This window comes from Pseudomonas sp. NFACC25, assembly GCF_900100935.1.
In the GTDB taxonomy this organism is placed as follows: Bacteria; Pseudomonadota; Gammaproteobacteria; order Pseudomonadales; family Pseudomonadaceae; genus Aquipseudomonas; species Aquipseudomonas marginalis.
This window is the reverse complement of record NZ_FMUC01000002.1, coordinates 403,200-515,815: the sequence shown is the minus strand read 5'-3', so window position 1 is coordinate 515,815 and position 112,616 is coordinate 403,200. Positions and strand designations below refer to the sequence as shown.

The 112,616-nt window shown below is 62.3% G+C and carries 104 protein-coding genes and 3 pseudogenes (1 of these 107 only partly in view); 54 read left to right on the top strand and 53 right to left on the bottom strand.

The features are described from left to right. Positions 1–786, bottom strand: partial view of a 4-hydroxybenzoate octaprenyltransferase gene (gene ubiA / locus BLQ09_RS06495; RefSeq protein ID WP_092355902.1) — the 5' portion only. The gene continues 105 nt to the left of window position 1, outside the view; the window shows 786 of its 891 coding nt (coding positions 1–786); it begins with the start codon at positions 784–786; its stop codon lies off the left edge, out of view. Next, positions 786–1,349, bottom strand: coding sequence for a chorismate--pyruvate lyase family protein (locus tag BLQ09_RS06490; RefSeq protein ID WP_092355899.1), 564 nt, complete (start codon positions 1,347–1,349; stop codon positions 786–788). Before BLQ09_RS06490 ends, ubiA begins: the two co-directional genes overlap by 1 nt. Positions 1,350–1,546: 197 nt before the next feature. On the opposite strand from BLQ09_RS06490, the gene BLQ09_RS06485 reads away from it, so the two are divergent. From BLQ09_RS06485 to BLQ09_RS06475, 3 genes are all read left to right on the top strand, one after another. Then, positions 1,547–1,714, top strand: a complete 168-nt coding sequence (locus tag BLQ09_RS06485) for a rubredoxin (RefSeq protein ID WP_003213373.1) — start codon at positions 1,547–1,549, stop codon at positions 1,712–1,714. Between the two features lie 36 nt (positions 1,715–1,750). Then, the gene (locus BLQ09_RS06480; RefSeq protein WP_027608256.1) at positions 1,751–2,899 is read left to right on the top strand and encodes an NAD(P)/FAD-dependent oxidoreductase; all 1,149 of its coding nucleotides are present in this window, start codon (positions 1,751–1,753) and stop codon (positions 2,897–2,899) included. Between the two features lie 191 nt (positions 2,900–3,090). Beyond that, on the top strand, positions 3,091–3,366 hold the full coding sequence (locus BLQ09_RS06475; protein WP_003176958.1) for an HU family DNA-binding protein: 276 nt from the start codon (positions 3,091–3,093) through the stop codon (positions 3,364–3,366). Positions 3,367–3,562: 196 nt separating this feature from the next. On the opposite strand, the gene BLQ09_RS30935 is transcribed toward BLQ09_RS06475, so the two are convergent. From BLQ09_RS30935 to tssA, 12 genes are all read right to left on the bottom strand, one after another. Then, a complete protein-coding gene (locus tag BLQ09_RS30935; RefSeq protein ID WP_139202104.1) occupies positions 3,563–4,003 on the bottom strand; it encodes an SMI1/KNR4 family protein in 441 nt (146 codons plus the stop codon). Beyond that, complete coding sequence (locus tag BLQ09_RS06470; RefSeq protein ID WP_175472298.1) at positions 4,000–8,382, bottom strand: RHS repeat-associated core domain-containing protein; 4,383 nt, start codon at positions 8,380–8,382, stop codon at positions 4,000–4,002. Before BLQ09_RS06470 ends, BLQ09_RS30935 begins: the two co-directional genes overlap by 4 nt. 12 nt (positions 8,383–8,394) lie before the next feature. Further along, positions 8,395–8,829 carry a DcrB-related protein gene (locus BLQ09_RS06465; RefSeq protein ID WP_065946491.1) on the bottom strand — a complete coding sequence of 145 codons (435 nt, stop codon included), beginning with the start codon at positions 8,827–8,829 and terminating at the stop codon, positions 8,395–8,397. Positions 8,830–8,844: 15 nt separating this feature from the next. Further along, on the bottom strand, positions 8,845–10,785 hold the full coding sequence (locus tag BLQ09_RS06460) for a type VI secretion system Vgr family protein (protein ID WP_092355896.1): 1,941 nt from the start codon (positions 10,783–10,785) through the stop codon (positions 8,845–8,847). A 160-nt stretch (positions 10,786–10,945) separates the two neighbouring features. Continuing rightward, positions 10,946–13,609, bottom strand: a complete 2,664-nt coding sequence (gene tssH, locus BLQ09_RS06455; protein ID WP_065946493.1) for a type VI secretion system ATPase TssH — start codon at positions 13,607–13,609, stop codon at positions 10,946–10,948. After that, positions 13,602–14,645, bottom strand: coding sequence for a type VI secretion system baseplate subunit TssG (gene tssG / locus BLQ09_RS06450; protein WP_027608261.1), 1,044 nt, complete (start codon positions 14,643–14,645; stop codon positions 13,602–13,604). The genes tssH and tssG overlap by 8 nt, the downstream gene beginning before the upstream one ends. Continuing rightward, positions 14,609–16,468: a type VI secretion system baseplate subunit TssF gene (tssF, locus tag BLQ09_RS06445; RefSeq protein ID WP_065937972.1), complete on the bottom strand. Its 1,860-nt coding sequence runs from the start codon at positions 16,466–16,468 to the stop codon at positions 14,609–14,611. The genes tssG and tssF overlap by 37 nt, the downstream gene beginning before the upstream one ends. Next, entirely contained in the window at positions 16,465–16,980 is a 516-nt protein-coding gene (gene tssE, locus BLQ09_RS06440; protein WP_027608263.1) for a type VI secretion system baseplate subunit TssE, read from the bottom strand. The genes tssF and tssE overlap by 4 nt, the downstream gene beginning before the upstream one ends. Before the next feature lie 87 nt (positions 16,981–17,067). Next, the gene (locus tag BLQ09_RS06435; RefSeq protein WP_015886558.1) at positions 17,068–17,556 is read right to left on the bottom strand and encodes an Hcp family type VI secretion system effector; all 489 of its coding nucleotides are present in this window, start codon (positions 17,554–17,556) and stop codon (positions 17,068–17,070) included. A gap of 171 nt (positions 17,557–17,727) precedes the next feature. Beyond that, complete coding sequence (tssC, locus tag BLQ09_RS06430) at positions 17,728–19,224, bottom strand: type VI secretion system contractile sheath large subunit (RefSeq protein WP_027608264.1); 1,497 nt, start codon at positions 19,222–19,224, stop codon at positions 17,728–17,730. A 2-nt stretch (positions 19,225–19,226) separates the two neighbouring features. Next, on the bottom strand, positions 19,227–19,733 hold the full coding sequence (tssB, locus tag BLQ09_RS06425) for a type VI secretion system contractile sheath small subunit (RefSeq protein WP_017135823.1): 507 nt from the start codon (positions 19,731–19,733) through the stop codon (positions 19,227–19,229). 54 nt (positions 19,734–19,787) lie between these two features. Further along, positions 19,788–20,807, bottom strand: a complete 1,020-nt coding sequence (gene tssA, locus BLQ09_RS06420; protein ID WP_092355893.1) for a type VI secretion system protein TssA — start codon at positions 20,805–20,807, stop codon at positions 19,788–19,790. A 397-nt stretch (positions 20,808–21,204) separates the two neighbouring features. On the opposite strand from tssA, the gene tagH reads away from it, so the two are divergent. The 13 genes from tagH to BLQ09_RS06355 all read left to right on the top strand — a co-directional run bounded on the left by tagH (position 21,205) and on the right by BLQ09_RS06355 (position 38,722). Beyond that, on the top strand, positions 21,205–22,533 hold the full coding sequence (gene tagH / locus BLQ09_RS06415; RefSeq protein ID WP_027608266.1) for a type VI secretion system-associated FHA domain protein TagH: 1,329 nt from the start codon (positions 21,205–21,207) through the stop codon (positions 22,531–22,533). Positions 22,534–22,590: 57 nt separating this feature from the next. Continuing rightward, on the top strand, positions 22,591–23,100 hold the full coding sequence (tssJ, locus tag BLQ09_RS06410; protein WP_027608267.1) for a type VI secretion system lipoprotein TssJ: 510 nt from the start codon (positions 22,591–22,593) through the stop codon (positions 23,098–23,100). Between the two features lie 19 nt (positions 23,101–23,119). Then, positions 23,120–24,454 (top strand): type VI secretion system baseplate subunit TssK, encoded by a 1,335-nt coding sequence (gene tssK, locus BLQ09_RS06405; protein ID WP_065926728.1) that lies wholly within the window; start codon positions 23,120–23,122, stop codon positions 24,452–24,454. Between the two features lie 6 nt (positions 24,455–24,460). Then, positions 24,461–25,750, top strand: a complete 1,290-nt coding sequence (locus BLQ09_RS06400) for a DotU family type VI secretion system protein (protein WP_027608269.1) — start codon at positions 24,461–24,463, stop codon at positions 25,748–25,750. Continuing rightward, positions 25,747–29,247: a type VI secretion system membrane subunit TssM gene (gene tssM, locus BLQ09_RS06395; RefSeq protein ID WP_092355890.1), complete on the top strand. Its 3,501-nt coding sequence runs from the start codon at positions 25,747–25,749 to the stop codon at positions 29,245–29,247. The genes BLQ09_RS06400 and tssM overlap by 4 nt, the downstream gene beginning before the upstream one ends. Further along, positions 29,244–29,897 carry a type VI secretion system-associated protein TagF gene (gene tagF / locus BLQ09_RS06390; RefSeq protein WP_027608271.1) on the top strand — a complete coding sequence of 218 codons (654 nt, stop codon included), beginning with the start codon at positions 29,244–29,246 and terminating at the stop codon, positions 29,895–29,897. The genes tssM and tagF overlap by 4 nt, the downstream gene beginning before the upstream one ends. Further along, positions 29,898–30,617, top strand: a complete 720-nt coding sequence (locus tag BLQ09_RS06385; RefSeq protein WP_027608272.1) for a PP2C family protein-serine/threonine phosphatase — start codon at positions 29,898–29,900, stop codon at positions 30,615–30,617. Then, the gene (locus tag BLQ09_RS06380; RefSeq protein WP_092355887.1) at positions 30,614–33,622 is read left to right on the top strand and encodes a serine/threonine-protein kinase; all 3,009 of its coding nucleotides are present in this window, start codon (positions 30,614–30,616) and stop codon (positions 33,620–33,622) included. The genes BLQ09_RS06385 and BLQ09_RS06380 overlap by 4 nt, the downstream gene beginning before the upstream one ends. Then, positions 33,622–34,326 carry an ABC transporter ATP-binding protein gene (locus BLQ09_RS06375; protein ID WP_092355884.1) on the top strand — a complete coding sequence of 235 codons (705 nt, stop codon included), beginning with the start codon at positions 33,622–33,624 and terminating at the stop codon, positions 34,324–34,326. Before BLQ09_RS06380 ends, BLQ09_RS06375 begins: the two co-directional genes overlap by 1 nt. After that, entirely contained in the window at positions 34,326–35,510 is a 1,185-nt protein-coding gene (locus tag BLQ09_RS06370) for an FtsX-like permease family protein (protein WP_092355881.1), read from the top strand. The genes BLQ09_RS06375 and BLQ09_RS06370 overlap by 1 nt, the downstream gene beginning before the upstream one ends. A 43-nt stretch (positions 35,511–35,553) precedes the next feature. Then, positions 35,554–37,212 (top strand): formylglycine-generating enzyme family protein, encoded by a 1,659-nt coding sequence (locus BLQ09_RS06365; RefSeq protein WP_223841654.1) that lies wholly within the window; start codon positions 35,554–35,556, stop codon positions 37,210–37,212. Positions 37,213–37,296: 84 nt separating this feature from the next. Further along, positions 37,297–38,223 (top strand): type VI secretion system-associated lipoprotein TagQ, encoded by a 927-nt coding sequence (gene tagQ / locus BLQ09_RS06360; RefSeq protein WP_027608277.1) that lies wholly within the window; start codon positions 37,297–37,299, stop codon positions 38,221–38,223. A 124-nt stretch (positions 38,224–38,347) separates the two neighbouring features. After that, positions 38,348–38,722: a hypothetical protein gene (locus BLQ09_RS06355; protein WP_003195530.1), complete on the top strand. Its 375-nt coding sequence runs from the start codon at positions 38,348–38,350 to the stop codon at positions 38,720–38,722. Positions 38,723–38,768: 46 nt separating this feature from the next. Here BLQ09_RS06355 and BLQ09_RS06350 read toward each other — a convergent pair whose 3' ends face one another. The 6 genes from BLQ09_RS06350 to exbB form a co-directional block, all read right to left on the bottom strand. Continuing rightward, positions 38,769–40,169: an aminoacyl-tRNA deacylase and HDOD domain-containing protein gene (locus tag BLQ09_RS06350; protein WP_092355875.1), complete on the bottom strand. Its 1,401-nt coding sequence runs from the start codon at positions 40,167–40,169 to the stop codon at positions 38,769–38,771. Positions 40,170–40,246: 77 nt separating this feature from the next. Then, entirely contained in the window at positions 40,247–42,322 is a 2,076-nt protein-coding gene (recG, locus tag BLQ09_RS06345) for an ATP-dependent DNA helicase RecG (protein WP_092355872.1), read from the bottom strand. Positions 42,323–42,330: 8 nt separating this feature from the next. Then, positions 42,331–43,251 (bottom strand): hydrogen peroxide-inducible genes activator, encoded by a 921-nt coding sequence (locus BLQ09_RS06340; RefSeq protein WP_015886540.1) that lies wholly within the window; start codon positions 43,249–43,251, stop codon positions 42,331–42,333. A gap of 142 nt (positions 43,252–43,393) precedes the next feature. Beyond that, positions 43,394–44,143, bottom strand: coding sequence for a TonB family protein (locus BLQ09_RS06335; protein ID WP_027608280.1), 750 nt, complete (start codon positions 44,141–44,143; stop codon positions 43,394–43,396). Beyond that, entirely contained in the window at positions 44,140–44,565 is a 426-nt protein-coding gene (gene exbD / locus BLQ09_RS06330; protein ID WP_003195519.1) for a TonB system transport protein ExbD, read from the bottom strand. Before exbD ends, BLQ09_RS06335 begins: the two co-directional genes overlap by 4 nt. Before the next feature lie 6 nt (positions 44,566–44,571). Beyond that, entirely contained in the window at positions 44,572–45,552 is a 981-nt protein-coding gene (exbB, locus tag BLQ09_RS06325) for a tonB-system energizer ExbB (RefSeq protein WP_092355869.1), read from the bottom strand. A 190-nt stretch (positions 45,553–45,742) separates the two neighbouring features. Here exbB and BLQ09_RS06320 point away from each other — a divergent pair, with 190 nt between their 5' ends. Beyond that, entirely contained in the window at positions 45,743–46,594 is an 852-nt protein-coding gene (locus tag BLQ09_RS06320) for an SDR family oxidoreductase (protein WP_092355866.1), read from the top strand. 29 nt (positions 46,595–46,623) lie between these two features. Here the strand turns inward: BLQ09_RS06320 and BLQ09_RS06315 are convergent, their stop codons facing one another. The 6 genes from BLQ09_RS06315 to BLQ09_RS06290 form a co-directional block, all read right to left on the bottom strand. Beyond that, positions 46,624–47,367: a hypothetical protein gene (locus tag BLQ09_RS06315; RefSeq protein ID WP_092355863.1), complete on the bottom strand. Its 744-nt coding sequence runs from the start codon at positions 47,365–47,367 to the stop codon at positions 46,624–46,626. Positions 47,368–47,423: 56 nt separating this feature from the next. Continuing rightward, positions 47,424–47,804, bottom strand: a complete 381-nt coding sequence (locus tag BLQ09_RS06310; RefSeq protein ID WP_003176922.1) for a RidA family protein — start codon at positions 47,802–47,804, stop codon at positions 47,424–47,426. A 24-nt stretch (positions 47,805–47,828) separates the two neighbouring features. Next, a complete protein-coding gene (spoT, locus tag BLQ09_RS06305) occupies positions 47,829–49,934 on the bottom strand; it encodes a bifunctional GTP diphosphokinase/guanosine-3',5'-bis pyrophosphate 3'-pyrophosphohydrolase (RefSeq protein ID WP_005792489.1) in 2,106 nt (701 codons plus the stop codon). 60 nt (positions 49,935–49,994) lie between these two features. Next, positions 49,995–50,258 carry a DNA-directed RNA polymerase subunit omega gene (rpoZ, locus tag BLQ09_RS06300; RefSeq protein ID WP_003176920.1) on the bottom strand — a complete coding sequence of 88 codons (264 nt, stop codon included), beginning with the start codon at positions 50,256–50,258 and terminating at the stop codon, positions 49,995–49,997. A 167-nt stretch (positions 50,259–50,425) separates the two neighbouring features. Next, a complete protein-coding gene (gmk, locus tag BLQ09_RS06295) occupies positions 50,426–51,046 on the bottom strand; it encodes a guanylate kinase (protein WP_092355860.1) in 621 nt (206 codons plus the stop codon). 10 nt (positions 51,047–51,056) lie between these two features. Continuing rightward, positions 51,057–51,920, bottom strand: coding sequence for a YicC/YloC family endoribonuclease (locus BLQ09_RS06290; RefSeq protein ID WP_065926714.1), 864 nt, complete (start codon positions 51,918–51,920; stop codon positions 51,057–51,059). A gap of 204 nt (positions 51,921–52,124) precedes the next feature. Between BLQ09_RS06290 and rph the strand changes: the two genes are divergently transcribed. Then, on the top strand, positions 52,125–52,847 hold the full coding sequence (gene rph / locus BLQ09_RS06285) for a ribonuclease PH (RefSeq protein WP_027608286.1): 723 nt from the start codon (positions 52,125–52,127) through the stop codon (positions 52,845–52,847). A 22-nt stretch (positions 52,848–52,869) separates the two neighbouring features. Then, positions 52,870–53,238, top strand: a complete 369-nt coding sequence (locus BLQ09_RS06280) for a DUF4870 domain-containing protein (RefSeq protein WP_027608287.1) — start codon at positions 52,870–52,872, stop codon at positions 53,236–53,238. 58 nt (positions 53,239–53,296) lie between these two features. On the opposite strand, the gene BLQ09_RS06275 is transcribed toward BLQ09_RS06280, so the two are convergent. Further along, positions 53,297–54,076: an exodeoxyribonuclease III gene (locus BLQ09_RS06275; protein ID WP_003195493.1), complete on the bottom strand. Its 780-nt coding sequence runs from the start codon at positions 54,074–54,076 to the stop codon at positions 53,297–53,299. 82 nt (positions 54,077–54,158) lie between these two features. On the opposite strand from BLQ09_RS06275, the gene pyrE reads away from it, so the two are divergent. After that, positions 54,159–54,806, top strand: a complete 648-nt coding sequence (pyrE, locus tag BLQ09_RS06270; protein ID WP_027608288.1) for an orotate phosphoribosyltransferase — start codon at positions 54,159–54,161, stop codon at positions 54,804–54,806. 62 nt (positions 54,807–54,868) lie between these two features. Here the strand turns inward: pyrE and argB are convergent, their stop codons facing one another. From argB to coaBC, 4 genes and pseudogenes are all read right to left on the bottom strand, one after another. Continuing rightward, positions 54,869–55,774: an acetylglutamate kinase gene (gene argB / locus BLQ09_RS06265; RefSeq protein ID WP_015886532.1), complete on the bottom strand. Its 906-nt coding sequence runs from the start codon at positions 55,772–55,774 to the stop codon at positions 54,869–54,871. 18 nt (positions 55,775–55,792) lie between these two features. Next, positions 55,793–57,214 (bottom strand): annotated as a pseudogene (locus BLQ09_RS06260) (phosphomannomutase/phosphoglucomutase); the annotation flags it as partial. 240 nt (positions 57,215–57,454) lie between these two features. Next, a complete protein-coding gene (gene dut / locus BLQ09_RS06250; RefSeq protein WP_027608290.1) occupies positions 57,455–57,910 on the bottom strand; it encodes a dUTP diphosphatase in 456 nt (151 codons plus the stop codon). Positions 57,911–57,915: 5 nt separating this feature from the next. Then, positions 57,916–59,124, bottom strand: a complete 1,209-nt coding sequence (gene coaBC / locus BLQ09_RS06245) for a bifunctional phosphopantothenoylcysteine decarboxylase/phosphopantothenate--cysteine ligase CoaBC (protein ID WP_092355857.1) — start codon at positions 59,122–59,124, stop codon at positions 57,916–57,918. Positions 59,125–59,267: 143 nt separating this feature from the next. Here coaBC and radC point away from each other — a divergent pair, with 143 nt between their 5' ends. Then, a complete protein-coding gene (radC, locus tag BLQ09_RS06240) occupies positions 59,268–59,942 on the top strand; it encodes a RadC family protein (RefSeq protein ID WP_027608292.1) in 675 nt (224 codons plus the stop codon). A 28-nt stretch (positions 59,943–59,970) separates the two neighbouring features. Here radC and BLQ09_RS06235 read toward each other — a convergent pair whose 3' ends face one another. Beyond that, positions 59,971–61,563, bottom strand: a complete 1,593-nt coding sequence (locus BLQ09_RS06235; RefSeq protein ID WP_092355854.1) for an ABC transporter substrate-binding protein — start codon at positions 61,561–61,563, stop codon at positions 59,971–59,973. A 458-nt stretch (positions 61,564–62,021) separates the two neighbouring features. On the opposite strand from BLQ09_RS06235, the gene rpmB reads away from it, so the two are divergent. Both rpmB and rpmG read left to right on the top strand, forming a co-directional pair. Next, positions 62,022–62,255, top strand: coding sequence for a 50S ribosomal protein L28 (rpmB, locus tag BLQ09_RS06230; RefSeq protein WP_003176907.1), 234 nt, complete (start codon positions 62,022–62,024; stop codon positions 62,253–62,255). An 11-nt stretch (positions 62,256–62,266) separates the two neighbouring features. Beyond that, positions 62,267–62,422, top strand: coding sequence for a 50S ribosomal protein L33 (rpmG, locus tag BLQ09_RS06225; RefSeq protein ID WP_003176906.1), 156 nt, complete (start codon positions 62,267–62,269; stop codon positions 62,420–62,422). A gap of 69 nt (positions 62,423–62,491) precedes the next feature. On the opposite strand, the gene BLQ09_RS06220 is transcribed toward rpmG, so the two are convergent. Then, positions 62,492–62,854 (bottom strand): cupin domain-containing protein, encoded by a 363-nt coding sequence (locus BLQ09_RS06220; RefSeq protein ID WP_027608294.1) that lies wholly within the window; start codon positions 62,852–62,854, stop codon positions 62,492–62,494. A 230-nt stretch (positions 62,855–63,084) separates the two neighbouring features. Between BLQ09_RS06220 and BLQ09_RS06215 the strand changes: the two genes are divergently transcribed. Together BLQ09_RS06215 and BLQ09_RS06210 are read left to right on the top strand one after the other, a co-directional pair. Further along, positions 63,085–64,578, top strand: coding sequence for an aldehyde dehydrogenase (locus BLQ09_RS06215; RefSeq protein WP_027608295.1), 1,494 nt, complete (start codon positions 63,085–63,087; stop codon positions 64,576–64,578). 148 nt (positions 64,579–64,726) lie between these two features. Beyond that, positions 64,727–65,869, top strand: coding sequence for an MFS transporter (locus BLQ09_RS06210; protein WP_092355851.1), 1,143 nt, complete (start codon positions 64,727–64,729; stop codon positions 65,867–65,869). A gap of 12 nt (positions 65,870–65,881) precedes the next feature. Here BLQ09_RS06210 and BLQ09_RS06205 read toward each other — a convergent pair whose 3' ends face one another. Continuing rightward, positions 65,882–67,444 carry a phospholipase D family protein gene (locus BLQ09_RS06205; protein ID WP_027608297.1) on the bottom strand — a complete coding sequence of 521 codons (1,563 nt, stop codon included), beginning with the start codon at positions 67,442–67,444 and terminating at the stop codon, positions 65,882–65,884. 62 nt (positions 67,445–67,506) lie between these two features. Continuing rightward, positions 67,507–68,931, bottom strand: coding sequence for an aminotransferase-like domain-containing protein (locus BLQ09_RS06200; RefSeq protein WP_092355848.1), 1,425 nt, complete (start codon positions 68,929–68,931; stop codon positions 67,507–67,509). Positions 68,932–69,097: 166 nt separating this feature from the next. Between BLQ09_RS06200 and BLQ09_RS06195 the strand changes: the two genes are divergently transcribed. Continuing rightward, a complete protein-coding gene (locus BLQ09_RS06195; RefSeq protein WP_027608299.1) occupies positions 69,098–69,322 on the top strand; it encodes a DUF1127 domain-containing protein in 225 nt (74 codons plus the stop codon). Here the strand turns inward: BLQ09_RS06195 and BLQ09_RS06190 are convergent, their stop codons facing one another. Beyond that, complete coding sequence (locus tag BLQ09_RS06190; protein ID WP_092355845.1) at positions 69,323–70,615, bottom strand: NAD(P)/FAD-dependent oxidoreductase; 1,293 nt, start codon at positions 70,613–70,615, stop codon at positions 69,323–69,325. A 115-nt stretch (positions 70,616–70,730) separates the two neighbouring features. Here BLQ09_RS06190 and BLQ09_RS06185 point away from each other — a divergent pair, with 115 nt between their 5' ends. Next, positions 70,731–71,084 (top strand): YkgJ family cysteine cluster protein, encoded by a 354-nt coding sequence (locus BLQ09_RS06185; RefSeq protein WP_003176897.1) that lies wholly within the window; start codon positions 70,731–70,733, stop codon positions 71,082–71,084. On the opposite strand, the gene BLQ09_RS06180 is transcribed toward BLQ09_RS06185, so the two are convergent. Beyond that, entirely contained in the window at positions 71,081–71,569 is a 489-nt protein-coding gene (locus BLQ09_RS06180) for an Lrp/AsnC ligand binding domain-containing protein (protein ID WP_003176896.1), read from the bottom strand. The two genes, BLQ09_RS06185 and BLQ09_RS06180, sit on opposite strands and share 4 nt — an antisense overlap. A 156-nt stretch (positions 71,570–71,725) precedes the next feature. On the opposite strand from BLQ09_RS06180, the gene dadA reads away from it, so the two are divergent. From dadA to BLQ09_RS06150, 6 genes are all read left to right on the top strand, one after another. After that, positions 71,726–73,027, top strand: a complete 1,302-nt coding sequence (dadA, locus tag BLQ09_RS06175; protein ID WP_027608301.1) for a D-amino acid dehydrogenase — start codon at positions 71,726–71,728, stop codon at positions 73,025–73,027. After that, positions 72,999–73,352, top strand: a complete 354-nt coding sequence (locus tag BLQ09_RS06170) for a RidA family protein (RefSeq protein ID WP_027608302.1) — start codon at positions 72,999–73,001, stop codon at positions 73,350–73,352. Before dadA ends, BLQ09_RS06170 begins: the two co-directional genes overlap by 29 nt. Positions 73,353–73,431: 79 nt before the next feature. Beyond that, positions 73,432–74,505 (top strand): alanine racemase, encoded by a 1,074-nt coding sequence (gene alr, locus BLQ09_RS06165; protein ID WP_027608303.1) that lies wholly within the window; start codon positions 73,432–73,434, stop codon positions 74,503–74,505. Positions 74,506–74,621: 116 nt separating this feature from the next. Next, positions 74,622–75,170, top strand: a complete 549-nt coding sequence (locus BLQ09_RS06160; protein WP_003176893.1) for a cupin domain-containing protein — start codon at positions 74,622–74,624, stop codon at positions 75,168–75,170. 181 nt (positions 75,171–75,351) lie between these two features. Continuing rightward, positions 75,352–75,762 carry a c-type cytochrome gene (locus tag BLQ09_RS06155; RefSeq protein ID WP_043293857.1) on the top strand — a complete coding sequence of 137 codons (411 nt, stop codon included), beginning with the start codon at positions 75,352–75,354 and terminating at the stop codon, positions 75,760–75,762. 136 nt (positions 75,763–75,898) lie between these two features. Continuing rightward, positions 75,899–77,821 (top strand): acetyl-CoA hydrolase/transferase C-terminal domain-containing protein, encoded by a 1,923-nt coding sequence (locus BLQ09_RS06150; protein WP_027608305.1) that lies wholly within the window; start codon positions 75,899–75,901, stop codon positions 77,819–77,821. A gap of 70 nt (positions 77,822–77,891) precedes the next feature. Here the strand turns inward: BLQ09_RS06150 and BLQ09_RS06145 are convergent, their stop codons facing one another. Continuing rightward, a complete protein-coding gene (locus BLQ09_RS06145; RefSeq protein ID WP_025856334.1) occupies positions 77,892–78,464 on the bottom strand; it encodes a xanthine phosphoribosyltransferase in 573 nt (190 codons plus the stop codon). Between the two features lie 58 nt (positions 78,465–78,522). Further along, positions 78,523–80,532 carry a DNA helicase Rep gene (gene rep, locus BLQ09_RS06140; protein ID WP_027608306.1) on the bottom strand — a complete coding sequence of 670 codons (2,010 nt, stop codon included), beginning with the start codon at positions 80,530–80,532 and terminating at the stop codon, positions 78,523–78,525. A gap of 254 nt (positions 80,533–80,786) precedes the next feature. On the opposite strand from rep, the gene BLQ09_RS06135 reads away from it, so the two are divergent. After that, the gene (locus BLQ09_RS06135; protein ID WP_027608307.1) at positions 80,787–82,460 is read left to right on the top strand and encodes a putative bifunctional diguanylate cyclase/phosphodiesterase; all 1,674 of its coding nucleotides are present in this window, start codon (positions 80,787–80,789) and stop codon (positions 82,458–82,460) included. Here the strand turns inward: BLQ09_RS06135 and BLQ09_RS06130 are convergent. Continuing rightward, entirely contained in the window at positions 82,457–83,869 is a 1,413-nt protein-coding gene (locus tag BLQ09_RS06130; protein ID WP_027608308.1) for a NorM family multidrug efflux MATE transporter, read from the bottom strand. The two genes, BLQ09_RS06135 and BLQ09_RS06130, sit on opposite strands and share 4 nt — an antisense overlap. 152 nt (positions 83,870–84,021) lie before the next feature. Between BLQ09_RS06130 and BLQ09_RS06125 the strand changes: the two genes are divergently transcribed. The 3 genes and pseudogenes from BLQ09_RS06125 (at position 84,022) to BLQ09_RS31805 (ending at position 87,097) form a co-directional block, all read left to right on the top strand. Then, complete coding sequence (locus tag BLQ09_RS06125) at positions 84,022–84,942, top strand: LysR substrate-binding domain-containing protein (RefSeq protein WP_027608309.1); 921 nt, start codon at positions 84,022–84,024, stop codon at positions 84,940–84,942. Positions 84,943–85,120: 178 nt separating this feature from the next. Continuing rightward, positions 85,121–86,194 (top strand): annotated as a pseudogene (locus BLQ09_RS31810) (Cache 3/Cache 2 fusion domain-containing protein); the annotation flags it as partial. Positions 86,195–86,236: 42 nt separating this feature from the next. Beyond that, positions 86,237–87,097, top strand: a complete 861-nt coding sequence (locus BLQ09_RS31805; protein ID WP_371914493.1) for a methyl-accepting chemotaxis protein — start codon at positions 86,237–86,239, stop codon at positions 87,095–87,097. 59 nt (positions 87,098–87,156) lie between these two features. On the opposite strand, the gene BLQ09_RS06115 is transcribed toward BLQ09_RS31805, so the two are convergent. Together BLQ09_RS06115 and BLQ09_RS06110 are read right to left on the bottom strand one after the other, a co-directional pair. Then, a complete protein-coding gene (locus BLQ09_RS06115; protein ID WP_092355842.1) occupies positions 87,157–88,653 on the bottom strand; it encodes a YifB family Mg chelatase-like AAA ATPase in 1,497 nt (498 codons plus the stop codon). Positions 88,654–88,867: 214 nt separating this feature from the next. Next, on the bottom strand, positions 88,868–89,128 hold the full coding sequence (locus BLQ09_RS06110; RefSeq protein WP_027608312.1) for an accessory factor UbiK family protein: 261 nt from the start codon (positions 89,126–89,128) through the stop codon (positions 88,868–88,870). A 422-nt stretch (positions 89,129–89,550) separates the two neighbouring features. Between BLQ09_RS06110 and glnK the strand changes: the two genes are divergently transcribed. The 4 genes from glnK to sutA all read left to right on the top strand — a co-directional run bounded on the left by glnK (position 89,551) and on the right by sutA (position 92,316). Beyond that, positions 89,551–89,889 carry a P-II family nitrogen regulator gene (glnK, locus tag BLQ09_RS06105; protein WP_002555808.1) on the top strand — a complete coding sequence of 113 codons (339 nt, stop codon included), beginning with the start codon at positions 89,551–89,553 and terminating at the stop codon, positions 89,887–89,889. A 35-nt stretch (positions 89,890–89,924) separates the two neighbouring features. Continuing rightward, positions 89,925–91,262 carry an ammonium transporter gene (locus BLQ09_RS06100; RefSeq protein WP_027608313.1) on the top strand — a complete coding sequence of 446 codons (1,338 nt, stop codon included), beginning with the start codon at positions 89,925–89,927 and terminating at the stop codon, positions 91,260–91,262. A gap of 199 nt (positions 91,263–91,461) precedes the next feature. Further along, the gene (locus BLQ09_RS06095; protein ID WP_027608314.1) at positions 91,462–91,887 is read left to right on the top strand and encodes a secondary thiamine-phosphate synthase enzyme YjbQ; all 426 of its coding nucleotides are present in this window, start codon (positions 91,462–91,464) and stop codon (positions 91,885–91,887) included. A 102-nt stretch (positions 91,888–91,989) separates the two neighbouring features. Further along, the gene (gene sutA / locus BLQ09_RS06090; protein WP_027608315.1) at positions 91,990–92,316 is read left to right on the top strand and encodes a transcriptional regulator SutA; all 327 of its coding nucleotides are present in this window, start codon (positions 91,990–91,992) and stop codon (positions 92,314–92,316) included. Between the two features lie 195 nt (positions 92,317–92,511). Here the strand turns inward: sutA and BLQ09_RS06085 are convergent, their stop codons facing one another. Genes BLQ09_RS06085 through BLQ09_RS06060 form a run of 6 tightly spaced genes read right to left on the bottom strand, consistent with a single transcriptional unit; the run spans position 92,512 to position 97,100 of the window. Next, positions 92,512–93,207, bottom strand: a complete 696-nt coding sequence (locus BLQ09_RS06085) for an HAD family hydrolase (protein ID WP_027608316.1) — start codon at positions 93,205–93,207, stop codon at positions 92,512–92,514. Then, the gene (gene xerC, locus BLQ09_RS06080) at positions 93,204–94,103 is read right to left on the bottom strand and encodes a tyrosine recombinase XerC (RefSeq protein WP_027608317.1); all 900 of its coding nucleotides are present in this window, start codon (positions 94,101–94,103) and stop codon (positions 93,204–93,206) included. Before xerC ends, BLQ09_RS06085 begins: the two co-directional genes overlap by 4 nt. A 2-nt stretch (positions 94,104–94,105) precedes the next feature. After that, positions 94,106–94,825 carry a DUF484 family protein gene (locus BLQ09_RS06075; RefSeq protein ID WP_027608318.1) on the bottom strand — a complete coding sequence of 240 codons (720 nt, stop codon included), beginning with the start codon at positions 94,823–94,825 and terminating at the stop codon, positions 94,106–94,108. Positions 94,826–94,838: 13 nt separating this feature from the next. Next, positions 94,839–95,669 (bottom strand): diaminopimelate epimerase, encoded by an 831-nt coding sequence (gene dapF, locus BLQ09_RS06070; protein ID WP_027608319.1) that lies wholly within the window; start codon positions 95,667–95,669, stop codon positions 94,839–94,841. Between the two features lie 3 nt (positions 95,670–95,672). Next, a complete protein-coding gene (gene lysA, locus BLQ09_RS06065; protein WP_092355839.1) occupies positions 95,673–96,920 on the bottom strand; it encodes a diaminopimelate decarboxylase in 1,248 nt (415 codons plus the stop codon). Between the two features lie 9 nt (positions 96,921–96,929). Then, positions 96,930–97,100, bottom strand: a complete 171-nt coding sequence (locus BLQ09_RS06060; protein WP_010207449.1) for an LPS translocon maturation chaperone LptM — start codon at positions 97,098–97,100, stop codon at positions 96,930–96,932. A gap of 238 nt (positions 97,101–97,338) precedes the next feature. Between BLQ09_RS06060 and cyaY the strand changes: the two genes are divergently transcribed. From cyaY to rnk, 3 genes are all read left to right on the top strand, one after another. After that, entirely contained in the window at positions 97,339–97,671 is a 333-nt protein-coding gene (cyaY, locus tag BLQ09_RS06055; RefSeq protein WP_027608321.1) for an iron donor protein CyaY, read from the top strand. 2 nt (positions 97,672–97,673) lie between these two features. Continuing rightward, entirely contained in the window at positions 97,674–97,892 is a 219-nt protein-coding gene (locus tag BLQ09_RS06050) for a DUF1289 domain-containing protein (RefSeq protein ID WP_090409849.1), read from the top strand. A gap of 131 nt (positions 97,893–98,023) precedes the next feature. Beyond that, positions 98,024–98,434 (top strand): nucleoside diphosphate kinase regulator, encoded by a 411-nt coding sequence (gene rnk / locus BLQ09_RS06045; RefSeq protein WP_043293860.1) that lies wholly within the window; start codon positions 98,024–98,026, stop codon positions 98,432–98,434. Here rnk and BLQ09_RS06040 read toward each other — a convergent pair. From BLQ09_RS06040 to BLQ09_RS06030, 3 genes are all read right to left on the bottom strand, one after another. After that, positions 98,431–101,271 (bottom strand): class I adenylate cyclase, encoded by a 2,841-nt coding sequence (locus BLQ09_RS06040; RefSeq protein ID WP_092355836.1) that lies wholly within the window; start codon positions 101,269–101,271, stop codon positions 98,431–98,433. The genes rnk and BLQ09_RS06040 overlap by 4 nt on opposite strands. Positions 101,272–101,439: 168 nt before the next feature. Next, entirely contained in the window at positions 101,440–101,694 is a 255-nt protein-coding gene (locus tag BLQ09_RS06035) for a TIGR02647 family protein (protein WP_027608325.1), read from the bottom strand. Between the two features lie 95 nt (positions 101,695–101,789). Next, positions 101,790–102,074 (bottom strand): hypothetical protein, encoded by a 285-nt coding sequence (locus BLQ09_RS06030; RefSeq protein ID WP_027608326.1) that lies wholly within the window; start codon positions 102,072–102,074, stop codon positions 101,790–101,792. 125 nt (positions 102,075–102,199) lie between these two features. On the opposite strand from BLQ09_RS06030, the gene BLQ09_RS06025 reads away from it, so the two are divergent. Further along, entirely contained in the window at positions 102,200–102,859 is a 660-nt protein-coding gene (locus BLQ09_RS06025; RefSeq protein ID WP_027608327.1) for a glutathione S-transferase family protein, read from the top strand. Between the two features lie 36 nt (positions 102,860–102,895). Here BLQ09_RS06025 and argH read toward each other — a convergent pair whose 3' ends face one another. After that, positions 102,896–104,290 (bottom strand): argininosuccinate lyase, encoded by a 1,395-nt coding sequence (gene argH / locus BLQ09_RS06020; protein WP_027608328.1) that lies wholly within the window; start codon positions 104,288–104,290, stop codon positions 102,896–102,898. Between the two features lie 389 nt (positions 104,291–104,679). Here argH and BLQ09_RS31800 point away from each other — a divergent pair. From BLQ09_RS31800 to BLQ09_RS05990, 8 genes and pseudogenes are all read left to right on the top strand, one after another. Next, a pseudogene (locus tag BLQ09_RS31800) lies at positions 104,680–104,796 on the top strand (sensor histidine kinase); the annotation flags it as partial. Further along, entirely contained in the window at positions 104,793–105,539 is a 747-nt protein-coding gene (locus BLQ09_RS06015) for a LytR/AlgR family response regulator transcription factor (protein WP_027608329.1), read from the top strand. The pseudogene BLQ09_RS31800 and the gene BLQ09_RS06015, both read left to right, overlap by 4 nt. Positions 105,540–105,676: 137 nt before the next feature. After that, on the top strand, positions 105,677–106,618 hold the full coding sequence (gene hemC, locus BLQ09_RS06010) for a hydroxymethylbilane synthase (RefSeq protein ID WP_027608330.1): 942 nt from the start codon (positions 105,677–105,679) through the stop codon (positions 106,616–106,618). Continuing rightward, the gene (locus BLQ09_RS31475) at positions 106,615–107,373 is read left to right on the top strand and encodes a uroporphyrinogen-III synthase (RefSeq protein WP_115485500.1); all 759 of its coding nucleotides are present in this window, start codon (positions 106,615–106,617) and stop codon (positions 107,371–107,373) included. Before hemC ends, BLQ09_RS31475 begins: the two co-directional genes overlap by 4 nt. An 18-nt stretch (positions 107,374–107,391) precedes the next feature. Further along, positions 107,392–108,516 carry a uroporphyrinogen-III C-methyltransferase gene (locus BLQ09_RS31470; protein ID WP_027608332.1) on the top strand — a complete coding sequence of 375 codons (1,125 nt, stop codon included), beginning with the start codon at positions 107,392–107,394 and terminating at the stop codon, positions 108,514–108,516. A gap of 5 nt (positions 108,517–108,521) precedes the next feature. Beyond that, positions 108,522–109,763: a heme biosynthesis protein HemY gene (locus tag BLQ09_RS06000; protein ID WP_027608333.1), complete on the top strand. Its 1,242-nt coding sequence runs from the start codon at positions 108,522–108,524 to the stop codon at positions 109,761–109,763. Positions 109,764–109,999: 236 nt separating this feature from the next. Further along, positions 110,000–110,521, top strand: a complete 522-nt coding sequence (locus tag BLQ09_RS05995) for a disulfide bond formation protein B (RefSeq protein ID WP_027608334.1) — start codon at positions 110,000–110,002, stop codon at positions 110,519–110,521. A gap of 209 nt (positions 110,522–110,730) precedes the next feature. After that, positions 110,731–111,189, top strand: coding sequence for an Rsd/AlgQ family anti-sigma factor (locus tag BLQ09_RS05990; protein ID WP_027608335.1), 459 nt, complete (start codon positions 110,731–110,733; stop codon positions 111,187–111,189). Between the two features lie 52 nt (positions 111,190–111,241). Here BLQ09_RS05990 and BLQ09_RS05985 read toward each other — a convergent pair whose 3' ends face one another. Beyond that, entirely contained in the window at positions 111,242–111,919 is a 678-nt protein-coding gene (locus BLQ09_RS05985; protein ID WP_027608336.1) for an FKBP-type peptidyl-prolyl cis-trans isomerase, read from the bottom strand. 192 nt (positions 111,920–112,111) lie between these two features. Between BLQ09_RS05985 and BLQ09_RS05980 the strand changes: the two genes are divergently transcribed. After that, positions 112,112–112,616, top strand: a 505-nt coding sequence (locus tag BLQ09_RS05980; protein WP_218190474.1) for an AlgP family protein, incomplete at its 3' end; no start/stop codon positions are given.

The following is a 112,616-nucleotide window of genomic DNA, read 5'->3' as shown; positions in this document are numbered from 1 at the left end:
GTACCAGAACTCCCAGGCAAAGCAGCCTGCCGCCGCCAGCAGGCCCAGGTGGAACCACCCCCCCAGCTCAAACCGTGCGCCGGCCAGCAACAGGCACAGCAGCGCCAGGCCTTGCAGGGTCAGGATGATCACACGGTCGGCATCGCCGAACAGAATGGCGGTGGACTTGACGCCGATCTTCAAGTCGTCGTCGCGATCGGTCATCGCGTAATAGGTGTCGTAGGCCACTGTCCACAGCAGATTGGCTATATAGAGCAGCCAGGCGATAGCGGGCAGGTGGCCGGTTTCGGCGGTGAACGCCATCGGCATGCCCCAGGAAAACGCCGCGCCCAACACCACCTGGGGGTAATAGGTGTAGCGCTTCATGAACGGGTAGCTGACCGCCAGTGCCAGGCCGCCCAGCGATAACCAGATGGTGGTGGCGTTGGTCAGCAGCACCAGCAGGAAGCTGATCAGCATCAGTACCGCAAAGAACACCAGGGCCTCTTTCGAACTGATCCTGCCGCTGGCCAGCGGGCGTTGCGCGGTGCGTTTCACGTGACCATCGACCTTGCGGTCCGCCCAGTCATTGATGACACAACCGGCAGCACGAGTCAGCGTCACGCCCAGCACAAAAATCACGATGTTGGCCAGGGACGGCGAGCCCTTGCCGGCGATCCACAGCGCCCACAGCGTCGGCCACAGCAGCAGGTAGATGCCGATAGGCTTGTCCATGCGGGTCAACTGAATGAAATCCCAGGCCCTGGGGTGCAGGCGGTTCAAGGATTTGAGCAGACGTTGATACATCAGCAGTTCTCCGGATGGTCATGCAGCGCGTGCCAGAAAACCGGCAGGAAGACTTCCGCCACCAGCACGCTCAGCGGCCCGCGATCGAAGCGTGAGCGGCGCGCCCACAGCCCGTCGGCCTGGTCCGTGGTGGGCAACCATTGGCGGGGGTAATGGCACACCTCGATGGCCTGGCGGGTGAACGCGCGGTCGCAAAACAGCAATTCGCCGAGGGAGCGGCTGCCCAATTCGTCCATCTGCAAGCCGTCGCCCTGCAACGCACTGCGCGCCGCCACACTGCGGGCGAACACCCAGGGTTGGCCATGCCCGCGCAGATACACCTCGCGCACCCAACCGATACTGGCCGGTGGCATGTGCAGCGCCGCGCATTCATCATCGCGCAGCGGCTGCCAGCCTTCGAACAGCGGCGTCACGCTGAAGCCATCGTGGGACAGCCACGTCAGCCGGCGGGTCAGCGAGCCTTCGTCGAACAGCCAGTTCAGGGTCAAGGGCGCGGGCGCAGGGCTCAGGAGGCTCTGGGTCAACCATTGGCAAGCATCGGGAAGGGCGATTGAGTGCGGCACGGTGCGTCAGTATTGGCAGCAAAAGAGGCGGCGAGCTTACCATGGCGTCCTGATCTTTTGCCGGGCCGGCCCGGCGCCTTGCGTCGATCAAGCTTGCATCTGTCGGCCCCGATCAGTACAAAACGCCCTGAGCCGCGCGGCAACGCTGGATCCATCGACCGCCGGCCAACCTGCCTGGACCCTGAGGAAGCAAGTAAATGAAGAAGTGGCAATGTGTAGTCTGCGGCCTGATCTATGACGAAAAAGACGGCTGGCCGGATGATGGTATCGCTCCGGGTACCCTGTGGCAGGACGTACCGGAAGACTGGCTGTGCCCGGACTGCGGCGTCGGCAAAATGGATTTCGAAATGATCGAAATCGGCTAATTTTCAGTTTCAGAGACGTACTACAAGGAGAACGGAATGAACACACCTGTCGTGATCATCGGCACAGGATTGGCCGGTTACAACGTGGCCCGGGAGTTTCGCAAGCTCGACAGCGAGACCCCATTGCTGCTGATCACCGCGGATGACGGGCGCTCCTACTCCAAGCCCATGCTCTCCACCGGCTTTGGCAAGAACAAGGAAGCCGATGGCCTGAGCATGGCGGAACCCGGCGCCATGGCCGAGCAACTCAAGGCCGAAGTGCGCACCCACACCCGTGTCAGCGGCATCGACCCCGGCCACAAGCGCCTGTGGATCGGTGAAGAAGCGGTGGCCTATCGTGATCTGGTCCTGGCCTGGGGCGCAGAAACCGTGCGGGTACCGGTCGAAGGCGATGCGGCTGAGCTGGTTTTCCCGATCAACGACCTCGAAGATTACGCCCGCTTTCGCGCCGCCGCGGCCGGCAAGCGCCGCGTGCTGCTGCTCGGCGCCGGCCTGATCGGCTGTGAATTTGCCAACGACCTGATCCTCGGCGGTTATGAAATCGACCTGGTGGCGCCGTGCGAGCAAGTCATGCCGACCCTGCTGCACCCGGCGGCGGCCGCAGCGGTACAGGCCGGCCTGGAAGGGCTGGGCGCGCGTTTCCACCTGGGCCCGGTGCTCAATCGCCTGCAACGCAGCGCTGACGGCCTGGAAGCGCACTTGTCGGATGGTGAAGTGGTGCACTGCGACCTGGTGGTCTCGGCCATCGGCCTGCGCCCGCGTGTCGACCTGGCCGCCGCCGCCGGTCTGCAGACCAACCGTGGGATCATGGTGGACCGCCACCTCAAGACCTCCCACGCCAATATCTACGCCCTGGGCGACTGCGCCGAGGTCGATGGCCTCAACCTGCTGTACGTCATGCCGCTGATGAGCTGCGCCCGTGCCCTGGCCCAGACCCTGGCCGGCAACGCCACGGCTGTCAGCTACGGCCCGATGCCGGTCACCGTGAAAACCCCGGTCTGCCCGCTGGTGGTGTCCCCGCCGCCTCGGGGCACCGAAGGGGTGTGGAGCGTCGAAGGCCAGGGCGCCGACATCAAGGCCCTGTGCCGCGACGCCAGCGGCCGCCTGCTGGGTTACGCGCTGACCGGCAGCGCCGTGATGGAAAAACTTGCCCTCAACAAAGAACTTCCGCCGTTGCTGGCGTAAATACCGGTCGTTCTGTCGGAATAAGCACGTTTTTCCCCCGAGAAAGGTCGCCGCGAGACTGGCGGAGCGTGCGAGGGCATGCCATCCTCACTCCCGTCTGCCGCAGAGTAGAGCCTGCGGCGCTTTGGGCGCTGCTCCACAGACGAGCAGCACGGACATAACAACAAAAAACCGTCAAAGAGGCTTCACATATGCGTAAACCAGAACTCGCAGCCGCCATCGCTGAAAAAGCGGATCTCACCAAAGAACAGGCCAACCGCGTCCTCAATGCCGTTCTCGAAGAAATCACCGGCGCCCTGCACCGCAAGGACAGCGTCACCCTGGTGGGCTTCGGCACCTTCCTGCAACGCCACCGTGGCGCCCGCACCGGCAAAAACCCGCAAACCGGTGAGCCTGTGAAGATCAAGGCGAGCAACACCGTTGCGTTCAAGCCGGGCAAGTCGCTTAAAGACACCGTTAACGCGTAAGCGGTGCCGTCTCGACAGGGGGCGGGGAGGTAGGAAAATGGGCACGCCGACTGGGTCGGGTGCCCTTTTTTTGTGGCCGCTTATTAAGTGCTTTAACGAATGCCTTCGACGAGTTCCTGGTCTTTTGCACCACGGTATGGATCGTCAGTAGATACTTTCCCCAAATCCAGCTCGAGGCGATTACGGCAATCCCTCATCAAGTATGCCCAGGTATCCAGAATAGATTGCTACCTCTGGAGTTAATGATTTTTTCGACCAGCTCAGTAAATGATTTTGCAACCAAGGTGCTCTCATCAGCAGTAGGATAGCTGTCCCAGAATGAGTCGTAGCAGTACCCAAATTTCGGGCCTGGAGTCAGATCTATAGAGATTACTTGGTCCTCGCATTTAACTAGTGCATACCAGTTAGCTGAGTCTGGATCTTCTAAATCTTCATTCATGACAACAAAATCAGAGCGCTCCAGCTCGGGAGGCTGAATAGTGAAGCTAAATCTGGCGTGCGGATAGAAAACAGCACTGCTGTAATGCCTATAAAAATCGGCTAAATCATCTGGAATTGGATTGGTTGGCAAGCCTGTAGAGGGTTCCACCGTGCAGTCAGTGTTTTCTATTAAATCGATGATTTTAACGGGACTCATTTTCCGCACCCCTTGCGTAAATAGTTTTTCATTGCCTTGTTATACAAGCGACGCGAAGCCGTGGGAAATCCCTTGGCCTCGGCAGCTGCAAACATTTTGTTGGAAAGTCTCAAAATTTCGAATTTTGAGACTTTCGTCCAATCAAAGCCTTTAAATCCTCGTTTACCGGTTTTTGACTGAACCCAGTCTTTAGCGACCTCTTTGGTGGCGTTGTGTTGGTCCACCGTCATGACTACGGTCGGGGTCTGTCCGTTTCGAGATACATAGTCCTTGATGTTGTGCTTTGACCAAGCGTCAAGTATTCCGTGATGCTTTTCATAGCCTGGCGCGCTTTTCCCATAATCAATAACGTCGCCCGGTTTTACCGATGTCCAGCCGAGAGGGTCGATCCATGTGGTAGGGTTCGGCGAATATTGATAGAGATTCAGCCCACCCAACAACCCAATCGGATCCGGCGTAGTAAATCGCCCCACATCCGGATCATAAAACCGGAACGTGTTGTAGTGCAGCCCAATCTCCCTATCCAGATACTGCCCCTGAAACCTCAGGTTCTGCTCTTCAATGTAATAAGGCTCGCGCACCTCTTCCAGCGTGTTGCCCCACACCCTATATGTCGCCTGCCAAACCGTGTGTCCATCCGCTTCGGTGAGCTGTTCCGGCAAGCCGTTCAGGTCGTTGTGGTAGTAGCGGATTTTTTGCAGAGGCCCACTGCCGTCTATGCGGGCCAGGGGTTCGTAGCCTTCGTTTTCGTAGACGTACAGGCTGGTTTGGCTATGGCGGTGTTCCTGTAACAACCGCAGGCCATCCCACACAAAACGCGTTTCCCCCAGCGGATACCCGTCACCGCCATGCTCGGTTTTCGCGATGCGTCGGCCCAGCGGGTCGTAGGTCATTCTGACCACGCTGCCGTTTTCATTGCGTACTTCGATCAGGCGGCTTTCGGCGTCGTAGGCAAAGCGTTGCAGGCCGCGCGCGGTGCTGCGTTTTTCGACGGTGCGGCCGAAGGCGTCATAGCGATAACGCTTGTCTTGATAGGTCAGCAGTTTGTTGTGCACCACCAGCCCGGCGCCGGTTTGCGGGCCGTCTAGCAGATTGGCGGCGGCGTCGTAGGCGAAGGTTTCGCGCTGGCCGTGCAGGTTGTCCTGGCTGGCGATGATGCGGCCGGTGGCGTCGTAGTGCAGCAGTTGGCGATGTTGCGTGGCGGGCTGCTGGTCGAGTTTGCCGATCAGGTTGTCGGCGGGGTCGTATTCGAATTGTTTCTGTGCGGCTGCCGGTAGCAGCGACGGTTGGCCCGCCAGACGACGTTGACGTGCGCGCAAGCGGCCGCTGCGGTCGTATTCGCTGCGGGTGCTGAGTTGGCCTTGGGTGCGCAGCACTTCGCGGTGCAGGCGGTCGCGCTCGAAGTCGCTGATCACCTGGCCGTCGAGGTTGATCTGGTGCAGGTGGCCGCTGCCGTAGTACAGGCGGTTGAGCCAGCGGCCGTCGGGCAGTTGGGTCTGGATCAGGTTGCCGAGTTCGTCGTAGTGGTGATGCAGGCTGCCTGCCGAGCTCTGTTCGGTGAGCAACTGGCCAAGGGCGTCGTAGGCGAAACTTAGGGCCTGGGTATTGCCTTGCAGGTCGGTGAACGTCACCGCGGTCAACTGGTCCACGGCGTCGTAGCTGTAATCGGTGCGGCCATCGTCGGTGGTCTTGGCAATCAGGCGGCCAACCGCGTCGCGCTCCAATCGATGCACGATGGGCGCGGGCGGTGTCTCGGGGACGACGGCCAAGCCGCTGCCATACGGGGCCGGAACAGCGGTCACCGCAATCACATTGTCCAGCGGATCGTAGCGGTAGCGCTTGGCGCTGCCATCCAGGTCCTGCTGCTCGGTCAGGCGGTCCCCGGCGTCCCAGGCAAACCGATAACGCTCGCCGTTTTCGTTGATCAGCGCTTGCAGGCGCCCATAGCTGTCATAGCCGAACTGCACCTGCCGACCATGGGCGTCGATGCGCTGGCGCACCTGGCCACGACGGTTGTGCTGGTACAGCGTGGTATGCCCGGCCGGGTCGGTGTAACCCACCAGTTGGCCGCTGGTGTTGCGCTGGTATTGCTCGGTGCGCCCGTCCGGCAGTTGGCTGCTGAGCAGGCGCCCCTGGGCGTCATAGCTGAACAGGGTGCGCTCGCCGAGGGCGTCGGTGATGACCTGCAAGTTGCCGCGCTCGTCGTAGCTGAAGCGCGTGGGGTAGCCGGAGCAATCCACGTGCTCGACCAACTGCCCGAACGGGTTCCAGCGCAGTTTCTTGCTTTTGCCGGTGGCGTCGATGATTTCTACGGGCTGGCCGTGATCGTCATAGCGATAACGGGTGACATAGCCCAGCGGGTCGGTTTCGGCGATGCAGTTGCCGCGCGGGTCGTAGCGATACGCCCAGCTATTGTCGGCGGCGTCGGTCTCCACCAGCGGCAGTGCCCAGTGCTCAAGCCACAAGGTCGAGTCGCTGCGGCCCAGCGGATCGGTCTCGCCGATCAGGTTGCCGGCGTCGTCGTAGCTGTATGCATAGCGCCCGCCCAGTGGATCGGTGGTGCTGAGCAATTGGCGCTCGTCGTTCCATTCGAATAGCCAGGTTTGCCCGAGATTGTCGCAGTAGCGAACGATCTGGTGCTGGGTGTTCCAGTGGCGAGTACTGACGCGTTGCAAGCCGTCGGTAATCCGCGTGATACCGGCCTGCAAGTCATAGTCGAACTGGTAGGCGTCGCCTTCGTCGGTCCAGTGCCGGACCACGCGCCATTCCACGTCTTCAACCAACGCCCATTCGTAGAAACAGCGCAGACCGGTCGGCAACTGGTGCTCGACCATGCGCTGGCCGGCATCATAGCTGAAGCGTCGCTGTACCTGGCCAGTGGCATCGCGGACCTCAGCCAGGTTGCCGATAGCGTCGTAGCCATAGCTTACGAGTACTTCGCGACGCTGATCGGGGTACAGCCGTTCGAGCCGCACCACGTGGCCTTGATCGCGGATCAACTCCACTTGCACCAGGTCGAACGTATCGCGCAGCCGGATCAGCCGCCCGGCTTCGTCGTAATCAACATGGATGCGGTTGTCGTTGCGGTCGCCGAGCTGGCTGAGGCGCAGCAACGCCGGGTTGGCGGAAGGCTCAAATAAGCGATACAGCCCGTCATCGCTTTCGATCAGCAATTGCCCGTTGAGGTGTCGGCGCACGGCCAGCCCTTCACCGGCGCTGAACACCGCGCCGCCCAGGGGAATGCTGCCCATGTCGATAGGCCGGCCCTGTTCATCGGTGTAGACCAGCGTTTCGCCGCCGTCGGGGTGAGGCTGGATGTCGACGCACACTTCATACGGCACGCTCCAGCCTGCGCCGAACAGGCTGCCCGAGCGTTCGTCGCGGCTGTTGTAGAAGCGTTGCCAATCAATCGGCAGGATGCCGGGCAGGACAAAATCCAGCTCATCATCGCCGCCCAGCACCTTGGCGCCGGTGGCCGCATGCACCGGGTTCGACGAGCCCATGGCCGCATTGGCCATCGCCCCCATCGCGCTGCTCACGGCCATCGAGGTCGCGCCGCCGATCAACATGCACGGCAGCTTGCTGAAGAACTTGCCCTTGCCGCCCTTGAGCATCAACAACGCTGTCACCGCCAGCCCGACGCCCGGCGTCTTGCCGCTGCGGATCTCGCGCACCACCACCGAACCGCCGCCAATGGTCACGTTGGAGGAAATCAGCCCCGACGACACCACCGTTGCATCGCAGGTGCTGCGGTCACCGCTGCGCACTGCCGGCTGGCCATTGATGGTGACTTTTTCCGACCCCTCGGCCAGAAACTGCGGCGGCATCGGCGGATGCTTCATGCACGTGACCAGGTCCAGCGGCTTGGGTTCGGCGCCGGGGGCAGGTGTGGCAACCGTAGGGCGCCACATCTGCGAGAAGAAACTCTCGGCCATGTCCAGGTAGCTGGCTTCCGGCTCGGGCGCGGGTTCTTCCAGTTCAGTGCCGGCGGGTGCGACGTGAGAACTGATCGCCCCGGCGGCGCGAGCGGCCGGAATACTGTTGGTGAGGGTATTGGTGGAACCGGTGAGGATGTTCGCCTGCACCGTGGGTGGAAACAGGGCGTTGCTGAAGCTCTCGCATAAATTCGATAAGCCTTTGTCCGCCCCGGTCTTGCTCATGGCCAGGCCGACAATCGTGCCCACCACGGCGCCCAGCAGGAAACAGCCGAGCCCGCCGGTGGCCACGGTAATCCCGGTGGCGGCAACCACCGCCGCAGTCGCCACGGCGGTGATCGCAATATTGGCCGCCACCTCCAGCACACCGCCGAGGATGTCGGCCATCATCGAAGTGTGGGAGAGCGCATCGCCCATCCGGGCCGCCCATAACGCGTCAGACATGCGGGCAGCTCATCAGGAAATAGCGTCGAACGACAGCGAGTTTTTGATCAAGGCCCAGTGCGCCGCCTCGGCATCCCCCAGCGTGTCCGCCTTCACATAACTCAAGGCGAGCATCTTGCGCGTGCCCGGTATCACCAGCGCCAACTGATACTGGAATACCTTGTCATTGCCCTTGTTGAACTGGCTGCGCAGCTCGATGCCTTCCACCTCCTGCGCGGCGCCCAAACGCACGTCCACACCCGGTTGATAGCGCAAATCCTGCACCTGTTTTTCCAGGCGCTGGAGCTGGTCGTTGAAGTTGCTGTGCAGGGTTTCGCCGTCGGCCAACAGGCTGCGGCTGACGATCAGGGATGTGCCCAACTCCGGGAACTTGAGGATATTGATCGTCGCGTCCTGCAACTCACTGGCGGGCAATTGGAACTGGAATTCGTTGATTCGGTACGTCATGGCAAACGGGTCTCGTCAGGAGCTTTTAGGCGCGGGGAAGGCGGCTTTGATATTGGCGTCGATGGCGCCTTTCTGGCCCTGGCCGTCGGGCGTGGCGCCAGGGCCGCCGCCGTTGTTCAGGTGCAGCACGCCGCCGGTATTGAACTCGGCATCGCCGCTGGCGTAGAAGCTGATTTGCACGCCGGTCAGGTTGATCTGCCCACTGGCGTTGAGCTCCAGGATGCTTTCACCGCAGACCAGGCGCAGGTTTTCGCCCACTTCGATGACATAGCTCTGGCTGATGCTGTCGGTCTTTCTCTGGCCCACCGAGAGGATGTCTTCCTGCTTGACGATGCGCAGGCGGTTGTTGCCGATGGTCACCGTCTCGTTATGGCCGATACTTTTATTGCGGTCGTGCCCGACGGAATGGCTTTCGTCCACCTCGACAACAATGTCCTGGTTACGCTCGGCATGGATATACAACTGCTCCAACCCCTTCTTGTCCTCCATGCGGATTTCATTGAAGTTGGCCGGCGTGCCGCCCTTGCTGGAGCGACTCTTCATGCCGCTCTGGGTCGCATTTTCCGGCAGGTCGTAGGGCACCGTCTGCTCGGCGTTGTACACCCGCCCGGTGATGATCGGGCGGTCCGGATCACCTTCGAGAAAGCTGACAATCACTTCCTGGCCGATCCGTGGAATCTGCATCGAGCCCCAGTTCTTGCCGGCCCAGGACTGCGACACGCGGATCCAGCACGAGCTGTTTTCGTTGGATTGGTCGTGGCGGTCCCAGTAGAAGTGCACCTTCACGCGGCCGTACTGGTCGGTCCAGATTTCCTCGCCTTTGGGGCCAACCACCAATGCTGTCTGCGGGCCTTTGACGATGGGGCGGTGGGTGGTGGCCAGCGGGCGGAAGCTTTGCTGGGCGTCGATGCAGGTCAGGCTGCTTTCGAACTGCGCCGAACCCGAACCACCGCCGCTTTCCAGGCTTTCCTGGACGATGTAGTAGCGGCAGCCGACGATCAGGTATTCGCGGTTCTGGTCCTGGCGGCTGAAGCCGGTGAGGCTGAACAGGTGGCCGGAACCCAGGCCACGGGCATTGCCGGCGAACTCGACCTGTTCATGCAGGGTTTGCAGGGCTTCGATGCGGGTGCGCGCGTAGTGTTCGCCGTCGGCGCTTTGCACGTAGGTGCCGGGGTAGTCGTACAGCGGATAGTCGCCGGCGGTGTGCGGGCGCGGCATGGCCGAACGCACGTCGATGCTGGCGCTGGGGCGCTGGAAGTCGTAGTCGTTGAGCTCCAGCGAGCCCGGCTGAACCTCCTGCGCCAGGTGCCAGTTGTGCATGTGGTCGCGTTCGCGCTGCTGCTCGTCCTTGGGGTAGTACGGGATCGAGGCATAGCCCGGCACCGTGGTGTGGGCGCCATAGGCGTCGGCCAGCACCAGCACATGGCGGTCCTGTTCATGGCGGAAGAAGTAGTAGATGCCTTCCTGTTCCATCAGGCGGCTGACGAAATCGAAGCTGGTCTCGCGGTACTGCACGCAGTATTCCCACTCGCGGTACGGCCGGCTCAGGGCGTCTTCGAAGTCGGAAAACCCCAGGTCGCGGAACACCTGCTTGATGATCTGCGGGATGCTCAGGTTCTGGAAAATCCGGCAGTCCGAGGTGCGCGTCAGCAGCCAGAACCACGGGCGCAGCGTCACCTGGTAACTGGCGAACTGGCCCTGGTCGATGTTCTGGCTGCAGCGCGCGACGATGCCGTGGAAGTGACGCTCACCGCCGTCCGCCAGTTGCACACCCACACTCATCGGCTTGCCGAGCAACTGGTTGAGGTCGATGTTGGCATCCAGGGACGTCAGTTGCAGCTCATAGGTGAACAGGCGGCCCAGCTCTTCGCCGCCGCCCATTTCATTGAGCAGCAGCACATCCGGCCCGAGGGGGCTGGTGATCTTGGCCAGGCGTGAGGCTTGGTTGAATAGCATCGGGCGTCTCGAAAATGACTAAATAACTGAAGAAACTGAGTTCAAATGTGGGAGGGGGCTTGCCCCCCGATAGCAGTGTGTCAGTTGATGTATCAGGCGACTGATTCACCGCCATCGGGGGCAAGCCCCCTCCCACATTTGCATTGCATTCCAACAGTCGTTATTCGGCGTCGCTGAAGTCGTAATGCAGCTCGTTATCCCGGCTGCTGATGCGCACACCCGCCAATGCCTTGCCTTCGAGCATGCGCGTGAGGAATTCACGGCTCATGTCCGGCAACAGGCTGTTGGTGAGGATGGTGTCGATCATGCGCCCGCCGCTTTCGGTCTCGGTGCAGCGCGAGACGATCAGGTCGACCACCGCGTCGTCGTAGTCGAAGGCGACCTTGTGGGTCGTCTCCACGCGCTTCTTGATGCGGTTGAGTTGCAGGCGGGTGATCGCCTTGAGCATCTCGTCGCTCAGCGGGTAGTACGGGATCGTCACCAGGCGGCCGAGCAAGGCGGGCGGGAAGATCTCCAGCAGCGGCTGGCGCAGGGCCTTGGCGATTTCTTCCGGCTCGGGGATGTTCGCCGGGTCCTTGCAGACCTGGGAGATCAGCTCGGTACCGGCGTTGGTGGTCAACAGGATCAGGGTGTTCTTGAAGTCGATCACCCGGCCTTCGCCGTCTTCCATCACGCCCTTGTCGAACACCTGGAAGAAGATCTCATGCACGTCCGGGTGGGCTTTTTCCACCTCGTCCAGCAGCACCACGCTGTAGGGCTTGCGCCGCACCGCCTCGGTCAGCACGCCGCCTTCGCCGTAGCCGATATAGCCCGGTGGCGCGCCCTTGAGGGTGGACACCGTGTGGGCTTCCTGGAACTCGCTCATGTTGATGGTGATCACGTTCTGCTCGCCGCCGTACATGGCTTCGGCCAGGGCCAGGGCGGTTTCGGTCTTGCCCACGCCGGAGGTGCCGGCCAGCATGAACACGCCAATCGGCTTGCTCGGGTTGTCGAGGCCGGCGCGGGAGGTCTGGATGCGCTTGGCGATCATCTGCAGGGCGTGGTCCTGGCCGATGATGCGTTTTTTCAGGTGCTGGTCGAGGTTGAGCACGGTTTCCAGTTCGTTGCGGGCCATGCGGCCCACCGGGATACCGGTCCAGTCGGCGACCACCGAAGCCACGGCCTGGTAATCCACGGTCGGCAGGATCAACGGGGTTTCGCCTTGCAGCGCGGTGAGGCGCTGTTGCAGGTCGACCAGTTGCGCACGCAATTCATCGTTGCCGCTGTCCACGACGCCGGCCTTTTCGCGCAGGGTTGCACGGGTGGCGAGCAGCTCATCCACCAGGGTTTTCTCTTCGGCCCAGCGGCTTTCCAGGGTCGCCAGGCGCTCACGCTCGGCGCTTAACAGGGCTTCGCTGTTGCTCTGGCGCGCACCAATGGCAATGCCGATGGCATGCTCGCGGGCGATGATTTGCAGCTCGGTTTCCAGGGCTTCGATGCGGCGGCGGCTGTCGTCCACTTCGGCCGGCACCGCGTGCAGGCTGATGGCGACGCGGGCGCAGGCGGTGTCCAGCAGGCTCACGGATTTGTCCGGCAGCTGGCGCGCCGGGATGTAGCGGTGGGACAGTTTCACCGAGGCTTCCAGGGCTTCGTCGAGGATCTGCACCTGGTGGTGCTTTTCCATGGTCGAGGCCACGCCGCGCATCATCAACAGCGCCTTGTCTTCCGACGGCTCGGCCACTTGTACCACCTGGAAGCGGCGGGTCAGGGCCGGATCTTTCTCGATGTGCTTCTTGTACTCGGCCCAGGTCGTCGCGGCCACGGTACGCAGGGTGCCACGGGCCAGGGCGGGCTTGAGCAGGTTGGCCGCGTCGCCGGTACCGGCAGCGCCACCGGCACCCACCAGGGTGTGGGCTTCGTCGATAAACAGGATGATCGGCTTGGGCGAGGCCTGGACGTCTTCGATGACCTGGCGCAGGCGCTGTTCGAACTCGCCTTTCATGCTTGCGCCGGCTTGCAGCAGGCCCACGTCGAGGCTGCGCAGTTCCACATCCTTGAGTGCGGGCGGCACGTCACCGGCGACGATGCGCAGGGCAAAACCTTCGACCACGGCGGTCTTGCCCACACCGGCTTCACCGGTGAGGATCGGGTTGTTCTGGCGGCGGCGCATGAGGATGTCCACCAATTGGCGGATCTCTTCGTCACGGCCCACGATCGGATCGAGCTTGCCGCTGCGCGCTTGTTCGGTGAGGTCAACGGTGAAGCGCTTGAGGGCTTCCTGCTTGCCCATCGCACTCGGTGCCATGGCGCCGCTGGCCTCGCCCGGCACGGCGCCGGCATTGAAGCCGTCGCTGGCAGTCAAAGCGTTTTCCGGCGAATCACCGACGTATTCGTCAAACCGCTCGCTCAGGGCTTCGGCCTTGATCTTGTCGAACTCCGAGGACAAGCCCAGCAGCGCATGGCGCAGGCTTGGCGTCTTGAGGATGCCCAGCACCAGGTAGCCGGTGCGCACCTGGCTTTCGCCGAACATCAGGCTGCCGTACACCCAGCCGCGTTCCACCGCCTCTTCAACATGGGAAGACAAGTCAGTGATCGACGTCGAGCCACGCGGCAGGCGGTCCAGGGCTTCGGTGAGGTCTCGGGCCAGGCGCGCCGGCTCGACGTTGAACTGGCGGATGATGCGGTGCAGGTCCGAGTCCTGCAGTTGCAGCAACTGGTGGAACCAGTGGGCCAGTTCCACGTACGGGTTGCCCCGCAGCTTGCAGAACACGGTGGCGGCTTCGATGGCCTTGTAGGCCACGCTGTTGAGTTTGCCGAACAGTGCGGCGCGACTGATTTCACCCATGCTCTGGATTCCTTGAGGTGGTGGCTTGATCGGCGTAATGCCGGGCCAGGATTAGGTCGTTGGCATCAACCGCAGGGCAGCCGAGCCAGGTGTTGAAGCCCAGGCGGAACTGGCCATTGAGTTGCAGCGCCGGTACTTCGGGTTGTTGCAGAACCAGGTTCAAGTCCCAGTCCAATTCATGGCCCAGGTACTCGGCCACCCACGCCACCAGCTCGTTGAACGGCTGGCTGCCGGGCAGCATGCCCATGTAGTCGTCCAACTTGAGCGGGCCCAGGCGGATGCGGAATTTATGCTGGCGGTCCCACACGTGGCTGCCCAGGCAGAAGTCCACCCCCAGCTGGTGGGCGCTCACGCCCACGCGGCTGCGTTCGGGCAGTTCCAGCCATTGGCCGACGTATTCTTCGATCTCCACCGGCAGGCCGAAATACTCGCCGAGGATCGCCTTCAAACCGTCCGGGTAGCGGGTTTGTGCCGACAGGTGGCCGCTGTAGTGCAGCTTCGCCGTGTCCGGAATCAATCCTTGGTTAAGCAGGCTCGGCATGCCCCGGCCACTCAAGGCAGCGAGGCGTGCGGACCAGTAGTCATCGTCCGGGCGGTCGTGGCTGACCGTCGGCCGCGCCTCGGCCCAGGCCCGGTAAAACAGGCTCAGCAGGCGGTGGTGGAAGACATCCAGGAACTGCTTGCTGGTGCTGTCGGCGTTGTTGCGCTGGCGCTCGCGTACGTACTCGGTGATATGCAGCGGCAACGGGCCGTTGGGGCCACCCAGGCCGAAGAAGAACTGTTCCAGCCGCGCCGGTTTGCCGTCGCCGCCGGGATCGACCGAGGCCAGGGTGGCCGGGGCGAAGGTGCAATCGGCCTGTTGCCCCAGGCGCAACGGGTCATCCGCCAGGCGCAGGGAATGGCCCAGGCGCGGCAGCTCGGGCGATTCGCACTCGATACGCCGCAACGCCTGGAAGAAATCGTATTCCCAGGGCTCCTGATGCATCGCATCCAACGTACTCACAGGGTCGGACGACGCCCGGGCTTGGCTTTCCATCGCATGATCTCGCCGCGTTCGGTGGTACGGATCACCGTCTCGGTAAAACTGTTGATCGACACGTAGCGTGCCAGGAAGCGTTCCAGCACCGCACCGAGCAGGAACACGCCGGTGCCGCGAAACGCGTTTTCATCGAACTCCAAGGTAATTTCCAGGCCGCGGCCAAACACAATCGGGCCGGGCATCGGCAGGCGCCGGGTAACGGCCTTGCTGCTGACGTCGCGCAAGCCTTCGATCTGCAATTGCAGCGCCGCGTCATTGCTGTCGCCATACAGGCGCAGCAGTTCGCGCAATGCCGCCGCGCCCTGGCCTTGCTCGCTCAGGGACAAATAGTTGAGCGACAACTGGCTGATCAGGCGCCAGGCCTTGGCGTCATGGGCATGGCTGGCGCGTGGGCGGCTTGGCCCGGCGACGCAACGCACGGATAACACCGGCGCGCTGTCGGCCAGGGTGAAGTCGGTCTTGCCGTTGCCCACGCTCATGAACAACGGCAGGTCGCGGTTGGTGCACAGCGCGGTCACGCCGAGTTGGCGCAGGTCATGGCGATACGGCGCCTGGCGGCTGTCGACCAGGCTGACAAAGGTTTCGCTGCCCACGTAGGTGGAGCGCGGGCCGTTGCGGCGTTGGTCGCTGGACAGCACCCGCGGCTCGCGGCGCACGGTGTAGTACGCCTGGTCGCGGCCATAACGGGATGGATCGCGGACCGCATAGAACGGCAAAAAGGGCTGCTCTGGCCCGGTGCCGTGGCCGGTGATGCCGCTCAACGAATGAATTTCGAAATCCATTGGCCGCGTGCGGTCGGCAATCACGTGGTGCTCGTTGACCCGGTCGGACAAGTGGATGCGGTCCACGCGCTTCGGGAACAGGTTGATCGCCGGGGTGCAGAACGGCAAAAACTGCGCTGCGCCGACGCTGCCTTCCAGGCTTGGCTCGTGACGGTCGAACAGCACGATCAGCTCCAGCTCCTGGCCGTCGCAACGCTTGACCGCGCGGCTCAGCTCGGCGAATTCGACGAACAGGAAACGGTGGGGCAGGGCGAAGTATTCCTGCAACAGGCGATAGCCCTGGAAGGCCCGCGCGACCACCGGCATGGCCGCATCGGCGTCGTCGAAACCCCGCGAGCGCAACGCGTCCTGGGGCAGGCGCTCGACCCAATCGCCACCGGGCTTGCGCGCAAACACCGCGCAGGCGTTGCCCAGCAGTTGTTCGTAAAGGCGGAACGGCTGCTCGTCGGCACCGCTGAGGTACAGGGGCAGGTTGTCCAGGTCGAGGCTGTTGAACGGCAATTCGGCGCCGGTGCGCAGGGTCAGGCGCAGGCCGGCCTTGGCTTTCGGCTCGCTGGCGGCCAGGCGCCCGAGCACGGCGGCGGGGTTTCCGAAGTACTCGGCGTTGCTCACCTGCAACGGCCACAACGTCACCGGATGTGCGGTGCGGTACTCGCAGCAGGTCTGGGTTTCGCGGCCCAGGGCGGCGCGCAACACGGTGTCGCGCGGCAGCGGAAAGCCGCTGGCCAGGGAGCCTTCATCGGGGTCGGTGTGCAATTGCACCACGGTCATCGATGGCGTCGGCGCCAGGTAGTGCGGGTAGGCGATTTCCAGCAGGTTGTGGGTGAAGGTCGGGTACTCGGCGTCGAGTTTGAGCTGTACGCGGGCAGTGAGGTAGGCAAAGCCCTCAAGCAGGCGTTCGACGTACGGGTCGGCGCAGTCCATACCGGACAGGGTCAGCCGACTGGCGATCTTCGGGTATTCCTTGGCGAACTCCGCCGCGCTTTCGCGCACGTGGTGCAGTTCCTGGTTGTACAGCTCCAGCAGGCGCGGGTTCATGGGCGCCTCCGCTGGTCGGCATTCACCACGCGCACATGGCCGGATTCCAGGTCGAGGTCGGTTTGCAGCAACAGGCGCAAGGGCACCGGCTGCGCCCACAGGTCGCCTTCGATCTCGAAACTCAGGGCGTTGTGATTCATCTCGCCATGGCCGACGCGGGCCTTCACCCGCAGGGTATGGCGCAGGATGCGCGGTTCAAAGGTGGCAATCGCCTGGTAGATCAGGGCTTCCAGGGCCTTGATGTCGACGCTGGAAACGCTGTTGCCGGCCAGCGCCGGCAGGCCGTAATTGACCACCGAGGTACCGGCCTGTGTGTGCAGCGTGGCATCGGCATCGAGCAACGACGTGGTATTGAGCAGCCACGCCAGGTCGCGCAGCACCGAGGCTTTCAATTGGGTCAGGGACAGCACGCGTTTATCGGCGCTTTCCTTGGGATTGGTTGGGTCGTCGTCGGTCAACCGGTCCAGCAGGGACGGTTGCAGACGGTCGCGGGAAGCGATTTCAGTTACCACCAAAGCAGCTCCACGGACGGGTTGCGAGAGGGACAAAAGGCTTGTGGCCGTGGCGTAAAGCCACAGCCACAAGCGCTATCAGTGCTATCAGCGCTTGGTGTTGGAACGGATGTTCCAGCCAAACTTGATCGCGCCGCCGTCTTTGGTGCCGTCGGCTTTCTGCGGCTGGTAGTCGACCATCACTTGGGCGAAGTTCAGGGTGACGTTTTCAGTCAGGCGGTCATCGCCGCCCGAACCGCCGGTGCTCAGGGACGTTACCAGCACTTCTTCCAGGTTGATCACCATGTACTCGACCTGGCTTTCGCCACCGGCCTTACGCACGGTCAGCTTGACCTTGTCGATGTGTTTGCCGCTGGCGCAGTGCATCATCAGGTTCGGCGAGGCCTTGTCGACGTACTTGGTCAGCGACAGGTCCTGGATGTTCACCTTGCCCGCGCCGCCGCCACCGCCAACGTGCATGTTGCCGGACTGGGCCATGCCCCAGCTCCAGTTCAGCACGTCGATTTCGTCCTTGTGGGCCTTGTCCATGGACTCGCCCTTGATGTCGCCGATCTTGATGAAAATATCAACAGCCATGTTTTCTCCCTGTGTGGCTCTTGCCACTGAATTTGAGTGACTCCAAATGGGCAGTGCTTTTGTGTGGTAGGGGGCTTGCCCCCGATGCAGGCACCTCGGTGTGTCAGTCACACCCCAGTGATGCTATCGGGGGCAAGCCCCCTCCCACAGAAGAGCCAGCTCATCCGTGGGTTAGGCGCTTTTCGCCGAAGGCAGCTTCGATACCAGGCGCAACGACACGGTCAGCCCTTCGAGCTGGTAGTGCGGGCGCAGGTAGAACTTGGAGTTGTAGTACCCCGGGTTGCCCTCGACGTCTTCCACGATCACCTCGGCGGCGGCCAACGGGTGCTGGGCCTTGGTGGTCTCGGTGGAGTGCGCCGGGTCACCGTCGACGTAGTTGAGGATCCAGTCCTGCAACCAGCGCTGCATCTCGTCCTTCTCTTTGAAGGAACCGATCTTGTCGCGCACGATGCACTTCAAGTAGTGCGCGAAACGGCAAGTGGCGAACAGGTACGGCAGACGCGCGGCCAGGTTGGCGTTGGCGGTGGCGTCGGGGTCGTCGTATTCGGCCGGCTTCTGCAACGACTGGGCGCCGATGAACGCGGCGAAGTCGGTGTTTTTCTTGTGCAGCAGCGGCATGAAACCGTTCTTCGCCAGTTCCGCTTCACGGCGGTCGCTGATGGCGATTTCGGTCGGGCACTTCATGTCCACGCCACCGTCATCGGTCGGGAACGTGTGGGCCGGCAGGTTTTCCACTTCACCGCCGGACTCCACGCCACGGATGCGCGAGCACCAGCCGTAGTGCTTGAACGAACGGTTGATGTTCACCGCCATCGCGTAGGCGGCGTTGGCCCAGGTGTACTTGGAGCTGTCGGCGCCGTCGGTGTTTTCTTCGAAGGCGAAGGCTTCCACCGGGTCGGTTTTGGCACCATAGGGCAGGCGCGCCAGGAAGCGCGGCATGGTCAGGCCGATGTAGCGCGAGTCTTCCGATTCACGCAGCGAGCGCCAGCCGGCGTATTCCGGGGTGGTGAAGATCTTGGTCAGATCGCGCGGGTTCGACAGTTCCTGCCACGAGCCCATGCCCATCACGGTCGGCGATGCCGCAGCAATGAACGGGGCGTGCATGGCGGCGCAGACTTTCGACAGCTCGCCCAGCAGTTCCACGTCCGGTGGCGACTGGTCGAAGTAGTAGTCGCCCACCAGGCAACCATAGGGTTCGCCGCCGAACTGGCCGTATTCTTCTTCGTACATCTTCTTGAAGAGCGGGCTCTGGTCCCACGCGGTGCCCTTGAATTTCTTCAGGGTCTTGTGCAGGTCCGGCTTGGAGATGTTGAGCACGCGAATCTTCAGCTGCTCATCGCTCTCGGTGTTATTGACCAGGTAGTGCAGGCCACGCCAGGCGCTTTCCAGCTGCTGGAAATCCTGGTGGTGGATGATCTGGTTGACCTGGGCGGTGAGCTTGGCGTCGATGGCGGCGATGATCGATTCGATCGATTTGATCGCGTCGTTGGACACCAGGTCGGTTTGCGCCAGGGCCTGTTCGGCCAGGGTGCGCACGGCGGTTTCCACGGCTTCGCGGGCACGCTCGGTCTTGGGCTTGAATTCCTGCATCAACAAGGATGCGAACTCGCTGGTTTCCTCGGTTGCACCCAGGCTCTGGGTGCCTTCGCGGGCGGTATTGTCAGTCATGATTACTGGTCCCCTGCAGGCTTAGGCGCACTGGCAAGTGCCTGGAGCAGTGCCGGGTCCTTGATCGCCTTCATGATGATTTCTTCAGCGCCAGTCTTGCCGTCCATGTAGGTCAGCAGGTTGGCCAGCTGGGTGCGGGCTTCGAGCAGTTGCTTGAGCGAGTCGACCTTGCGGGCCACGGCGGCCGGGCTGAAGTCGTCCATGCTTTCGAAGGTGATGTCCAGGCTCAGGTTGCCTTCGCCGGTCAGCTCGTTGGGTACGTGGAATGCCACGCGCGGCTGCATGGCCTTGAGGCGCGAGTCGAAGTTGTCGACGTCCACTTCAAGGAACTTGCGGTCGGCCACCGGCGCCAGAGGCTCGGCAGGCTTGCCGGCGAGGTCGGCCATCACACCCATCACGAAGGGCAGCTGGACCTTTTTCTCGGCGCCGTAGAGCTCGACGTCGTACTCGATCTGCACTCGAGGCGCGCGGTTGCGCGCGATGAATTTCTGAGAACTTTGCTTCGCCACGTTGCTGCTCCTGGTCGCTTGAGCGACGGTGTTGTTACTGCGCAGTCGAGCGGCTTACTCGCCGTCCGGGCCGCGCAGGTTTTCAAATTGGGACATCCCATCGGGAATCAGATTGCGCACGATGGCCGCGAAGTCGGCGTGCACAAGATGCTTGGCCCGGTTCAGCAACACCGGCAACGGGCTCGAAGGCTCGTGCCGGGTGTAATACGCAAGGATCTTGTCGAGGCTGCGCAGCACGTCATCACGGTTGCTGATGTCGCCGCTGGGGCGAGGTGCGGCGGGGGCAGCGGCGAAGTCCACCGAGGGGGCATTGTCGTCACTGACGGCCTCGGGTTCGCTGCTGGCAGCGCTGTTCGGAACAAACTGGTTAAGCACCTGCAGCGCCTGCTTGAGCGGTTGCTTCAACAGGCTGAGGTCCACGCCTTGGGCGGAACCCACCTGGTCGCTGACCTGCTGCTCGATGGCTTCGCAGGCGGCGCGTGCGGTGCTCAAGGCGTCGCGGGTGGCTTGCAGGTGTTCGGGGTCGCTGTCGAGGAACGCGGCGTTGAGCTGCTGGGCGCCGAGCTGTTCGTCGGGGAAACTCATCAGGCCGCTGGCATTCAGCGCGGCGCGCAGGCTCACAGGGCCGAAGGTGCGCGAGCGCGTGAGGATGCTTTCGCGCAGCAGACGAATGGTCGCATCGCTGGTCAGGCCGGAGAGGGCGTTGATGCGTACGGTGGGGTCGTTATCGTCGTCGGCATCCAGGCGCGGGTGCAGGTCGGCCCAGTATTCGCGCAGCAGCGCATTGATCAACGTGAGGACTTCAGCCAGCCCGGCCGCACCCTGGAGGGCGAGGGAGCTTTGCAACAGGAAATGGGTGATGCGCAGGTCTTTGCTGCGCTGCAGCAAGTCGAGGCTCTGCTGCTGGATGCTGCGCCATTCCGGCGGCTCGGCGGGCAGGATCGAATCGCCCATGCTGCGCTCGGGTTGGCCCTTGGCATCACGCTCCAGCTGGAGAAAATCCGCGTCATATTCCATGTCTTCGCCACAGGGCGAACTGGCGGAAACGGCGGTGAGCAGCAACGGCACATCCACTGAAATTGATCTCCCTATCGGCCCGTTGTTAGATGGCGGGCAATGCATGCATTAGTTGCACAAGGAACTTTGCATGTTTTCTTGGTCATATAAGCAAGATGCCACTAATGTGCCATCACTGGTATTCAAGAAGTTGTGCATTTTTGGTGTAGTACTTATGCCTTGTCAAGGTAAGCTATTCGCCCTCTGTGACAGATGTGCGGTGCTTAACAACCTGTGCGACTGGTGGGTCGAACGACGCACCGGCATAGGATTTTTGTCATGGAGCCCAGTTAAGATCAGCGATCATGCTGGCATCAGCAGGTTTTGAACGGTCGATTGCACGACCTGATGGGGATCTCCCGGGCGTCGCTGTCCCTGGGGTCGACTGCGCGCGAAGTATCAGCAAGGAGGCAAGATGTCGCTGTGTTTGACTATCACTAGTTATCACAAGATTACCCCCGGGCAATGCTCGGAAAAGTCCATGAACCAGGGCTCGATGGCTATCGGCCGCAGCTCGGATAATGACTGGGTATTGCCTGATCCCGAGCGCCTGGTGTCTTCGCAGCACTGCGTTATTCAATACAAGGATGGTCGTTATTATTTAACCGATAACAGTACAAACGGTGTGGAGTTGGTTAACGCCGGCATCCGTTTGCGCAGGGGTAACAGCGAGCTGTTGCAGGATGGCGAGCTGATCCGCATCGGCGATTACGAGATCCAGGCGCGGATCGACTTCAACATGCAGGCCATCGACAGCCAGCCGTTCGCCGGTGATTCGCCGAACAGCTTTGAGGCCCTGATGGGCGCCGTGGCGAACAAGCCCGCGCCGACGCCGGTGATTGCCCCGCAATTCCAGGGCGCTTCGTCGATGGACACGCTGCCGGACCTGTTCGACTTCCTCAGCCCCACCACCGTGCCGCCGCCCACCGTGGCCGACCATGTTCCCAGCGAACAACACGACTTCCGCCCGCCGACCCCGGTGGCGGTACCCGTGGTCGAGACGCCTGTGGTCTCGGGCTCGGTGATTCCCGAAGACTGGGACCTGTTTGGCGACACGCCGGCACCGTTGGCCAGTGCGCCTCCGCCACCGCCACCCGCACCGATCATCCAGCCGCCACCCGTGGTCGAGCCAGCGCCCCCTGTAGCCGACACCCGGCAGCCCGATCTCTTGCAAGCCTTCCTGCGCGGTGCCGGCCTGGACCAGTTGCGCCTGGACAAGGCCCAGGCGGAGGCGCAGATGGAAAACATCGGCCGCAGCTACCGCCTGATGGTCGAAGGCCTGATCGACGTATTGCGTGCCCGCGCCAGCCTCAAGGGTGAGTTCCGCATGCAGCAGACCATGATCCAGCCTGCCGAAAACAATCCGTTGAAATTCGCACCGAATGCCGACGAAGCGTTACTGCTTTTGCTTCGCCACGGCAACCAGGCGTTTATGGCGCCGGACATTGCCGTGCGCGACAGTTTTGATGACCTGCGCGCCCACCAACTGGCGGTGATGGCCGGGGTGGAAGCAGCGATCAAGCACCTGCTCACGCGCTTTGAACCGGCGCAACTGGAAGAGCGCATGGGCAAGCCCGGCGGGCTGTCGAACCTGTTCGCCGGCTCGCGCCAGGCCCAGTACTGGCAGCAGTTCACCGAGCTCTACAGCAATATTTCCCGCGAGGCCCAGGAAGATTTCCAGGACCTGTTCGGCCGTGAATTCAGCCGGGCCTACGAAGAACACAGCGCGCGACAGCGTCGGTAAAACCGCGCCGCAACCTATGGATTAACGGATAGCTAAGTACGTCATTGAGGACGCAGGATGATTCCCAGGTTTTTACTCGCAGTCGCCACCGCGCTGCTGCTGACCGCGTGTAGCAAGGATGCGGTCAAACCCGAAACGGCTGCTGAGGCTGAAGTGGACACCGCCGCCGTCGAGCTGCACTTCCACGCCATTGCCGGGCTTAACCCCGGCGCCAACGGCCAGGCCGCGCCGGTGCGGGTGCGCATTTTCGAACTGAAGAACGCCGCCACCTTCGCCCGCTCCGATTACTTCGCCCTGGCCGACCGTGCGCAATCGACCCTCGGCCTGGACCTGCTGGACCAGGACGAAGTCATGGTGCAACCCGGCCAGCAACTGAGCATCCAGCGCGACCTCGACCCCTCCACGCGCCAGATCGGCTTGCTGGTGGGTTATCGCGAGTTGGACCGCGCGCAATGGCGCACGGTGATCAACGTGCCGGCGCGCCAATACACCGAATACCAGATCAGCCTCGATGTGCGTGCCGTGCGCGCCGACGTCGTGGTCACCCCATCCAGCCCTGCCCAATAAGAAGCAATCGGAGCTCCCCATGTCCTGGAACAATCGCGTGGTCTGGTCGGAAGGCATGTTCATCGGAACGCAGCACTTCCAGCAGCATGACCGTTACCTGGAAAACCTGATCGACGCCCGCAGCCGCCCGTTGTCCGCCGGCGCCTGGGGGTTTTCCGAATTGCTGATCGACCAGGGCCTGCTGGCCCAGGGCAAGCTGGCCATCGTCTCGGCGCGCGGCCTGTTGCCCGACGGCACGCCGTTCAACATTCCCCAGGATGACCTGGCGCCCAGCCCGCTGAACATCGACGACAACCTGCGCGATGGCCTGGTCTACCTGGCCTTGCCACTCAAGCGTGCGGGGGCCCGCGACACCGTGGATGAAGGCGAAGCCCTGGAAGCCGCGCGCTACGTGAGCCAGGTGCGCGAAGTGCGGGATGACAACGCACCGTTCGAAAACCGCGCGCCGGTGGCCGTGGGTTCCCGGGCCCTGCGCTTGCTGACCGCCCAGGATGGCATCAGTGACTACGCCGCCGTGGGCCTGGTGCGCATCAAGGAAAAACGCGCCGACCGTGCGCTGGTCCTAGACGACAGCTACATCCCGCCCGTGCTGGACGTGGCCGCGAGCAAGCCGTTGAGCGCGTTTCGCAGCGAACTGCTGGGCCTGCTGCACCAGCGCGGCGAAGCCCTGGCGGGCCGCGTGGTTGCCTCTGGGGCCGGCGGTGCGTCGGAGATCGCCGACTTCATGCTGCTGCAACTGGTCAACCGCGCCCAGCCGCTGATCCAGCATTTCAGCCAGTTGAGCCCGCTGCACCCGGAGCGCTTTTTCAGCGCACTGGTCAGCCTGGCCGGTGAGTTCTCGACCTTTTCCACTTCAGGCCGTCGTCCCCAGGAATACCCGCAATACCAGCACGACGACCTGGCCCTGAGCTTCGCCCCGGTCATGGCGGCCCTGCGCGAAGCCCTGTCGATGCTGATCGACAGCAAGGCCACGCCGATCCCGATTGTCGAGAAAGCCTACGGCGTCCACGTGGCCATGCTGGCCGACAAGACCCTGCTCGACAGCGCCAGCTTCATCCTCGTGGTCCGTGCCGATGTGCCCGGAGAAACCCTGCGTGCGCGCTTCGGCCAGCAGAGCAAGGTCGGTTCGGTGGAGCACATCCGCGACCTGGTCAACCTGCAACTGCCGGGTATCACCTTGCTGCCGTTGCCAGTGGCGCCGCGCCAACTGCCGTACCACGCAGGCTCGACGTACTACGAACTGGACCGTGGTAGCGAGCATTGGCAGCAACTGGGCAATTCCGGTGGTTTTGCCTTCCATATCGCCGGGCAGTTCCCGGGCTTGAACCTGGCCTTCTGGGCGATCCGAGGATAATCCGCGATGCATCCCAATGATGACGACCGCACCCAGTTCATGCCGCGCCCGGGTGGCCGCGCGCCGGAACCCGCGCGTGCCGAGCCGGCCCCGCTGTCGATGCCGGCCGCGCCGATTCTCACCGGCAAAAGCCAGGGCCTGAACCCGCTGGAAAGCGCCGCCGGCCCGCTGTTGGCGCTGTTGACGCGCCTGCGCAACACCATCGCGCACCCGGCGCCGGCCAGCCTGCGCGCGCAGTTGCTGGCGTACCTGCGCCAGTTCGAAGAACGCGCCGAAGCCGCTGGCGTGGCCCGCAACGAGGTGCTGCTGGCGCGCTACGCGCTGTGCACCGCCCTCGATGAGGCGGTGTTGAGCACGCCGTGGGGCAGCACCAGCGATTGGGGCAAGCAGAGCCTGTTGATCACCGTGCACAACGAGGCCTGGGGGGGCGAAAAAGTCTTCCAGTTACTCGACCACTGCCTGCAAAGTCCACGGGAGCGCCTGTACCTGCTGGAGCTGTTGTACCTGTGCATGTGCCTGGGGTTCGAAGGCCGTTACCGCGTGATGAACGACGGTCGCAGCCAGTTGGAAGCCTTGCGTGAGCGCACGGCGGCGGCGATTCGCAGTGCTCGCGGTGACCACGAGCGCGAACTGTCGCCCCATTGGCGTGGCGTCACCGTCGCGCGTGATCGGCTGGCGCAGTTCATGCCGCCCTGGATCGCCGTGGCGATCGGCCTGGCGTTGTTGCTGGCCTTGCTGTTCACCTTGCGCCTGCTGCTGGCGGCGCAGGCCGAGCCGGTGTTCAAGAACATCCATGCCCTGGGCGAGATCCCGGTGCAGGCCATCGACCGTCCGGTGGCACAGCCCAAAGTGATCGAGCGTCCGCGTCTGGCCGGCTTCCTGGCGGAAGACATCAAGGCCGGTCGCGTCGCGGTGGAAGACAAGGTCGACCGCTCCGTGGTCACCATTCGTGGCGATGAGCTGTTTGCGTCCGCCAGTTCCAGCATCGTCGATGACTACCAGCCGCTGATGCTGCGCATCGCCGACGCCATCCGCAAGGTCAAGGGCCAGGTGCGCGTCACCGGGCACAGCGACAACCGCCCGATTGCTACGCTGCGTTTCCCGTCCAACTGGGCATTGTCCGAAGCGCGGGCCAAGTCGGTATTGGAAATCCTCGCGGCCAAGACCGGCCAGGCTGATCGCTTCAGTGCCGAGGGCCGCAGCGACACCGAGCCGTTGGCGACCAACGCAACTGCCGAAGGCCGTGCCCGCAATCGTCGGGTTGAAATCACCGTATTGGCGGAGGGCGTCGAGTGAAGGCGTTTTTCAGTTTCATGATTCGCTGGGTGATCCCCGTGCTGGGCCTGATCGCCCTGAGCCTGATCATCTGGTTTGTGGGGCCGTTGCTCGACGTGCTGGTGCCGGAAGGGCGCCGTTGGGCGCTGATCATCCTGGTGTTTGCGGTGTGGATCGCCTACCGCGTGTTCCGCATCATCCAGGCGCGGCGCCAGGCGGCCGAAGTGATGCGCAGCCTGGCGGCCGAAACCCCGGCCGACCCCAACAGCGTGGCCACCGCCGAAGAGCTCACCACCCTGCGCCAGCGCATGGACGAAGCCCTGGCGCTGCTGAAAAAGGCCAAGCTCGGTGGCGACGAACGTCGCAACCTTTATGAGCTGCCGTGGTACGTGATCATCGGCCCGCCGGGTTCGGGCAAGACCACGGCGCTGGTCAACTCCGGGCTGCACTTTCCGCTGGCGGCCCAGTTGGGTGCCGGGGCGGTGCGCGGTGTCGGCGGTACGCGCAACTGCGACTGGTGGTTTACCGACCAGGCGGTATTGCTCGACACCGCCGGCCGCTACACCACCCAGGACAGCAATTCGACGGTGGACAAAGCCGCCTGGCTGGGCTTTCTCGACCTGCTGAAAAAGCAGCGCTCGCGCCGGCCCATCGATGGCGCCTTTATCGCCATCAGCCTGTCGGACCTGCTGCTGGGCACCGATGCCGAGCGCGCGGCCCATGCGGCGGCGATCCGCCTGCGTATCCAGGAGCTGTACACCCAATTGGGCGTGCGTTTCCCGATCTACCTGATGCTGACCAAGCTCGACCTGGTGCCGGGCTTCATGGAGTTCTTCGACAACCTGAGCAAGGAAGAACGCGCCCAGGTCTGGGGCATGACCTTTGCCCTGGACGACGGCAAGAACAGCGACAGCCCCCTGGCGCACCTGCAAAGCGAATTCGCCGGCCTCGAGCAGCGCCTCAACGAACGCCTGGTGGAGCGCCTGCAACAGGAGCGCGACCCGGCGCGGCGCGACCTGATCTACGGTTTCCCGCAGCAGTTCGGCGCATTGAAGGACTGCCTGCAAAGCTTCCTCGAAGGCGTGTTCAAGCCCAATGCCTTTGAAGAACGCGTATTGCTGCGCGGCGTGTACTTCACCAGCGGCACCCAGGAAGGCAGCCCGATCGATCGCCTGATCGGCGCCATGGCCCAGAGCATGAACCTGGACCGCCAGCACCTGGCGCGCCAGAGCGGCACCGGGCGCAGTTACTTCATCGAAAAACTCTTCACCGCCGTAGCCTTTGCCGAACGTGGCCTGGTGGGCGTCAATCCGAAAGTCGAGCGTCGGCGCACGTGGATCGCACGCGGTGTACTCGCGGCCACCGTGGCCTTGGTGATCGTGGTCAGCAGCCTGTGGTGGGTGAGTTATCGCGCCAACCAGGCGTATATCGCCCAGGTCGACCAGAAGGTCGCGCCACTGGGCCAGACCGTCCAGAACCTCAGCCCGGCACAGCGTGAAGTGCTCGCGGTGCTGCCGCTGCTCAATGCGGTGAAGAACCTCGCGGGGGATTCGCCGAGCTGGTCCGAAGGCCTGGGGCTGTATCAGGGCGATATGCTTGAAGCCGAGTCCGCCAGCGTCTATCGCAAGCTGTTGATCGCCGTGTTTGCGCCGCGCCTGGTGACGCGCATCGAGGAGCAACTGCACGGCGGCGGCAACTCCGACTTCCTCTACGAAGGCCTCAAGGCCTACCTGATGCTCGCCGACAGCGAGCATTACGACCCGGACTTCATCAAGGCCTGGATCGCCCTCGACTGGGACCGCAACCTGCCGCGCGACCTGCCGGCCGATCAGCGCCAGGCGTTGAGCGGGCACTTGCAGGCGCTGTTCGAGCGCCATCCGCCGAATGCGCGCCTTGACCCGCGCTTGATCGACGATCTGCGTCGCCAGTTGCAACAACTGCCGGTGGCCCAGCGTGTCTACGACCGGGTCAAGCGCCAGAAACTGCCCGAAGGCATCCCGGACTTCCGTATCAACGAAGCCGCTGGCCGTGACGCTGCGCTGGTGTTCAGCCGTAAAAGCGGCAAGCCGCTGGGCGAGCCGTTGAGTGGCTTTTTCACCGCCAAGGGTTATCGCCAGGCGTTTTTGCTCAGCAGCCTGAACCAGACCGGCACCCTGGCCGAAGAGCAATGGGTGCTGGGCCATGAGCAGGCCGATCAGCAGAACGTGGTCAGCCTGGCCGCCGATGTGCGTCGCCTGTATTTCCAGGACTATCAGCGCCAGTGGGATGCGCTGCTCGCCGATATCGACTTTGTGCCGATCACCAGCGTGGCCCAGGCGGCCGATGTGCTGCGGGTGATTTCCGGGCCGAGTTCGCCGCTGAAAAAACTGCTGGTGGCCGTGGCCAAGGAAACCGATCTGCAAGCCGAAGAGCGCCAATTGGCCGCCAAAGGCGTGCCGGTGGAAGGTGGCGTCGACAAGCTCAAGGAGCGCCTCGGCAGCCTGCTCGGCCAGGAGCAACCGACGGCCAATGCGCCGGCTGCAGCGGATGATCCGGTGACCGCGCACTTTGCCGAACTCAACAGCATCGTCAGCAAGAACGAAGGTGAACCGGCGGCCATCGACGGTCTGTTGTCGGACATGAACGCCCTGTATGTGCAGGTCAGCGCCATGGTCGGGGCCAGCGGCGATGCCTTGCTTGGCGAGGCGAAGAACCAGGCGGCGGCTGCGGCCACACGGGTCAGCCTGAACGCCGAGCGCCAACCGCCGCTGGTGCAGGGCATGGTCAAGTCGGTGGTCAACTCCACCACCAACAGCATGATGGGCGGGGTGCGTAACCAACTGAACGCGGCGTGGGTCAGCGAAGTGGTCAATGTGTACCGTCAGTCCCTGGCCGGCCGCTATCCGATGTCGCCGGGCAGTGCGCGGGATGCGACCCTGGATGACTTCGGCCAGTTCTTCGGTGTGGGCGGGGTGATGGACAACTACTTCCGCAAATACCTGCAGCCGTACGTGGACACCTCGGCACAGACCTGGCGCTGGCAGCCGGGCGCGGCACAGAAACTCGGGATTGCGCCGGGCGTGCTGCAAACCTTCCAGCGCGCGGCGACGATCCGCGATGCATTTTTCCGCTCCGGTGGCACCCAACCGATCGTACGTTTCGAACTCAAGCCGGTGTCGATGGACCCGACCATCACCCAGTTCCTGCTCGACCTCGACGGCCAGCAATTGAGCTACGACCACGGCCCGAGCCGCCCGGTGGCGATGCAATGGCCGAACCCCGGCAGCATTGGCGTGGTGCGTATCTCGATCATGCCGCCGTCGGCCAGTGGCCGCTCGGGCGTGACCCTGGACGGGCCGTGGGCCTGGTTCCGCCTGCTGGAACAGTCGGACCTCACCGCCGGCAACTCGCCGGACCGCTTCAACCTGCGCCTGCGCGTCGACGGTGCGAGCATCGCCTACGAGTTGCGCGCCAACAGCGCCTTCAACCCGTTCAAGAGCCGCGTGCTCAGTGGCTTCAGCCTGCCGGAGCGGTTATGACGACGCTGGGTTTCTACGGCAAGCTGGCCAGTCGCGGAGATTTCGTCAGCCGTGCCTTGCCCCAGAGCTTTATCGGCCCGTGGGACAGCTGGCTGGCGGCGGGGTTGCTCGCCAGCCAGAACAGCCTCGGCGCCGACTGGCTCAATGCGTACCTGGTCAGCCCTCTGTGGCGCTTTGTGCTGGCGCCCGGCGTGTGCGGGCCGGACGCGGCGGCGGGCGTGGTGATGCCGAGCATTGACCGGGTCGGGCGCTATTTCCCGCTGGCGGTGGTCGCCTTGCTCGATCACGACATCAACCCGGCGTCCCTGGTGGGCGGGCCGGACAGCTGGTTCGAGCAGGCCGAAGAGCTGTTGCTCAGCACCCTGGATGCCGGCGCGACGTTTGAACGCTTCAACGCTGGCCTCGACGACCTGGGCTTACCGGCGACCGAGCCGCGTGCGGTGGACAGCCGTTTCGCCGGCCTGCAGCGCGTGGCGGCCAGCGTGCCGCACCAGCGCATGACCGCGCTCGCCGAACAGGCCTGCGACGGTGCGAGCCTGTGGTGGGGGCGTGGTTCGCAGACGATTTCCCCTGGTTTATTGCGGTGTCAGGGCCTGCCTGCCGCCGGCGATTTTGCGCAGTTTCTGCTCGGACAAGAAGGTGTGGTGTAGATGGGGTCGACGTACAAATCCGCGAGCAAAAGCCATGTGGGCATGGTTCGCCAGGTCAACGAAGACGCGTGCCTGGACCTGCCGGAAAACCGCCTGTGGGTGGTGGCCGACGGCATGGGCGGGCACGCGGCGGGGGATTATGTCAGCAGCCTGATCGTCGACAGCCTGCGCAGCGTGCCGATGGGCCGTTCCCTCGACGAGTACTCGGCAGCCCTGCGCAATGACCTGACCCGCATCAACGCCGCCGTGCGTGAAGAAACCGCCAACCGTGGCGTGACCATGATGGGCAGCACGGTGGTGGTGCTCGCCGCGCGCGGCTTGCGCGGTGTGTGCCTGTGGGCCGGCGACAGTCGCCTGTACCGCCTGCGCGACGGCGTGCTCGAAGGCATCTCTCGCGATCACAGCTACGTCCAGGACCTGCAGGACAGCGGCCTGCTCAGCGAAGCCGATGCCCGCGTGCACCCGCGCGCCAACATCGTCACCCGCGCCATTGGCGTGGAAGCCCAGCTGGAACTGGCGGTGGTCGACCTGCTGATCGCCCCCGGCGACAGCTACCTGCTGTGCAGCGATGGCCTGAACAAGACCGTCGAAGACCATGAGATCCGCGAAGTGCTCAGCCACGACGCGCCGGATGAAATCGTGCGCAGCCTGGTGCACCTGGGCCTCAACCGTGGCGCGCCGGACAACATCACCGCCATCGTCGTGAAGGTATCGGCATGAACATTGTGATTCCGGGCTATGACATCGACGGCGAGATCGGCGAAGGCGCCATGGCCAGCGTGTACCTGGCGACCCAGCGCTCCCTGGAGCGCAAGGTGGCGTTGAAGGTGATGGCGGCGGCGCTGGCGGCCGACCCGAGCTTCTGCGAACGTTTCCTGCGCGAGGGCAAGACCCTGGCGCGGCTGTCCCACCCGCACACGGTGACCATCCATGACATCGGCAATGTCGGTGAGCTGTACTACATGGCCATGGAATACCTGCCCAACGGCACGCTCAAGGAGCGCATCGCCGCCGGCCTGACGCCGGAGCAGGGCATTACGCTGATCCGCCAGATCGCCTCGGCGCTGGGCTATGCCCATGCCCAGGGGCTGGTGCACCGCGACGTCAAGCCGGCAAACATCCTGTTCCGCGCCGATGGCACGGCGGTGTTGTCGGACTTCGGTATCGCCAAGTCCCTGGACGACCGCACCCAATTCACCCAGGCCGGCTTTGCCGTGGGCACGCCGAGCTACATGAGCCCGGAGCAGGCGCGGGGCCAGGAGATCGATGGCCGTGCCGACCTCTACGCGCTGGGCGTGGTGCTGTATGAAATCCTCGTCGGCAAGCTGCCGTACAACGGCAACGATGCGCTGTCCACCGCGCTGGCGCACCTGACCGAACCCTTGCCGGAATTGCCGGTGCACCACGGCCGCTATCAGGGCGTGCTGCGCAAGCTGTTGGCCAAGGACCCGGCGGAGCGTTTCCCGGATGCGGCGGCGCTGCTGCAGGCGCTGGATAACCTGCCTGCGGAGTCGCCGGAGGCCACGCTGGTGCGGCCGTTGCCGATCCCGCTGAGTTTTGATCTGGCGGGCATGACCCCGGTCACCATCGACATCCCGACCGACAGGCCCCAGGCGCAACCGGTACGCCAGCCGGTGGTAACGCCGACCCAGCACAAGGCCGTGTCCGAGCAACGCCGTGGGCCGGTGCTGGCACTGGCCGCCGTGGCGGTGGCCGTCGCATTGGCCGTTGGTGGCGGCAGTTACTGGTGGTTGAGCGGCAGTGATGAACCGGCCAAGCCGCCGGCTGCCGTCGTGCCTCAGGCCAAGCCCCCGGCGGCGGTCGCCGACGTGCCCCCGGCAACGCCCACTGCGGCCGCCGAAGTGGACGGCGGCCAACGGCCGTTGTTGATGGCCGGTAAGAAGACTTTGTTCCAGCGCGTCCTCAGCAAGCCCGGCGCCAAGCTGTCGGATGACGCCGGCGGCGCGCCGGGCAAGGCCCTGCCGGCGTTCTCCGTGCTGTATGTGTACCAGCGCAAAGACGTCGACGGCAGCCCGTGGGTGCGCGTCGGTGCCGCCACCGATGGCCGCAGCGACGGCTGGTTGCCGGCCGCCCAGGTCAGCGACTGGAAGCAAAGCCTCGTGCTCAAGTTCACCGAACGCTCCGGCCGGGCGCCGGTGATGTTCCTGCGCCAATCCGGCGAAGTGGAAAAGTTGCTCGCCGATCCAGCCGCCGCCAAAGGCGTGCTGGCCAAGGCGCAGAAGAACAGCGACGACAACGGCCAGGTCCTGGCCCTGGAGCCGGCCGCCAGCGCGGTGCCGCAGAACCAGTTCTACCTGTTGCCGATCTTCGACGCCAAGGAGAGCTTCGACGAAAACGGCCAGCCGGTGCAGTTGCTTAACGTCGCCTCCATCGACCCGGGCAGCAACGCTGCGGCCAAACCATCGACCCCGGTGATCAACGCCAATGCCGACGCCTTCCGCACTGCCGTGGTGCTGGTGGTGGACACCACGGTCTCCATGCAGCCCTACATCGACCAGATCCGCGACGTGGTGCACGAGTTGCAAACCCGTATCGCCGAGCGTGGCGAGCTGGACAGTGTCAGCTTCGGCATGGTCGGTTTCCGGAGCAGCATCAAGAAAACCCCAGGCCTGGAATACGTGGCCAAGACCCTGATCAGCCTCGACCAGGGTCGTGACCCGCAACGCTTCCTCGACATGGCGCGCCAGGTCAAGGCGTCTACCGTGTCCAGCCACTCCTTCAACGAGGACGCGTTTGCCGGGGTGATGCAGGCCGTGGACGGCATGGACTGGTCCGGCTACGGCGGTCGTATCATCCTGCTGGTCACCGATGCGGGCGCGCTGCGCAAGAACGACCCGTTTGCCGCCACCCAGATGAACGAAGCCGAAGTGCGCCAGGCCGCACTGGGCAAGCAGATCAAGATCTACGCGCTGCACCTGCGCACCGACGCGGGCAAGAAAACCCACGCCGGCGCCGAGAGCCAATATCGCATCCTCACCGCCGACGCCAACCCGCAGATCGGCGACCTGTACACGCCCGTGCCGGGTGGCGATGTGCGCAAGCTGGGCGAGCGTGTCGACGAGATCGGCAGTGTGTTCGCCAACCTCGTGCACCAGGTGCGCAGCAATACGCCGCAAGCGGTGCCGCTGCTGAGTGCCGCGCCGAGCCTGGCGGACAAATCCGCAGCGGTCGGCTATGCCATGCACATGGACTTCCTCGGGCGCCGGAACGCCAGCCAGGCGCCGCAGCTGGTCAGTGCCTGGACCGCCGACCGCGACCTGACCAACCCCGCGCTGCCGGCGTTCCAGGTGTGCGTGATGCTGACCAAGCTGCAGCTCAATGACCTGCAACAGTCGCTGAAACTGATCGTCGATGCGGCGCGCAAGACCCAGACCTCGCCCAAGGATTTCTTCCAGGAAATCGCCAGCGCCTCGGCCTATATGAGCCGCGACCCCCAAGCCCTGCGCAAGGGCGGCAACCTGGCCGACGGCGGCATTCTCGGCGAATACCTTGAAGGCCTGCCGTACCGCAGCAAGTCGCTGAACATGACCCAGGACCTGTGGTTGTCGTTGAGCGTGGCCGAGCAGGAAGACTTTATCGACGAGCTGGATTCGAAAATCCGCCTCTACGAAACCTTCCACAATGACGTGGCCAACTGGGTCCGTTTCGGCGATGCCGAGCCGGGCGATGCGTTGTACCGCGTGCCGTTGTCGACGCTGCCGTAATGCTGAACCTGAGCGCGGTGCACAAGAGCCGGGGTGTCGGCAGCCAGCGTTACAGCCTGGTGATCCCGGCGCTGCACCTGCGTGCCGGCGAGCAATTGGCGATTGTCGGGCCGAGCGGGTGCGGCAAGAGCACCTTGCTGGATCTGTTGGCGCTGGTACTGGCGCCGGATCAGGTGGGCCGGTTCGAATTCAACCGGCAGGACATTGGTGGACTGTGGCGCGCCGATCAGCAATCCACCCTGGCCGCGCTGCGCAGCCAGCACTTGGGCTATGTGCTGCAAACCGGCGGGCTGCTGGGCTTTCTGGATGTGCGCAGCAATATCGCGCTGTCCCGGCAACTGCTGGGGTTGAAAGACGACGGCAGCGTGACGCGCCTGGCGGAACAGCTGGAGATCAGCGACCAGTTGGCCAAGAAGCCGGCCGCGTTGTCGGTGGGCCAGCGCCAACGTGTGAGCTGCGCCCGCGCCCTGGCCCATGCACCGCAACTGGTGCTGGCCGATGAGCCGACGGCGTCCCTTGATCCGCTGAACGCCGAGCGCGTGATGCAGGCCCTGCTGGCCCAGGCCCGCGAGCACCGCACCGCCTGTGTGATCGCCACCCATGACGAACCCTTGGCCCGTACCAGTGGCTTGCAGGTGCGGCGCATCAGTTGCCGTCGCGATACCGATGGCGGCGTCACCGCGACCCTTGGGGAGGCGTGCTGATGCGCATCCCTCTGGTGGCGTCCCTGGCCTGGCAGGATTATCGCAACGATGCCTGGCTGTCGGCCTGTTCGGTGTTGGCGCTGGTGGCGGTGATCGCGCCGTTGCTGGTGTTGTTCGGCCTGAAATTTGGACTGGTTAGCAGTTTGACCGAACGTTTGGAGACCGATCCGGCCACCCGTGAAATTATTCCGCTGGGCGGTGGTCGATTCAGCAGCGCATTTGTCGAACAGCTCGGCCAGCGCAGCGATGTGGCGTTCGCCTTACCGCGCACGCGGCAGATTGCGGCGACGGCGCAGGTGGGCACGCTGACCCTGGAAATGCTGCCGACCGCTGCGGGTGATCCGCTGCTCAGCGGCCTGCCGATGCCCAGGGGCCTGGACCGGATCGTGCTGAGCCACACCGCTGCCGAGAAGCTTGCGGCGCGGCCTGGGGATTGGCTGGAGACCAGCTTTGCGCGGCAAGTGGCGGGGCGTGTAGAAGCCCAGCGCACGCGCTTGCAGGTACTGGCGGTGCTGCCGCTGGAAGCCTTCGCCCGGGATGGGTTGTTTGCCGATTTGAGATTGCTGGAAGCGGCGGAAGATTACCGCGATGGCCGTGCGGTACCGGCGTTGGGCTGGGCCGGTGATGAGGTGGGTGTGAGCGAGCAGCGGGTGTATCCGGCGTTTCGCTTGTATGCGCGCAGCCTGGCCGATGTGGAGCCGCTGCGGGTATTTTTCGCCGGGCAGAATCTGTTGGTATCGACCCAGGCACAGACGATCGCCCAGGTGCAGTCGCTGAGCCGCAACCTGTCGATCGTCTTCTGGATCATCGCCGGGTTGGCCTTGGCGGGCGCGTTTGCGGCGATCTTCGCCGGGGCGTTGGCCGCTGTGGCGCGCAAGCGCCGGGAATTGTCGGTGTTGCGCCTGTTGGGGTTTTCCACCGGCGCGCTGTTGTTGTTTGTGGTGCTGCAGGCGCTGTACAGCGCAGGGTTTGCCGCTTTACTCAGCGTTGGGCTGTATGGCCTGGCCGAGGCGGCGTTGAACAAGTTATTCGTGCAGGTGCCGGGCGAACACGCCAGCCACCTGCTGGCGCGTCACTATGGCGTGGCCCTGGTTGCAGTCCTTGGCGTCAGCGCCGTGGCGGCAGCCTGTGGTGGTTGGCGAGTGGCGCGTATCCAGGCTTCTGAAGGAATCAGAGATGTATAAGTTACTGGGCGCCGTTGTGGCGCTGAGCCTGGCCTCGCTGGCCATGGCCGATGAAGCGAGCGACAAGCTCGACAACCCCAAGCCGTTGCCCGACGACGTCAGCCTGCCGCTGCCGTGCGAAGGCACTATGGTGTTCCGCTACGCCTATGTGCTGGCCCAAGGGACCTTGGATGACCGCGAGATCAGCCTCGGCTACCCCTTCGCCGAAGGCGAGGCGGGTTACCAGCAGTCATTTATCTCCGGCTACCGCCGCGACTTTATCAACGGCCAGTTCACCCTCAAGGACTTGCCGAAAGACTGGAGCAAAGTCATTGCGCCGTTGATGCCGAAGACCGACGCCAAGACCCCGCTCAAGCCCATGCTGTACTTCATCGGCAAGTACGAAGTGACCGCCCGCCAGTACGCCCAGGTGATGGCCCAGGCGCAATCCCTGGCCAGTGGCGAACCGGCACCGGCGTGCGATGCGCCCACCGGCATGGCCGGGCGTTTGCCCAAGGTGAAGCTGTCGCGCTTTGAGGCCGAGCGCTTTTCGGCGGTGTACAGCGCCTGGCTGATGAAATACCACCGCGATTTGCTGCCGGTGAGCGGTCGTGGGTCGTCGGCGGAAGACGGCGGCCTGGGTTTCGTGCGCCTGCCCACTGAAGTGGAGTGGGAGTTCGCCGCACGCGGTGGCCAGGCGGTGAGTCGCCAGGACTTGGAAGGGCGCCTGTTTCCACGCCGCGTTGAAGGCAGTGAAAGCGATGGCCCGCTGGGTGATTACGCGGTGTTCAACCAGGTCGCCGGCGGTACTGGCCAGGCCGCACGCTTGATGCCTATCGGTACCAAGCTGCCCAACCCCATCGGCATGTTCGACGTGATCGGCAACGCCGCGGAAATGGTCCAGGAGTCCTTCCAGCTGGTGCACGCCGGTCGTCGCCAGGGCACCTACGGCGGCTTTGTGGTCAAGGGCGGCAACTACCTCGAAGGCGAGGGCACGCTGTTTACCGGCATGCGCCGCGAATACCCGCTGTTCGCCGCCGACGGCACCGAGCAGAGCAACGAGACCACGGGTTTTCGCGTGGCAATCGGTGCGTTGTCGGCGCCGCGCTCGCGTTACAAGGAGTTGTTTGCGCAGTGGCAGAAAGAGGGCCGCCTGGCCTCGCTGACCGACGCCATCGATGACGCCCAGGACCCGACCAAGCGCCTGGACAGCATCATCGCCGCCAGCGTCGACCCCAAGCTGCAGGCCGAACTCGGGCTGGTCAATGAAGAACTCAAGCGCAATGTCTCGCTGATCGCCCAGCAACGCGAAGAAGCGGCGGGCAACCTGATTCAGTCGGCCGCGCTGGTGGCCGAGACCATCAGCAACTACAACATCCGCCTGGCCAACCTGCAGAAGAGTCGCCAGCAGGCCCTGGACAACAAGGAAGAGGCCAGCGCGGCACTGTTTGCCACGGCCATCGAGAACGGACGCAGCGCCCTCGATGGCGCGGTGGCGATCTATATCGACAACCTGGCCACCGGCACGCGTTACACCGATGCGGTGATCCAGGCGCAGTTTCAACGGATCAAGGAAGAGTTGGATCGCAAGCCCGTGCTCGGCAAGAGCCTGGTGACGCGCGCAACACTGTTCGTTCGCCATGTCGGCAACTACCGCAAGCAACAGCGGGCCGACCCGGCGACGATCTTGAAGGAATTGCTCGCAGCGAGCGGTCAGCGCTGATCGCTGGCTGTATGGCGAGCTTGGAAGGGACTCAGGCGGCAGTGGCCGTGCTGGGCAAGTCAAACTTAGAAGAGAACACAACCTATGCTTTTTTCCCGTAAGGCGGTTTCCAAGCGTCACTTGCTGCTGATCGCGGCCGGCTTCAGCACTGTGCTGACCGGCTGCGCCACGTCGCCGGCCTCCAAGGTCGCGTCGAGCACCAAGGTCGAGTACTACCCCAACTGCTACGAGCCGGTGCAGCACTTGCGCGCCACCGATTCGAACATGACCAAGTCGGTGGTGACCGGTGCGGCCATCGGCGCGGCCGGCGGTGCCCTGCTCGGCGCCCTGACCGGCGACAAGGAAAAACGTGGCCGTAACGCCGCCATCGGTGCAGCGGGCGGGGCCCTGGCCGGCGGCGCAGCGGGTTACTACACCGAGCGTCAGAAGCAGATCGCCGATGACAACCAGCGCATTGCCTCGTATGCGGCTGACGTGAACAAAAGCGCCTCCGACATCGACCGCAGCACCGCGTACGCCAGGGCGTCCCAGCAGTGCTACCAGAGCGCATTCACCAAGTTGGTGGCGGATCGCAAAGCCAAGACCGTCAACGACACCGAAGGCCGCAAGCGCCTGGCGGAAATCGTCTCGGGCCTGAAGGAATCCAATGACCTGATCGTGGCGGTCAACGGCAAAGCCGCCGAAGACCTGAACAACTACACCCAGGCCTACGAGAAAGACCTGCAGCAGGTTGGCGTACAGCGTGCCGACGTGGTCACCGTGGCCAAGGCCGATGTAACGCCCGTTGTGACGCCGGGCAAGAAGAAAGGTACCGGCACCAAGCCACCGAAAAAGCCACCGCTTCCAACCGTACCAACAGAAGCCGTGAGCACCGAGAAAACCTTCCAGACCGCCCAGACCAAGCAGGATGAAAGCAAGAAGGTCGCCAGCGCTGGTAAAGCGCAGATCGAAGGCACTTGCCGCGATCCTAACCTGGTCGACTGGGCTCCGGTGCCTTGCCCTAACGTTTAAGTAACATGCTGCTATAAGCGTCAAACGCCAGCCGATCTTCCGCTAATGCGCAAGATCGGTAGCGTTCTTTTTGCAATTGGTTAAACTGCTGCGGCCACTCAATAATTACACCGAGGCCGTGTGCATGAAATTTCGTCTTCTCCTGTGGGTGCTGGGCCTGATGATGGGCAAAGCCAGCCGCACCAATCCTGCCTTCCAGCAACAGCTGGGTGACAAAGACCTCGCGTTCCAGTTGCAGACCCTCGACGGCAAGGTTGCCCGTCACTTCATCGTCAAGGACCAGCGCATCACCAGTCGCTCGGGTGTCCACCCGGCGCCGGCGTTTGCCATTGCGTTCAAGGATGCGGCCTACGGCTTCGCCACGATGCAGGCGAAGAACAAGCAACTGGCGTTCATGACGGGGATTCAGGACAAGTCGATCCAGATCAAGGGCAACCCGGCGCTGGTGATCTGGTTCCAGGGGTTGACCAAGTATTTGAAGCCGAAGAAAAAGAAGTAGGCTTTCAGGTCGACCGAGTTGGATAGCTATCTGACAGGCGCCAGATTCAGCCCTGGCTGAACTGCGAGGCCAATTCGCGCAGCAGCACCTCGGCATCCAGCACCTTGGCCACGACTTCATCCGCTTTGTCACGGCTCAAGCCCAGACGCTCAAGCAGTTCGTCCGGGATGGTCTCGTCCGGCCCGGACCCAATCCCCCGGCTGCGCAGCAGGCGCACGGCCAGGCACACCAGGTTCGGGTATTCGGCGTATTGCCCATCGTAGGTCGGGTCGTGCTGGAAACGCAGGGCAGTGGACAGCTCGTCCGGCATGTCCCAGTAGCGCATCAGCCAGGCGCCGATCTGCTCGCGGCTGATGCCCAGCAAGTGTTGCTCCACATAGCTGTGGCACAGGTGCGGGTTGACCTCCAGGTGGCGGCAGATCAGCGAGAAGTGCGGCGGGAACACATGGGCCAGCAACAGGTAGCCGAAGTTGTGCAGCAGGCCGGCGAGGTAGGTCAGGCCGGCTTCCGGGCGCTGGGCGCGGGGCATGGCGCGGGTCAGGCCTTCGATCACGGCGGCGGTGTAGATGGACTGGTGCCAGTACGGTGTGGCCTGGTGCGGGTGGTCCTTGGGCAGGCTCAAGGTCTTGCCCAGGGCCAGGCCCAAGGCGAGGTTGATCACCAGGTCAAAACCCAGCACGCGCACGATGGCGTCTTCCACCGAGCGGATCTTGCCCGGCGATGCGTAGTACGGCGATGCGGCCCAGCTCACCACCTGGGCGGCCAGGGCCGGGTCGGTTTCGACCACGCCGGTGATGTCGTCGATGGTGGCATTGGGGTCGACGCGCAGCTTGATGATCTTCTGGGCGGTGTCGGCCAGCGGTGGAATCTCGATGGTCGCTTCCAGGCGTTGCTGGATGCGGCGGGCGGTAAACGCCTGCATCGCCTGGGTGATTTCCTCACGGTCATCATTGGGGCGGTCGAGGTTCGGGCGGATGTTGCTCAGCGGTTCACCGAACTGGGCGGCGCTGGCCTTGGTGAGCATGGTCTTGAACGCATCGCTGGCGATTTCCAGCAGCAGCCCGGCTTCACCTGAATGCACCAGCAGGCTCGGTTCGTCGAGCAGGCTGCCTTCGTACAGGCACGGTGAACTGGTGAGTGCCGGCAGGCCCGGCAGCAGGCTCAGGTCGTGCTTGCCCAGCATGCGCGCGACGCGCTCCGGCGACACGGCCGTAAGGCGGCGACCCGTGAGTTCGGTGAGGCGGTTGAGGTCCAGCAGCTGGTTCTGCGGGAACAGCACCATCAGGGCGCCCACCGCGTCTTCCAGCAAGACGGCCTGGACTTTTTGCGCAGGATTCAGGCCCGGATGTTCGGTGACTTCCGTGTAGCTGATGGCGAGTTTTGCGAGCAAAGCCCGAATGACCGGCGGGGCGGTCAATGGGGCTGTGGCGTGGGCAACTTCTGACATGGCCTGATCCAATTTCTTACAGTCACCGAAGTATAACCAGCTTGATACACCTGTAGGTCGGATAAGTGAGGCAGGCGTCACACTTGGCCGTATTGCTGCCCATGGCGCAGCCAGCGATCCAGCAGCGGGCTGACGTGATCCGGCCAGCGCTCCAGCAATGCCTGCGCTGCGTCGCGCACGGCGGGCAGCAGGTCGGCGTCGCGCATCAGGTCGGCGACCTTGAACTGCAGCAGGCCGGTCTGGCGGGTGCCGAGCATTTCGCCGGGGCCGCGCAGTTCAAGGTCTTTTTCGGCGATGACAAAACCGTCGTTGGTCTCGCGCATGATGCCCAGGCGTTGGCGGCCGATCTGCGACAACGGCGGGTGGTAGAGCAGCACGCAGTGGCTGGCGGCACTGCCTCGGCCAACACGGCCGCGCAATTGGTGCAATTGCGCCAGGCCCAGGCGCTCGGGGTTTTCGATGATCATCAGGCTGGCGTTGGGCACGTCCACGCCCACTTCAATCACGGTGGTAGCGACCAGCAGCTGCAGGTTACCGGCCTTGAATTCAGCCATCACCGCGGCCTTTTCGACGGGCTTCATGCGCCCATGGATCAGCCCGACCTTGAGTTCCCCCAGGGCGCTGGTGAGGTCTTCATAGGTGGTCTCGGCGGCCTGGCAGGTCAGCTCCTCGGACTCTTCGATCAGTGTGCACACCCAGTACGCCTGGCGGCCTTCGGCGCAGGCGCCGCGCACACGCTCGATCACTTCGACGCGCCGGGTGTCGGTGACCAGCACGGTGTTGACCGGTGTGCGGCCGGGGGGCAGTTCGTCGAGGATCGAAGTGTCGAGGTCGGCGTAGGCGCTCATGGCCAGGGTGCGCGGGATCGGGGTGGCGGTCATGATCAACTGGTGCGGGTTCATGCGCCCGCCCACGCCTTTCTGGCGCAGGGCCAGGCGCTGTTGCACGCCGAAGCGGTGCTGTTCGTCGATAATCACCAGGGCCAGGTTCTTGAACTGCACTTCGTCCTGGAACAGCGCATGGGTGCCCACCACCATCGGTGCACCGGCGGCGATCTGTTCCAGCGCGGCCGCGCGCGTCTTGCCCTTGAGCTTGCCGGCCAGCCACGCGACTTCCAGGCCCAGGGGCTCGAGCCAGCGCTTGAACGTGATGAAGTGCTGCTCGGCGAGGATCTCGGTGGGCGCCATCAGCGCCACCTGGTAACCGGCTTCCAGGGCTTGCAGGGCGGCGAGGGCGGCGACCACGGTCTTGCCCGCGCCCACGTCGCCCTGGATCAGGCGCAGCATCGGCTCGTGCTGGCTGAGGTCGTAGGCGATTTCATTGCCCACGCGCTGCTGGGCACCGGTCGGCGCAAAGCCGAGGTTGGCCAGGTATTGCGCAGGCAGGCGCGTGGCCTTGGGCATGGCCGGCGCACGCAGGGAGCGCATGCTTTCGCGCAGGCGTTGCTGGGACAGTTGGTGAGTCAGCAGCTCCTCGAAGGCCAGGCGGTGCTGGGCCCAGTGATGACCCAGGGCCAGTTCGTCGACATCGGCGTCCGCAGGGGGGTGATGCAGGTAGCGGATCGCATCGGCCAGTGGCGCCAGTTGGTAGTCGCGGGCCAGTTCCAGGGGCAGCCAGTCGGGCAGGCTCTGCGGGCCAAGCATGCCCAGGGTCTGCATGCACAATTGGCGCAGGCGCTGTTGGGTCAGGCCTTCGGTGAGCGGGTAGATCGGCGTGAGGGTGGTGTCCACCGGCGGCGGTTCGTCACCGGTAATGGCACGGTATTCCGGGTGGTAGATCTCCAGGCCCGAGGCGCCGGGGCGCGCTTCGCCGTAGCAGCGCACGCGGGTGCCGCGCTTGAGGCCTTCCTTCTGTGCGTTACTGAAATGGTAGAAACGCAGGCTCAGGCCGCCGGTGCCATCCTGCAGGCGCACCACCAGACTGCGGCGCTTGCCCATCACCACATCGGCGCCGCTGACGGTGCCTTCGACCACGGCATCCTGCCCGGGACGCAGTTGGCCGATGGGCACCACGCGAGTGCGGTCCTGATAGCGCAGGGGCAGGTGGAACAGCACGTCCTGGAGGTTTTCCAGGCCGACCTTGGCCAGCTTCTCGGCCATGGCCTCGCCGACACCCTTGAGTGCCGTCACCGACACCTGCGACAGCTCAGTCATACGTTTACTTAGCTCGCAGCAGGCGGCTTGGCCACCGAACACAGGCGGATCGAGTCGGCGAGGATCTCAATGGCTTTGGGCCGTGGGAAGCTGGCGCGCCAGGCAATCGCCACGGTACGGAACGGCACCGGCGGCGTCAGTGGACGCACTTCGATCACGCCGGGGGCGTAGTGATGGCTGTCCACTGCCGACAGCGGCAGGATCGAGATACCCAGGCCGGAAGCGACCATATGCCGGATGGTTTCCAGGGAGCTGGATTCCACGGTGGTGTGCTTGGCGCCGTCGTTGCCTTTGGTCAGGGTCGGGCAGGCTTCCAGCACCTGGTCGCGGAAGCAGTGGCCTTCGCCGAGCAACAGCAGGCTCTTGTCGTTGAGCAGGCCGGCGTCGATGGTGTCTTTTTGCGTCCACGGATGGGAGGCGGGCATCAGCACGTAGAACGGCTCGTCGTAGAGCGGCAGGGTCAACACATCCGCTTCGTTGAACGGCAGGGCGATGATGATCGCGTCCAGCTCGCCGTTGCGCAGTTTGTCGCGCAGCACGTGGGTGAAGTTTTCTTCGATATACAGCGGCATCTGCGGCGCGACGCGGTGCAGTTGCGGGATCAGGTGCGGGAACAGGTACGGGCCGACGGTATAGATGGCGCCGACTTTCAGCGGTGCAGTCAGCTGGTTCTTACCGGCCTGGGCCAGTTCACGAATGCTTTGCGCCTGTTCCAGCACCTTCTGGGCCTGGGCAACGATGCCTTCGCCCACTGGGGTGAGGCGCACGGCGCTTTTGCTGCGCTCGAAAATCAGCACACCGAGTTCGTCTTCAAGCTTTTTCACGCCCACCGACAGCGTCGGCTGGCTGACGTGGCAGCGTTCGGCCGCGTGGCCAAAGTGCTGCTCTTGGGCGAGGGTAACGATGTAGCGTAATTCTGTAAGAGTCATAGCGGGCGTCCATGAGGTTGCGGGCCAAGCATACCGGCTGCAATCGATAGACGCACGTTATCAGAACTTTGCTGGGGATTGAGCGGGGAATGCGCGGGATTTTGCTGAGAGTGGCGAGGGGTGTCCCTCGCCACCATCATTTTCAGCGACGACGTTTTTCGATGTTGTACACGAACGGTGCAACGATCTCGATGCTGCCGCCCTTGAGCATGTCGGCCGGCGGCTTGGGCAGCGGCTGGGCACGACGGATCATGTCCAGGGTGGCGCGGTCCAGGTCGGCGTTGCCGGAACGCCCCACCAACTCGTAGGACAGCACGTTACCGTCGCCATCCACCACGAACTTCAGGCGGTTCAGGCCTTCCTTGCCACGGGCCTGGGCACCTGGCGGGTACTTCTTGTACTTCTGCAAGTGTGCCAGCAGGGTGCCTTCCCAGGACGCTTTGGCGGCGATCTGTTGCGGCGACGGGCCAGGTACGGGCTGGGCCGATTTTTCAGCCGGTGCCTTGGTGGGCGGAGCGTCGCTCGGCGGGTCCTCGGAGGGTTTCTCCTTGGGCGGCTCGATCTTTTTCTCCACCGGCTTGGGCGGCTGCGGTTTAGGCTTGGGCTTGACCGGCTTGGGCACCTGGATCGTTGGCTTGGGCGCCTCGGCCAGTTTCGGCAGGGGCAGCTCTTCCACCGGTGCAGGCGGTTGCGGCGGCGTTACCACTTTCGGCGGCGCCGGCGGCGGCGGTGCAGGCATCGGGGCCAGGTCGATGACCATGGCCGCTGGCGGCAACTGCACCGTGCGCGGCGCTGACCAGTGGAGCGCGATGGCAATCGCGACGGCATGCACGCCCAGCACGACGGCGAGGCTGGTGCCATAACGCGTCAGTTTGTGGCGCGTCGTGATCATTTCTTGGCTGCCGTCTCAAGTCCGACCAGGCCTACCTTGAGGTAGCCGGCTGCCCGCAGGGCATCCATCACGCTCATCAGGTCGCCGTAGTCCACGCCTTTGTCGGCCTGGAAGAAGATCGTCGTGTCCTTCTTGCCTTGGGTCTTGGCATCGAGCACCGGCCCCAGGGTTTCGGCCTTGACTTCTTCTTCGCCCAGGAACAGGCGTTGGTCCGCCTTGACGCTGAGGAAGATCGGTTTCTCCGGCCGCGGCGCAGGCTTGGCGCTGGAGGCGGGCAGGTCAACCTTGATGTCCACGGTGGCCAATGGAGCGGCCACCATGAAGATGATCAGCAGCACGAGCATCACGTCGATAAACGGCGTGACGTTGATTTCGTGGTTCTCGACGAGTTCGTCGTCGCCTTGATTCAAATGCAGGCCCATGGCCGATTACCCCACTTTCACCATGTGCGGTTGCGAGCTGCGCTCGGTAGGCAGGTGATCGAGGTCGCGGCTGACCAGCAGCAGGACTTCTGCCGACGCATCCGATACCTGGGCCTTGTAGCCGGCAATCGAACGGGCGAAGACGTTGTAGATCACTACCGCAGGAATCGCGGCGACCAGGCCCAGGGCGGTTGCCAGCAGGGCTTCGGCGATGCCGGGGGCGACGACGGCGAGGTTGGTGGTCTGGGTTTTGGCGATGCCGATGAAGCTGTTCATGATGCCCCAGACGGTACCGAACAGGCCGACGAACGGCGCGGTGGAGCCGATGGTCGCCAGCACGCCGGTGCCGCTGCTCATGTTACGGCCGCAGGCTGCAACCAGGCGTTCCAGGCGGAACGCCACGCGCTCCTTGATGCCTTCTTTTTCACGGGTGTTGGCCGACAGGCGCATTTCTTCCAGTGCGTCGTGCACCAGGGTGTTTGCCAGGGTGCCTTTCTTGGTCGCGCTTTCGCTGGCTTCCTTGAGGGTGGTGGCTTTCTTCAGGTGGACGATTTCAGTGCGCAGACGGCGCTTGGCACCCAGCAGCTCGAAGCCTTTGGCGATCCAGATGGTCCAGGTAATGATCGACGCGATGGCCAGGCCGATCATCACGGCTTTCACCACCACGTCAGCATTCTGGTACATGCCCCATGGCGACAGGTCGTGGGCCATGCCCAGGGTGTTGTCTTCTTCCAGCACGACACCGGTTTCGTCGGCGGCGGCTGGGGATGCAGCCTGGGCCGGGTCGGTGGCCGCGGGGGCAGCAGCGGGTGCGGTTGGAGCCGCAGCATTGTGCTCGGCGGCGGCCGGGGTAGCCGGGGCGGTGGCATCAGCGAATGCGGCGGTCGGCGCCAGCAGTACGCTGAACAGCATCGCAGCAATCGCACGCCAGGCGCGGGATGGGCTGTGAAGCGTGGTTGGCGAAGCGGGGGTTGTATTACGTGTCATGCTGGCCGGACCTGAGAGAAGAAAATGAGTGATCGTCCTTCCAGACCCAAAAGGGGTCGAGGACAAATGGGCGGTTATTATTGCAAGTAATTCTTGTTAACAGAAGTAATACAGTAACTTTATTTGCCCTTTTTCTGGCCGCCGGTCTGCTGCGAGGGCTAATCTAGACCTTTAAGAACGGAGTTTTATGATGTCTGTGCCTTCTGTTGTGATTGCCGGATGTGGCGATGTGGGTAGTCGGCTGGCTAGCCAATTGCTGGCCTCGGAATGGGAGGTTCATGGCCTGCGGCGCGATATTTCGCGCCTGCCCGAGGGGGTGATCGGCATTGCCGGCGACCTGTTCAACAAGGATTGCCCTGACACCTGGCCGATCGGCGGGGTGGATTACCTGGTGTACTGCGCCGCCGCCACCGACCACGATGAGGCCGGTTATCGCGCCGCTTACGTGCAAGGTCTGCAGCACGTGCTGGAGTGGCTGAAGGATTATGGCCAGGAGCCCAAGCATCTGCTGTTTGTATCCAGCAGCAGCGTATACGGGCAGCAGAATGGCGAGTGGGTCGACGAAACCTCCGAAACCCAGGCCAAGGGTTATTCCGGGCAAGTCATGCTGGAGGCCGAGCAGGTGGCACTTAACAGTGGCATTCCTGCGAGCGTCGTGCGGTTGACCGGCATTTACGGTCCTGGTCGCGAATGGCTGCTGACCCAGGTGCGCCAGGGGTACCGTGTAGCGCTTGATCCACCTTTATATGGCAACCGTATACACGCCGATGATGCGGCGGGCTTGCTGGCATTTTTGCTCCGCCACTTGGAGCAGGGCGGTTCGCTGGATAAGGTCTATATCGGCGTCGATGACGCACCGGCGCCCTTGGCCGAGGTGGTGGCCTGGCTGCGTGACTACCTGGGCGTCACTGAGTGGTCCGAGGACGCGAGTGTGCGGCGTGCGGGCAGCAAGCAATGCAGCAATGCCCGGATAAAGGCGCTGGGGTGGACGCCCACGTATGCGAGCTACCGCGAAGGGTACGCAGCCATTCTTAAAGGCTGAAATGCGGTTAAAAATGTGGGTGATGACTGCTATTGCTTTTCAAGCAGCCATTGACGCGGCCCGGGAGTGAACTGGGGCACTTCGTCCGCCTGTGCGGTGTTGATCGCCTGGAAGATCTCCAGCTGCTTGCCTTTGCGCATGAAGATCCACGGGTTGCCCACGCCGTTGAGCTGCAGCCACATGCTGTCGTAGCCGCCGCTCATGGAGGCACAGTCACCGGCCAGGCACAGAGAGTACCGATCAACATTGGGCAGACCGGCGACCTTGCCGTCAGGCTGGAACTGGACGGTGGCACCGTTGCCGAAGCCGTCGGTGATCTTCCAGTCGCCGCCCATATAGGCTGCGTACAGGGCGCGTTCGAAGTTGGCACCCAGCGGCGCACCGTCCGGTGCAGGTTCCTTGGCGCGGGCAAAGAGCTGCTCGGGCTCGTTGTCGTTGGCCACTTGCAGCAGTTGCCTGCCTTTGCGCTTGAGTTCAGTGGCGGAGCTGCCGTAGAAGTCGACGCTCCAGGCACCGGACTGTTCGCCGAGCAACTTGCCTTCGGCGACTTCAAAACCGTTGTAGTAACGTGCCTGCGAAGCCTTGGGGTTGACCTCCCACTCGAGGTTCGGGCCATAGCTTTGCAGCGCTTCACGCAAAGGGCCGCCCTTGGCTGCCGCATCGATGGCGACCTGGTTGATCCAGGTGCCGCTCACATCCTGGTTGGCAGGGTTGCTGGCGCAGCCGCCGAGCAACAGGGCGAGCAACGAAGAGGCTACAAGCGCTTTGCGCATCATGAAATCCTTTTAAAACGAAGTCGGCGCAGCCTGTGGAGGCTGCGCCGGGTGTTTTACTCGATGACCAGAATTGCGTCCATCTCAACCTGCGCGCCCTTTGGCAGGGCGGCCACACCAATGGCGGCACGGGCTGGGTACGGTTGTTCGAAGTACTTGCCCATGATCTCGTTGACCTTGGCGAAGTGGCTCAGGTCGGTGAGGAAGATGTTCAGCTTGACGATGTCCTTGAACGAGCCGCCGGCAGCTTCGGCCACGGACTTGAGGTTTTCGAAGACCTGTACGGTCTGGGCTTCGAAGCCTTCCACCAGTTCCATGGTCTTTGGGTCCAGCGGAATCTGGCCGGACATGTAGACGGTGTTGCCCGCCTTGATGGCCTGGGAGTAAGTACCGATGGCGGCTGGGGCCTTGTCGCTGGTGATAACGGTCTTGGTCATGAATGACTCCTTGTAATGGATGGGCTACGCACGCATGCGGGTGATGCGGATCACACCGGTCAAGGCGCGCAGTTTCTTGATCACGCGGGCCAGATGCACGCGGTCATGCACGCTGACCACCAGCTGGACCACGCTGATGCGACCATCGCGCTCGTCCATGCTGATTTTCTCGATATTGCCGTCGGCCGCGTTGACGCTGCTGGCCAGCAGGGCGATCAGGCCGCGCTGGTGTTCCAGCTCCACGCGCAGTTCGACGTTGAATTCGCCGGTGACATCCTTGGCCCACGAGAGCTGAATGCATTTTTCCGGGTTGTGGCGGATCTCGGTGATGTTGCGGCAGTTGTCGAGGTGAACGACCATGCCCTTGCCGGCCGACAGGTGGCCGACAATCGGGTCGCCAGGGATCGGCGTGCAGCATTTGGCATAGCTGAGCACCAGGCCCTCGGTGCCGCGAATCGCCAGCGGGCCTTCCGGGCTTGGCAGTTGTTCGCCTTCACCCAGCAGGCGGCGGGCGACCACGTAGGCCATGCGGTTGCCCAGGCCGATATCTTCCAGCAGGTCCTCGATGGTTTCCTGGCGATACTCGTGGAGCATCGCTTGCACGCGCTCCTGGGCAATCTTGTCCAAGGCGCTGTCGAAACCGTTGAGCACTTTGTTCAGCAGGCGCTCGCCCAGGCTGATGGACTCGGAGCGGCGCTGCAGTTTCAGTGCGTGGCGGATGTGTGTGCGCGCCTTGCCGGTAACCACGAAGTTCAGCCACGCCGGGTTCGGGCGCGCACCCGGTGCGCTGACGATCTCCACAGTGGAGCCGCTTTGCAGCGGTTCCGACAGCGGGGCCAGGCGCCGGTTGATCCGGCAGGCAATGCAGCTGTTGCCGACGTCGGTGTGTACCGCGTAGGCAAAGTCGACCGCAGTGGAGCCTTTGGGCAGCTCCATGATCCGGCCTTTGGGCGTGAACACGTAGACCTCGTCCGGGAACAGGTCGATCTTCACGCTTTCGATGAATTCCAGGGAGTTGCCGGCACGTTGCTGCATTTCCAGCACGCCCTTGACCCATTGGCGGGCGCGGGCATGGGTGCCTTTGGGCTGCTCGTCGCCGCTGGATTTGTACAGCCAATGGGCGGCGATGCCGTTGTTGGCCATCTCTTCCATTTCCCGGGTGCGGATCTGGATCTCGATCGGCACCCCGTGCATACCGAACAGCGTGGTATGCAGCGATTGATAGCCGTTGGCCTTGGGAATGGCGATGTAGTCCTTGAAGCGCCCCGGCAGGGGTTTGTACAGATTATGTACAGCGCCCAGCACGCGGTAGCAGGTATCGACCTTGTCCACGATGATGCGGAACGCGTACACGTCCATGATCTCGTTGAACGCCCGGCGCTTGCCGCGCATCTTCTTGTAGATGCCGTAGATGTGCTTCTGCCGGCCGCTGACCTCACCCTCGATCTCGTCGATCGCCAGGCAATGGCTCAGGGATTCTTCGATCTTGTTGACGATTTCCTTGCGGTTGCCCCGGGCGCGCTTGACGGCCTGGTAGATGCGCGCCGAACGCATCGGGTGCATGGCCTTGAAGCCGAGGTCTTCGAACTCGATACGAATGGCGTGCATGCCCAGCCGGTTGGCGATGGGCGCGTAGATTTCCAGGGTTTCCTTGGCGATGCGCCGGCGTTTTTCGCCGGACAGCACTTCCAGCGTGCGCATGTTGTGCAGCCGGTCGGCCAGCTTGACCAGGATCACCCGGATGTCCCGGGCCATGGCCATGGCCATTTTCTGGAAGTTTTCCGCCTGGGCTTCGGCCTTGGTCTCGAAGTTCATCTGGGTCAGTTTGCTGACCCCGTCGACCAGTTCGGCCACGGTTTCGCCAAATTGCGCACTGAGCGCTTCCTTGGCAATGCCGGTGTCTTCGATCACGTCATGCAGCATCGCGGCCATCAGGCTCTGATGGTCCATGTGCATGTCGGCCAGGATATTTGCCACCGCAAGGGGATGGGTGACATACGCCTCACCGCTTCGGCGGCGTTGGCCGTCGTGGGCTTGTTCGGCGTAGAAATACGCTCGGCGGACCAGGTTGACCTGGTCGGGGCCGAGGTAGGCCGATAAGCGATCGGCGAGGGCGTCTATGCTCGGCAAAGTGTGAACTCCTGCCGAAGGCTGTGACCCCGCGCCGTGCTACGTCGACCAGGCATAGGCTTAGACGGCCTCGTTGGACTCGTCCTCGAACGCTGCAAACAGCGGTTCGTCTTCAACGATTTCAGCGTTGGCGATGAACTCGTAGCTCATCAGGCCTTCAGCGATTTCACGCAGGGCTACAACGGTAGGCTTGTCGTTTTCCCACTGGACTAGAGGCTCTTTGCCGCCAGTGGCCAGTTGACGGGCACGCTTGGTAGAGAGCATGACCAGCTCAAAGCGGTTATCCACGTGTTCTAGGCAGTCTTCAACGGTTACGCGGGCCATGGTATTCCTCGGAGCGAATGCAAGATGCGCGCTGCCCGGTTGGGCGAGCGGACTGAGCAGTTTAAAAAATCACCAGCGTTTAGGGAAGCGCTGATTTTTCGCAGGTCCTCGCAAAGCCGCTGCAAGCGCCAATGTAAAGCCCTTGCAGCGGTTTTGGGAAGAGCCAATCAGCCGAGCAGTTCGGCGAGTAATTTACCGAAACGCTGCTGTTGACGCTTTTGCTGGAGCTGATTGGTGCGGAAAATCGCCTTCAGGTCATCCAGTGCGTGGGAAAAATCGTCGTTGATGATCAGGTAGTCGTAGTCGACGTAGTGGCTCATTTCGCTGACGGCCTCACGCATGCGGCCTTCGATGATTTCGTCGCTGTCCTGGCCGCGGTTCGTCAGGCGCTGGTGCAAGGCTTCGAGCGACGGCGGCAGGATGAAGATCGAGCGTGCCTGAGGCATCAGCTTGCGTACTTGCTCGGCGCCCTGCCAGTCGATTTCCAGGATCAGGTCGTGGCCTTCGTCCAGGGTCTGCTGCAGGTGGCTCTGCGAGGTGCCGTAGAGGTTGCCGAACACCTCGGCGCGCTCGAGGAAGTCGCCATGCTCGATCATCTTGACGAACTCGGTGCGCTCGACGAAGTGATAGTGCACGCCGTTCACCTCGCCCGGGCGCATGGCACGGGTGGTGTGGGAGACCGAGATGCGAATCTGCTCGTCAGCGTCGGTCAGGGCCTTGACCAGGCTGCTCTTGCCTGCGCCCGAGGGCGCGGAAATGATGTAAAGGGTGCCGGTGCTATGGGTCATGGAGGGTGCCTTACTCAATATTCTGTACTTGTTCGCGCATCTGCTCGATCAACACCTTGAGGTTGACCGCCGCCGTGGTGCTGCGCGGATCGAAAGCCTTGGAGCCCAGTGTATTGGCTTCGCGGTTGAGTTCCTGCATCAGGAAGTCCAGGCGCCGACCAGCGGCGCCGCCGGACTTGAGCACGCGGCGCACTTCGAGGATGTGGGTGCTCAGGCGATCCAGTTCTTCGGCGACATCGCTCTTCTGCGCGAGCAGCACCATTTCCTGCTCCAGGCGCACGGGGTCGAGGTCGGCCTTCATGTCGGTGAAGCGGTCGAGGACCTTCTGGCGTTGGGTGGCGAGCATCTGCGGTACCAGCTCGCGCAAGGTGACCACGTCTGCTTCGATCGACGTCAGGCGCTCGTTGATCAGTCGGGCCAGTTCGGCGCCTTCACGCTCGCGGCCAGCCTTGAGTTCCTTCAATCCCTGGGTGAACAGGGCGAGGGCTTCGGCATTGAGGGCTTGCGGATCGGAGGCGTCGGCCACCAGCACGCCGGGCCAGGCCAACACTTCCAGAGGGTTCAGTGCGGCGGGCTGCTTGATCAGGCCGGCGACGGTTTCGGCCGCGGCGACCAGTTGCGCAGCGCGCTCGCGGTCTACCTGCAGCGGCTTGCCGGTGGTTTCTTCGGTAAAACGCAGGGTGCATTCCAGCTTGCCGCGGGAGATGCCCTGGCGCAGTGCCTCACGCACGGCGCCTTCGAGGTCGCGGAAGGATTCCGGCAGGCGCAGGTGCGGCTCCAGGTAGCGGCTGTTGACCGAGCGCAGTTCCCAGCTCAGGGTGCCTTGGGCGCCGGCTTTTTCGACGCGGGCAAAGGCGGTCATGCTGTGCACCATGGAGGTACCTCGCGATGCAGTCCCGCGAAAGCGGGCTGATGGGTAAATTGAAGCCGACAGGCTGCGAAGGCGCGGGATTGTAGCGCAGTGGGGCGGGCGCGCCCAAACCCTGGGCATTCGTAACCAGATTTTTAGCAGTGCCCCGAATCGGCTCGCGGCTCTATAATGCTCGGCAGTTTTTCGTCCTCAGTACAGGTACCCCCTATGAAACGTCCAAGTGGTCGCGTTGCCGATCAGCTCCGCTCGATCCGCATCACCCGCAACTACACCAAACACGCCGAGGGATCCGTACTGGTCGAGTTTGGCGATACCAAGGTTATCTGCACCGTCAGCGTTGAAAATGGCGTGCCGCGCTTCCTCAAGGGCCAGGGCCAGGGTTGGCTGACCGCCGAATATGGCATGCTGCCACGCGCCACCGGCGAGCGTAACCAGCGTGAAGCCAGCCGTGGCAAGCAAGGCGGCCGTACCCTGGAAATCCAGCGCCTGATCGGGCGCTCCCTGCGCGCGGCCCTGGATATGACCAAGCTGGGCGACGTGACCCTCTACGTCGACTGCGACGTGATCCAGGCCGATGGCGGTACGCGCACCGCGTCCATCACCGGCGCCATGGTGGCGCTGGTCGATGCGCTTAAAGTCATCAAGAAGCGCGGCGGCCTGAAAGGCGGCGACCCACTGAAGCAGATGATCGCCGCCGTATCGGTGGGCATGTACCAGGGCGAGCCGGTGCTGGACCTGGATTACCTGGAAGACTCGGCTGCCGAGACCGATCTGAACGTAGTGATGACCAGCACCGGTGGTTTCATCGAAGTGCAGGGCACCGCCGAAGGTGCGCCATTCCAGCCGGCCGAGCTGAACGCCATGCTGGCCCTGGCCCAGAAAGGCATGACTGAGATCTTCGAACTGCAGAACGCCGCACTGGCTGACTGAGTACGCCTCAAGGAGAAGCGCCATGAATGACAGCCAAATGCCGGTGCCTACGCCTTCCTACGAGGTGCGTCAGGGGGCAATGTTGTGCCATCTTGCTGCGTTCCTGGGGTTTGTATTCCCCTTCGGCAGCGTCGTGGGGCCGCTGATCCTGTGGCAGATGAAAAAAGAAGTGGATCCGTTCATTGACGACCAGGGCAAGGAGGCACTGAATTTCCAGATCACCGTAGCCATCGCCTGGATCATTTGCATCGTGCTGGCCTTCGCGGTCATTGGGTTTTTCCTGATGACGGCCTTGGTCATCGCAAGCGTGGTGCTGACGATCATCGGCGCAATCAAAGCCAACAAAGGGATCGCCTATCGCTATCCCTTGACCTGGCGCCTGGTCAAATAATCAACACCCACAAAAAAACCGACAGCGATGTCGGTTTTTTTGTGCCTGGATAAAGACCCTAGATGGTCAGTGTCCAGTCGTAGTCCACGATCAGCGGCGCGTGCTGCGAGAAGCGCGGCTGGCGCGGCAGGCGTGCACTGCGCACGAACCGGCGCAGACCCGGGGTCAGCAACTGGTAGTCGAAGCGCCAGCCCAGGTTGAGCATCTCAGCCTGTTCATTGTCTGGCCACCAGCTGTACTGGTCGCCTTCGCGGCTGACTTCGCGCAGCGCATCCACATAGCCCATGTTGCCGACAATCTCGTCCATCCAGGCCCGTTCCGGCGCCAGGAAGCCCGGGGATTGCTGGCTGTCACGCCAGTTCTTGATATCCAGCTTCTGTTGCGCCACGTACAGCGAGCCACAGTAAATGTACTCGCGACGTTTGCGTCGCTGTTTATCCAGGTAACGGGCGAAATCGTCCATTAGCTTGAACTTCTGGTTCAAGTCTTCATCGCCGTTCTGCCCCGAAGGAAGCAGCAAGGTCGCGATGCTGACCTTGTCGAAATCGGCTTGCAGGTAGCGCCCGTAGCGGTCGGCTGTCTCGAAGCCGAGGCCGCTGATGACCGCCTTGGGTTGCAACCGCGAGTACAAAGCCACGCCACCTTGGGTGGGCACTTCGGCATCGCAGGCATAAAGGAAGTAGCCATCCAGTTGGAAGGCTGGGTCGTCCAGTTCAAAGGCGGAGGCGCGGGTGTCCTGCAGGCAGATGACGTCGGCATTCTGAGCTTGCAGCCAACTGAGCAAACCACGCTCGACTGCAGCCTGAATACCATTAACGTTCACACTGATGATCCGCATAAATGGCCCCAAAAATCGCGTGCGTGTATGATACACGCCGTCTACCTAATTAGCTAAATCCGTGGTATCTGAGGCTTTTTTCATGCAGGCGTATCAACGCGATTTCATTCGTTTTGCCATCGATCGCGGGGTTTTGCGCTTCGGTGAGTTCACCCTCAAGTCCGGGCGCACCAGCCCGTATTTCTTCAATGCCGGCTTGTTCAACTCGGGTTCGGCCCTGGCTCAGCTGGGGCGTTTCTACGCGGCAGCCATCGTTGAAAGCGGTATTTCCTTCGACGTGCTGTTTGGCCCGGCCTACAAGGGCATCCCCCTGGCGGCTGCAACGGCCGTGGCCCTGGCGGAACATCATGGGCGCGATCTGCCATGGTGCTTCAACCGCAAGGAAGCCAAGGCCCATGGCGAAGGCGGCAGCCTGGTGGGCGCGCCGCTTACCGGCGATGTATTGATCATCGATGACGTGATCACGGCCGGTACGGCTATCCGTGAGGTGATGCAGATCATCGCGTCCCAGGACGGCGCCAAGGCCGCCGGTGTGCTGATCGCGCTGAACCGCCAGGAGCGTGGCAACGGTGAGTTGTCGGCGATCCAGGAAGTGGAGCGTGATTTCGGTATTCCAGTGGTCAGCATCGTGTCGCTGAACCAGGTGTTGCAGTTCCTGGAAGACGATCCGCAGCTCAAGCAGCACTTGCCGGCAGTTAAGGCGTATCGCGAGCAGTTCGGCGTTCAGTAATCGCCGAACCATAAAAAAGCCCCGCTCAACCAGGTTGAGCGGGGCTTTTTGTTTTCAGCGTTTTAAGGGCGCTTGCGATTACTGATCAGCGTGCCCACACCCGTATCGGTGAAGATTTCCAGCAGGATTGCATTCGGCACCCGGCCATCCAGGATCAGCGAGCTGCCGACGCCGCCTTGCACCGCTTCCAGCGCGCAACGGATCTTCGGCAGCATGCCGCCGTAGATGGTGCCGTCGGCGATCAGTTCGTCCACTTGTTGAGTGGTCAAACCGGTCAGCACCTTGCCTTCCTTGTCCATCAGGCCGGCAATGTTGGTCAGCAGCATCAGCTTTTCAGCCTTCAATGCTTCGGCCACCTTACCCGCCACCAGGTCGGCGTTGATGTTGTAGGACTCACCGTTGGCACCCACGCCGATCGGCGCGATCACCGGGATGAAGTCGCCCTTGACCAGCAGGTTCAGCAGGTCGGTGTTGATGCCGATCACTTCGCCTACCTGGCCGATATCGATGATTTCCGGCTGGGTCATTTCCGGCGTCTGACGGGTAACGGTCAGTTTTTTCGCGCGGATCAGCTCGGCGTCCTTGCCGGTCAGGCCAATGGCGCTGCCGCCGTGGCGGTTGATCAGGTTGACGATGTCTTTGTTCACCTGGCCGCCGAGGACCATCTCCACCACGTCCATGGTCTGCGCGTCAGTGACGCGCATGCCATCGATGAAGTGACTCTCGATCGACAAGCGCTTGAGCAGGTCGCCGATCTGCGGGCCGCCGCCGTGGACCACCACGGGGTTGATCCCCACGGCTTTCATCAACACGATGTCGCGGGCAAAGCCGGTTTTCAGCTCGTCGCTTTCCATGGCATTGCCGCCGTACTTGATCACCAGCGTCTTGCCGACGTAGCGTCGAATGTAAGGCAACGCTTCGGACAGGACCTTGGCGGTGTTGGCAGCGGCTTCGCGTTCGAGGGTCATTCAGGGCTCCGGTAAAAATCAGAACGGTAATTGGAGATCAGGGGCAACACGTTTCAACTGGGCGTGGAACACGTCCTTGATGCGCTGCAACTCAGCCTCGGTATCCGCCTCGAAACGCAGCACCAGCACCGGTGTGGTGTTGGATGCGCGAACCAGGCCCCAGCCCTTGGCGTAATCGACTCGCACACCATCAATGGTGGTCAGGTGGGCGCCTTCGCCCCATTGCGCATCGTGCAGTGCGTCAATGATGCTGAATTTGCTCTCCTCGGTCACATGGATATTGATCTCTGGCGTAGAAATATCATTCGGGAAGGTCTGAAACAGCTCTTCGGCGGTGGATTTTTCCTTGCTGAGGATCTCCAGCAGACGGGCGGCGCTGTAAATGCCGTCGTCAAACCCGAACCAGCGCTCCTTGAAGAACACGTGGCCGCTCATTTCGCCGGCCAACAGTGCGCCGGTTTCCTTCATTTTCTTTTTGATCAACGAGTGACCGGTCTTCCACATTAGCGGACGGCCGCCATATTCCTTGATCAACGGGGTGAGGCGGCGGGTGCACTTCACGTCGAAAATGATCTCGGCACCCGGGTTGCGCGCCACCACATCGCGGGCGAACAGCATCAGCAGGCGGTCCGGGAATACGATCTCGCCGGTTTCGGTCACCACGCCTACGCGGTCGCCGTCGCCGTCAAAGGCCAGCCCGACGTCAGCACCGGTTTCCTTGACCTTGGCGATCAGGTCCACCAGGTTTTCCGGTTTGCCTGGGTCCGGGTGGTGGTTGGGGAAGTTGCCATCGACCTCGCAGAACAGCGGGATCACTTCGCAGTTCAGGGCTTCGAGCAGCTGCGGGGCGATTACGCCGGCCGCGCCGTTGCCGCAGTCCACCACCACTTTGAGGCGGCGTGCGAGTTTGACGTCGCCGGTGATTTCATCAGAGTAGCGCTGCAGGATGTCAACTTTGGTGATGCTGCCTTTGCCGCTGGTCAGGTCGTTGGTCTTCAGGCGGGTGTGCAGGGCCTGGATCTGTTCGTTGGCCAGGGTGTCGCCGGCGATGACGATCTTGAAGCCGTTGTAGTCCGACGGGTTATGGCTGCCGGTCAGCATTACCCCGGATTTGCCGGCCAGTACATTGGCGGCGTAGTACAGCGCGGGAGTGGGCACCAGGCCCACATCGCTGACATGGCAGCCGCTGTCGGCCAGGCCCTGGATCAGTTGTTCCACCAGTTCCGGACCGGACAGGCGACCGTCACGACCGACCGAGACGTTCGGCTCGTCCTGGGCCAGGCTCTGGGAACCAATGGCGCGGCCAATCCAGTAGGCGGTTTCGGCGGTCAGGGTCTTGGGGACTACGCCACGAATGTCATAGGCGCGAAAGATGCTGTCGGGGAATGTCGGGGCTACTCGGGCTGCGGTACTCATCGCGGGGGGAAACTCCATCTCAAGGGGGCAAGGCTGGCCTTAATGTGGCTGACCGGCAGGCTCAAACTGAAGGGTATGACGGTGTTTTCGGCAGAGAGTTCGTGGTGCAAAAGTGCCATCGGAGCTTGGCCCCTGTCTTTATTTCTGCGTAATGCATTGATTTCAAATGGGAAATCTCGCTGATAAAGTCCGCGCATTCTTCATCCTGAAAAGCCTTGCGGGGGCATCGAGCCGGGCAAAGGTGCCCGGCCAGGTTCAGCGTAGTCAGTGACTGCCGGAATGCCCAAAGCCACCTGCGCCGCGTTGGGTTTCGTCAAAATCCTGCACCAGTTCGAAGTGCGCCTGCACCACCGGCACCAGTACAAGCTGGGCAATGCGCTCGCCGACAGCGATGTTGAACGCCGTCTGGCCACGATTCCAGCACGACACCATCAACTCGCCTTGGTAGTCCGAGTCGATCAGGCCTACCAGGTTACCCAGCACGATACCGTGTTTGTGGCCCAGGCCGGAGCGCGGCAGGATCAGCGCAGCCAGGCCCGGGTCGCCGACGTAGATCGACAGGCCGGTGGGAATCAGGACGGTCTGGCCCGGCTCAAGGACGGTGTCTTGCTTGAGCATGGCGCGCAGGTCCAGGCCGGCGGAACCTGGGGTGGCGTAGGCCGGCAGCGGGAATTCGGTGCCGATGCGGGGGTCGAGGATCTTGGCTTGCAAAGCGTGCATGGAAATTAAACCTGGTTCAGCCGTTGGGCGATAAAAGAGATCAGTTGGCGGGCAATCTTGCCTTTGCTGGTCTGGGCGAAAAGAGTGGCGTGCAGCTCGCGGTCGATCACGCTGCAGGCGTTTTCCTCGCTGTTGAAGCCGATGCTCGGGTTGGCGACATCATTGGCAACGATCAGGTCGAGGTTTTTGTCTTTCAGTTTGCGTGCGGCGTAGTCGAGCAGGTGCTCGGTCTCGGCGGCAAAGCCGACACTGAACGGGCGGTCCGGACGCGTGGCAATGGTGGCCAGGATGTCCGGGTTGCGCACCATTTGCAGGAGCAGGCCGTCGCCGCTCGTAGGGTCTTTCTTGAGCTTTTGCGGGGCGACGACTTCCGGGCGGTAGTCTGCAACCGCTGCCGAAGCGATAAACAGGTCACAGGGAATGGCGGCCTCACAGGCGGCCAGCATGTCCCGGGCGCTGACTACGTCGATTCGCGTGACGCGATCGGGAGTCGGCAAGTGCACCGGACCGGTGATCAGGGTAACGCGTGCGCCTGCCTCGACCGCGGCTTCCGCCAAGGCAAAGCCCATTTTTCCTGAGCTATGGTTGGTGATGTAGCGTACCGGGTCGATGTTTTCCTGGGTCGGGCCTGCCGTAATCAGCACGTGCCGGCCGGTCAGGGCCAGGTGCTGGAAGCATTCGGCGGCGCACAATCCCAGGTCGGTGGCCTCGAGCATGCGGCCCATGCCGACATCGCCGCAGGCCTGGCTGCCGGAGGCCGGGCCGAACACCTTGAGGCCACGGCTTTGCAGGAGCTGGGTGTTGGCCTGGGTCGCCGGGTCGCGCCACATGGCCTGGTTCATGGCCGGGGCGATGGCGACGGTGGCGTCGGTGGCCAGTACCAGGGTGGTCAGCAGGTCATCGGCGATGCCTTGCGCCAGGCGCGCGATCAGGTCGGCGGTGGCAGGGGCGATCAGTACCAGGTCGGCCCATTTGGCCAGTTCGATATGACCCATGGCGGCTTCGGCTGCCGGGTCCAGCAGGTCCAGGTGAACCGGGTGTCCGGACAGGGCCTGCATGGTCAGCGGAGTAATGAACTCACTGCCGCCGCGGGTCATGACCACGCGCACTTCGGCGCCCTGGTCGAGAAGCCTGCGGACCAGCTCTGCGCTCTTGTAGGCGGCAATGCCGCCGCCGACGCCGAGAACGATGCGTTTCCGATACAGACGCTGCATTGGTTTGCCTTTCCAGTTCAGTGAAGCCAGTTCAGTGACGCCTGCGATGCCCCCTCCCCAGGTGAAATCGCACGCAAAAAAGAGGGCCTACGATAACACAGCGCCCGCCCCGCAACAGCGGCGCACATGCACAGGGAGGTGGAATGAGTATTCGTGATTGGCCGGCGGCAGAGCGGCCGCGAGAGAAGCTTTTGGAGTGGGGTGCTGCGAGTCTGTCCGATGCTGAATTGCTGGCGATCTTCCTGCGCACCGGCGTAACCGGCAGGAGCGCGGTGGACCTGGCGCGCCATCTGCTGGCGCAATTTGGCGGTTTGCGCCCGCTGCTGGAAGCCAGCCAGGCGGTGTTCAGCCAGCAGTTGGGCTTGGGGCCGGCGAAGTTTGCGCAGTTGCAGGCGGTACTGGAAATGTCCCGGCGCCATATGGCCGAGCGCCTGCGCAGCGATTCGGTGCTGGAAAGCCCGGTGGCCGTGCGCAATTACCTCAAGTCGCTGTTGCGCCATGAGCCCCATGAAGTTTTCGGCTGTCTGTTTCTCGATTCAAAGCATCGGGTGCTGGGGTTCGAAGTGTTGTCCGAGGGGACCATCGACGCTGCCGTGGTCTACCCGCGGCAAGTGGTCAAGCGCGCCCTGGCCTATAACGCAGCGGCGTTGATTCTGTGTCACAACCATCCTTCCGGGAGCGTGGAGCCCAGCGCGGCTGATCGAAAATTGACCAAGCTGCTGCAAAAGGCCTTGGAAGTGGTGGATGTGCGGGTACTGGATCACGTCATCGTGGGGGACGGTGATCCGTTGTCGATGGCGGAATATGGGTGGATGTAAGCCCGCCCCCTGGGGGCGGGCCTGGTTCTCAGGGCTTGACGCTGACCTTCGAGAAATCCTGGCGCCCGAAGGGGCTCACCTGGTAGCCCTCGACGTTCTTGCGCGCCAGGGCGAACGCCGTCGGGTGCGCCAGCGGCAACCACAGCGCCTGTTGCTGGATCTGCGCCTGGGCCTGCTGGTACAGCTTGCTGCGTACACCTTGTTCGCTGGTGGTCTTGCCGGCGCTGATCAGCTTGTCCAGCGCCGGATCACAGTAGCGGGCGAAGTTGGTGCCGGATTTAACCGCCGCGCAGGAAAACTGTGGGGTCAGGAAGTTATCCGGGTCGCCGTTGTCACCGGCCCAGCCCATGAACAGCAGGTCGTGTTCACCCGCTTTGGCGCGGCGAATCAGCTCGCCCCATTCGATCACGCGGATCTCGGCCTGGATGCCCACCTTGGCCAGGTCCGCCTGCAGCAGTTGCGCGCCGAGGTTCGGGTTAGGGTTCAGCAGGCTGCCGGTGGGGCGCGTCCAGAGGGTGGTCTTGAAGCCGTCCTTGAGGCCGGCACGGTCCAGCAAGGCCTTGGCCTTGGCGAGGTCCTGTGGATAACCCGGCAAGTCTTTGGCGTAGCTCCAGGTATTGGGCGGGTACGGGCCGTTGGCGGCTTCGGCGGTGCCTTCAAACACCGCCTTGAGGTAGCTGCCCTTGTCGAAGGCCAGGTTGATGGCCTGGCGCACCTCGGGCTTGTCCAGGGGCGGGTGCTGGCTGTTGATGGCCACGAACGCGGTCATGAACGCTGCGGTTTTTTCTACCTTGAGTGCGGGGTCCTTTTCGGCCTCGCCCACATCCAGGGGCTTGGGCGACAGGGCGATCTGGCATTCGTTGCGGTGCAGTTTCTGCAGGCGTACGTTGGCGTCCGGAGTAATTGCGAAGATCAAGTTATCCACAGCCGGTTTGCCGGCGAAATAGTCCGGGTTGGCCTTGTAGCGCACCACGGCATCTTTCTGGAAACGGCTGAAGATGAACGGCCCGGTGCCGATCGGCTGGCTGTTGAGCTTCTCCGGCGTGCCGGCCTTGAGCAGTTTGTCGGCGTATTCCGCCGGATAGATCGAGGCAAAGCCCATGCTCAGGGCCGCGAGGAAGGTGGAGTCGGCGTGATCGAGGGTAAAGCGCACGGTCAGCGGGTCGAGGGCATCGATCTTCTTGACCAGCGTTGGCAATTGCAGGGACTGGGCGTGGGGGAAGCCGCTCTGGGCGATCTTGTGCCACGGATTGGCCGGGTCGAGCATGCGTTCGAAGCTGAAGCGCACGTCTTCGGCGGTCAGGGTGCGGCTTGGGGTGAAATACTCGGTGCGATGGAATTTCACGTCCGGGTGCAGCTTGAAGGTATAGGTCAGGCCATCCGGCGAGACGTCCCAGCTGTCCGCCAGGCTGGGTACCAGTTTGCCGCTGGCTGCGTCGTAGTCCACCAGGCGATTCATCAGCACATCGGCCGAGGCGTTGGTGGTGGTCAGCGAGTTGTATTGCACCACATCGAACCCTTCGGGGCTGGCCTCGGTGCAGACGCTCAAGGTGCTGGCGGCAGAGGCCAGCGGCGCGATAAATAGAGGGGCTAGCAATAGCGGTAGGGCAGCGAGGCGCATGTTCGGTTTCCTTTGCAGATCGAAGGCCCATCTGCGAGTGCAGTCTGGAAAAGCCCTACCGTAGTGGTCTGGTTGATAAATGACTAGCCCATTTTTGCCTGTGCTTTTGCCTCAAATGCTGTTTTGATGGCACCCCAGCGCGTTTCGCTGTGCGCTTTACTGCGCGCGCGAGCGCTGTAAATCATTCTGTGCGACGAGCGGTCGGCTGTTACAGCGGCCCCTCCTGGCAACGGTTCGGGCGTCTGTCGCCGAGATTTACGCCGGTAAAAATACACGGGCTGTTGTTGCACATGGGTCTTTCTGGTATAAAGCAGCGCTCTTTTCTAGGGGCCCGGTTCCTTCGCTTGTAGGTGTAGCCGGTAAGACCCTAAAGAAACGCGGCGCCTGGCGCCAAATGACTGAGAGATTAAGCGGCCAACCCATGCCGGGTTGGGCATGTGGTTTTAGAGGGCTGAGGCATGTCGAGAGTCTGTCAAGTTACCGGTAAGGGTCCGGTGACTGGGAATAACATTTCCCACGCAAATAACAAAACCCGTCGTCGTTTCCTGCCGAACCTGCAGCATCACCGCTTCTGGGTTGAAGAAGAGAAACGTTTTGTTCGCCTGCGTGTATCTGCCAAAGGCATGCGTATTATCGACAAGCGTGGCATCACTGTCGTGCTGGCCGAAATCCGCGCCGCTGGCAAGATCTAAGGAGCTCTATCATGCGTGAATTGATTCGAATGATCTCTAGCGCCGGTACTGGTCACTTCTACACTACCGACAAGAACAAGCGTACTACCCCGGACAAGCTCGAAAAGAAAATGTTCGACCCGCGCGTTCGCAAGCACGTGATCTACAAAGAAGGCAAAATCAAGTAATTGATTTTCCTCCTTGTGAAAAAGCCCGTATCTCACGATACGGGCTTTTTTTTGCCTGGCGTTTGTTGATCAGGCCTTCTGCTCGAACACCACATAGATCTTGCGGCACGGCTCCAGCACTTCCCAGGTGCCGCTGAAGCCGGCGGGGATCACGAAGCGGTCGCCGGCACGCAAGGTCTTCGCATTGCCCTCGGCGTCGCGCAATACAGAGACGCCCTGCACGATCTCGCAATACTCATGCTCGCTGTAGTTGACCTGCCACTGCCCGACCTCTCCTTCCCAGACCCCGGCGTTCATCTGGCCGCACGGGCTGTTGTAATGGTTGTACACCGTTTGTTCGGGATCGCCCTTGAGGATTTTTTCCGCGGCAGGGCGGTAGCGGTCTGGGGCGGTGTTGGCCTGGCTGAAATCGACGATGTCCTGGATGCTCATGTGCGTGTCCCGTCTGGCCTGCGGTTGGAGAGCCCAAAGTCTATGTTTATTAAAATGAACATCGCAAGGGCGTTTACCGCGGTTATGTCAAATATATTGAAACATCCCTGGCCGCTGGTTTAGGGTGGCAGCTGCCTTTGAGCCGAACAGCTGGCTGGCGGGCAAGCATTCTTTGAGGCTGCCGGGGGACATCGCCTGGCCCTTGTATTCAATAAGAGGAGGACACTCGCATGACCACCCTGACCCGTGCCGACTGGGAACAACGCGCCAAGGATCTGAAGATCGAAGGCCGCGCCTACATCAATGGCGAATACACCGCCGCTGTTTCCGGTGACACCTTCGAATGCATCAGCCCGGTCGATGGCCGCCTGCTGACCAGTGTTGCCAGTTGTGACGCCGCCGATGCCCAGCGCGCCGTAGAAAACGCCCGCGCCACCTTCAATTCCGGTGTCTGGTCGCGCCTGGCGCCGGCCAAACGCAAAGCCACCATGATCCGTTTCGCCGCGCTGCTCAAGGCCAATGCCGAAGAACTGGCGCTGCTCGAAACCCTGGACATGGGCAAGCCGATCAGTGACTCCCTGAACATTGACGTACCCGGCGCGGCAAATGCCCTGAGCTGGAGCGGCGAGGCAATCGACAAGATCTACGACGAAGTCGCAGCCACCCCGCACGATCAGTTGGGTCTGGTGACCCGCGAGCCGGTCGGCGTGGTGGGTGCCATCGTGCCGTGGAACTTCCCGCTGATGATGGCCTGCTGGAAACTCGGCCCGGCGCTGTCCACCGGTAACTCGGTGATCCTCAAACCGTCCGAAAAATCCCCGCTCACCGCCATCCGCATCGCGGCCCTGGCCGTTGAAGCCGGTATTCCGAAAGGCGTGTTCAACGTGCTGCCGGGCTACGGCCACACCGTCGGCAATGCGCTGGCGCTGCACATGGACGTCGACACACTGGTGTTCACCGGTTCGACCAAGATCGCCAAGCAACTGTTGATTCGCTCCGGTGAGTCGAACATGAAGCGCGTCTGGCTGGAGGCCGGCGGCAAGAGCCCGAACATCGTTTTTGCCGATGCTCCGAACCTGCAAGCCGCCGCCGAATCCGCTGCCAGCGCCATCGCCTTCAACCAGGGTGAAGTCTGCACTGCCGGTTCGCGCCTGCTGGTGGAACGTTCGATCAAGGACACCTTCCTGCCGCTGGTGATAGAGGCCCTCAAGGGCTGGAAACCCGGCAACCCGCTGGACCCCGCGACCAACGTCGGTGCCCTGGTGGACACCCAGCAGATGAACACCGTGCTGTCGTACATCGAAGCCGGCCACACTGACGGCGCCAAGTTGGTGGCGGGTGGCAAGCGCATCCTGGAAGAGACGGGCGGCACCTACGTCGAGCCGACGATTTTCGACGGTGTAACCAACGCCATGAGAATCGCCCAGGAAGAAATCTTCGGCCCAGTGCTGTCGGTGATCACCTTTGACGGCGCCGAGGAAGCGATCAAGATCGCCAACGACACCCAATACGGCCTCGCCGCTGCGGTGTGGACGTCGGACATTTCCAAGGCGCACCTCACCGCCAAGGCCCTGCGTGCCGGCAGCGTGTGGGTCAACCAATACGACGGCGGCGACATGACCGCACCGTTTGGCGGCTTCAAGCAGTCGGGTAATGGTCGCGACAAGTCGCTGCATGCGTTCGACAAGTACACCGAGCTGAAGGCGACCTGGATCAAGCTCTAAGCAACACCGCAGGCAAATGTGGGAGGGGGCTTGCCCCCGATAGCAGTGTGTCAGGCACTAACAGTGCTCACTGATCCACCGCAATCGGGAGCAAGCCCCCTCCCACACTGTTTTGTGTGAACCCATGATTATCCACAGGAGCGTGGCAATGCGTTGGGCGACCTATTTCGCCGTCCTGGCCTCGGTACTCAGTGTCGGCCTGGCCCTGGGCGTCAGCATGCCGCTGGTCTCCCTGCGCCTGGAGGGCTGGGGCTACGGCAGTTTCGCGATTGGCGTAATGGCCGCCATGCCGGCCTTTGGCGTATTGCTCGGCGCCAAGGTCTCCAGCCGTCTGGCCGCCTGGCTCGGCACCGCGAATCTCATGCGTCTGTGCCTGTGGGCTGGCGCGGTGTCCATCGGTTTGCTGGCCATTCTGCCCAGCTACCCGATATGGCTGGCGTTGCGCCTGATGATCGGGGTGATCCTGACCATCGTGTTTATCCTCGGTGAAAGCTGGATCAACCAGTTGGTGGTGGAGCAGTGGCGTGGCCGGCTGGTGGCGCTGTATGGCTGCAGTTATGCCTTGAGCCAGCTCTCGGGCCCGTTGCTGCTGGGCCTGATCGGTACCGACCATGACTATGGTTTCTGGGTCGGCGTTGGCCTGCTGGTGGTGGCTCCGTTGGCATTGCTGGGTCGCTCTGGTGCGCCCAGTGCCGAATCGTTCAGCGTGACCTTCGCGGACCTGTGGCGCTTCTGCCTGAGCCTGCCGGCGATTGCCTGGGCGGTGGCGCTGTTCGCCGCGTTTGAGGCGATGATCCTGACGCTGCTGCCGGTGTATTGCCTGCAACAGGGCTTCACTGCCGAAATTGCCCTGGCGATGGTCAGCACGGTGGTGGTCGGTGACGCGATGCTGCAACTGCCCATCGGTGCGCTGGCGGATTACCTGCCACGACGCACGCTGTTTTTGAGTTGCGCACTGCTGTTGCTGGCATCGAGCCTGGCGGTTCCGTTGCTGATGCACACGCTGCTGATCTGGCCAATATGGGTGCTGTTCGGCGCCAGTGCCGGCGGGTTGTTCACGTTGTCGCTGATTCTGATCGGCGAGCGTTATCGTGACGATGCGCTGGTGCGTGCCAATGCCCACATCGCGCAGTTGTGGGGCATCGGTTGCCTGATCGGCCCGCTGGTGGCCGGCGCCGGCAGCCAATGGATCAGCGGGCACGCGCTGCCGTGGCTGATGGCGGCCGGGGCCTTGGGTTTGGTGGTGCTGTTGCTGCGCCAAGGCGCGTTTGGTGCTGCTCAGCCCGCTTGATCCTCGCTGTTCCTAGAGCATGCGCTCCAGGCCGACCGAGGTGGCGAACCAGGCATTGAACCGTCGCCACCAACTGCCCGGCTCACGGGTCAGGGTGTGCAGTTGGCCGTTGTCCTCGGTCACCCATACCACGTTGCCGTCCTGCAGTTTCGCCTCGTAGCTCAGGGCCGGCGCCATGCCTTGCAGGGCGAGATTGCGCACGTGTTCCGCCAGCTCGGGGCTGTCCACCAGCACGCCGACCTCGGTGTTCCACAGCACGGAGCGCGGGTCGAAATTGAAAGAGCCGACAAACGATTTTTGCCGATCAAAGATCATCGCCTTGCTGTGCAGGCTCGAGTCCGAGCCGCGGAACGTGCCTCGACGAAACAGGTGCGGGCCGCTGCCGCCGTCACCCGGTTGGCGGCGCAGCTCGTAGAGTTTTACCCCATGCTCCAGCAGCGCCTTGCGGTACGGTGCATAGCCGCCATGTACGGCAGGCACGTCGGTGGCTTCAAGGGAGTTGGTCAACAAGCTCACCGATACGCCCGCGTCGGCGCGCCCCGTCAGGTACACCAGCCCGGGCTGTCCCGGCACGAAGTACGCCGAGATCATCATCAGTTCATGGTTGACGCCTTCCAGCTCCGGGGCCAGTTGCGTGGTCAGCAGCAGGTGCGGGTCCGGGTCGGCCTTGGACAGCACCTTGCTGGGTGCGTCCCACAGCGCCTGGTTCCAGGCCCAGATCAGTTCGCGGCGCCAGATGTCCATGCGCGGCTGGGTCTGGTAGGTGCGCAGGCGCGCGTACAGCGCGTGCTTCTGCTGGCGCGATTCGGCCAGCGACGCCTCCAGGCCCAGGCGCGCGGCGGCCAGGTCACCTTTGGAGGGCGTATTGGAGACAAAATCATCAATGGGTTTGCTCAGGGCGCTGTTCCAGTACTGATCGAAACTGTGCCCGAGTTGCTCGGCCACCGGCCCGACGCTGAGCATGTCGATGTCGGTGAAGTTCAGGTTGGGCTCGGCGTCGAAATACTCATCCCCCAGGTTGCGCCCACCGACGATGGCCACGCTGTTGTCCGCCAGCCACAGCTTGTTGTGCATGCGCCGGTGTTGCAGCGACAGGTTGAACAGGCGGCCCATGGCGCGCGTCACACCGGTGCTGCGCCCCAGGTGCAGGGGGTTGAACAGGCGAATCTCGATCTTGGGGTGGGCGGCGAGGGTGGCGATGATCTGGTCGAGGCCGTCGCTGGTGGTGTCATCCAGCAGGATGCGCACGCGCACGCCACGGTCGGCGGCCTTGAGCAGTTCATCCACCAGCATGCGGGTGCTGATGCCGTCGTGGACGATGTAGTACTGCAGGTCAAGGCTGGTCTGGGCATTGCGGATCAGCTCGGCGCGGGCCATGAAGGCTTCGCTGCTGTTGGGCAGCAGGCGAAAACCTGAACGGCCCTGGTAAGGCGCGGCCTGGGCCTGGATCGAGCGGCCGAACGACGACTGGGCGGCCGGCAGGGCGTCGCTGGGTATGCGCGGGGTACTCACCGTGGCGCAGCCGCTCAGGGCCAGGGCTCCCAGCAGGAAAAACGGTAAAAGCCGTCGAATCATCAAGGGAGTCGTGTCCAGGTCAGGGCGGTTGTCGACATATGACGGCGATTTCTCGCGAAAGGTCAGTCCACCGTTTCGGCCAGCATCTTCATCGCGGCAGCGCCGACTTTGCGCACGGCCTCTTCAATCTGGGCGGTGGGCTTGGCAGCGTAGTTCATGCGTAGGCAGTTACGGTACTTGCCCGACGCGGAAAAGATGCTTCCCACAGCCACCTGTACGCCTTGTTCCACCAGTGCGCGGTTGAGCTTGAGGGTGTCGAAGCCTTCCGGCAGCTCTACCCACAGCATGAAACTGCCTTGGGGGCGGCTGGCGCGGGTGCCGGCCGGGAAGTAGCGGCTGACCCAGTCGAGCATCAGGTCGCGATTACGCTGGTATTGTGTGCGCATCCGTCGCAAATGCGGTTCGAAATGCCCCCCTTTGAGAAACTCGGCAATTGCAATCTGCGGCTGGGTGGCGGTGGAGCCGGTGCTGATGTACTTCATGTGCAGTACCCGCTCCAGGTACCGGCCCGGAGCCACCCAGCCAATGCGCAGGCCTGGCGCCAGGGTCTTGGAGAACGAACTGCACAGCAGCACACGACCGTCTTCGTCGAAGGATTTGATGGTACGCGGGCGTGGGTAGCTGTAGGCCAGTTCGCCATACACATCGTCTTCGATGATCGCCACGTCAAAGCGCTGGGCCAGGGTCAGCAATGCGCGTTTGCGCGCTTCCGGCATGATGTAGCCCAGGGGGTTATTGCAGTTGGGGGTCAGCTGGATGACCTTGATCGGCCACTGTTCCAGCGCCAGTTCCAGGGCTTCGAGGCTGATGCCGGTGATCGGGTCGGTGGGGATTTCCAGGGCTTTCATGCCCAAACCCTTGAGGGTCTGCATGGCCCCGTGGAAACTGGGCGAGTCCACCGCAACGATATCGCCTGGTTCGCAGATGGCGTGGATGCTGGCGGACAGCGCCTCATGGCAGCCGGTGGTAATCACGATGTCCTCGGCCGTCAGTTGGCAGCCGGAATCCAATGACAGCCGGGCGATTTGCTCGCGCAGTTCCATACAGCCGAGGATATTGTCGTAATACAGCCCCGGCAAATCCTGGCGCCGGCTGACACGCGCCAGGCTGCGCAGAAGGGGCTTGAGGGTGGGTGACAATACATCCGGCATGCCGCGACCCATCTGTATGACGTCTTTGCGCGGGACTGCGCGAATCAATTCCAGTACCTGGTCCCACTGCGATATTTCCACCGGGCGCTGGGCCGGGCGGCCGACCTCCGGCAGCGCCGGCAACTCCCGACCTACCGGTACAAAGTAGCCGGACTTGGGCTTGGGCATCGCCAGGCCATTGTCTTCCAGCAGTCGATACGCCTGCTGCACGGTGCTCAGGCTGACCCCGTGCTCCACGCTCAAGGCACGTACGGACGGCAGTCGATCGCCAGGGCGATAGAACCCCTGTTCGATGCGTGTGCCCAGCAATTCGGCGAGGTTGACGTAAAGCGTCATGGCGGTCGCTCCCAGGGGACCAGTACAGATAGGGGGAAAATACAGGATTCAGCCGCGTACAGGCAGTGTCTGTATGGATTTAATAAAGGTTGGTTGAATCTGTAATGGTTTTGCCGGCTCGCCCATTCTAGTCACTCATGGCAACAGGCAAATGAGGGGCAGCAAAATGAACGGCATGAGTGATGTGCGGCTGACGTTACACAGTCAGGAATTGCAGGCTGGACAAGAGCGGGCGATATCGCCGCGCGAGATCAGCCGCTGGAGCCTGTTCTGGCACCGCCGCCATACGCGCAAGGCCTTGCTGCACTTGACTCGCGAGCAATTGCGCGATGTTGGATTGACCTCGGAGCAAGCCCGCCAGGAAGGCTTGAAACCCTTCTGGCGCGATTGATCAGACCAGCTCTTTGAGGCGGTGCCAGAGCATTCCCAAGGCCAGTAGCGGCGAGCGCAGGTGCTTGCCGCCGGGGAAGGTGATGTGCGGCACCTGGGCGAACAGGTCGAAACGTCCCTGCTGCTGGCCACTGATGGCTTCGGCCAGCAGCTTGCCCGCCAGGTGCGTGGCGTTGAGGCCGTGGCCTGCGTAGGCCTGGGCGTAATACACGTTGGGCTGGTCCGCCAGGCGGCCGATCTGCGGCAGGCGGTTGGCGCCGATGCCGATCATGCCGCCCCATTGGTAATCGATCTTCACGTCGGCCAGCTGTGGGAACACCTGCAGCATCTTTGGCCGCATGTAGGCGCCGATGTCCTTGGGGTCGCGTCCGGAGTAGTGGCAGGCGCCGCCGAATAACAGGCGACGGTCGGCGGACAGCCGGAAGTAATCCACCGTCACGCGCTGGTCACACACGGCCATGTTCTGCGGTAGCAGGTTGGCGGCTTGGGCCTGGCTCAACGGTTCGGTGGCGATGATGTAGCTGCCGGCGGGCAGCACCTTGCCGCTCAACTGCGGATTCAGTCCATTGAGGTAGGCATTGCAAGCCAGGACCAGGGTCTTGGCGCGCACAGTGCCGTGGGCGGTGTGCACCTTGACCTCGGGGCCGTAGTCGATGCGCGTGACTTCCGACTGTTCGAACAACTGCACACCCCATTGCTGCGCGGCGGCGGCTTCGCCGAGAGCCAGGTTCAATGGATGCAGGTGGCCGGACCCCATGTCGATCATGCCGCCCACATAGCGGTCGGAGCCGATGACGCTGCCCATGTCGCTCGCCTGCAGCAGGCGCACTTCGTGGGGATAGCCCAGGCTGCGCAGTTCTTCGGCGTCTTCGGCAAGGCCTTGCAGGTCGCGAGGCTTGTTGGCCAGGTCGCAGTAGCCCCAGGTCAGGTCGCAGGGGATCTGGTAGCGTTCGACACGTTCACGCACGATCTCTACGGCTTCCAGGCCCATCCGCTTCATCTCGCGCACGCCATCGGTGCCGATCACGTTGGTGAACTGCTCCAGGCCGTGACCGACGCCGCGAATCAACTGGCCGCCATTGCGCCCGCTGGCACCCCAGGCGATCTTGCGCGCCTCCAGCAGCACCACGCTGAAGCCGCGCTCAGCCAGCTCCAGGGCCGTATTGAGGCCGGAGAAACCGCCGCCGATCACGCATACGTCCGCGCCTACTTCGCCCGTCAACGCCGGGTAATCGGGTTGCGGCACGCTGCTGGCGGCGTAGTAGGAAGCGGTGTGCCGGGCGCTGGCGGTCATGGGGAGCATCCCTGTTTGGAAAATTTGACGCAGGATACAGCGGTCGGACGAAGCTGTCTGCGCGGGGCGTTTTGCTTCAGAATCCACCTCTATTCGCCGTTCGGTACCTGTTTCGATGAGTTGCAACAGTCAGAAAATCAGTGCGCTTCGCCGTCAGATTCCTTCGTTCGAGTGCGTCCCCGGCTGCCACGACTGCTGTGGGCCGGTCACCACTTCGCCCGAGGAAATGTCGCGCCTGCCACGCAAGACCGCTGCCGAGCAGGACGCGGCGATGGACGAGCTGAACTGTGTGCACCTGGGGCCCAACGGCTGCACCGTGTATGACGAACGGCCGCTGATCTGTCGGCTGTTCGGCACCACGAAGACCTTGCCATGCCCCAATGGGCGGGGGCCCGTAGAGCTGATTCATCCACGGGTGGAAAAGCAGATCCATGAATACATGGCGAGCACTCGGCAGGTGCTGGTTTAATCGGGAATAGGCAGGTTGAGGCTCTCCTTGACCTCTTCCATCACGATATAGCTCTTCGATTCCCGCACATGGGGCAACTTGAGCAGGATGTCGCCGAGCAATTTGCGGTACGAGGCCATCTCGGAAATCCGCGCTTTCACCAGATAGTCGAAGTCCCCCGAGACCAGGTGGCATTCCAGCACATGGGGCAGTTTCAGCACGGCGCGGCGGAACTCCTCAAAGGTGTCGCCGGATTTGTAATCGAGGCTGATCTCGACAAATACCAGCAAACTTCCCTTCAAATGCTGGGGATTGAGCCGCGCGTTGTAACCCATGATGATCCCCTCGCGCTCCAGCCGCCGCACCCGCTCTGTACACGGCGTGGTGGACAGCCCGACCTTTTCCCCCAGCTCGGTGAACGAAATTCGCCCGTCGGTTTGCAGGATGCGCAGGATGTTGCGGTCGATCTTGTCCAGCTCCCGCTTGGTCTGGGTGTTGGTACGCATAGGGGATACGCCTCTGTCAAAAGGGTTTTTGCCGAGAATTGTCGCCAAATATAGGCATTTATATAGTGAAATGCACTGGCGATTGCTTTTTATACTGCGCCCATCATTGCTCGAATAACACACGTCAGCGGCCAAGCCCGCGATGAGGGTATAAAAATGCGCGTTCTGGTCTTGGGTAGCGGTGTCATTGGGGTGACCAGTGCCTACTATTTGGCGCGGGCCGGCTTTGAAGTGGTTGTGGTCGACCGTCAGCCCGCTGCTGCCATGGAAACCAGTTTCGCCAACGCCGGCCAGGTGTCCCCAGGCTACGCTTCGCCATGGGCCGCGCCGGGCGTGCCCCTCAAGGCCATCAAGTGGTTGCTGCAACGCCACGCGCCGTTGGCGATCAAGGCCACGGCGGATATTGACCAATACCTGTGGATGGCGCAGATGCTGCGCAACTGCACCGCCAGCCGTTATGCGGTGAACAAGGAGCGCATGGTGCGCCTGTCCGAGTACAGCCGTGACTGCCTTGATGAGCTGCGTGCTGAAACCGGCATCGCCTACGAAGGCCGCAGCCTCGGGACTACCCAGTTGTTCCGTACCCAGGCCCAGTTGGATGGCGCCGCCAAGGACATCGCCGTGTTGAAAGAGTCCGGCGTGCCGTTCGAACTGCTCGACCGCGCCGGTATCGCCCGTGTTGAGCCGGCCCTGGCCAGCGTCACCGATATCCTCGCCGGTGCCCTGCGCCTGCCCAACGACCAGACCGGCGACTGCCAGATGTTCACTACCCGCCTGGCCGACATGTGCAAGCAGTTGGGTGTGGATTTTCGCTTCGAACAGGACATCCAGCGCCTCGACTACGCCGGCGACCGCATCAACGGCGTATGGATCGACGGCAAGCTGGAGACCGCCGACCGCTACGTGCTGGCCCTCGGCAGCTACTCGCCGAAGCTGCTCAAGCCGCTGGGGATCAAGGCGCCGGTGTACCCGCTCAAGGGCTACTCGCTGACGGTGCCGATTACCAACTCGGCGATGGCGCCGACGTCGACCATTCTCGACGAGACCTACAAGGTCGCCATCACCCGTTTCGACAACCGCATCCGCGTCGGCGGCATGGCTGAAATAGCCGGTTTTGACCTGTCGCTTAACCCGCGTCGGCGTGAAACCCTGGAGATGATCGTCAACGACCTTTATCCTCAAGGCGGCGATCTGGCCGAAGCCACGTTCTGGACCGGCCTGCGCCCGACCACACCCGACGGCACGCCGATTGTCGGTGCCACGCCGTTCAAGAACCTGTTCCTCAACACCGGCCATGGCACCCTCGGTTGGACCATGGCGTGCGGCTCCGGTCGCCTGTTGGCCGACCTGATGGCGAAGAAAACGCCGCAGATCAGCGCCGAAGGTCTCGATATTTCCCGTTATGGCAACCACCAGGAGTCCGCAAAACATGTCAATCCAGCGCCAGCTCACCAATGAGCGCATGAGCCAGGTCGTCGTTCACAGCGGTACCGTGTATCTGGCCGGGCAAGTCGGTGACGACATGAGCGCCGGGATTGAACAGCAGACCCGTGAAACCCTGGCCAATATCGAGCGTTTGCTGGACTTGGCCGGCACCGACAAAACCAAGCTGTTGTCGGTGACGATCTACCTGAAAGACATCGACGCCGATTTCGCCGGCATGAACGCGGTGTGGGACAAGTGGCTGCCCAAAGGCGTCGCCCCGGCCCGCGCCACGGTTGAGGCCAAGCTGTGCGAACCGGAAATCCTGGTAGAGCTGTCCGTTGTGGCCGCGCTGCCTTAAACAACGCTCCCTCTCCCGGTGCTGACGCTGTTGGTCGGCGCCGGTTTTTCTTCACTTTGCCGCCTAGAAGCCTGCCGCCATGCGTCCTGCCCGTGCCCTGATCGACCTCCAAGCCCTGCGCCACAACTACCAATTGGCCCGTGAAGTCACGGGGGCCAAGGCCCTCGCCGTAGTCAAGGCCGACGCCTACGGCCATGGTGCCGTACGCGTTGCCCAGGCGCTGGAAGCCGAGGCCGACGGGTTTGCCGTGGCGTGCATCGAGGAGGCGCTGGAGCTGCGCGCCGCGGGTATTCGCGCGCCAGTGCTGCTGCTCGAAGGTTTTTTCGAAGCCGACGAGTTGCCGCTGATCGTCGAGCATGATTTCTGGTGCGTGGTGCATTCGCTGTGGCAACTGGAGGCCATCGAACAGGCCCGGTTGAGCGCGCCGCTGACCATCTGGCTCAAGCTCGATTCGGGGATGCACCGCGTTGGCCTGCACCCCAAGGATTACCACGAGGCTTACCAGCGCCTGCTGGCCAGCGGCAAAGTCGCAAAGATTGTGTTGATGAGCCATTTTGCCCGCGCCGATGAACTCGATTGCGTCAGCAGCAACGAGCAAGTGGCGGTATTCGATGCGGCGCGCCAGGGCCTGGTGGCTGAGGTCAGCCTGCGCAACTCGCCGTCGGTGCTGGGTTGGCCGAGCGTATCCAGCGACTGGGTACGCCCGGGCATCATGCTGTATGGCGCCACACCGTTTGGTGAGGACCAGGCCTTGGCCGCGCGTTTGCAGCCGGTGATGACCCTGGAATCGAAAGTGATCTGTGTGCGTGAACTGCCAGCCGGCGAGCCGGTGGGCTACGGCGCCCGGTTCATCACGCCCAAACCGATGCGTATCGGCGTGGTTGCCATGGGCTATGCCGACGGCTACCCGCGCCATGCGCCCACCGGCACGCCGGTGCTGGTGGCGGGGCAGCGCAGCCAATTGCTGGGTCGCGTGTCCATGGACATGCTGTGCATCGACCTGACAGACGTCCCGGATGCGGGTCTTGGTTCTACGGTGGAGTTGTGGGGCAAAAATATCCTCGCCAGTGACGTCGCCGCCGCCGCCGAGACCATCCCGTACCAGATATTCTGCAACCTGCGTCGTGTGCCAAGGCTCTATTCCGGCGCTTGACCGTCAGGAACGAACACAGCGCCCTGGGATTTAGGCCCAAGTGTTGTAAATACTGAACGCTGTCGCCATGATAACGCTCAATTACAACAACGCCTGAATCCTAGGAGGCTCCCGCATTGGACGTCGGCGAACGACTGCAATCCATCCGTAAGCTGAAGGGTCTTTCCCAGCGTGAGCTCGCCAAGCGCGCGGGTGTCACCAACAGCACCATTTCGATGATCGAAAAAAACAGCGTCAGCCCCTCGATCAGTTCCTTGCGCAAGGTGCTGGGCGGCATCCCCATGTCCATGGTCGAGTTCTTTTCCGAGGAGATCCTCCAGGAAATACCGACGCAGATCGTCTATAAAGCCAATGAGCTGATCGACATCTCTGACGGCGCCGTCACCATGAAGCTGGTGGGCCGTGCGCACCCGAGCCGGGCAATTGCATTTCTCAATGAAATCTACCCGCCTGGCGCCGATACAGGCGAAGAAATGCTCACCCATGAGGGCGAGGAAACCGGGATTCTGGTGGAGGGCCGTTTGGAGTTGGTGGTCGGTCTTGAAACTTTTGTGCTCGAAGCCGGCGATAGCTACTACTTTGAAAGCACCAAGCCCCATCGTTTCCGTAATCCGTTCGATGTGCCGGCGCGACTAATCAGCGCAGCCACACCCGCGAACTTCTAACAAAAGAGGCGTCCTGCCAGCGTTGCAGAGGCTCCCGAGCAGCATTCCGCGAGACTGAATCTCCCTTTATTTAATAGGGTTGTTTCGGCCGGACGGGCTAACCGTTATACTTTCGCCGCCTGCGAAACCGTGGCCGCAGGCGTGAATAGCCACCATTGAGGGTGAACGCGTGAATCTAATTATGAAAATGCTGGCTGCACCAGCAACCGTACTGGCCCTATGGGCTGTCAGCGCTCAAGCTGCGACCAACGATGACATTGCCAAGCGCCTGGAGCCGGTTGGCCAGGTGTGCGTCCAGGGCCAGGAGTGCAAGGGCATGGAAGTGGCGGTAGCTGCGGGCGGGGGCGCTGCGAAGACGCCCGACGACATCATCGCCAAGCACTGCAACGCATGCCACGGTACCGGGCTGCTGGGCGCGCCGAAAATCGGCGACACCGCCGCCTGGAAAGAACGCGCCGACCACCAGGGCGGCCTTGATGGCATCCTGGCCAAGGCCATCACCGGTATCAACGCCATGCCGCCAAAAGGCACCTGTGCGGATTGCTCGGATGATGACCTGAAGGGCGCGATCAAGAAGATGTCCGGCCTGTAACCGCCGATCTTCGTCAAAAATGCCGCTTACGAGCGGCTTTTTTGTGGGTGTGATGTGTGTTTCGAGGCTGTTCTTTGCAGCAAAGACCCGCCATTCTCTGTCCAACCCCTAATCATGGAATGTTCAGGAGGGTCGGATGGTGCAGTTGTGTTCAATCGAGCAAGCAGTTGACGATGTACTCGCGCGGCTACCGGCGCATATCCACATGGGCATGCCCCTGGGGCTGGGCAAGCCCAACCTGTTTGCCAATGCACTGTACCGGCGTATCGCCAAGCTGCCGGAGCGGGCGCTGACGATCTACACCGCGCTGAGCCTGGGCCGCCCCACCTTGGGCGATGGGTTGCAGAAGCGTTTCCTCGAACCCTTTATCGAGCGGGTGTTTGGTGATTACCCAGAGTTGGAGTTTCTCGCCGCGCTGCACTCAGACAGCCTGCCGAAGAATATCCATGTGCAGCAGTTCTTCATGCAGCCCGGTAGTCTGCTCCACAGCACGTCGGCCCAGCAGGACTACGTCAGCAGCAACTACAGCCACGCCGCCCGCGACATCAACGCCGCCGGCCTGAACCTGGTGGCGCAGTTGGTCGCGAGCAGCGCCGAACACCCGGATCGCCTGAGCCTGAGCTGCAACCCCGACATCACCCTCGACCTGCTGCCCATGATCGCCAAGCGCCGTGAAGCGGGCGAAACCGTCTTGATTGTTGGCCAGGTTCACACCGAGTTGCCCTACATGCCGGGCGACTCGGAGTTGGGCATGGACGCGTTCGACTACCTGATCGATGCAAAGGACAGCACCACACTGTTCTCCACACCGAACATGCCGGTGGGGTTCCAGGACCATTTCATCGGCTTGCATGCCAGCACCCTGGTGCGCGACGGCGGCACCTTGCAGATCGGCATCGGTTCCATGGGGGATGCGCTGACCGCCGCGTTGCTGGCGCGCCAAGCGGACAACGAAGCCTATCGACTGCTGCTGACGGACATCGATGTATACCAGTGGGCCCCGCTGATCAGCCGTGAAGGCGGTGTCGAGCCCTTCGCCCGTGGCCTCTACGGTTGCAGCGAAATGTTCGTCAACGGCCTGCTGGTGCTGGCGGATGCGGGGATTATCCGGCGCAAGGTCTACCCGGATGTGGCCACCCAGGAACAAGCCAACGCCGGTTTGCTGGATGATGCGGCACAACCCGATGGCGTTTCGATCCATGGCGGGTTCTTCCTCGGGCCGCGCAGTTTTTACCAGCGTTTGCAGGAGATGACCCACGCCAAGCGCCTGGAATTCAACATGACCCGCATCAGTTACATCAACGAGCTGTACGGCCAGGAAGAACTCAAGCGCCTGCAGCGCCAGAATGCACGGTTTATCAACAGCGCGATCACGGTGACGTTGCTGGGCGCAGGCGTGGCCGACCAGTTGGAGGATGGTCGCGTGCTCAGCGGCGTAGGCGGGCAATACAACTTTGTGGCTCAGGGGCATGCGCTGGAGGGCGCGCGCTCAATCCTGATCCTGCGCAGTTGGCGTGAGTCGGCGGGTGAGGTCAGTTCCAATATCGTCTGGGAGTATGGGCATTGCACCATTCCCCGCCACCTGAGGGACATCGTCATCACGGAATACGGTATTGCCGACCTGCGTGGGCAGACGGATGCCAAGGTGATCGAGGCGTTGCTCAACATCACCGACTCACGCTTCCAGGCCGACTTGATCGAGCAGGCGCAAAAGGCCGGCAAGTTGCCCAAGGATTTCCAGCTGGATCCGCGCTTTGGCGACAACACGCCGGAGCGGCTCCAAGGTATCCAGGCGCGGCATCGGCGTTTGTTCCCGGAATATCCGCTGGGCAGCGACTTCACTGACGAAGAGCGGGATCTGTTGCGCGCCTTGAACTGGCTCAAGAGCAAATTCAAGCTGACGGAGATTCTGGAACTGGGCAAGGCAGCGCTGGATGCACCGGAGCCCCAGGCGTTTCCCGAGCATCTGAAGCGGATGGGGTTGGATTCGCCGGAGGGGTTGAAGGAGGATCTCTATCAGCGCCTATTGCTCGCTGGCTTACAAGCAACCGCACACTAAAATCAACACAGGTCAACATGTGGGAGGGGGCAAACCCCCTCCCACATGTTTAACCGCGTGCAGGCAACGATTACTCGATGAAGGTGACGACGCCACCTTCAAGCGACTTCACCCGCGCCAGCGACTCAACCCGATAGCCCTGCGCATCCAACTCCGCACGGCCACCCTGGAACGACTTCTCGATCACAATCCCCAAGCCGGCAACGGTCGCACCGGCCTGCTTGATGATCGAAATCAGCGCCTGGGATGCCTTGCCGTTGGCCAGGAAGTCATCGATCACCAGTACGCGGTCGCTGCTGGTCAGGTGGCGCGGCGAGATCGCCACGGTGCTTTCGACTTTCTTGGTGAAGGAATACACCGTCGCCGACAGCAGGTTTTCGGTCAGGGTCAGGGACTGCTGCTTGCGGGCGAAAATTACCGGCACGCCCAGGTTCAGGCCCGTCATGATCGCCGGTGCGATGCCCGACGCTTCAATGGTGACGATCTTGGTGATGCCCGAATCCTTGAACAGCGCGGCGAATTCGTCGCCGATCAGTTTCATCAGGGCCGGGTCGATCTGGTGATTCAGAAAGGCGTCGACCTTGAGTACCTGATCGGAAAGCACGATGCCTTCTTCGCGAATTTTCTTGTGCAGTGCTTCCACGGAAAGCTTCCTCTAATGGCGGGTTGTGCGCCGAAAGTAGATTAAAAAGTAGTCGATTCTAGCGCTTTAACATCGCGCGTATATCCGCCAGGGCGGTGTTGCCGCGAACGGCCTTCACCTCGGTCGGGGTGTCGTCATTGCCTTCCCAGGCCAGGTCATCCGGCGGCAGCTCGTCCAGGAAACGGCTGGGGGCACAATCGATGATTTCGCCGTATTGCTTGCGCTTGGCGGCAAAGGTGAAGGCCAGTGTCTGACGTGCGCGGGTAATGCCCACGTAGGCCAGGCGCCGTTCTTCCTCAATGGTGTCGGCCTCGATGCTGGAGCGGTGCGGGAGGATTTCCTCTTCCATGCCCATGATGAACACGTAGGGAAATTCCAGGCCCTTGGACGCATGCAAGGTCATCATCTGTACACCTTCGGCGCCGTCTTCCTCTTCCTGCTGGCGCTCGAGCATGTCGCGCAGCACCAGCTTGCCGATGGCGTCTTCGACGGTCATTTCGCCGTCTTCGTCTTTTTCCAGGGTGTTCTTCAACGCTTCGATCAGGAACCAGACGTTACCCATGCGGTAATCCGCGGCCTTGTCGCTGGAACTGTTGGTGCGCAGCCAGTTTTCATAGTCGATGTCCATGACCATGCTGCGCAGGGCGCTGATCGGGTCTTCGCCGGCGCACTGTTCACGTACCTTGTCCATGAAGCGCTTGAAGCGTGACAGGCGATCGGTGAAACGCGTATCCAGGTGTTCGCCCAGGCCGATTTCGTCGGTGGCGGCGTACATCGAGATCTTGCGTTCGGTGGCGTAGTTGCCGAGCTTTTCCAGGGTGGTGGAACCAATCTCGCGGCGCGGCACGTTGATCACGCGCAGGAAGGCGTTGTCGTCGTCCGGGTTCACGATCAGGCGGAAGTAGGCCATCAGGTCCTTCACTTCCTGGCGTCCGAAAAAGCTGTTGCCACCTGACAGCCGATACGGGACCTGGTGGTGCTGCAATTTCAGCTCGATCAGCTTGGCCTGGTAGTTGCCGCGATACAGGATCGCGAAGTCGCTGTAGGGGCGGTCGGTGCGCAGGTGCAGGCTGAGGATTTCCACCGCCACGCGCTCGGCTTCGGCGTCTTCGTTGCGGCAGCGGATCACGCGGATCTCATCGCCGTGGCCCATCTCACTCCACAGTTGTTTTTCAAACTCGTGGGGGTTGTTTGAGATCAGCACGTTGGCGCAACGCAGGATGCGGCTGGTGGAGCGGTAGTTCTGCTCCAGCATCACCACTTTCAGGGACGGGTAGTCGTCCTTGAGCAGCATCAGGTTTTCCGGGCGGGCGCCGCGCCAGGCGTAGATCGACTGGTCGTCGTCGCCCACCACGGTGAACTGGTTGCGCGTACCGATCAGCAACTTCACCAGCAGGTATTGGCTGGCGTTGGTGTCCTGGTATTCGTCCACCAGCAGGTAACGCACCTTGTTCTGCCACTTTTCGAGGATGTCGGCGTGTTCCTGGAACAGCTTTACCGGCAGCAGGATCAGGTCGTCGAAGTCCACCGCGTTGAACGCCTTGAGCGTGCGCTGGTAGTGGGTGTAGACAATGGCAGCGGTCTGTTCCTTGGGGTTGCGCGCGTTTTCCAGGGCTTCTGGCGGCAGGATCAGGTCGTTTTTCCAGGCGCCGATCATGTTCTTGATCTCGTCGACGCCGTCGTCGCCCGCGTATTCCTTCTGCATGATGTCGGTCATCAGGGCCTTGACGTCGGTCTCGTCGAAGATCGAGAAGCCCGGCTTGTAGCCCAGCCGCACATGCTCCTTGCGGATGATGTTCAGGCCCAGGTTGTGGAAGGTACATACCGTGAGGCCACGGCCTTCGCCACCCTTGAGCAGGGTGCCGACACGCTCCTTCATTTCCCGCGCGGCCTTGTTGGTAAAAGTCATGGCGACGATGTACTGGGCGCGGATGCCACAGTTCTGGATCAGGTGCGCGATCTTGCGGGTGATCACGCTGGTCTTGCCGGAACCTGCACCGGCGAGCACCAATAGAGGGCCGCCGACGTAGTTCACGGCTTCTTGCTGCCGGGGATTGAGTCGGGACATACGGAATTCAGGGAGTCGTTGTTCAAAAGGGCGGGCATTTTAACAGGCTGGCAAGATTCTGCTGCCCTGGATCGACGGTGTGACGTACCACTCGATCTAAATTTGCCGGTTTTGCTACTTTGCCGCAGGATGTCGGGGTTTTTAGACAATTGCTTACAGCCTGCGTATTTGATAACCCCTATCATTGGTGATTATCAGGCCGCACGTCATAATGCCCGCCGCCAACGAATTTTTGCAGAGTCTAGGGAGCTAGCTTGTCTACGCCTGTCGAACCCTTGCGTTTGCTGCTGCTGGCCGATACGCCTGAGTGGGCAGCGTTGTTGCGCGAGTGCCTGGCGCCGATGGGCGATGGGGCTGTGCTGATCAGCGCGCCAAACTGGGACTCGGTGAGTCGTCTGTTCGATGACGACGACAGCGCAGTGCTGTTGACCATGCCCAGCCTGCAACCCGGCCCTGGCCGTTGCAGCTTGCCGTGCGTGTTGTTGTTGGAACAGGAGCCGCTGGTTTCGCCACTGGGCGTCAGTGACTGGCTGATCCGCAATGCGCTGGACGCCGACACGTTGCGTCGTTGCCTGCGCCATGTGCGGGAGCGGGGGGTGCTGGAAAACACCCTGCAACGCCTGGCCGAGCAGGACCCGCTCACCGGCATCGCCAACCGCCAGGGCTTCCAGACCCTGCTGGCCGCACGGTTGGCCGAGAACGAAGGTCGCGGCCTGGCCCTCGGTCACCTGGACCTCGATAATTTCCGCCATGCCAACGATGCCCTCGGCCACCAGGCCGGCGACCGCCTGATCCTGCAAGTGGTCTCGCGGCTCAAGAGCCAGCTGGAAGCCGGCGATCAACTGGCGCGCCTGGGCAGCGACGAATTCGCCCTGCTGATCGATACGCGCCGCGCGCCCCAGCGTGCGGAGTGGATGGCCGAGCGCATCACCGAAGCCATGGCCGAGCCGTATTGGGTGGATGGCGAAAGCCTGCTGATCGGCTGCAGCCTGGGCGTGGCCCATGCCCGCGCCCGTGCCGGCGCCGACCCGCTGATGTGGCATGCCCATATCGCCATGCAGCAAGCCAAGAGCACCCAGGGCTGTACCTTTCATATCTTTAACGAACGTATCAACCGCAACGCGCGCAGCCTGGCCGACCTGGAAAGCGAGCTGCGCCGTGCCTTGCGCCGTGATGAGCTGGAGCTGCACTACCAGCCGCGCCTCGACCTCGACGACGGGCATATCGTCGGCCTGGAAGCCCTGGTGCGCTGGCGCCACGGCGAGCGCGGCCTGTTGCCGCCGAGTGAATTCGTGCCCCTGGCCGAACAGAGCGGCCTGATTGTACCGTTGGGTTACTGGGTGATTTCCCGAGCCCTGCGTGACATGCAAGACCTGCGTGAACGCGGCCTGCCGCCGCTGCACATGGCGGTCAACCTGTCGTTTCGCCAGTTCCAGGACAGCCAGTTGCTTTCTACACTGAGCCGGCTGATCAGCGAGCGCGGCGTGGAAGCGCAATGGTTGGAGTTCGAACTGACCGAAACCGCGGTGATGCGCCGCAGTGACCTGGTCAAGCAGACCATGGACGCCCTTGGTCGCCTGGGTGTGCGGTTTTCCCTGGATGACTTCGGCACCGGTTTTTCTTCGTTCGTGCACCTCAACAGCCTGCCGATTGCGTTGTTGAAAATCGATAAGAGCTTTGTCGGCGGCATGGAAGAGCGTGAGGAAAACCGCAAGCTGGTGCACGCCATGATCAATCTGGCGCACAACCTCAATCTGGAAGTGGTGGCCGAAGGTGTGGAAACCCCCGAGCAACTGGCGCTGTTGCGGCTGTTCGGCTGCGACCAGGCCCAGGGTTACCTGATCAGCAAGCCGCTGCCGTTGCCGGAGCTGGTGGAATACCTGACCTTCGGCGACGGCAAGCACACCCGAGTGAGCGAGGGGCTCTAGTCGGCCTGTACCGCCTGAAAGCCGATGTCGGCTTCGGGCGCCGGGCCTTCCCGGCGAATCATCCGCTTCATCTTCGCTTCAAACGCCCAGGTCAGGCTTATCGCGGCGCAGGCCAGTCCCAGTGCCAGGCCCCACCACACGCCGGTTGGCCCCCAGCCCAACGTGAAGGCCATCAGCCAGGCCGAGGGTGCGCCAATCAACCAGTAGCAGCCCGCACCGATCAGGAACGTGGTCTTGGCGTCCTTGAGCCCGCGAATGCAACCCATGGCGATGGTTTGCACGCCGTCGAACAGCTCGAACCACGCGGCGACGGCCAGCAGGCTCACGGCCAGGACGATCACGTCGTGGAACGCCGGGTTGTCGTGGTCGATCAGCAGTCCTATGAGCGGCTCGGAAAACAGCCACAGCACCGCCGCGAATCCCAGCATTATCGCCGCGCCAAAGCCTATGCCGACACGCCCGGCCATGCGTGCCTGCAGCAACTGCCCGGCGCCATAATGCTGGCCGATGCGCATGGTCACCGCGTAGGACATCCCCGCCGGCACCATAAAGGCCACCGATACGATTTGCAGGGCGATCTGGTGCGCTGCCAACTGCGTGCTGCCCATGGTGCCCATGCACAGGGCTGCAAAGGCAAACAGCCCGACCTCCACCGCATAGGTGCCGCCGATCGGCAGGCCCAGGCGCCACAACTCGCGCAGATATTGGGTGTTGAGGCGCAGCAGCCCGGTACTCAGCGGGTAGGCGGCGTAGGCCCGGTTGCTGCGGATGTACCACATCAACGCCAGCGCCATGCTGTTGGCGACAATCGCCGTGACCAGGCCGATGCCCATCAAGCCGAGCTTGGGCAAGCCGAACATGCCTTCGATCAGCGCGTGGTTGAGCAGGTAGTTGACCACCGTGCCACCGACGCTGATCACCATCACCGGAGTGGCTTTGCCGATGGCGCTGGTAAAACCGCGCAGGGCCATGAAGCTCAGGTAGCCGGGCAGGGCAAACGGCAGCATGGTCAGAAATTGCCCGGCCGAGTGCACGTTGGTTTCGGTCTGGCCGAACATCAGCAGCACCGGCTTGAGGTTCCACAGCAGCAGGGCCGCCGCCAGGGCCATCAGCCAGGCCAGCCACAGCCCGGCCTGGGTCAGGCGGGTGGCGCCTTCGATATCGCCCGCGCCGTGGCGGATCGCAACCAAGGTGCCCACGGCGGCAATCACGCCGATGCAGAAAATCGCGACGAACGAATAGCTTGCGGCACCCAGGCCGCCACCGGCCAGGGCTTCGGGGCTCAGGCGCGCCATCATCAGGGTGTCGGTCAACACCATCAGCATGTGCGCCAACTGTGAGGCAATCAACGGCCCTGACAGCCGCAGAATGGCCCAGAGTTCGGTACGTGCCGGATGCTGCATGATCATCACGCTCAAAAAGTCAGAGGGTTGGGGAAGGGTTGATTCTCGGCGCTCTCAGCCCATTGCACAAAGGGATAAATGCGATCGTTTGCATGATTAAAACTCATGCTTGATTGATTCTGGTAGGGTTTCAGTATTGCGCTGTCGGAGCTTTCCTCATGTCTCGTCGTCTTCCTCCTCTTTATGCCTTGCGCGCGTTTGAAGCGGCCTCCCGACACAGTTCTTTCACCCGCGCGGCCGAGGAGTTGTCGATCACCCAAAGTGCGGTGAGCCGACATATCCGCACGCTTGAAGAGCATTTCGCCTGCCGGCTGTTCCAGCGCAATGGCCGCACCTTGCAGCTCACTGAAGCGGCGCGTCTATTGTTGCCCGGTGTGCGCGAAGGGTTCGCGGCGCTGGAGCGCGCCTGCCATACCTTGAATGCCGAAGATGACATCCTGCGCATGAAGGCCCCCTCCACATTGACCATGCGCTGGCTGCTGGCGCGACTCAGCCGCTTCCGGGCGCTGCAGCCGGGCAATGAGGTGCAACTGACCAGCGCCTGGATGAGCGTGGACGAGGTGGACTTCAATCAGGAGCCTTTCGACTGTGCGGTGCTGCTGAGCGATGGGCGTTTTCCAGTGGATTGGGAGGCCAGTTACCTGTTTCCGGAGCTGTTGATTCCTGTCGGTGCGCCGAACCTGCTGGAGGATGGGCCTTGGGACGCCGCGCGCCTGGCCACCGCCGAATTGCTGCACCCCACGCCCGACCGGCGCGACTGGCGCAATTGGCTGGCGCGCATGCAGCTGTCGTCCCAGGTGTCGCTCAAGGGCGGGCAGGTGTTCGACACCCTGGAGCTGGGCATGATCGCCGCTGCGCGGGGCTATGGCGTGTCCATGGGCGATTTGCTGATGGTGGCCGAGGACGTCGCCCAAGGACGATTGAGCCTGCCGTGGCCGACGGCGGTGGCCAGTGGGGAAAATTACTACCTGGTCTGGCCAAAAACCCGCCCTGGCGGCGAGCGCTTGCGACGGCTGGCGGAATTTCTGCAAGGCGAGGTGCAGGCGATGGTGTTGCCTGCGGTCGAACGCCTCGACTGAATGCTTGGCGGCGTTGGTTCGCAACCGTTTGCGTGATACCCCTGTGAAGCGCTCAAGTATTGCTGCGGCCAGCCGAAGTAGGTGTGTTGGAACTATCGTGCACCAACGTTTCCCATCAGATAATTTGCCGAGCAGCGCTATGAGATCAGGATGATCCTGGCCTCGGCCAGGAGCTGTCATGTCTCAACCTCGCGCCCGGATTGCCTCCCAGTTAGGCCTCGCGTTAGCCGTGATTCTGGCTGTCGTTATCAGCGGCAGTACGGTGTTTGCCTTGCGTTCCCTTGACTCCGCCAACCTCGACACCCGCGAGGAGCACCTGGCCAGCGAGGCGCGCCTGCTCGCCGACCAACTCAATACCTTCCACGGCACCTTGCGCGAGAGCACCCAGCGTTTGAGCGGGCTGTTTGAAAAACGTTTCGGTGCCGGGTTGAGCGTGCATGTGGACCAACCCGTGAGCGTGGCCGGTGTTCAGACGCCCAGCCTGTACCTGGGCAACGAGGTGTTGAACAACAACTTTGATGAGGTGGACGAGTTCAAGCAAATGTCTGGCGGCGTGGCCACCGTATTTGTGCGCAGTGGCGACGACTTCATCCGTATCAGCACGTCCCTGACCAAGCAGGATGGCAACCGCGCCATCGGCACCGTCCTCGACCGTCAGGGCCCGGCCTACCAGCGCGTTGTGGGTGGGCAGACCTACATCGGCAGGGCGGTGTTGTTCGATCGTTCCTACATGACCCAGTACAGCCCGGTGCGTGACAGCGGCGGTAAGGTTATCGCCGTGCTGTTCATCGGTTTTGACTACACCGATGCGCAGAATGCCCAATTCGAAAACCTCAAGCGCTTCCGAATTGGCCAGACCGGCTCCCTTGCACTGCTGGATGAGCAAAAGCACTGGCTGGTGGCACCCGCCGGCGTGCAGGCGTTGGATCAATCGGTGCCGGTGATGCTGGACCTGGCCAAGACCCCCGGCAAAGGCCGCTTCTGGAGCGACAAGAACGAAGACTTCTATAGCGTTTCGGTACCGTTCGAAGGCGGCCCGTGGGCCGTGGTCGCGAGCATGCCGAAAGCTGAAATCCGCGCGGTAACCTGGGCCGTGGGGATCCGCCTGGTGATCGGCAGTGTGTTGGCGATGTTGCTGGCAGTAGGCGCCACGGTCTGGCTGCTGCGCAGCAAGTTGCAGCCCCTGAGTGACCTGGTGAGTCAAGCCGAGGCCCTGGGTGCGGGCGATCTGAGCGCACGCTTGAGCGTGTCCAGCCATGATGAAATCGGCCAACTGGCACGCAGCTTTAACCAGATGGGCGAAGCGCTGTCGACCATGGTCTCCCATATCCGTAACGCAGCCGAAGAGGTCAACAGCCGCGCCCAGGCCTTGTCCGGTTTGTCCGGCGGTGCCTATGAGGGCATGGAGCAGCAGTCCGGCGAGATCACCAGCATGGCCGGCGCGGTAGAGGAGTTCAGCGCGACGTCGTTGAATATCGCCGACAACATGGGCAATACCGAACGCCTGGCCCAGGAAAACGCCCAGCAGACCCGCATTGGCCGCACCTCGATGCAGGAAGCGTCGTCGTCCCTGGAACACATTGCCACCGCCCTGAACAGCACGGCCACGGTGATCAACACCCTCGGCCAGCGCTCCCAGGAAATCGGCGGGATCGTCGGCGTGATCACCTCGATTGCCGAACAGACCAACTTGCTGGCGCTCAACGCCGCCATTGAAGCCGCCCGTGCAGGGGAGCAGGGCCGTGGGTTTGCCGTGGTGGCCGACGAAGTACGTAACCTGGCGTCGCGTACCCGTGAGGCCACCGATGAAATTTCCGGCATGATCCAGAGCATCCAGAAGGAAACCGGCAACGCCATCAGCACCATGGAGCAAGGCAACGCGCTGATGCAGGAAGGCCTGTCGCGCAACGCCGACGTGGCCTCGGCCCTGGCGCGTATCGACGAGCAAAGCCGCTCGGCCGGTCAGCAGTTCGCGGCCATCACCACGGCCACCCAGGAGCAGAGCAGCACCGCGACCCTGCTCAGCAGCAACCTGCAGAGCATCGCGCTGGCCAACAGTGAGCAACGCGAAGTGGTGTCCAACCTGGCGATTACCGCCAAGGAACTGGAGACGTTGGCGGCGAGCCTGCGCCATGAGGTGGATCGCTTTCGCTGAGCCACTGCTGTACACAATGTGGGAGGCCTGTCGCTCCCACATTTGGCTTTGCGCCAAGCTTAAGTGATCGCCGCCGGGCGGTATTGCAGGGCCTCTTTCAGGTGGTCGCGGGTGATGGTCTCTATCTGGTCCAGATCCGCCAGCGTGCGTGCCACCTTGAGCAGTCGATGGGCCGCGCGCAGCGATAGGGTCAGTCGTTCACAGGCCGTTTCCAGCCAGCTTTCATCCACCTTCGCGAGCTTGCAGTGCTCGCGCAGCCCCGGCAGATCAAGAAAGGCATTCGCACAGCCCTGGCGCTTTTGCTGATGCTCGCGAGCCTGGGCGACCCGCGCTGAGGCGTGGGCGGTATCCTCGCCCGCCTGTTGGATCGGGTTCAGTGCCGTCGTTTCCCTCGCCACGGTCAGGTGCAAGTCAATCCGGTCCAGCAGCGGCCCCGAGAGCTTGTTGCGATACCGCTGAATCTGTTCCGGCGTACAACGACAGCGCCCGCTGGGTTCGCCCATATAACCGCAAGGGCAGGGGTTCATCGCCGCGACCAGTTGGAAGCGCGCCGGGAAACTCACTCGGTCGCGAGCGCGGGAAATCACGATATGCCCCGACTCCAGCGGTTCGCGCAGCACTTCCAACACCTTGCGATCAAATTCCGGCAGCTCATCCAGGAACAGCACCCCATGATGAGCCAGGGTGATTTCTCCCGGCTGTGGTTTCGAGCCGCCGCCCACCAGTGCCGGGCCGGATGCCGAGTGATGCGGTTGGCGAAACGGTCGATGGGGCCAATGGCTCAGCGGCGCCAGACTTACAACCGATTGAATCGCGGCAACCTCCAGCGCCTCCTGTTCGCTCAACGGCGGCAATAAACCTGGCAGGCGGCTGGCGAGCAGGGTCTTGCCGGTGCCGGGCGGCCCACTGAACAAAAGGTTATGCGCCCCCGCTGCCGCGATCAGCAACGCTCGCTTGGCCGCGAGCTGGCCCTGGACTTCACTCAGGTCCGGATAGGGCTTGTTCAAGTACAGCAGGCCATCGGACGTGTAAGGCTCGATCGGCACATGTCCATTCAGGTGCGCCACCACTTGCAGCAGGTGGTCCACCGCAATCACCTTCAACCCCGACGCCAGGCACGCCTCTTCGGCATTCGCCCGCGGCACTATCACGGTGCGCCCGGCCTTGCGCGCCGCCAGCGCGGCCGGCAACACGCCTTTTACCGCCCGCACCTCGCCGGACAGCGCCAACTCCCCCAGGCATTCCACGTCATCGAGCGTCAACGCCGGCACCTGCACACTGGCCGCCAGGATCCCCAGGGCAATCGCCAGGTCAAAACGCCCGCCGTCCTTGGGCAGGTCGGCGGGCGCGAGATTGAGGGTGATCCGGCGAGCGGGGTATTGCAGCGCAGAGTTGAGAATGGCACTGCGCACCCGGTCCTTGCTTTCCTTGACCGCGGTTTCGGGCAGGCCCACCAGCGTCAGGGACGGCAGACCATTGGCCATATGCACTTCAACGGTGACGGCAGGGGCTTCGACGCCGATCTGGGCGCGGCTGTGGACGATGGCGAGGGACATGCTCGTTCCTTGAAAGGGGAGGCCGCTTCCTGCGGTTTTTCAAGGGTAGACGAGGTAGGGAAGAGCGAGGCGGGGAGGTTTTACAGAACGTATCCAGAGCAAAAGGTAGAGCGAATGTGGGAGGGGCTTGCTCCCGATAGCGGGGGGTCAGTCAGCATTGATACCGGCTGATACACCGCCATCGGGAGCAAGCCCCCTCCCACACTGAGCGCATTTATTCGGCAGGAGGGGTCAACCGCGCTTCCAGCTCTGCCACTTTCGCTTCCAGGCTCTCCAGCCGCGCACGGGTGCGGGCGAGAACTACCATCTGGCTATCAAACTCTTCCCGGCTCACCAGGTCGAGCTTGCTGAAACCGCTTTGCAGCAAGGCCTTGAACTGGCTTTCGATTTCATTGCGGGGCAGCGGGGTGTCGCCGCTGAACAGGCGAGAGGCGTGGCCGCTCAGGGCGTCGAGGAGGTCTTTGGGCGCGAGCATGGGAAATATTCCGGAAAACTGTTGGCGGGCAGTGTATCACGCAGCGTCTATAGTCTTTTTCACGGCCTGGGTCGCACGCTTTTCGCGCATCAGGCCGGGCGGTGATGCACCGTTTTCGTGCGCATTGCAGGCGCCGGATGGCCCCGTTGGTGGGCCTAGATGAGCAAAGGACTGATTTCAGTGATTTTTACGGAGCTGGCAAGGTTTCTGCTTAGACGATCATGACCCATGCACTGATGCAGTCGCTGTGACGAATGCAGTGCGCCGACGGATCAGGGGTACAGGTTTCGTCACCAGTGGTTCGCTGGCGTCGCAATGGCAACTGCCCTTGCGACGATGCGTTACAAAGCCAGGCACTGCGCTTAGACTTGAGACGGGTTTGTTTTCCTGGGGCAAGTCCACCAATTCGGGAGAGAGTTTTCATGAAGCTAGTCACTGCCATCATCAAGCCGTTCAAGTTGGACGATGTACGCGAGTCGTTGTCCGAGATCGGCGTGCAGGGCATTACCGTTACTGAGGTCAAGGGCTTCGGTCGGCAGAAGGGTCACACCGAGCTGTATCGCGGCGCGGAATATGTAGTCGATTTCCTGCCGAAGGTGAAGATTGATGTCGCCATTGACGACAAGGATCTTGACCGGGTTATCGAGGCGATAACCAAGGCCGCCAACACCGGCAAGATCGGTGATGGCAAGATCTTCGTGGTCAATCTGGAACAGGCTATTCGCATCCGTACCGGCGAAACCGATACCGACGCAATCTAAGCCGCCAAACCCCCAACGCCCCAGGAGAAAACAATATGACTCTGCGTAAATTCGCAGGGCTCGGAGCCCTGTTGTCCATCGTAATGCCAAGCCTGGCCATGGCGGCAGACGAAGTGGCTGCTCCAGTCCTCAACTCCGGTGACACCGCCTGGATGCTCACATCCACCGCGCTGGTGCTGTTCATGACCATTCCAGGCCTGGCGCTGTTCTACGGCGGCATGGTGCGCTCCAAAAATATTCTGTCGGTGATGATGCAGTGCTTCGCCATCACCGGCCTGATCAGCATCCTGTGGGTTGTCTACGGCTATAGCATCGCGTTCGATACCACCGGTATGGAACAGGGTGTGGTCAACTTCAACTCCTTCTTCGGCGGCATGGGCAAGGCGTTCCTGGCGGGTGTGACCCCGGCCAGCATCACCGGGCCGGCTGCGCTGTTCCCGGAAGCCGTGTTCATCACCTTCCAGATGACCTTCGCCATCATCACCCCGGCGCTGATCGTCGGTGCGTTCGCCGAACGCATGAAGTTCTCCGCCATGCTGATCTTCATGGCTATCTGGTTCACTCTGGTCTATGCGCCAATCGCCCACATGGTGTGGAGCGGCAACGGTGGCCTGCTGTGGGACTGGGGCGTGCTGGACTTCGCCGGCGGCACCGTGGTGCACATCAATGCCGGTGTCGCTGGCCTGGTGGCGTGCATCGTGCTCGGCAAGCGTAAAGGCTTCCCGACCACTCCAATGGCGCCTCACAACCTGGGTTACACCCTGGTGGGTGCGGCCATGCTGTGGGTCGGCTGGTTCGGCTTCAACGCCGGCTCTGCGGCTGCGGCCAACGGCACCGCCGGCATGGCGATGCTGGTGACTCAGATTGCTACCGCTGCTGCAGCCCTGGGCTGGATGTTCGCCGAGTGGATCACTCACGGTAAGCCAAGCGCACTGGGCATCGCCTCGGGTGTAGTGGCTGGCCTGGTCGCCGTTACACCGGCCGCCGGCACTGTTGGTCCGATGGGCGCCCTGGTGATCGGCCTGGTGGCCGGTGTGATCTGCTTCTTCTGCGCCACCAGCCTCAAGCGCAAGCTGGGCTACGACGACTCTCTGGACGCATTCGGCGTGCACGGTATCGGCGGTATCGTCGGTGCGATCCTCACCGGTGTGTTTGCAGCCCCTGCATTGGGCGGCTTCGGCACCGTGACTGACATCGCAGCTCAAGTCTGGATCCAGTGCAAAGGTGTCGGCTTCACCGTGATCTATACCGCCATCGTCACCTTCATCATCCTCAAGGTGCTGGACGCGGTCATGGGCCTGCGGGTTACCGAAGAGGAAGAGGCTGTCGGCCTCGACCTGGCGCAACACAACGAACGCGGCTACAACCTGTAAGTACGCGAAAAAAAGATGCCCGGCTTGCCGGGCATTTTTTTGCCTGGCGTTTGTCAGTCATAACAAGCTGTGCCGGTTTTTGCGCAGAGTTTGTCATGCACTTTCCAGCGTGCGAATGTCTTACAGGCACGTAGGCGTATTCGGCACTTTGTTTTTTCCCAGAGCGCGCTAGAATGCGCGCCGATGGGCGGAGAACTGTATGTGGCAACAGACCCTGATTACCCTGCGGGCCAAGCCCCGGGGCTTTCACCTGGTGACTGACGAGTTGCTTGCCGGCTTGCCTGAGCTGAAGGCCTGCCGCGTGGGCCTGTTGCACCTGTGGCTGCAGCACACCTCGGCCTCGTTGACGGTCAACGAGAATGCCGATCCGGCGGTTCGTCGTGACTTCGAGCGTTTCTTCAACTCGCTGGTGCCGCAAGGCTGCGCCGGGTTCGAACACAACGACGAAGGTCCGGATGATCTGCCGGCGCACTTCAAGGCCAGTCTCCTGGGCTGCCAGCTGAGTTTGCCGGTCAAGGCCGGCCGCTTGGCGATGGGGACCTGGCAAGGTGTTTATCTGGGCGAGCACCGTGATCATGGCGGTGCTCGTAAAGTCCTCGCCACCCTGCACGGTGATGGGGCATAAGCCACTGGTTATCCGGTGGATGTTGATTTTTTTCCGGCAACCTCGACAGAGGGCGAAGCTGGGCTATAACTAATCTGCTTTTCGCAAGTCATGAGGTAGAACATGAGCGACGATGATCTGGAAAACGACGAACTCGAAGTAGGTGACGAAGACGACACCGAAGAAGGTCTTGAAGCGGCGGCGGAAGACGTTGCTGAGGACGACGGTGGTGATGACGCTCCTGTTCCAGCGGCCAAGGGCAAAGCCAAGGCTGCTGTTTCGGTAGACGAATTGCCGAGCGTTGAGGCCAAGAACAAAGAGCGCGATGCCCTGGCCCGTGCGATGGAAGAGTTTCTTGCCAAAGGCGGCAAAGTGGTCGAAGTCGAGCCCAATGTGGTTGCAGACCCGCCCAAGAAGCCGGATAACAAGTACGGCAGCCGACCTATCTAAGGTCAGCCACCTGCTTGTAAGAAAAAGCCCGCCGTCGCTGCGGGTTTTTTCATGCCTGTAATAACCGGCTACAAGTGACCCCCAATCAAGTGTGGGAGGGGGCTTGCTCCCGATTACAGTAGGTCAGTCAATATATCTGGAGACTGATACACCGCTATCGGGAGCAAGCCCCCTCCCACATTTTTCTCACCCGTGTTACTGCCAGCTGCGAAGTAACGCCGGCAACTCCGTCAGGCTGCGAATCTGTGCATCCGGGAGTTTATCCCCTTCCCACACCTTGCCCGACGGGTTGAACCACACCGCCCGCAGCCCCGCCTGCTGCGCCCCGGCAATGTCGTCCCCGGGGTGGTCGCCAACATGCACTGCCGCACTGGCATCTACTCCGCCGCGCTGCAGCGCTTCGTGGAACAGCCGGGCATCCGGCTTGGCGATGCCAATGTCTTCAGCGCGTAGCGCAAAGTGAAAGTAGTCCGCCAGGCCAACACGCTGCACATCGGCATTGCCATTGGTGATCACACCCAGCAGAAAGTGCTGGCGCAGCGCTTGCAGCATCGGCTCGGCCTCAGGGAAAGGCGTGAGCTGATGGCGGGCGTGAATGAACGCTTCGAAACACACATCGGCCATTTCCGTGGCCTCGGGCTGTGGATAACCGGCCTCTTCAAACGCATGTATCAACACCCGATGGCGCAGGATACTGATGCGGTGTTTGAGTTCGGGATGCCGTTGCAGCACTTGTTGGCGCAGGCTGGCGAAATGCTCCAGGGGCAGGTCGCCCACCTTGGCGGCATGGGTGGCCAGCCATTCGCGCATCGACGCTTCGGCGCTGATGATGACGGGTACGTTGTCCCAGAGCGTGTCGTCCAGGTCGAAGGTGATCAGCTTGATGTTCATGAGTCGCCGTCCTTGATGCGTTTGGCCCGTGGATGGGCGCTGTCGTAGACCGTTGCCAGGTGCTGGAAGTCCAGATGGGTATAGATCTGCGTGGTCTTGATGTCGGAATGGCCAAGCAGTTCCTGCACGGCGCGCAGGTCCTGGGACGATTCCAGCATATGGCTGGCAAATGAGTGCCGCAGCATATGTGGATGCAGGTTCTGCCCCAGCTCGCGCTCGCCGGCAGCCTTGACCCGTATCTGGATGGCGCGTGGCCCCAGGCGCCGCCCTTGCTGGCTGATAAACACTGCGTCGTCCACCGGGTTGGCCAGGGCGCGCAGCGGCAGCCAGAGTTGCAGGGCTTCGCGGGCTTTCCTGCCCACCGGCAGCACCCGAGTCTTGCTGCCTTTGCCGAGCACTTGCACCAGGCCGTCGGCCAGGTCCAGTTGATCGAGGTTCAGGCCTGTCAGCTCCGATAGGCGCAGGCCTGAAGAGTAGAACAGTTCGAGGATCGCCTGGTCGCGATGGGCGAGGAAATCGTCCTCCACGGCGCCATCGAGCAATTGCAGGGCACGGTCGGTGTCCAGGGTCTTGGGCAGGCGTCGCTCGCCTTTCGGCGGGGCCAGGCCGTTGGCCGGGTCGTGGTCGCAGAGGCCTTCGCGATTGAGGTAGTGATACAGGCCACGCACCGCCGACAGCAGTCGCGACAGGCTGCGCGAGGACTGGCCCGCCTGGTGCAGCCGTGCGATCAGGCTGCGCAGGCCCTGGATATCCAAGGCCTTCCAGCTGGTGACCTGCTGCTTTTCGCAATACGCCAGGACCTTGTTCAAGTCCCGTCGGTAAGCCTCCAGGGTATGGGGTGACACCTGGCGCTCGTTACGCAGGTGAGCGCAGTAAGCGTCCAGTTGCCGTTCCATGGCTAGCGCACCGCGCGCAGGGCGGTGGTGTGGCGCGGTAGGACGCGGCCCAGTACTTCGGCGATATAGGTGAGGAACAAAGTGCCCACCGAGCTCTTGTAGTGCGCGGGATCGCGGCTGGCGATGGCCAGTACGCCGTGCAGGCCTTGATGGCTGAGGGCGACGACGGCGGTAGAGCCGATCTGCTTGCGCTGTTCGGCGCCGAACAGGAAGTCCAGCTCGTGCTCGCGCAGGGTGCCGCTGATGGTCTTGCCTTCGGAAAGCAGGCCGCCGATCGCGGTTTGCGCGTCGCCGCCGCTGACCCAGCGACCCACCGGCATCGGGTTGTCGCTGAACAGGATCAGGCTGACAAACGGCACCTGGAAGTCCTGGCGCAGGCTGTCTTCCACGGCGATGACCGTTTCTTCCAGGCTGGTGGCGTCCATCAGGGTAAGAATCAGGCGGCGGGTTTTCTCGAACAGACGGTCGTTGTCGCGGGCGACGTCCATCAGGTGCGAGAGCTTGTGGCGCATTTCGATATTGCGCTCGCGCAGGATCTTCATCTGTCGCTCCACCAACGACACGGTGTCGCCGCGCTGGTGGGGGATGCGCAGGGCCGGGAGCAGTTCTTCGTGTTCGACGAAGAAGTCCGGATTAGCCTCAAGGTACGCCGCGACGGCAGCGGCCTCCAGACTTTCGCTCGGGGTTGTTGCTTGTGCGGGTACTTGAGGCTTATCGGTCATTGGCTTGGCTCACTCATAGACGGACCTGTCCTTCGTATACGCGCGAGGCCGGCCCGGTCATCATCACCGGGTGGCCAGGGCCTGCCCACTCGATGGACAGGCGTCCACCGGGCAGGTCGATCAACAGGGGCGAATCCATCCACCCCTGGCTGATCGCGGCCACGGCAGCGGCGCAAGCACCGGTACCGCAGGCCTGGGTTTCGCCGGCACCGCGCTCCCACACGCGCAATTGCGCACGGGAACGGTCGATCACCTGCAAAAAGCCCACATTGACCCGCGCCGGAAAACGCGGGTGGTGTTCGATCTTCGGCCCCAGTTCATGCACGGGGGCATTGTTGATGTCGTTGACCCGTAGCACCGCATGGGGGTTGCCCATGGACACGGCAGCGATGTCGACGGTCTGGCCGTCAACGTCCAGCGGGTAGCTGGCGGCCTGCTCGGTCGCCTGGAACGGGATATCCGCCGGCACCAGGCGTGGCGCGCCCATGTTGACGCTGATCTGGCCGTCGCTGCGGATATCCAGCTCGATCACGCCGCTCTTGGTCTCGACGCGAATCTGCCGCTTGGCGGTCAGGCGCTTGTCCAGCACAAAGCGTGCAAAGCAGCGCGCACCGTTGCCGCACTGTTCCACTTCGGAGCCGTCGGAGTTGAAGATCCGATAACGGAAATCCACCTCCGGGTTGCTTGGCGCCTCGACGATCAGCAATTGGTCGAAGCCGATCCCGGTATGCCGGTCGCCCCACTGTTTAGCGTGCTTGGGTAGGATGTGTGCGTGCTGGCTGACCAGGTCGAGGACCATGAAATCATTGCCCAGCCCGTGCATCTTGGTAAAACGCAGCAGCATGGCTTACTCCGGCAGCAGGCTTTCGCCAGCATACAACTCGGCTACCGTCTCGCGGCGACGCACTTCAAACGCTTGATCACCGTCCACCAGCACCTCGGCGGTACGTCCGCGGGTGTTGTAGTTGGAACTCATGACAAACCCGTAGGCACCGGCCGAATGCACGGCCAGCAGGTCGCCTTCTTCCAGGGCCAGTTGACGATCCTTGGCCAGGAAGTCGCCGGTCTCGCAGATCGGGCCGACGATGTCATAGGCGCGTGCTTCGCTGTTGCGAGGCGTCACGGCGGTGACATTCATCCAGGCCTGGTACAGCGCCGGGCGGATCAGGTCGTTCATCGCCGCGTCGACGATGGCGAAATCCTTGTGCTCGGTGTGCTTGAGGTACTCGACCTGGGTCAGCAGCACGCCGGCATTGGCGACGATATAACGGCCCGGCTCGAACATCAGCGTCAGGTCGCGGCCTTCGATGCGCTCGCGCACGGCCTGGATATAGTCGGCGATCGCCGGTGGCTCTTCATCGCGATAACGCACGCCCACGCCACCACCGAGGTCGATGTGGTGCAGGTAGATGCCGCATTCGCCCAGGCGGTCGATCAATGCCAGCAGGCGGTCGAGGGCATCCAGGAACGGCGGCAGTGTGGTCAGTTGCGAGCCGATATGGCAGTCGACACCCAGCACTTCCAGGTTCGGCAGCTGGGCGGCGCGGATGTACACGTCTTCGGCGTCGGCAATGGCGATGCCGAACTTGTTCTCTTTGAGACCGGTGGAAATGTATGGGTGGGTGCCGGCATCGACGTCCGGGTTGACGCGCAGTGAGATCGGCGCACGAACGCCCATCTCGGCGGCGACGACTTGCAGGCGTTCCAGTTCGTCGGTGGACTCTACGTTGAAGCAATGTACGCCGACTTCCAGGGCCCGGCGCATGTCCTCGCGGCTCTTGCCGACGCCGGAGAACACGATCTTGTCAGCCTGGCCGCCGGCGGCCAGGACCCGTTCCAGCTCGCCACGGGAGACGATATCGAAACCGGCGCCCAGGCGCGCCAGGACATTCAGTACACCCAGGTTGGAGTTGGCCTTGACTGCGTAGCACACCAGGTGCGGTACGCCATCGAGCGGGTCGGTGAACGAGCGGTATTGGGCTTCGATATGCGCACGGGAGTACACGTAGGTCGGGGTCCCAAAGCGCTGGGCAATCGCGGACAACGCCACGCCTTCCGCGAACAGCTCGCCGTCCCGGTAGTTAAAAGCGTCCATGGAGCTCCCTTATTCGTAGGTGTCGTGCTTATGCGCTTTGGAGGGCTTTTGCGACGATTGCGCCTGTTCATTCGGGTCTTTGCTGTCATCGGGCAGGTACAGCGGGCCTTTTTGACCACAGGCACTAACGAGGCAAGCGACCGCGACGAGCGCAGCAAGGGAAGAGATCAGGCGCTTCATGGCGAAATCCTTGAATATGCATTAATTGCGCCCGAGTATACCGACCACCCGCCAGCTTGCCTATGCGCTGAAATACCCGTCCGGCGGGGGTTTGCCGAGATGGCAGGGAAGCGGACTACGCTGGTTGAGGATATTTCACGCCGTCAATCGCGTTGAAATCGGTATCCTTTGCAATCGGCGGGGCTCGCCCGTATCGTGCGGCGCTTGAGCAAAACCAGACACTTTTGAGGTTGCCACAATGAGTTTGACCGAAGCCCGTTTTCACGACCTGGTGGATGCGACCCAGCAGGCGCTGGAAGATATTTTCGACGACAGCGGCCTGGACGTGGATCTGGAAAACTCGGCCGGGGTGTTGACCGTCAAGTTCGAGAGCGGCCAGCAACTGATCTTCAGCCGTCAGGAACCGCTGCGGCAGCTGTGGCTGGCGGCGCGCTCCGGTGGCGTCCACTTCGACTACGACGAAGAAAGCGGCAAATGGCAGTGCGACAAGAGTGAAGAGTTGCTGGGCGAGATGCTCGCGCGCCTGGTCCACGAATATACCGGCGCCGAGCTGGATTTCGACGAGATCTGACCGTGACCCAGCCTGCACCCGCACGCCCACCCAAGCCGCTGTTCAGTAATGTCAGCCCGGCGGTGCCGTCACCTTGTATCAGTTTGTGTCGCCTGGACGAGCAAAAAGTCTGCCTCGGCTGCTTCCGCCATGTGGAAGACATCCGCGAATGGCGCTCCGCCGATGATCAGCGGCGCCGAGTGATCGTGGCCCAGGCCGAGCAACGCAAGGCCGCGCCTTGAGCCCGTCTTGTTTATTTACGGTGCTGTGGTAGTGTCCGGATACGCCTCAACTCATCGAGGCCCGTGAGAACCCCGCCTTTTCCTGGCGGGGTTTTGCTTTTTTGTGCAGAAAAAAGGAGTCTGCCTGAATCATGACCGCACCTTCCATCATCCTCACCCGTCTTGATGTGCAGCGTCTTGAGCAATTGATCGACCGTATGGACGAGACGCAGCCGGGCGTTATTGCACTGCAAGCCGAACTCGACCGCGCCGAAGAAGTGGTTGGCCACGATGAAGTGCCTGCAACGGTCGTGACCATGAACTCCAGCGTGCATTGCCGTGAGCAAGGCAGCGGCAAGGACTACCACCTGACCCTGGTCTACCCGAAAGATGCGAATGCCGATGAAGGCAAGATTTCGGTCCTGGCCCCGGTGGGCAGTGCCTTGCTTGGCCTGCAGGTAGGCCAGCACATCGATTGGCCGGCACCGGGCGGCAAGACCCTCAAGCTTGAGCTGCTCAGTGTTGATGGTCAGCCCGAGGATGGCGGCGCCTTCCCTCTCTAGACCTGGCTCAGCGCCTCATTCAGCGCGAGCTCTAGCTCGGCCTTGTAGCGCAGGTACAAATTGCTTGGGCTTTGCACATCACCGAGCAGCCCCGACAGGTCGAGGTCGGTGATGTAGCAGCGGTAGCGCTCGGTTTCCCGGCGTTGCCCGACGATTTCCTGGGCGACCACCGCAAACAGTTGGTCGCCAAACTCCAGCTCGGAAAACTCCCGCTGATTGCAATACAGGGTAATGCCCACCTTGCCCGGTGCCGCCTTGCCGATAATCGCCTGCACGTCATAAAACGGTTTGTTCGCGGGGTTCTGTGGGGCCGGCCGCGGCTCGACACCGCGCGCGCGCGTGGTGCCCGACGGCAGCAGTTGGTAGTACAAGATTTGCACCTCACCCAACGGTTGTTGCGTGTCCAGGGGCGATAGCGCTTCCCGGCGGTAGATGATCGACTGCAAAAAGCGCTGCAGCGGCGCCAACAGGCTCTGTTCATCATGAAACGGCAAGCGTTGCTGCCAGAGCGCGTTGAATTCATCCAGCACATACAGCTCGGCGAAGCCTTCGTTGACCCGGTAGAACACCTGCACGCAATCGGCCATGCCCATGGGCAGCAACAGCGCCAGGTCGTGGTCTTCCAGGGCCATGGCATCCAGGTGCAGCGGGCTGTAGCTGGCCAATTCTTCGCTGAGGTAGGCGACCAGCGCATCCTGGGTCGCCAGTGATACGTGGATGGCTTGGCCGGGCATCAACTCCATCACGTGATAGTGCTGCTGTACCTGGAGCAAGTAGCGGTGATTGCCCTGACCCAGCAGCAGGTTCTGTGCGGTGTCGAAGATTTCTTCCACTCGCTGGGCAATGAACTGCGCGCGGTTGTGACAGAAGCAGCGCACCCGCAGCCGAGGCAGATGATCCGACGGCAATTGGTTGAGGTAGTCGCGTAGGCAGTCGAGCAGCGCATGGGGGCCGTCGTAGCGGCTGACCATCACCTCGTTCCAGCTGTTGAGCGTGACCTGGTCCAGGGTCAGTACGAGGTTGTCGCGCACACCGGCATAGCTCAGGGAGTCGGTGCGCTCGGTGGTCATCAGGATATTCAGGTCGCGATGATGCTTGAGCGGGTCGACGCCGACGTTGATCAGCAGCAACACTTCCTCGGGTACCGCCGAGCGCAGCAGGCGCGCTTCATCAACGCTGGCCAGGGGCAGGGCGATAGCCTGCTGCAGGCTGCCCAGCAGGTTGAACAGCTCGAATTCGGTCATGTCGCTGGTGCCGGGGTGCAGCGCCAGGCGCGTGCTGCTGTCGATGACGCCGTTGCGGTGGCACCAGGTGAGCATCTCCAACAGGTCGCGACTGCGCTTGATCGGCGCGAAGTGCTCCCATTCCAGGGCCGTGAGGTTACCGTTGTACAGGCCCCAGTGGTGCTGGCCGGGCTCCTTGCGGTTGGGCGATTGCACCAGGGTCAGGGTGTCTTCGGCCAGGTCCGGGGCGATGCCGGGGTTGATGAATTCAACCTTGCCGGCCTTGCGTTCAAAGGCGGCATACAGGCGCCGTCCCAGCACATTGAGGTCGCGCTTGTTGATCAGGCTGACCGTCTGTTCGGTCCGGGCGAACTGGGTCAGGAAGCGATAGCTGTAGTTCAGCTCGCTGACCAGGGCACGGCGCTCGGAGGCCACCTGACGCACTTTCCACTGGCTGCGGCTGTCCAGCAGCGCCAGTTGGCGTTGGTCCCAGCCCCACTCGTGGGCCAGGCGCACCAGCAACAGCCGCTGCCAACTGGTGCTGCGCTGACCGGCGCTGAGCTTGCGATTGACCTTCAGGTACAGGGCGCGACGCACCAGCTCCAGGCGCTCCGGTTCGTTGCGGGCCTTGAGGTATTCCTCGATACGGCGGTACACCACGATGTACGGATCCAGCTCATCCAGGTCCATCTGGTTGGCGAACACCGCGCGCTTGAAGCGCAGGCTCAGGCAGTGCACGTTCGGGTGCTCGCTGGCGTAGACCTCGGTCAATAGCAGCTTGAGCACCGACTTGTAGGGCGACTCGATGCCCTTGAACAGTTGCCACAGCCCGGCACCGATGAATTCACCGGGAGGGATGCGCGCCAGGTGGCCCAGGTCGAGGGTTTCATCGGCGCGGATAAAACGCTTGGAGATCAGCGTGTGGGTGAATTCCGCATAGCGGGCCTCTTCATACACCGGCACCAGCCACCAGATCGGCGTACGCCCGGCCAGCCAGATGGCTGTGCGGTAAAACTCGTCCAGCAACAGGTAATGCTGGGTCGTGCCGCAGTCGTCGGAGCTGAGTTGGGTGTCGCGCTCGCCGAGTACAAAGCGCGTCGGCTCAATCAGGAAGAAGTGCGCTTCTGCGCCCATGCCCAGGGCCCAGGCTTCCAGCAGTTGGCATTTTTTACGCAGCTCCGCGAGCTCGTTTTCGCCCAGGTCGGGTGCATGGCACACCCACACATCCATGTCACTCTGGTCGGCCTGGGCGAGGGTGCCGAGGCTGCCCATCAGGAACAGGCCGTGGATCGGTTTGGGTTGATTGACCGGACGCGGCTTGTAAGAGAACGAGCGGGTCAGACGCTGGGCTTCCGTGAGTGCCTGGGCGTCGGGCTCGAAATTCGACAGCCCGGCTGGCGTACTGCCCGATACATAACCCGGCAACAGCGGATGATTGACGTGAAAAAACAGCGGCAGCAGGGTCAGCACGCTTTGCTGGCGCGGCGTCAGCCCTTCGACGGCACGAGCCATGCGACCTTCATTCAGGGCCATGAAGCGCGCACGCAATTGGGCCAGCACCTTGCGGTCGATGCCTTCGTCCAGGTCAGGGCGGATTTCATGGGTGCGGGTCATGTCGAACTCGGTGGCTCGCAGGGCCCGACGCGGGCGGCCATGTAGGAGTTTACAGCCAGTCGCGTAGGAGGTTTAGAGGGAAATGGTTTTTGGCGTCAAAAATCGGGCCATTCCACAGCAGCGCCCTCGGAATCCGCGAGAGGCGGACTCCATGGGCGGGATACGGTATCAGGCAGCTTCTTTGGTGTTGGCGGTGCTCAGAATGGTCAGCAGGGTTTGGGCCTGCTCTGCGGCGTCCCGGCCAAGGCTGGTCAGGTAGCCTCCGTCCGGTTGGTCGATAAGCCCTTTCGCATGGAGACGCTTGGCAGCGGCGATGGCAGAGGGAGCGGCGGTCTGATGGACTTTCAGACCTTCCTTGGTGCTGTCCAAGGGGAAGAGTACAAGGATTTCCAGTTCGGCAACCAACTCAGGGGTATACGACATAAGGACTCCAGACTTTCTAAAATTTATTAGAGGCTAGCAGGCCATAAGGTGAACGCACTTTGCCGAACTGTCCAGCGTGTTGCGGTGTGCCGGGATTATTCCTTTTCGGGCGGCAGCTCAGGCAGTGCCCGCAGCGCTGTTTCATACCATTCGGTATTGAAGGCGCGGTCCTCATCCAGCATCGCGTCGATCTCGAAAGCCAACACGTGAGCCATGAGATTCAGGATCTCTTCACGTTCATAGCCCACCAGGGTCAGTTTATTGAACGTGGCCTTGGCAGCGGGCGGATTGTCGCTTTCGATCTGGTTTTCGATCGCTTCGATCAAGGTGTTTTCGGTGAACGCTTCTTCGTCGCTGTCGATATCGGTCGGCTCGCTCATGGCAGGCTCCTCAAGGAAAGGGCGCCAGTCTACCCCCATTCAGGCAGGTGATGCTGCTGGTCAGGACCGGCCCTGGGATCTATAACTCCTGCAGCCAACCCCGCACACGGCCTGGAGGCTTTGCGATGCTCAAGCTTTACGGATTCTCGGTCAGCAACTACTACAACATGGTGAAACTGGCACTGCTGGAGAAAGGCCTGGCTTTTGAGGAGGTGCCCTTTTATGCCGGGCAAACCCCTGAGGCCCTGGCGGTCAGCCCGCGTGGCAAGGTGCCGGTGCTGGGCGTGAAGCAGGGGTTTATCAACGAAACCAGTGTGATCCTCGAATACATCGAGCACTCCCAGGAAGGCCCGTCGCTGTTGCCGGCCGACCCGTTCCAGCGTGCCCAGGTGCTGGCGTTGTGCAGGGAAATCGAGCTGTATATCGAATTACCCGCCCGTGCGTGTTTTGCCGAGGCGTTTTTCGGTATGCCGGTGCCGGAGGCGATCAAGGCGAAATCCAGGGCTGAGTTGCTGTTGGGGATCGGCTCTTTAGGCCGTCACGGCAGGTTCGCGCCTTATGTGGCGGGGGAGGGCTTTACGATTGCGGATCTGTATTTCATGTACAGCGTGAACCTCGCCTGTGCGGTGGGCGAGAAGCTGTTTGGCCTGGACCTGTTGGCTGAATTGCCGGCGGCCAGAGCGTTGCTGGAGCGACTGCATGCCATGCCTAATGCGCAGAAGGTGGCGGCGGACAGGGAGGCCGCGATGCCGGCGTTCATGGCGATGGTTGCGGCCAAAAAATGAACAAATGTGGGAGGGGGTTGCCCCCTCCCACCTTTTTCAGCGGCTGGCGAGCAGGGCCTGGCCGCGAGCGACCGCAGCCTTCACCTGCGCCGGCGCGGTACCGCCCACGTGGTTACGGGCATTCACCGAACCTTCCAGGGTCAGCACGGCAAACACGTCCTGTTCGATCTGGTCACTGAACTGGCGCAGCTCTTCCAGGCTCATTTCCGCCAGGTCCTTGCCGGTGTCGACGCCGTATTTCACCGCATGGCCAACGATCTCGTGACAGTCGCGGAACGGCAGGCCACGGCGCACCAGGTAGTCCGCCAGGTCAGTCGCCGTGGAGAAACCGCGCAGGGCCGCTTCACGCATGATCGCGTGCTTGGGCTTGATCGCCGGGATCATGTCGGCAAACGCGCGCAGCGAGTCACGCAGGGTGTCGGCGGCGTCGAACAACGGTTCCTTGTCTTCCTGGTTGTCCTTGTTGTAGGCCAAAGGCTGGCCTTTCATCAGGGTCAGCAGGCCCATCAGTGCGCCGAATACACGGCCGCTCTTGCCACGCACCAGTTCGGGCACGTCGGGGTTTTTCTTTTGCGGCATGATCGAGCTGCCGGTGCAGAAACGGTCCGGCAGGTCGATGAACTGGAATTGCGCACTGGTCCACAGCACCAGCTCTTCGGAGAAACGCGACAGGTGCATCATCGCGATGCTGGCGGCGGCGCAGAATTCGATGGCGAAGTCGCGGTCGGACACGCCGTCCAGGGAATTGCCGCCGACGGCGTCGAAACCCAGCAGTTGTGCGGTGTACTCGCGGTCGATCGGGTAGGTGGTGCCGGCCAGGGCTGCGCTGCCGAGCGGCATGCGGTTGGCGCGCTTGCGGCAATCCACCAGGCGCTCGTAGTCGCGGCTGAGCATCTCGAACCAGGCCAGCAGGTGGTGGCCGAAGGTCACGGGTTGTGCGGTTTGCAGGTGGGTGAAGCCAGGCATGATGGTGTCCGCCTCATGCTCGGCCTGCTCCAGCAAGCCTTTCTGCAAGCGGGTGATTTCGGCCAGGATCAGGTCGATTTCATCGCGCAGCCACAGGCGGATGTCGGTGGCTACCTGGTCGTTACGGCTACGACCGGTGTGCAGTTTCTTGCCGGTCACACCGATACGGTCGGTGAGACGGGCCTCGATGTTCATGTGCACGTCTTCCAGGTCGACACGCCAGTCGAACGTACCGGCTTCGATCTCACCGCGGATGGTGGTCAGGCCATCGATGATGCTGTCGCGCTCGGCGTCGGTCAGCACGCCGACCTTGGCCAGCATCGTCGCGTGGGCAATGGAGCCCATGATGTCGTGGCGGTACAGGCGCTGGTCAAAGGTGACGGAGGCGGTGAAGCGGGCGACGAAGGCGTCGACGGGTTCACTGAAGCGGCCGCCCCAGGACTGGTTGGTCTTGTCGGTGCTCATGGGTTCGCTCGTGGTCTGCTTATTAAGAGGCATGAAAGTGTGGCGGCGATAATAACAGGGTTGCCCTTGGAGGCGGTGCTGCGGGTCGTCGGCATTTTTATTTGTGCAAAGGATGGCTAAGTGCCTTGCCGCCGACCGCGTCCGGGACGAGACTGGAGGCAGCTGCTTATTGATACGATATTTGACGATTGAGCAATATCGTCTCGGCGAGCGTCTACAGTTGGACTGATAGTGTGTGAATGCACCAAAGTCGGGTAATGCGGTCAGAGCCTGACTATCCATTTAAAAGGGGGGTATTCGGATTGTGTATCAGCAAACCCTACGACGATGCCCGAAGGCAGCAGGTCTTGGGCGCTATTGAACAGGTCCGGGTAAATATGGGTGCCGCTGTCAGGGCACTTTTTGCCGCTCGCGCTAGTCTTAGCGTGGATCGCTGTGACGCAAGTCACCGCACCTGTCTACGCTATCCTTGTGCGAGACTCACGCAGGAATCCAGCGCTATATGAATGTCCTGATCGTTGATGACGAACCCCAAGCCCGCGAGCGACTGAGCCGTTTGGTCAGTGAACTCGAGGGTTATACAGTCCTTGAGCCGAGTGCCACCAGCGGCGAGGAGGCGTTGACGTTGATCGACAGCCTCAAGCCGGACGTGGTGTTGCTCGATATCCGCATGCCGGGCCTCGATGGCCTGCAAGTTGCTGCTCGCCTGAGTGAGCGCGAATCGCCACCCGCCGTGGTGCTGTGCGCCGCTCAAGAAGAGTTTGCCGCGCAGGCACTGGAAGCCAGTGGTGTCAGCTTCGTAGTCAAGCCAGTGACTGCCGAGGCCTTGCTCAGGGCCTTGAAGAAAGCCGAACGTCCCAACCGCGCCCAACTCGCTGCCCTGACCCAGCCGGCCGCCCAGAGCGGCAACGGGCCGCGCAGCCATATCAGCGCCCGCACACGCAAAGGTATCGAGTTGATCCCCTTGGACCAGGTGGTCTACTTCATTGCCGATCACAAGTACGTGACCCTGCGGCATGAGGCTGGCGAAGTGTTGCTCGATGAGCCGCTCAAGGCCCTTGAGGATGAATTCGGTGACCGCTTCGTGCGAATCCACCGGAACGCGCTGGTGGCCCGTGAGCGAATCGAGCGCCTGCAGCGCACGCCCCTCGGGCACTTTCAGTTATTCCTCAAAGGGCTTAATGGGGATGCGTTGATCGTCAGCCGACGCCATGTCGCTGGCGTGCGCAAGATGATGCAGCAGCTTTAGCCCGAGGGTTTTGGCAAGCCTGCATTCATTATCCCGGTGCGACGTGGCCAGGGAGGCCCCGCACTTGCTGATTCAAATCAAAGCGTATTTGCCTGAGCTGTTATTATCTGCCGTATCTATTCAGTACGGATTGATCCATGTCCTCTCGCGAAATCCGCATCGCCACCCGTAAAAGCGCCCTGGCCTTGTGGCAGGCCGAATACGTCAAAGCACGCCTTGAGCAGGCCCATCCCGGCCTCAAGGTGACCCTGGTGCCCATGGTCAGTCGCGGCGACAAGCTGCTCGACTCGCCGCTGTCGAAGATCGGTGGCAAGGGCCTGTTCGTCAAGGAACTGGAAACCGCGCTGCTGGAAAACGAAGCCGACATCGCTGTGCACTCCATGAAAGACGTGCCCATGGATTTCCCCGAAGGCCTGGGCCTGTTTTGCATCTGTGAACGTGAAGACCCGCGTGACGCCTTCGTTTCCAATACCTTCGCGTCTTTGGATGACTTGCCTCTGGGCAGCATTGTCGGCACCTCCAGCCTGCGTCGCCAGGCACAGCTGTTGACCCGTCGTCCGGACCTGCAGATTCGTTTCCTGCGCGGCAACGTCAACACCCGCCTGGCCAAGCTGGATGCCGGTGAGTATGACGCGATCATCCTCGCCGCGGCCGGCCTGATCCGTTTGGGCTTCGAAAACCGCATCACCTCGGCCATCAGCGTCGAAGACAGCCTGCCTGCTGGCGGGCAAGGCGCCGTGGGCATTGAATGCCGTACCGCCGATAGTGAAATCCACGCGCTGCTCAAACCCCTGGATCACCATGAGACCGAAGTGCGTGTCACGGCCGAACGCGCCCTGAACAAGCACCTCAACGGTGGCTGCCAGGTGCCGATCGCCTGCTACGCCGTGCTCGAAGGTGAAAACCTGTGGCTGCGTGGCCTGGTTGGGGATCCGGATGGGGGCACTCTGCTGACTGCCGAAGTCCGTGGCCCGCAACGTGACGCCATCGCCCTGGGTGTCCAGGTGGCTGAAGAGCTGCTGGAAAAGGGCGCAGGCGCTATCCTGCAAAAGGTCTACGGCGAGGCCGGCCCGCAGTGACCGATTGGCGCGTGCTGCTGACACGGCCTGCCGAGGAATCGGCGGCCCTGGCGGCGGCGTTGTCCGAAACCGGTATCTTCAGCAGCAGCTTGCCTTTGCTGGACATCGAGCCGTTACCCGTTACCCCCGAACAACAGGCCGTCTTCGATGATCTTGGCCGCTACTGTGCGGTGATCGTGGTGAGTAAACCGGCCGCGCGGCTTGCCGTGCAGCAGTTGGATCAAGCCTGGCCGCAACTGCCGTGGTTCAGCGTCGGTGCGGCCACCGCGCAGGTCCTGGCTGATCATGGCCTTCCCGTTCACTATCCCCAAACCGGCGACGACAGCGAGGCCTTGCTTCAATTGCCTGCGTTGCGCGAGGCTATCGCACGGCCCGGTGCGCGGGTGTTGATCCTGCGCGGCGAGGGGGGGCGGGAGCTGCTGGCTGAGCGTTTGCGCGAGCAAGGTGCTAGTGTCGACTACCTGGAGTTGTATCGTCGTTTCCTTCCGGCCTACGACACCGGTGTACTGACCCGGTGCATCCAGTTGGAACGCTTGAACGGCCTGGTGGTCAGCAGTGGGCAGGGTTTTTTGCACCTGCAGGCCCTGGCCGGATCCGATTGGCCACAGGTGGCGCAGCTGCCGTTGTTCGTGCCCAGCCCGCGAGTCGCCGAGATGGCGCGGGCCGCTGGCGCAGAAAAAGTTGTGGATTGTCGCGGCGCGAGTGCCGCGGCTTTGTTAGTGGCGTTACGGAGTCATGCCGTTCCCACTCTCTGATACGCAAAGGACGGATACGTGAGCGAAACAGCCTTGCCTAAAGATGAAACCCAACCCGCACTTGATGCGCCGGTTGAGTCACCGGTCACCGCGCCGCGCCGCGGCAATGGCCTGGCAGTTGTCGCCCTGCTGCTTGGCGCTGCGGGTGTTGCCGCCGGCGGTTGGGGTCTCTGGCAGGTTCGTGCCCTGCAAGCCAGCAGCCAGCACCAACTGGGTCAAGTGCAGACCCTGGATGACCAATCCCAGGCCCTCAAGCAAAGCCAGCAACAACTGGCTGCACGCCTGGCGCAACTGCCGGGTGCGGATGAGCTTGAGGAGCGCCGTCGGCTGGTGGCCCAGTTGCAGGGTGACCAGCAGCGCTTGAGCCAGCGCCTGGAAACCGTGCTGGGTGCCAGCCGCAAGGATTGGCGCCTGGCTGAGGCCGAGCACCTGATTCGCCTGGCGAGTTTGCGCTTGTCTGCCTTGCAGGACATCAACAGCGCCCAGGCCCTGGTCCAGGGCGCCGACGAGATTCTTCGCGAGCAAAGCGATCCAGGCTCCTACGCCGCACGCGAGCAGTTGGCCAAGAGCCTTGCCGCGTTGCGCAGTACTGAGCAGCCGGATCGCACCGGGCTGTATCTGCAATTGGCGGCCTTGCGTGATCAGGTCGTGCAACTGGCGGCCATCGCCCCTGAGTACCAACTGACCGAGCCCGCATCCCAGGGGCGTCCAAGCACCGATACGGACAGCCGCTGGAGCCAGTGGTGGGAGCAGATTTCCCGGTACTTTCGCATCGACTTCAACCCAGACGACAACATTCGTCCACTGCTCGCCGGTCAAGGCCTGAACCAGGTACGCCTGGCCCTCAGCCTGGCTCTGGAGCAAGCGCAATGGGCGGCGCTTAATGGTGAATCGGCGGTGTACAGCCGCTCCCTGGGTGAGGCACGCAGCGTGTTGCAGGACAACTTCAACCAGGACAACCCGCAGAGCAAGGCGATGCTGGCGCGTATCGCCGAGCTTGAGCCCAAGGCTGTCTCGGTGGTGACACCGGACCTGGCGGCGAGCCTGGCTGCGGTACAGGCGTACCTCGAACGTCGTCATCTGTCTGCCGACGAAGCCAAGGCGGCTGCCACGCCGGCGGCCACGTCGGCGAAGCAGGAGTAGAGCCGATGAAGCGTTTCTATGTGATCCTGGTGCTGGCGATTGCAATCGCCCTGGCACTGGCCGTGGGCATTTCGAAACACACCGGCTATGTGTTGATTACCTATCCTCATGTGCTGCACTACGAGTCGAGCCTATGGGCTACCGTGGTGGCGGTGTTTGTCTTCGGCCTGGCCATCTACTTGATCCGCGTATTGCTGAGCCTGGTCACCACCTCGGGTGGCGTGGTCAACCCGTGGTCGCGACGTAACCGCAGCCGCCGCGTGCAGATCGCCATCGAACAGGGCCAGATGGACCTCGCCGAAGGCCGTTGGGCCAGTGCCGAACGTCACCTGCACCGTGCCGCCGAAGCCGAGCGCCAGCCATTGCTGTACTACCTGGGCGCGGCCCGGGCGGCGAATGAGCAGGGCCGTTATGAAGAGTCGGACGGTTTGCTCGAGCGCGCCCTGGAGCGTCAGCCCCAGGCCGAGCTGGCGGTTGCCTTGAGCCATGCGCAGTTGCAATTGGACCGTGGCGACACTGATGGCGCCCTTACCACCTTGCAGGCCATGCACGAGCGTCATCCCCACAACGGGCAGGTGCTGCGCCAATTACAGCGTCTGCACCAGCAGCGTGGCGACTGGTCGGCGGTGATCCGCCTGTTGCCGGAGCTGCGCAAGGACAAGGTGCTGCCCGCCGGCGAATTGGCAGAATTGGAACGGCGTGCCTGGGGCGAGAACCTGAGCCTGGCGGCCCAGCGCGAAGAGCAGGGCGAAGCCGGCCTGCAGTCTCTTGAGCGGGCCTGGCAACAGCTCACTTCCGCCCAGCGCCAGGAGCCGCAACTGGTCCTGGCCTATGCCGAGCAACTGCGTCAATTGGGCGCCGATGCCAAGGCGGAGGAGGCGTTGCGCGGTGCCATCAAGCGCGGCTACGACAGCCACCTGATTCGTCTCTACGGCCTGCTGCGCGGCAGTGACCCTGCCCGGCAATTGAAGTTTGCCGAAGGCTGGCTAAAGGACCACCCGGGCGATGCCAGCCTGTTGTTGACATTGGGTCGTCTGTGCCTGCAAAACAGCCTGTGGGGCAAGGCGCGTGATTACCTGGAAAGCAGCCTGCAGGTGCAACGTAATCCCGAGGCCTGTGCCGAACTGGCGCGGCTGTTGGCGCAGTTGGGCGACACCGAGCGCAGCAACCAGCTGTTCCAGGAAGGCCTGGGCTTATTGGATAACCGCTTGCTGGCGTCTCCGCTGCCAGTTTCTGCCCGAGTTTGATGCAGGAAGAAGTCTAGGGTTGGCCCGGATATTTCTGATAACCAGCCCTTCAATGCTGCGCATATGCCGGCCCTGAGGGGCTTTGAAGCAAACTCCTACGTTCATGCGCTTCAAGTCTTCCATTCTCTGACGGGATGTCCCTACGTTCTCACGGAATCGTCTGCTCTGGCGCGTATTGAAAGGGGTCAGGCCTTTCCTCTAACGTAACGACCTATCTCTCGCGATGCGGATAAAGCATGTCTTTGGCCCCTTCACGCTCCTTGTTTTTCCTTGCGTTCATGGCGGGTGCGCTGACGTTGGGTGCGTCCTTCTATCTTGAGTTCGGTGCCTCGTTACGTCCTTGTTTCCTGTGCCAGATGCAACGGGCCTTTCTGGCTGCCTTCACGCTGATCAATCTGGTCGCCGCCATCCACAACCCCAGGCGTTCCACTTTTTACTTGTACGGGTTTACGAGCATGGTCTGTTCGTTGCTGGGTGCCATCACCGCCGTACGCCAGGTGCTGCTGCAAAATGCCGCAGCGGATCAGGCCGCCGATTGCTGGCCCAGTCTCAGTCACATGCTCGAGAACCTGTCGCTGTGGCAGGCGTTGCAATTGACGGTCGAAGGCACGGTCGACTGTATGGAAATAAGCTGGACGCTATTTGACCTGAGCCTTCCCGAGTGGAGCCTGTTGTTCTTCCTGGGCATGTTGATCCTCGGTGTCATGCAATTTTCCCGACTGTTCTTGAGCCGTCCGTTGCGCTCAGCGAGGCGCTGATCGGAGGCCGCAGTTTGTAGGACGTGATTAAACACTTGTATGAACTTTCTCTCCTGCGTACCTTGAAGCCATAGTCATGGGGGCATAATCTGGCCCGCACGCGTTATTGAAACCGTTTGTCAGACGCGGCCTTGTCCCGCTGCTGTTTTATCCTTGAAGTGTTGCGCGGGCATCAGGCGGCAGCGCCCCTATAGGGAAGAGAGATCATCATGCTGGAAAGTTGTCAGAATGCTCAGGAACGCTGGGGTGGGGTGCACAAGCTGATCGACAGCTGGTTGAAGGCACGTCACGAACTGGTTCGGGCCTTTGATGCTCTCGGCGCCAAGCCCGAGGCCCTGGCTGAGAATCGCAAGCCGTTGCAGGAGTTCTGTGAAGTGTTGGTGGACTATGTGTCTGCTGGCCATTTCGGTGTCTACGAGCAGCTGACCAAAGAGGCGGAAGCCTTCGATGATAAGCGTGGCCTGGAACTGGCCGAGACCCTTTACCCGCGTATCGATGTCATCACTGAGAAACTGCTGGCGTTCACCGACCTGTGTGATGCCGGCCAGTGCGTTGCTGAGAAATTCAAGGAGTTGGGTGGCCTGCTCCATGAGCGTTTCGAACTGGAAGATTGCCTGATCGAAGTGCTCCACAACGCCCATAAGGAAGAAGCTGTCCCCCAGGCCTGACCCTTGCGGGCGAGATAAGAACGGTGCGCATGGCGCACCGTTTTTTATTGGCTCAATGACGGGTGCCGAGTAATTCGATCTCGAATACCAGTGGCGTATACGGCGGGATCAGCTCGCCGGCACCGTCACCTCCATAAGCTTGGGCCGACGGGATCACCAGGCGCCATTTGGCCCCGACCGGCATCTGCTGCAACGCGCTGCTCCAACCGCTGATCACACTGTCCAGGCGAAACCACTGGGGTTGTGTGCTCTGATCGAAGACCGTGCCATCGGGCAATCGTCCAACGTAGTTCACCTGGACCTGATCATTCGCGCCAGGCTTGTTACCCGTGCCGGGTGTCAGTTCCGTGAGCAGGATGCCATCGGCCAACTCGCGCACCCCTTTCACGGCTTTTTCCTTGGTTAAAAACTGCTGCTCGGCGGCGAGCGCCTTTTCACTTTTAGGCGCTTGGGCGTCGGCTTCGGCCTGCGCTTCGTGCTCGGCAAGAATCTGTTCGATGCGCGTGTTATCCAACGCCAGCGGCTTGCCTTGATAGGCTTGCTTGAGGCCGTCGATCAAGGCCTGGATCTGCAGGTCCGGGACTTCCTGGCGCAGGCGCTCACCGAGGCTGGCGCCCAGGCTGTAGGCGAGGTCGTGCTGGTCTTGGGGCGTGGTTTTTGACGGTGATTGCTCGCTCGCATTGGCCGCGGAAATCGCCAGGCCCAGCACAAGGAAAAGGTAACGCGACATGGGCATTCTCCTGCCGAAAGTGCGACGGATTATGCCAGTGCGAGTGCGTAAAAAGTGCCGCGTGTTTTCGTTATATCGATAAGAATTTTCGCACGTTGCAACGCAACGCAAACGATACTGTCAACATGCCCTAGCGGCGGTAAGAGCAGAGGGCTAGTATGAGCCGCACCCACGTCAGCCAGGAGGTAAACCATGTCGGCCAAACAGAAGCCTGTAAATACCCCGTTGCATTTACTCCAACAATTGTCGGGCAGCTTGCTCGAGCATCTGGAAAGCGCATGTTCCCAAGCGTTGGCCGATGCAGAAAAACTGCTCGCCAAGCTGGAAAAACAACGCGGTAAAGCGCAAGAAAAGCTGCACAAATCCCGCACCAAACTGCAAGACGCCGCCACTGCCGGCAAGGCCAAGGCACAAGCCAAAGCCAAAGACGCGGTAAAAGAACTCGAAGACCTGCTGGATGCTCTCAAGGATCGTCAAGCTGAAACCCGCACCTACATTTCCCAACTGAAAAAAGACGCCCAAGAAAGCCTGAAATTGGCCCAGGGTGTTGGTCGTGTTAAGGAAGCTGTAGCGAAAGTGCTGGGTGCTCGTGCACCTGCTAAAGCACCGGCCAAGCCAGCTGCCAAAACCGCTGCTGTAAAACCAGCCGCGAAGCCAGTTGCTAAAACCGCTGCTGCAAAACCAGCCGCCAAGCCAG

Bases quoted from the DNA above. Each gene is read 5' to 3' on its own strand.
- BLQ09_RS06485 (WP_003213373.1), top strand. From the start codon at position 1,547: ATGAAGAAGTGGCAATGTGTAGTCTGCGGCCTGATCTATGACGAAAAA.
- BLQ09_RS06480 (WP_027608256.1), top strand. From the start codon at position 1,751: ATGAACACACCTGTCGTGATCATCGGCACAGGATTGGCCGGTTACAAC.
- BLQ09_RS06475 (WP_003176958.1), top strand. From the start codon at position 3,091: ATGCGTAAACCAGAACTCGCAGCCGCCATCGCTGAAAAAGCGGATCTC.
- BLQ09_RS30935 (WP_139202104.1), bottom strand. From the start codon at position 4,003: ATGAGTCCCGTTAAAATCATCGATTTAATAGAAAACACTGACTGCACG.
- BLQ09_RS06470 (WP_175472298.1), bottom strand. From the start codon at position 8,382: ATGTCTGACGCGTTATGGGCGGCCCGGATGGGCGATGCGCTCTCCCAC.
- BLQ09_RS06465 (WP_065946491.1), bottom strand. From the start codon at position 8,829: ATGACGTACCGAATCAACGAATTCCAGTTCCAATTGCCCGCCAGTGAG.
- BLQ09_RS06460 (WP_092355896.1), bottom strand. From the start codon at position 10,785: ATGCTATTCAACCAAGCCTCACGCCTGGCCAAGATCACCAGCCCCCTC.
- tssH (WP_065946493.1), bottom strand. From the start codon at position 13,609: ATGGGTGAAATCAGTCGCGCCGCACTGTTCGGCAAACTCAACAGCGTG.
- tssG (WP_027608261.1), bottom strand. From the start codon at position 14,645: ATGGAAAGCCAAGCCCGGGCGTCGTCCGACCCTGTGAGTACGTTGGAT.
- tssF (WP_065937972.1), bottom strand. From the start codon at position 16,468: ATGAACCCGCGCCTGCTGGAGCTGTACAACCAGGAACTGCACCACGTG.
- BLQ09_RS06435 (WP_015886558.1), bottom strand. From the start codon at position 17,556: ATGGCTGTTGATATTTTCATCAAGATCGGCGACATCAAGGGCGAGTCC.
- tssC (WP_027608264.1), bottom strand. From the start codon at position 19,224: ATGACTGACAATACCGCCCGCGAAGGCACCCAGAGCCTGGGTGCAACC.
- tagH (WP_027608266.1), top strand. From the start codon at position 21,205: ATGTCGCTGTGTTTGACTATCACTAGTTATCACAAGATTACCCCCGGG.
- tssJ (WP_027608267.1), top strand. From the start codon at position 22,591: ATGATTCCCAGGTTTTTACTCGCAGTCGCCACCGCGCTGCTGCTGACC.
- tssK (WP_065926728.1), top strand. From the start codon at position 23,120: ATGTCCTGGAACAATCGCGTGGTCTGGTCGGAAGGCATGTTCATCGGA.
- BLQ09_RS06400 (WP_027608269.1), top strand. From the start codon at position 24,461: ATGCATCCCAATGATGACGACCGCACCCAGTTCATGCCGCGCCCGGGT.
- tagF (WP_027608271.1), top strand. From the start codon at position 29,244: ATGACGACGCTGGGTTTCTACGGCAAGCTGGCCAGTCGCGGAGATTTC.
- BLQ09_RS06385 (WP_027608272.1), top strand. From the start codon at position 29,898: ATGGGGTCGACGTACAAATCCGCGAGCAAAAGCCATGTGGGCATGGTT.
- BLQ09_RS06380 (WP_092355887.1), top strand. From the start codon at position 30,614: ATGAACATTGTGATTCCGGGCTATGACATCGACGGCGAGATCGGCGAA.
- BLQ09_RS06375 (WP_092355884.1), top strand. From the start codon at position 33,622: ATGCTGAACCTGAGCGCGGTGCACAAGAGCCGGGGTGTCGGCAGCCAG.
- BLQ09_RS06370 (WP_092355881.1), top strand. From the start codon at position 34,326: ATGCGCATCCCTCTGGTGGCGTCCCTGGCCTGGCAGGATTATCGCAAC.
- BLQ09_RS06365 (WP_223841654.1), top strand. From the start codon at position 35,554: ATGGCCGATGAAGCGAGCGACAAGCTCGACAACCCCAAGCCGTTGCCC.
- tagQ (WP_027608277.1), top strand. From the start codon at position 37,297: ATGCTTTTTTCCCGTAAGGCGGTTTCCAAGCGTCACTTGCTGCTGATC.
- BLQ09_RS06355 (WP_003195530.1), top strand. From the start codon at position 38,348: ATGAAATTTCGTCTTCTCCTGTGGGTGCTGGGCCTGATGATGGGCAAA.
- BLQ09_RS06350 (WP_092355875.1), bottom strand. From the start codon at position 40,169: ATGTCAGAAGTTGCCCACGCCACAGCCCCATTGACCGCCCCGCCGGTC.
- recG (WP_092355872.1), bottom strand. From the start codon at position 42,322: ATGACTGAGCTGTCGCAGGTGTCGGTGACGGCACTCAAGGGTGTCGGC.
- BLQ09_RS06340 (WP_015886540.1), bottom strand. From the start codon at position 43,251: ATGACTCTTACAGAATTACGCTACATCGTTACCCTCGCCCAAGAGCAG.
- BLQ09_RS06335 (WP_027608280.1), bottom strand. From the start codon at position 44,143: ATGATCACGACGCGCCACAAACTGACGCGTTATGGCACCAGCCTCGCC.
- exbD (WP_003195519.1), bottom strand. From the start codon at position 44,565: ATGGGCCTGCATTTGAATCAAGGCGACGACGAACTCGTCGAGAACCAC.
- exbB (WP_092355869.1), bottom strand. From the start codon at position 45,552: ATGACACGTAATACAACCCCCGCTTCGCCAACCACGCTTCACAGCCCA.
- BLQ09_RS06320 (WP_092355866.1), top strand. From the start codon at position 45,743: ATGTCTGTGCCTTCTGTTGTGATTGCCGGATGTGGCGATGTGGGTAGT.
- BLQ09_RS06315 (WP_092355863.1), bottom strand. From the start codon at position 47,367: ATGCGCAAAGCGCTTGTAGCCTCTTCGTTGCTCGCCCTGTTGCTCGGC.
- BLQ09_RS06310 (WP_003176922.1), bottom strand. From the start codon at position 47,804: ATGACCAAGACCGTTATCACCAGCGACAAGGCCCCAGCCGCCATCGGT.
- rpoZ (WP_003176920.1), bottom strand. From the start codon at position 50,258: ATGGCCCGCGTAACCGTTGAAGACTGCCTAGAACACGTGGATAACCGC.
- gmk (WP_092355860.1), bottom strand. From the start codon at position 51,046: ATGACCCATAGCACCGGCACCCTTTACATCATTTCCGCGCCCTCGGGC.
- BLQ09_RS06290 (WP_065926714.1), bottom strand. From the start codon at position 51,920: ATGGTGCACAGCATGACCGCCTTTGCCCGCGTCGAAAAAGCCGGCGCC.
- rph (WP_027608286.1), top strand. From the start codon at position 52,125: ATGAAACGTCCAAGTGGTCGCGTTGCCGATCAGCTCCGCTCGATCCGC.
- BLQ09_RS06280 (WP_027608287.1), top strand. From the start codon at position 52,870: ATGAATGACAGCCAAATGCCGGTGCCTACGCCTTCCTACGAGGTGCGT.
- BLQ09_RS06275 (WP_003195493.1), bottom strand. From the start codon at position 54,076: ATGCGGATCATCAGTGTGAACGTTAATGGTATTCAGGCTGCAGTCGAG.
- pyrE (WP_027608288.1), top strand. From the start codon at position 54,159: ATGCAGGCGTATCAACGCGATTTCATTCGTTTTGCCATCGATCGCGGG.
- argB (WP_015886532.1), bottom strand. From the start codon at position 55,774: ATGACCCTCGAACGCGAAGCCGCTGCCAACACCGCCAAGGTCCTGTCC.
- dut (WP_027608290.1), bottom strand. From the start codon at position 57,910: ATGCACGCTTTGCAAGCCAAGATCCTCGACCCCCGCATCGGCACCGAA.
- coaBC (WP_092355857.1), bottom strand. From the start codon at position 59,124: ATGCAGCGTCTGTATCGGAAACGCATCGTTCTCGGCGTCGGCGGCGGC.
- radC (WP_027608292.1), top strand. From the start codon at position 59,268: ATGAGTATTCGTGATTGGCCGGCGGCAGAGCGGCCGCGAGAGAAGCTT.
- BLQ09_RS06235 (WP_092355854.1), bottom strand. From the start codon at position 61,563: ATGCGCCTCGCTGCCCTACCGCTATTGCTAGCCCCTCTATTTATCGCG.
- rpmB (WP_003176907.1), top strand. From the start codon at position 62,022: ATGTCGAGAGTCTGTCAAGTTACCGGTAAGGGTCCGGTGACTGGGAAT.
- rpmG (WP_003176906.1), top strand. From the start codon at position 62,267: ATGCGTGAATTGATTCGAATGATCTCTAGCGCCGGTACTGGTCACTTC.
- BLQ09_RS06220 (WP_027608294.1), bottom strand. From the start codon at position 62,854: ATGAGCATCCAGGACATCGTCGATTTCAGCCAGGCCAACACCGCCCCA.
- BLQ09_RS06215 (WP_027608295.1), top strand. From the start codon at position 63,085: ATGACCACCCTGACCCGTGCCGACTGGGAACAACGCGCCAAGGATCTG.
- BLQ09_RS06210 (WP_092355851.1), top strand. From the start codon at position 64,727: ATGCGTTGGGCGACCTATTTCGCCGTCCTGGCCTCGGTACTCAGTGTC.
- BLQ09_RS06205 (WP_027608297.1), bottom strand. From the start codon at position 67,444: ATGATTCGACGGCTTTTACCGTTTTTCCTGCTGGGAGCCCTGGCCCTG.
- BLQ09_RS06200 (WP_092355848.1), bottom strand. From the start codon at position 68,931: ATGACGCTTTACGTCAACCTCGCCGAATTGCTGGGCACACGCATCGAA.
- BLQ09_RS06195 (WP_027608299.1), top strand. From the start codon at position 69,098: ATGAACGGCATGAGTGATGTGCGGCTGACGTTACACAGTCAGGAATTG.
- BLQ09_RS06190 (WP_092355845.1), bottom strand. From the start codon at position 70,615: ATGACCGCCAGCGCCCGGCACACCGCTTCCTACTACGCCGCCAGCAGC.
- BLQ09_RS06185 (WP_003176897.1), top strand. From the start codon at position 70,731: ATGAGTTGCAACAGTCAGAAAATCAGTGCGCTTCGCCGTCAGATTCCT.
- BLQ09_RS06180 (WP_003176896.1), bottom strand. From the start codon at position 71,569: ATGCGTACCAACACCCAGACCAAGCGGGAGCTGGACAAGATCGACCGC.
- dadA (WP_027608301.1), top strand. From the start codon at position 71,726: ATGCGCGTTCTGGTCTTGGGTAGCGGTGTCATTGGGGTGACCAGTGCC.
- BLQ09_RS06170 (WP_027608302.1), top strand. From the start codon at position 72,999: ATGTCAATCCAGCGCCAGCTCACCAATGAGCGCATGAGCCAGGTCGTC.
- alr (WP_027608303.1), top strand. From the start codon at position 73,432: ATGCGTCCTGCCCGTGCCCTGATCGACCTCCAAGCCCTGCGCCACAAC.
- BLQ09_RS06155 (WP_043293857.1), top strand. From the start codon at position 75,352: ATGAAAATGCTGGCTGCACCAGCAACCGTACTGGCCCTATGGGCTGTC.
- BLQ09_RS06150 (WP_027608305.1), top strand. From the start codon at position 75,899: ATGGTGCAGTTGTGTTCAATCGAGCAAGCAGTTGACGATGTACTCGCG.
- rep (WP_027608306.1), bottom strand. From the start codon at position 80,532: ATGTCCCGACTCAATCCCCGGCAGCAAGAAGCCGTGAACTACGTCGGC.
- BLQ09_RS06130 (WP_027608308.1), bottom strand. From the start codon at position 83,869: ATGATCATGCAGCATCCGGCACGTACCGAACTCTGGGCCATTCTGCGG.
- BLQ09_RS06125 (WP_027608309.1), top strand. From the start codon at position 84,022: ATGTCTCGTCGTCTTCCTCCTCTTTATGCCTTGCGCGCGTTTGAAGCG.
- BLQ09_RS31805 (WP_371914493.1), top strand. From the start codon at position 86,237: ATGGGCGAAGCGCTGTCGACCATGGTCTCCCATATCCGTAACGCAGCC.
- BLQ09_RS06115 (WP_092355842.1), bottom strand. From the start codon at position 88,653: ATGTCCCTCGCCATCGTCCACAGCCGCGCCCAGATCGGCGTCGAAGCC.
- BLQ09_RS06110 (WP_027608312.1), bottom strand. From the start codon at position 89,128: ATGCTCGCGCCCAAAGACCTCCTCGACGCCCTGAGCGGCCACGCCTCT.
- glnK (WP_002555808.1), top strand. From the start codon at position 89,551: ATGAAGCTAGTCACTGCCATCATCAAGCCGTTCAAGTTGGACGATGTA.
- BLQ09_RS06100 (WP_027608313.1), top strand. From the start codon at position 89,925: ATGACTCTGCGTAAATTCGCAGGGCTCGGAGCCCTGTTGTCCATCGTA.
- BLQ09_RS06095 (WP_027608314.1), top strand. From the start codon at position 91,462: ATGTGGCAACAGACCCTGATTACCCTGCGGGCCAAGCCCCGGGGCTTT.
- sutA (WP_027608315.1), top strand. From the start codon at position 91,990: ATGAGCGACGATGATCTGGAAAACGACGAACTCGAAGTAGGTGACGAA.
- BLQ09_RS06085 (WP_027608316.1), bottom strand. From the start codon at position 93,207: ATGAACATCAAGCTGATCACCTTCGACCTGGACGACACGCTCTGGGAC.
- xerC (WP_027608317.1), bottom strand. From the start codon at position 94,103: ATGGAACGGCAACTGGACGCTTACTGCGCTCACCTGCGTAACGAGCGC.
- BLQ09_RS06075 (WP_027608318.1), bottom strand. From the start codon at position 94,825: ATGACCGATAAGCCTCAAGTACCCGCACAAGCAACAACCCCGAGCGAA.
- dapF (WP_027608319.1), bottom strand. From the start codon at position 95,669: ATGCTGCTGCGTTTTACCAAGATGCACGGGCTGGGCAATGATTTCATG.
- lysA (WP_092355839.1), bottom strand. From the start codon at position 96,920: ATGGACGCTTTTAACTACCGGGACGGCGAGCTGTTCGCGGAAGGCGTG.
- BLQ09_RS06060 (WP_010207449.1), bottom strand. From the start codon at position 97,100: ATGAAGCGCCTGATCTCTTCCCTTGCTGCGCTCGTCGCGGTCGCTTGC.
- cyaY (WP_027608321.1), top strand. From the start codon at position 97,339: ATGAGTTTGACCGAAGCCCGTTTTCACGACCTGGTGGATGCGACCCAG.
- rnk (WP_043293860.1), top strand. From the start codon at position 98,024: ATGACCGCACCTTCCATCATCCTCACCCGTCTTGATGTGCAGCGTCTT.
- BLQ09_RS06040 (WP_092355836.1), bottom strand. From the start codon at position 101,271: ATGACCCGCACCCATGAAATCCGCCCTGACCTGGACGAAGGCATCGAC.
- BLQ09_RS06035 (WP_027608325.1), bottom strand. From the start codon at position 101,694: ATGTCGTATACCCCTGAGTTGGTTGCCGAACTGGAAATCCTTGTACTC.
- BLQ09_RS06030 (WP_027608326.1), bottom strand. From the start codon at position 102,074: ATGAGCGAGCCGACCGATATCGACAGCGACGAAGAAGCGTTCACCGAA.
- BLQ09_RS06025 (WP_027608327.1), top strand. From the start codon at position 102,200: ATGCTCAAGCTTTACGGATTCTCGGTCAGCAACTACTACAACATGGTG.
- argH (WP_027608328.1), bottom strand. From the start codon at position 104,290: ATGAGCACCGACAAGACCAACCAGTCCTGGGGCGGCCGCTTCAGTGAA.
- BLQ09_RS06015 (WP_027608329.1), top strand. From the start codon at position 104,793: ATGAATGTCCTGATCGTTGATGACGAACCCCAAGCCCGCGAGCGACTG.
- hemC (WP_027608330.1), top strand. From the start codon at position 105,677: ATGTCCTCTCGCGAAATCCGCATCGCCACCCGTAAAAGCGCCCTGGCC.
- BLQ09_RS06000 (WP_027608333.1), top strand. From the start codon at position 108,522: ATGAAGCGTTTCTATGTGATCCTGGTGCTGGCGATTGCAATCGCCCTG.
- BLQ09_RS05995 (WP_027608334.1), top strand. From the start codon at position 110,000: ATGTCTTTGGCCCCTTCACGCTCCTTGTTTTTCCTTGCGTTCATGGCG.
- BLQ09_RS05990 (WP_027608335.1), top strand. From the start codon at position 110,731: ATGCTGGAAAGTTGTCAGAATGCTCAGGAACGCTGGGGTGGGGTGCAC.
- BLQ09_RS05985 (WP_027608336.1), bottom strand. From the start codon at position 111,919: ATGTCGCGTTACCTTTTCCTTGTGCTGGGCCTGGCGATTTCCGCGGCC.